Raw genomic sequence first — 112754 nt, 5'->3', positions numbered from 1 at the left:
TCCGCGACCGGCAGACCGGCGAGATCGCTAAGGACGCCGTCAGCGGCGAGGCGCTGATGACGCTCGGCGTCGTCTACATCGAGGAGGGCGAGTCGTCCCTCATCAAGGTCACCGTCCCCGAGGGCGGTGTGTCCGAGGGGCTGGCGCTCGGAGCTCCGGTTTCGCTCCCGGGGCTGGTCGCCCGCCCGTGGGAGAGCGTGTTCAACGGGCAGCAGCGCCACGGCATAGCCTTCCGCGCCGCCGCCGTCACTCCGGCCGCGTTCCCGGCCGTCGCCGAGGCCGCCGCCTGATGACCGACCTGACGACGCTCCTGGAGGTGGGTGGTCCCCTCGCCGCACTCGGTGGCGGGGCCGCCTACACCCGGGCCAAGCACCCGGCCGCGTACTGGTCCACGATCGGCTTGCCGATATCCACAACCCGCCTGCTCAGCTCGTACGGCTCGGTCATGGAGGCCTGCGGCCTGACCGTCGCCCCGTCCCGACTGCGCATCCTCGCCGTCAAAGCCACCACCCGCCGCGAAGTCCGGCCCGTACCGCCCCGCCGGGGCATCATCCGCCCCACCACGACCGGACTGCGGATACGTCTGCGGCTCGCCCCGGGCCAGGAACCCGCCGACGTCGCAGCCTCCGCCGAACGCCTGCGCCACGCCTGGGGAGTTCACGCCGTCTACGTCACCACCCTCAAGCCCGGCGTCGTCGAACTCCGCCTCGTCGGCTACGACGTGCTGCGCCGGGTCCGCATGCCCCGCACCCGCAAGCTCCCCTCCGGCCTCCTCAAAGTGCCGGTCGCCCTGCGGGAGGACGCCACTCCGTTCGTACGGGACTACCGCACCGTCCCGCACCAACTCACCCTCGGCGCAACCCTGTCGGGCAAGTCCATGTACCTGCGCCACCTGGTCGCCGGACTCGCCCGTCAGCCGGTCGCCCTGGTCGGCATCGACTGCAAGCGGGGCGTGGAACTGTCCCCGTTCGCGTCACGCCTCTCGGCCCTGGCCACAGACCCCGACCAGGCAGCCGACCTGCTGCCCGCGCTCATCGACGAGATGGAGGACCGCTACGACCTGATCAAGGCCCGGCAGGGCATCGCCCCCAACACCCCCGACGGGGAGATCACTTCAGACATCTGGGGCCTGCCGGAGAGTGAACGCCCGGTCCCGATCGTGCTGTTCGTGGACGAGGTGGCCGAACTCTTCCTCGTCGCCACTCGCAAGGACGAGGAACGGCGCGACGAGATGGTCACCCAGCTCATCCGCCTCGCCCAACTCGGCCGCGCCGCCGGCATCTACCTCGAAGTCTGTGGCCAGCGCTTCGGCGCCGAACTCGGCAAGGGCGCCACCATGCTCCGCGCCCAACTCACCGGCCGCGTCTGCCACCGCGTCAACGACGAAGCCTCCGCCAAAATGGCACTCGGCGACATCGCCCCCGAAGCCGTCGGCGCCGCCTGCGCCATCGCCCCCGAACGCCCCGGCCTCGCCGTGGCGGGTGACACCTCCGGCGGCTGGTCCCGCATCCGCACGCCCTACCTGTCCCTGGGCGATGCCGCCGAGATCTGCCGCGACTCCGCGCACCTGGTGCCCGACCTGCCCGCACTCAAGCGCTTCCAGCCGTACGCGCCCGCGCAACCGGTCCAGGCCCCGGGCCCCAAGGTCCAGCCGCGCCCTGCAACCAACTGACCCTTTCCCACCCCGGTTTGGCGTGACCGTCTCGCGCCACGTCCCTACCCCTCCCATGCCCGAATCCGGAAGGAGCCGCATCATGCGCGCCCAACTGGCCCGCGTCGACGCGGTACTCGTCCAAGCACTCATCGCCGCCGCCCTCTCCTTCGCCCACCTGCACGACATCGCCTCGGCGGCCGGACAGGACGGGTGGAAAGCGTGGGCCTACCCCATCAGCGTCGATCTGCTGCTCGTCGCCGCCTGGCGCCGACTGCGGACCGGCGACGCGAAGGCCTCCGGCTGGTGCTGGTTCGTCATCGCGCTGACCGCGTCTCTCGGCGCGAACGTCGCGACCGCCGGCCTCCTCGACCTCGACGACGTCCCCGCCTGGCTGCGCATCCTCGTCGCGGGCTGGCCCGCCGTCGCCTTCCTCGGCGGAACCCTCCTCGCCCACACCGCAACACCCCTAACCAACAACGACGTTGAGCCTGCCGACGTCCAGGAGGACGCGCCCGAACCCCCGCCTGGGATACCCGTGCAACCGGCCATCGAGGCACCACCCAACCGCCCCTCCGTGCCGGTCCCGGCCGCCCTCATCGACCACGCCCGCAAGGTCGCCGCCGAGCACCACACCCGAACCGGAACCCCGATCGACACCCCGACCCTCCGCGCCCGCCTCGGCGTCCCGGTACCCATGGCCGAAGCCATCGCCGCCCACCTCACACCGACAGGAAGTTGACCCGTGCCCCTCACCTTCAACACCGCCGCCGATTACCTCGACGCGGCCCGCGAGATGGCCCGCAGTAACCGATGGGCACTTGCCCGGCTCCTCGCCGAGGCAGCCGCCGACCGGACCTCGGACCCTGCCCAAGCTGCCCGCATCCTCGCCGAATTCCCGGCCCCGAACCGCCGAGAGGAGGGCTGACGATGTCCCCCAACCGCCGTTTCCGCAACGTCATCCGCATCGGCCCCGTCCAGGTCGCCACGTCCTACGACGACCGGGGCCAGGAGAAGCACACCGCCGCCTGCACCGCCCCGCGCTGCGGTGCCTCGCACGACTACGACAGCCGCGCCGCCGCCGAGTTGGCGGCCCACACCCACCGCTGCCCCGTCCGCTGAAAGGGAGTTCCCCCGTGACCGTCAGCCTGCCGCTCGTCGTCGTCCTCGGCTTCTTCGCCTGGGGAGCGGTCAAGTTCCTCGGCGTCCGCACCTGGATCGTCGTACTGATCGCCCTGTTCGGCTTCTGGCTCTCGCACACCTTCCTCGCCCCCGCCATCGAGTCCGGCACGCGCTCCGGCGTGGGTGTCGTAAACGGCTCACATGACTAGACGAGTAGATGAGAAAGGGTTCGCCGTGTTCCTGCCCAAGTACCCCGACAACCCGACCCCGCCGCCCGCACACACCCACACCCCAACCGACCCGATGCCCGCACGGCGCTCGCTCCCGCCGGTCGCCATCGACCGCAACACGGTCGTCGCCCTGGTCGTCGGCGGAGTCGTCCTCACCGCGCTCCTGGCCGCCGTCGCCGTAACGGCCATCTCCGTAGCCATCGCCGCCGTGGTCCTGCGCTCGATGCTCCGCGACCAACGCCGCTGAACGACTCCCGGAACGACCCCTGGCCTCCGGGGCGGCGGCACACGACCAAGCATTTCGCCGCCCCGGGGCCCGTCTCTCCTGACCGAGCCAGCCAGAAGGAGCAAGCCATCTTCACCCGCCCCACCCCGGCCCCACTCCCCGAACTAGCGAACCTGGCCGCGCAAGGCACCCTCCCGGGTATCCTCCGCCAACTCTCCGGTCTCGGCGGTTGCACCCACCCCATCCGCCTCGACGGCCACCGCACCGAATACGACGTCGACACCACAACCGGCGAGATCGGCCCCGTTCTCCACCACCTCGACTCGTCGACGCTCCCGGCCGGCCAACTCCTCGTCCGCTGCAACAACCGCCGTACGACCCGCTGCGCGGCCTGCTCCGAGGTCTACCGCCGCGACACCTTCCACCTGATCACCGCAGGGTTGCGCGGCGGCAAGGGCACCCCCGAACACGTCGCCACCCACCCCCGCGTCTTCGCCACCTTCACCGCCCCCGGCTTCGGCCCGGTCCACAACCGCCGCACCGACGGCCGCCCCTGCCGCTGCGGCACCCACCACGACCAGGACGACGAGCGACTCGGCACCCCACTCAACCCGGACACCTACGACTACGAAGCCGCCGTCCTCTGGAACGCCCACGCCGGTCCCCTCTGGCGCCGCTTCTCCACCTACCTGCGCCGGGAAGTCGCCAAGCGCGCAGGCCTCTCCCAACGCCGATTCCGCGAACACGCGCGCGTGTCCTTCGCGAAGGTCGCCGAGTACCAGAAGCGCGGAGCCGTCCACTTCCACGCCGTCATCCGCATCGACGGCCCCACGGGCGGCGACACCCCACCCCCGCCCTGGGCCACCGCCGACCTGCTCACCGACGCCATCCGCACCGCGACCGCCAAGGTCCGCGTCGACGGCCCGACCATCGACGACCGCACCCACACCTTCACCTTCGGCCGCCAACTCGACGTCCGCACCATCCGATCCGCCGACTTCAACGACGGCCAGGAACTCACCGAACGAGCCGTCGCCGCCTACATCGCCAAGTACGCCACCAAGGGCGCCGAAACCGCGACGGGAGCTCTCGACCGCCCGCTCAAGTTCGCCGCCGAACTCGCCCACCTCGACATCAGCGACCACGCCCGCCGCCTCATCCGCACCGCCTGGACCCTCGGCGCCCGTAAGGACCTCGAACACCTCCGCCTGCGCGCGTGGGCCCACATGCTCGGCTTCCGCGGCCACTTCTCCACCAAATCCCGCCGCTACTCCACCACCCTCGGCGCCCTCCGCAACGCCCGAGCCGAATGGCGCCGCGCCCAAGCCGCACCCGCCAACGGCCCCACCACCAACACCACGTACGTACTCGCGCACTGGGTCTTCGCCGGAACCGGCCTCTCTGACACCGAAGCCTGGCTGTCCGAGTCCCTCGAACCTGCCCCCGGAACGGAAGGAGAGCCCACCCGTGGCTGACCCGCGAGCCATCACCGCTGTCCCGGACCTGGAGCCCGCCGACCCGGCCTTGGTCCTGCTCACTGTCGAAGAGGCGGCCCGGCGACTCCGTATCGGCCGTACGACCTGCTTCAAGCTCGTGCTCGCGGGCGAGATCGAATCGGTCACGGTCGGCCGCCTACGCCGAGTTCCGGCTGAGGCGCTGCCCGCATACGTCAGCCAACTCCGCCGCCGTCCCGCCGTAGCGGCCTGAAGGAGGGGGAGACATGGCAGAGACCAAACGCACTCGCCAGCCCAACGGCGCCTCGTCCATCTACCTCGGCAAGGACAGCAAATGGCACGGCCGCGTGACAGTCGGCGTCCGCGATGACGGCAAGCCTGACCGCCGCCACGTCGAGCGGAAGACGAAAGCCGAAGTGACCAAGGCGGTCCGCGAGTTGGAACGGGCCCGCGACGACAAGAAGCTCCGGAAGCCGGGCAAGGGCTGGACCGTCCAGGTCTGGCTTGAGCACTGGGTCGAGAACATCGCCAAGCCGTACGTCTCCGAGAACACGTACGCCGGATACGAAGTGGACGTACGCGTGCACCTGGTCCCGGGCCTCGGCGCCCACCGGCTCGATCGGCTGGAGCCCGAGCACCTGGAGCGCTTCTACCAAAAGATGCAGAGCAACGGCAGCGCGGCCGGCACCGCCCACCACGTGCACCGCACAGTCCGTACCGCCCTCAGTGAGGCAGTACGGCGCGGACACGTGCCCACCAACGCAGCCGAGATCGCCAAGGCTCCGCGACTCGAAGAGGAGGACATCGAGCCGTTCACGATCGAGGAGGTTCAGAGCCTGCTCGTCGAAGCGGCCAAGCTCCGCAACAGCGCACGTTGGGTCGTCGCCCTGGCGCTCGGCCTCCGGCAGGGTGAGGCGCTCGGCCTGCACTGGGAAGACGTCGACCTCGCCTCGGGATACGTCCGTATTCGTAAGAACCGGCTCCGCCCCAAGTACGCGCACGGCTGCGGCGCTGCCAACCCGTGTGGCCGGAAGGCTGGTTACTGCCCCAAGCGGGAGCAGACCCGGCGCGAGCACAAGTCCACCAAGTCACGCGCGGGCCGACGCACCATCGGCCTGCCAGACCCGCTGATCAAGATTCTCCGCCAGCACCAGGAAGCCCAGGAACGGGAGCGCATCGCGGCCGGCACCGACTGGGAGGGCAAGGGATACGTCTTCGCTTCGCCGATCGGCGGGCCTCTCAGCCCCAACACCGACTTCCACACCTGGAAGAGACTCCTCAGGGACGCGGGCGTGCGCAACGGCCGTCTCCACGACGCTCGCCACACCGCCGCGACCGTGCTCCTTATCCTCGGCGTCCCCGACGTCGTGATCGACTCGATCATGGGTTGGGAGCCCGGGGGAGCGGCCCGGATGCGCGCTCGGTACATGCACGTGACGGGGACCATGCTTCGCAAAGTCGCCCAGCAAGTTGGCGACGCCCTTTGGGAGCTCCCGAAAACGGACTCAGAGACAAACTGAGACGGAAACTGAGACGGACAACGACGAAGGGCCCCACCGCGAACGGTGGGGCCCTTCGACATCGTGCCCGGTGAGGCACTGGCGGAGGATACGAGATTCGAACTCGTGAGGGGTTGCCCCCAACACGCTTTCCAAGCGTGCGCCCTAGGCCACTAGGCGAATCCTCCGCGGCAAACAATACAAGACGTTGAGGAGTGCTCGCGAACTCGTTCCCCCCGCTCAGATCCTGTAGCCTGTGCGGAGCCCCTCACGCGGCGCTATCTGACTGAACTCCCCCAGGGCCGGAAGGCAGCAAGGGTAGGTTGGCTCTGGCGGGTGCGTGGGGGGCGCTTGCGTTCGGGGCGGTTGCGGTGGGCGGGGCCGCCGTCGGCCCCCGTTGTCAGTGGGCGCCTATAACCTCGTACGCGTGTCGTCTCTCGCGCTGTACCGCCGTTATCGCCCGGAGTCGTTCGCCGAGGTCATCGGGCAGGAGCATGTAACCGACCCGTTGCAGCAGGCGCTGCGGAACAACCGGGTCAATCACGCGTACCTGTTCAGCGGGCCGCGTGGCTGTGGCAAGACGACCAGTGCGCGGATTCTTGCCCGGTGTCTGAACTGCGAGAAGGGGCCCACCCCGACGCCTTGCGGCGAGTGCCTGTCCTGTCGTGATCTCGCGCGCAACGGGCCCGGATCGATCGACGTCATCGAGATCGACGCCGCTTCGCACGGTGGTGTGGACGACGCCCGTGAGCTGCGCGAGAAGGCCTTCTTCGGGCCCGCGAGCAGCCGGTACAAGATCTACATCATCGACGAGGCCCACATGGTCACGTCGGCCGGCTTCAACGCCCTGCTCAAGGTCGTCGAGGAGCCCCCGGAGCACCTCAAGTTCATCTTCGCGACCACCGAGCCCGAGAAGGTCATCGGGACGATCCGGTCGCGGACCCACCACTATCCCTTCCGGCTCGTGCCGCCGGGCACGCTTCGCGACTACCTCGGCGAGGTGTGCGGGCGGGAGAACATCCCCGTCGAGGACGGCGTGCTGCCCCTCGTCGTGCGCGCGGGCGCCGGTTCCGTGCGTGACTCCATGTCCGTGATGGACCAGCTGCTCGCGGGGGCGAGCACCGACGGTGTGACCTACGCCATGGCGACCTCCCTCCTCGGCTACACGGACGCCTCGCTTCTCGACTCCGTGGTCGAAGCCTTCGCCACCGGTGACGGCGCCGCCGCCTTCGAGGTCGTCGACCACGTCATGGAGGGGGGCAACGACCCCCGCCGTTTCGTCGCCGACCTGCTGGAACGCCTGCGCGACCTCGTGATCCTCGCCGCCGTGCCCGACGCTCTCGAAAAGGGCCTCATCGACGCCCCGGCCGACGTCCTGGAACGTATGCAGGCGCAGGCCGGCACCTTCGGCGCGGCCGAACTCAGCCGCGCCGCCGACCTCGTCAACACCGGCCTGACCGAGATGCGCGGCGCCACCGCCCCCCGCCTCCAGCTGGAACTCATCTGTGCCCGCGTGATGCTCCCCGCCGCGTACGGCGACGAGCAGTCGGTCATGGCCCGCCTCGACCGGCTCGAACGCGGCGTCAACTTCGCGGGCGGCGGGGGAGCGCCCGCCATGGGATACGTCCCCGGACCCGACGCACCACACGTTCAGACTCCGTCGCATCCCCCGGCCCAGGCCTACCCCCAGGCTCCCGCCCCCGCTCCGGCTCAGGTCCACGGGGGCGGTGCCGCCGCGGCTCGGGCGGCCGTACGAGGTCCAGGCGCGCCCGGCACAGGCACCGGCACCGGCACTGGCGGCCAACCCCCCGCCCCCGGCGCCCCCTTCGCCGGTACGACGACGCCGGCCGCCCCCGCCCCCGCCCCCGTAGCGCCGCCGGAGCAGGCCCCCGCACCCGCACCCGCCGCTTACTCCCAGCCCACCCCGCAGCAACAACCCCAAGCACAAGCCCCCGCCCCCGGTGCCTGGCCCACCGCCACCGCCGCAGGCAGCGGACGCCGCCCGGGCGGCTGGCCCACGGCAACCCCGGCGGGCGGCGGACAACCCCCGTCCGCCCACAGCGCACCCGCACCCACCCATGCCCCCTCCTCCGCCCCCGCCGCCGTACCGGCCTCCGCACCCCAGGCCACCCATGCCGCGGCCCCCGTTCAACCCCCGGCCGGCGGCCTCGACCCCCGCATGCTCTGGCCGAACATCCTGGAAGTGGTGAAGAACCGCCGCCGTTTCACCTGGATCCTGCTCAGCCAGAACGCGCAGGTCACCGGCTTCGACGGCACGACCCTCCAGATCGGCTTCGTCAACGCCGGGGCGCGGGACAACTTCAACAGCAGCGGCAGCGAGGACGTACTGAAGCAGGCGCTGGCCGAGCAGTTCAACGTCCAGTGGAAGATCGAGGCGGTCGTCGACCCGTCGGGCGGCGGCACCCCGCCCCCGCAGCCGGGCGGTTCCTACGGCGGTGGTGGTGGCGGCGGTGGCGCGCCGGGTGGCTACGGCAGTGCACCCGGTGGCTCCGGCGGCTACGGCACCCCCGCCCCCGCCACGCCCGCCTCCGGCCCGGCGTCCCCCCAGCCCACCCCCACCTCCGCGCCCACGAACACCACCAACTCGCCCTCGGCACAGGCACCCACCCAGCCCCAGCCCCCTGCCGCCCCCTCCCCACCCCCCGTCCACCACACCGTCTCCGCGGAGGACGACACCCCCGAGGACGACGACCCAGACCTCGACGAGTCGGCCCTCTCCGGCCATGAACTGATCGTGCGGGAGCTGGGAGCGACGGTGATGGAGGAGTTCACGAACGAGTAGGGAGCGATAGGGAGCGCGAGGGGCCCTTACGGCCGCCCCGACCCCGCCCCGACCCCGCCCCGGACCGCCCCGCCCTCCCCGTGTCCTAGGCTGACCCCGTGAACGTCCTTGTCATCGGTACCGGCGCCCGCGAACACGCCCTGTGCCGTTCTCTGTCCCTCGACCCCGACGTCACCGCGCTGCACTGCGCCCCCGGCAACGCCGGCATCGCCGAGGTCGCCGAGCTGCACCCGGTCGACGCCCTCGACGGCGCCGCCGTGGCCGCGCTGGCCACGGAGCTCGGTGCCGAGCTGGTCGTGGTCGGTCCGGAGGCACCCCTTGTCGCCGGGGTCGCCGACGCCGTGCGCGAGGTCGGCATCCCGGTCTTCGGCCCCTCCGGGGAGGCCGCGCAGCTGGAGGGCTCCAAGGCCTTCGCGAAGGAAGTGATGGCGGCGGCCGGTGTCCCGACCTCCCGCTCCTACGTCTGTACGACCCCGGAAGAGGTCGCGGAGGCCCTCGACGCCTTCGGTGCGCCGTACGTCGTGAAGGACGACGGACTGGCCGCTGGCAAGGGCGTCGTCGTGACCGACGATCTCGACGCGGCGAAGGCGCACGCGGCCGCCTGCGAGCGCGTCGTCATCGAGGAGTTCCTCGACGGGCCCGAGGTGTCGCTCTTCGCGATCACCGACGGAGTGACCGTCGTCCCGCTGCAGCCCGCGCAGGACTTCAAGCGCGCGCTCGACGGCGACGAGGGCCCGAACACCGGCGGCATGGGCGCCTACTCCCCGCTGCCGTGGGCCGACCCGAAGCTGGTCGAGGAGGTGCTGCAGTCCGTCCTCCAGCCGACCGTCGACGAGCTGCGCCACCGCGGCACCCCCTTCTCCGGCCTTCTCTACGCAGGCCTCGCGATCACCACGCGTGGCGTCCGGGTCATCGAGTTCAACGCCCGCTTCGGCGATCCGGAGACCCAGGTGGTCCTGGCCCGCCTGAAGACCCCGCTGGCCGGTGTCCTGCTCGCCGCGGCGAACGGCACGCTCGAAGACCTGGCCCCCCTGCGCTGGAGCGAGGACGCGGCGGTCACCGTCGTCATCGCCTCGCACAACTACCCCGACACCCCGCGCACCGGCGACCCGATCACCGGCCTCGACGAGGTGGCCGCGCAGGACGCCCCGCACGCGTACGTGCTGCACGCCGGGACCCGGCGCGACGGCGACGACGTCGTCAGCGCGGGCGGCCGGGTGCTGTCCGTCACGGCGACCGGCACGGATCTCACGCAGGCCCGCGAACGCGCGTACGCGGCCGTGGCCCGCGTCCGCCTCGACGGCTCCCAGCACCGCACGGACATCGCGGCGAAGGCGGCGGTGGGCGGGTAAGCCCAGGCGCTCCCGCGCGCCGATGAACCCCACAGGCCCCGATCCCGTCTCAGGGTTCGGGGCCTGAACCTTGCCCTCACCCTTGCCCTCTGTCGGCCACCTTTCCCCAGAGCCATTCCATCGAGTGACCGATGCCCCATCCGGCTGACGGGGGCCGGGGCCCCAACTATGGTGCGGCGCAAGCGTTCCGGCACTTGGCCCACCGGCATTGCGATGTCAGTGGCGGGTGCCACAGTGGGGGAGTGAGCAACGCCAGCAGAGCGGGACAGCACGGAGGGGGTGAGGTCCGGTCGTGACCGGTATGGGTGTGGAGGCGGGCGCGCAGGCGGCGCGTTCCCGGGCCTTGGCCGTGCTGCGCATCCGCAGCCGTGCGCTGGCCGTCGCCCTGTTGCCCGCCGCCGTCGCCGTGATCCTGCTCGCGGGCGGTTCCTCCGGCCATCTCCTGGGCCGGGGCTGGGACCTGGCCCGCTGGATCATGGGCGTGGCCGCCGTCCTCGTGCTGCTCGCGGCCGGCGCGATCGCGCTGGTCGTCGCCCGCTCCCGCCCGGCCGTGAGTCCTACGGTCGCGATCGCCGAGGAGTCGGCCCCCGATCTGTACCGCATGGTGCGCGACCTGGCCGACCGCCTGGACGTCCCCGCGCCGTCCGCGATAGCGCTCACCCCGGACTGCGACAGCTGGCTGGAGGACCGCACCCACCCGGCCCACGGCCCGCTCCCACAGGAGGACCGCGACGAGATCACGGGCGTACGCGGCCTCACCCCGGCGCGTTCCCGTCGTACGGCCGCCGCGCCCGTGCTTGTCATCGGCTCCCCGTTCCTGTGGTGGATGCGGGTCGGTGAGCTGCGCGCGGTGCTGGCCCCGGTCGTCGCGGGTACGGGGCCTTCGGCGCACCCGGACATAGCCGCCGCCCGCCGTTTCGTACGGGGCCTGGACGCGGCGGTGGCCGTGGCCTCGGCACCGCGAGGTCCGGTGTTCCGCTCGGTGCTCGCCGGTGTCGGCTGGGTGGCCCGGCTGCTGCTGCGCAGTTGCCGGGGGCACGCGGCCGAGATGGAGCGGGGCGTGGCCGCCGCTGCCGCCGAGCGTGCACAGGCTGTGGATTACGGACTGCGGATCGTCGCCCAGGAGCAGGTGGGGCTGGCGTACGCGGGCTGGGACCGGCTGCTGACCCGGGTCGCGCTGCCCGCGTGGCGGATGGGCCGCTGGCCGTCCCGGCTGGACGCGGGCGTCGTGGCGGCGCTCACGGAGCTGTCCCGCCGGGACCGTCTGGCCGAGGGCTTCGCCTCCCGGCTCGGCGAGCGCCCCGCCTGTGACCTGCTCGAAGAGCCCGGCACGATCGACGAGGCGACTTCGCTGCTGGCCGCCCGCCTCTTCCACGGCGGCCCGGCCGAGGCCGGTCCCGACTGGGCGCCGGTGGACTGGCAGGAGTACCCGGAGGAGGTCGTCGACCGCACCTGGCGCACCGACGCGGCCCGCCTGCACCGCGTCCTGGACACGCTCGGCGTCCGCCGTTCCCCCGACCCCGTCGCCCCGCACCACGGCGCCCCGACCCTGGCCCGAGTGGTGGACCACCTCACGGACCCGGCGGCGGACCCGGCGGCGGACGCCTCCGGCCGGTACACGGAGTCGGCCACGGACGACGAGCGCTGCGCGACCGGCCCGACCGTCACCAATCCGCATCCACCCACGGAACCGGAGACCGCCCCCCAGTCCCCCCAGTCCCCCCAGTCCCCCCAGTCCCCCCATCCCCCCGAGCCCTACAAGGCCATGGCCGCGGACGACGACGAGGAGCTGGGCGAAGGCTGCTCGCCGCACAGCGCGGCGCTGGCCGCCGGGCTCACCGCGGAGTTGGCGCGGGAGGAGGCGGCGACTCCGGCGACCGGTTCGGCGCCGCCCGGGCAGGGGCCCGACTCCGCGCTCTGGGACGACGGCTCGCTGCCTCTCTTCCCGCTCCAACCGCCGCGCACGGGACGGGAGTTGCTCGCCGATCACGTCACGGCGATGGTGTGCTGCGCCGCGATGGACACGGCCGGCGCGACTCCCGGCCTCGACTGGCTCGACGGCCCCACCCTGCTCGTCAACGGCTCGCGAGCGGTCGACCTCGCCCCGAGGGTCCTCAGCCTCGTGGAGGACGGCGACCCGGGCCCGCTGCGGGCCTGGCTGATCGACCTGGGCATACGCCCGGAGAAGCCGGTACGCCTCGTCTGAGGTCGCGCCCCGCCACCCCTCACCCGTATCGGAACTACGGGCTCCACTTTTGGTCAATTCGCAACGACCAGTGACAGAGTGAGTGCTTAATGTGATGTGCTGGGGCCGATCCCGTACGCCGTCCGGTGTGTGGCAAAGGCTTGCGGCATACGACAGTTGGGCGAAGAACGACCACGGGAGCACGAGGGAGGGGAGCGACATGGGGTCGGAGCAGATCCGCCGCTGGGAGTCGGGAGCGCTGGCGCACGCCGTGACGGACCCCTTTGGACAGGGCCCCGTCCCCTGGCTCCGCGGCAGCGAGACCTACTTCGACGACACCGGCCATGTCGTCCCCTGGTACGTGGACCCGGCCCCCGCCCAGACCCCGGCGCACGCCCCCGGCAGGGGCACCCCCGGCGGGAACACCCCCAAGGTCCCCGCCCCGCGCGCCTCCGCGTCCGGCGGCGGCCCGCGCTCAGCCGACGACGTGCGCCGCCAGATCAAGGGGTTCACCAACGCGAGCGCGGTCGCCCCCGGCGAGGCCCTCGACTTCCACGTCACGGTCGACCCGCCCCAGGAGTTCGGCGTCGACATCTACCGCATCGGCCACTACGGCGGTGACGGCGCCGCCAAGATCACCACCAGCCCCCGCCTCTCGGGCATCGTCCAGCCCCCGCCGCTCACCGCCGACCGCACGGTCTCCTGCCACCACTGGTGGCTGTCCTGGCGGCTGCAGATCCCGAGCTACTGGAGCATCGGCGCCTACGTGGCCGTCCTCACCACCGCCGACGGCTACCGCTCCCACATCCCCTTCACGGTCCGCGACAACCACCCCGCCGACCTGCTCCTCCTCCTGCCCGACATCACCTGGCAGGCGTACAACCTCTACCCGGAGGACGGCCACACCGGCGCGAGCCTCTACCACGCCTGGGACGCCGACGGCCGGCTGCTCGGCGAGTCCGAGGCCGCGACGACCGTCTCCTTCGACCGCCCGTACGCGGGCGCGGGCCTGCCCCTGCACGTGGGCCACGCCTACGACTTCATCCGCTGGGCCGAGCGCTACGGCTACGACCTCGCCTACGCCGACCACCGCGATCTGCACGCGGGCCATGTCGACCCCAGCCGTTACCGGGGATTGGTCTTCCCGGGCCACGACGAGTACTGGTCGACCCCCATGCGCCGTACCGTCGAACTGGCCCGCGAGCACGGCACGTCCCTCGTCTTCCTCTCCGCCAACACCATGTACTGGCAGGTGGAGTTGGCCCCCTCCCCGTCCGGTGTCCCCGACCGGCTGCTCACCTGCCGCAAGCGCCGGGGCCCGGGCCGCCCGGTGCTGTGGCGCGAAGTAGACCGCCCCGAGCAGCAGTTGGTGGGCATCCAGTACGCGGGCCGGGTCCCCGAGCCGCACCCCCTGATCGTGCGCAACGCCGACCACTGGCTGTGGGAGGCGACCGGAACCGCCGAGGGCGAGGGCATCGACGGCCTGGTCGCGGGCGAGGCCGACCGGTACTTCCCGCGCACCCAGCTCCCCCCGCACGACGAGCGCATCCTGCTCGCCCACTCCCCGTACACGGACAACGACGGTGCCCTCCGCCACCAGGAGACCTCCCTGTACCGCGCGCCGTCCGGCTCCCTCGTCTTCGCCTCCGGCACCTTCGCCTGGTCACCGGCCCTGGACCGCCCCGGCCACGTCGACGCCCGCGTCCAGCGCGCCACCGCCAACCTCCTGGACCGCATCTGCAAGCACGACTGACCAGACGTACAAGCACGACTGACCCCGTGGCCGGACGCCGGGCGCCCATACGGGACAATCGAGCCAGTTGGAGAGACCCACTGGAGGAACCGTGTCCGGATTCGTAGAAAAGCCCGAGCCGCTCCAGGTCCCGGGCCTGACGCACCTCCACACCGGCAAGGTGCGCGAGCTGTACCAGAACGAGGCGGGCGAGCTCGTGATGGTCGCCAGCGACCGCATGTCCGCGTTCGACTGGGTGCTGCCCACCGAGATCCCGGACAAGGGCCGCGTCCTCACCCAGCTCTCCCTCTGGTGGTTCGACCAGCTCGCCGACCTGATCCCCAACCACGTCCTCGGCACCGAACTCCCGCCCGGCGCCCCCGCCGACTGGGCGGGCCGCACCCTCATCTGCAAGTCCCTCCGGATGGTCCCGGTCGAGTGTGTGGCCCGCGGCTACCTCACCGGCTCCGGCCTGCTGGAGTACAACGCCTCCCGCACGGTCTGCGGCCTCGCCCTCCCCGAGGGCCTGGTCGACGGCAGCGAACTCCCCGCCCCGATCTTCACCCCGGCCACCAAGGCCGCCGTAGGAGAGCACGACGAGAACGTGTCGTACGAGGAGGTCGCCCGGCAGGTCGGCGCCGACACCGCCGCGCAGCTGCGGCAGGCGACGCTCGCCGTCTACGGCCGGGCCCGGGACATCGCGCGGGAGCGGGGCATCATCCTCGCGGACACCAAGTTCGAGTTCGGCTTCGAGGGTGAGACGCTGATCGCCGCCGACGAGGTGCTCACCCCGGACTCCTCCCGTTTCTGGCCGGCCGAGGAGTGGGAGCCGGGGCGCGCGCAGCCGTCGTACGACAAGCAGTTCGTGCGCGACTGGCTGACCGGGCCGGAGTCGGGCTGGGACCGCAAGAGCGAGCAGCCTCCGCCGCCGCTGCCCCAGCAGGTCGTGGACGCGACCCGCGGGAAGTACATCGAGGCGTACGAGCGCCTGACCGGCCAGAGCTGGAGCTAGGCCCTGGCGGGCAGCGGATACGCAAGAACCCCGGTCCACCCGGACCGGGGTTCTTACTTGGAGCGGACGACCAGGTTCGAACTGGCGACCTCAACCTTGGCAAGGTTGCGCTCTACCAACTGAGCTACGTCCGCGCTGCGCCGTGGCGCGAGAGCAACTATACCCAACCTCGCTCGCGTGCGAGACGCACTGCCGTATGACGGTTCTCGGCCCCGAGTTTCGAGGCGGCGGAGGAGAGATAGTTCCGTACGGTCCCCTGGGACAGCGCGGCCCGTTCGGCGATCTCGGCGACCGGCGCCCCGTCGGCGGCCAGTTCCAGGACCTCGGCCTCGCGCGCGGTCAGCGGCGAGTCCCCGGCGGAGATGGCGTCGGCGGCCAACTCCGGGTCGACGTACCGCTGTCCGGCATGCACCGTGCGAATGATCTCCGCGAGCCGCTGCGCACTCACCGTCTTCGGGACGAACCCCCGCACACCGGCCGCGAGCGCCCGCTTCAGATGCCCCGGCCGACCGTGCCCGGTCACGATCAACACCTGGCAGTCGGGCAGTTCGGCCCGCAGCGATGTGGCGACCTTCACACCGTCGGCCCCCGGCATCTGCAGATCCAGTACGGCCACATCGGGCCGATGCGCCCGCGCCATGGCCAGCGCCTCGGGCCCGGTAGCCGCCTCCGCGACCACCAACAGATCATCCTCAAGCCCGAGCAACGCGGCCAGCGCCCCCCGAATCAGATGCTCATCATCGGCAAGCAGCAGCCGTACGACGTCGGCGGTCATGACACGACTCCGGTGACTGGGGTGGCGGCGGGCAGCGGGACGGCCAAGGCTCCGCGCGCGGGCACCGTCGGCCGCCCGGCGACCCTGGTGACGACGCGACTCCCCCCGCCGCCGCGGGCAGCGGCACCGTCGCCACCGCCCGGCGCCGGTCGCCGTTCACGGACCTCGCCCCCAGTTGTGGGCACCGTCGGCCGCCCGGCAACCCCGGTCACGACGCGACTCCCCCCGCCACCGCCGGCAACGGCACCGTCGCCCTCACCCGGAAACAGTCGCCGTCCACAGCCCCCGCCTCCAGCTCCCCGCCCACCGCGCTCAGCCTCTCCCGCAGCCCCACGAGCCCCGCCCCACCGCCGCCGGAACCGATACCCCCACCCTCGCCGGAATCGGTCCCCCCGCCCCTGCCCCCGATACCCCCGACACCTCCGTCGACCACCTTCGCCCCGTCGTTCTCCACGGTCAGCACCACACTCCCCTCCGCCACCCGGACCGCGACCGCGCAGTGCCCCGCGTTGCCGTGCCGCAGGACGTTGGTCGTTGCCTCGCGGACCACCCAGCCGAGTGCCGACTGCACCTCGGTCGGTAGTCCGGCCGCCTCGCCGGTCACCTCGCACTGGATGCCCGCGGCGCTCAACACGCCCTGTGCTCCGGCCAGTTCGACGTCGAGCGCGGTCTCGCGGTAGCCCCGTACGACATCCCGTACCTCCCGTTGCGACTCGCGGGCGATCCGCTGCACCTCGATCATCTGGTCCACGGCCTCGGCCCGGCCGCGCCGGGCGAGCTGTACGGCGAGTTCGCTCTTCAGCGCGATCACCGACAGGTTGCGGCCCATCACGTCGTGCAGGTCGCGCCCGAACCGCAGCCGTTCCTCGGCGACGGCGAGCCGGGCCCGGGTCTCGCGGGCCTCGTCGAGTTCGTAGACGGCGTCGAGGAGCCAGACGGAGAACGCGGCCGTGAAGGCGAGTCCACCGCCGGCGAAGAGGACGATGAGCGCGGTGACGAGCGCGGCCGGGGCGGCCGTCCCCAGCGGGAGCTGGAGGACCAGCGTTCCGACGACCACACCCGCCACCACCGCGAGGACCTGCCGCAGGCCGCGGACCCCGAGCGTCAGCGTGCCGGTGCCGAAACTCAGCACACCCACCAGGAGCGTGGTCGCGGCGGCCTGCGCCTGGTCGTCGTCGGGACCCCGCTCGCCCAGGACGACCGCGACGACGGCGATCAGCGCGGTCACCGCCCCGAGGAACCACAGCAGCCGTACGGGCTGTGGCCGCCGGCCGCGCGTCCAGTCGAGCGCCCGGGAGGCGGTCGCGGAACAGAGCAGCGCGTGCACGGCCACCAGCACCGCCATCCAGCTCGCGGCATCCGTCCCGACCTGCGAGAACAGGGGCAGCCCGATCGCGGCGACCTCGATCAGGGCGAAGAAGTGGAAGGAGAGCCGGGTGTACGCCTCGACCTTCCCGGGCGTGGTCTTCCGCCCCCACCAGCCGCCGGAGCCGCGCGTGCCGCCTTCGTCGGCGAAGCCTCCAGGTGTCCCCATGATCCGGTGCTCTCCGTACCTCAGCGCCGCGGTTCCCAGCGGAACCACCGCCGTACAGCAAACACCGCGAGGAGGGTCCAGGCCAGCGCGGTCAGGACGGCGCCTAGGGCCTCGGAGCCGGACAGGTCGCCGTTCCAGCCGCCGCCGATCAGCCGGATCGCGGGGGAGAGGGGGAGGAATTGGCAGACGTCCGCGACCCGGTCGGACACTAGCTGGAGCGGGACGATGATCCCGGATCCCATCGTGGACACCAGCACGACCGGCAGCGCGGTCACCTGCGCGCTCTCCGCCGTCCTGGTCACACTCGCCGTGAGAGCGGCCAGCGCGGCGCTCAGGACGAGGCCGAACAGTAGCCCCAGGACGACGAGTTGGGGCATCGCGGGGGCTCCGGCGTCCAGCAGCAGTACACAGGCCACGGTCAGCAGCAGGGACTGCACGAACCCGAGACACACGGCCGGGAGCGCCGTGCCGGCGAGGATCTCGGAGTCGCCGAGTTCCCCGGTGCGCAGCCGCTTGAGGACGAGTTCCTCCCGCCGCGCGACGAACGCGCTCACCAGCGACGAGTACACGGCGAAGAGCAGCGAGAAGCCGATCGCGGCGGTCAGCATCACCGAGCCGACCGACAGTCCCTCCCCCTTCAGATCCATCTGGTCGACCGCGGGCCGCACACTGAACGGCAGCACCAGCGGCACGAACAGCGCCGTGACCACCGCGTTCCGGTTCCGCCCGAGCAGGCTCAGCTCGGCCCGCCCCAGCGCCCGCATCCGCCCCGCCGGAGTGGTCGCCACGGCGTTCATACGGCCACCTCCTGCTCCCGCGCGATCCCCAGGAACGCCTCCTCCAGCGAGGCCGACCGCATCTCCAGCCGCCGCAGTTCGATCCGCGCCCGCTCGGCCCACACCAGCAGCCCGGTCGCCGCCCGCTGCAGCTCGTGCGTCCGCAGCCGTACGACCCTCCCGGCCACCTCGTGCCCGACGACCCCCAGTTCGCCGAGCGGCGGCAGGTCCCCCACGAAGTAGCCCGCGGGCAGTTCGAAGGAGATCCGCGAGGGCCGCCCCGCCGTCACCTCGTCCGGTGTCCCCGTGACCGCGATCCGCCCCTCGCTCATGATCGCCAGCCGGTCGGCGAGGCCCTCGGCCTCCTCCAGGTAGTGCGTGGTCAGCAGCACGGTCGTCCCGCTGTCCCGCAGCGCCCGCACCAACTCCCAGGTGTCCCGGCGCCCTTCGGCGTCGAGTCCGGTGGTCGGTTCGTCGAGGAACAGCACCTCGGGCTCCCCGAGCAGCGCGAGCGCGAGATCGAGCCGCCGCCGTTCACCCCCGGACAACTGCTTCACCCGTACGGCGGCCCGCCGCTCAAGACCGACCAGCGCGAGCGCCTCCGGCACCGGCCGCGCCCCGCTCGTGCAGCCGGCCCACATCCGCGCGGTCTCGGCGACGGTCAGCTCGGACGGAAAGCCGCCCTCCTGAAGCATCACGCCGGTACGCGGCCGTACGGCGGCCCGCTCGGTGTGGGGATCGTGGCCGAGGACGCGCACCCGGCCGCCGGACGGCGCCGCGAGTCCCTCCAGCACCTCGACGGTCGAGGTCTTGCCGGCGCCGTTGGTGCCGAGCAGCGCGAAGACCTCTCCGTGCCGCACGGAGAATGTGATCCCCCGCACAGCCTCGAACCCGCCCCCGTACACACGGCGTAGGTCGGTGACCTCAATCACGTGTTCGTGTTCGTTGGTGTCCATGGCTCCAGCGTCCCGGCGGCGGGGGCGCGACAGCAGTGCGCGGTGTCATCACTCGGCATGACAAATGTCAGACGGGCGCCGACACATGACGGGCGTCGAGGCCCACAGGCACACGAAAAGACCCCGGTCCAGTGGACCGGGGTCTTGTTCCCGAGCGGACGACCAGGTTCGAACTGGCGACCTCAACCTTGGCAAGGTTGCGCTCTACCAACTGAGCTACGTCCGCATTGCCTCCGACCGGCTCTCACCGATCGGCGCGAGCACCAGCCTACCCGATCCACCAGAGTGGTCCGGACGGCGATGCAGAGCGGGTGACAGGAATTGCACACTGCGCCTTCCCCCTGGAAGGGGGATGTTCTGCTACTGAACTACACCCGCATGTACTCCGTGAGCTGGGCCTTTCGGCCTCGCCCCTCGGCGTGCTCCGAACTCTAGCTGACCAGGAGGGGTGCTGCGCAAGTCGGTTCCCCCGAGGGCCCGGTGACCGGTCGTCGGGGGAACCGTGCGGGCCGCCTACTGCGCGGCGGCGAACGCCTCGTAGACCTTCTTGGGGATGCGTCCGCGGGCCGGCACGTCCATCTTGTTCGCCTGTGCCCAGGCGCGGACGGCCGCAGGGTCGGGGGCGACCTCGGTCTGGCGGTAGGCCTTGCCCGACCTCGACCGCTTGCGACCTGCGTCCACGTACGGCGCGAGCGCCTTACGCAGTTTCTTGGCATTGGCTTGATTCAGGTCGATCTCGTACGACTTGCCGTCGAGTCCGAAGGCGATCGTCTCCGCCGCTTCCGAGCCGTCGATGTCGTCAAAGAGAGTGACCACGACCTTCTGCGCCACGAATATCGGTCCCTTCGTGCGACACCTGAAACCGCACTATCCGCGAGGGCGCACGGAGACGCCACGGAGGTGCGGAGATGTCGACTGTCCGCCTGTTAATGGGCAAAGTATCGGCTATTGGCAATTCATTTGTACAGTGCCCGGCAATGCAATGTGAAGCCCGACTAAATCTTCCCGCGTGTCTCCGCGCAATAGTGAACCGGGATCGATCCGGGATCTTTCCCTGAACTTTTCGTGAAGACCCCCACTCGATGCCGGATCGTGACGGTCCTCACGTAGATTCCTACAACTCTACCCGCGTAGAAATTTTGTGCGGGTAGTCTGAAGACACCTGTCGAAGACCCGCAGGAACACGCTCAGCACCACAACACCGGGAGTGCCAGTGGCACGCGTCGTAGTCGACGTCATGCTCAAGCCGGAGATCCTCGACCCCCAGGGCCAGGCGGTCCAGCGTGCGCTGCCGCGCCTGGGTTTCGAAGGCATCTCCGACGTACGTCAGGGAAAGCGATTCGAACTGGAAGTTGACGGCCCGGTCGACGAGGCCGCGCTCGCCCGCATCCACGATCTTGCGGAATCCTTCCTCGCCAACACCGTGATCGAGGACTTCACCGTCAAGGTGGAGGAAGTCGCGGAGGCCGCGAAGTGACCGCTCGTATTGGCGTCGTCACTTTCCCGGGCAGCCTCGACGACCGGGACACCCAGCGCGCGATCCGCCTCGCCGGCGCCGAACCGGTCGCCCTCTGGCACAAGGACAAGAACCTCCACCAGGTGGACGCGGTAGTCCTCCCGGGCGGTTTTTCCTACGGCGACTATCTGCGCGCGGGTGCCATCTCCCGCTTCTCGCCGGTGATGGAGACGGTCATCGAGCAGGCGAAGTCGGGACTCCCCGTCCTCGGTATCTGCAACGGCTTCCAGATCCTCACCGAGGCGCACCTCCTCCCCGGCGCGATGCTCGGCAACAACCACCTGCACTTCATCTGCCGTGACCAGAAACTGCGGGTGGAGAGCGCGGACACGGCCTGGACCGGTGACTACACCGCCGGCCAGGAGATCCACATCCCGCTGAAGAACATGGACGGCCGCTACGTCGCCGACGAGCACACGCTCGACGAGCTGGAGGCCGAGGGCCGCGTCGTCTTCCGCTACCTCGACGTGAACCCGAACGGCTCGCTGCGCGACATCGCCGGCATCACCAACGCCGCCGGGAACGTCGTGGGCCTCATGCCGCACCCCGAGCACGCGGTCGAGCCGCTCATCGGGTCCGGCCGCACGGACGGCCTCCCCTTCTTCACCTCGATCCTCAAGAAGCTGGTCAACGCATGAGCCGGACGCCTCTGGACACGGTCGAGCACGCGGCCGAGACCCCCGACGTCGAGCTGCCCTGGGCCGAACTCGGCCTGAAGAAGGACGAGTACGAGCGCGTGGTCGAGATCCTCGGCCGCCGTCCGACCGGCGCCGAACTCGCCATGTACTCGGTCATGTGGTCCGAGCACTGCTCGTACAAGTCCTCCAAGGTCCACCTCCGCCAGTTCGGCGAGAAGGCCCCCCAGTCGGACGCCCTGCTCGTCGGCATCGGCGAGAACGCGGGCGTGGTCGACGTCGGCCAGGGCTACGCGGTCACCTTCAAGGTGGAGTCGCACAACCACCCGTCCTACGTCGAGCCCTACCAGGGCGCGGCCACGGGCGTCGGCGGCATCGTGCGCGACATCATCGCGATGGGCGCCCGCCCGGTCGCCGTCGTAGACCCGCTGCGCTTCGGCGCGGCCGACCACCCCGACACCAAGCGCGTCCTGCCGGGCGTCGTCGCGGGCATCGGCGGCTACGGCAACTGCCTGGGCCTGCCCAACATCGGCGGCGAGGTCGTCTTCGACGCCTGCTACCAGGGCAACCCGCTGGTCAACGCCGGTGCCATCGGCGTGATGCGGCACGAGGACATCCACCTCGCGAAGGCCTCCGGCGCGGGCAACAAGGTCATCCTCTACGGCGCCCGCACGGGCGGCGACGGCATCGGCGGCGCGTCGATCCTGGCGAGCGAGACCTTCGACGACGCGAAGCCTTCGAAGCGGCCGGCCGTCCAGGTCGGCGACCCCTTCCAGGAGAAGCTCCTCATCGAGTGCACCCTGGAGGCCTTCAAGGAGAAGCTGGTCGTCGGCATCCAGGACCTGGGTGCGGCCGGACTCTCCTGCGCCACAAGCGAGTTGGCGTCCAACGGCTCCGGCGGCATGACGGTCACCCTGGACGATGTACCCCTCCGTGACTCCACCCTCTCGCCCGAGGAAATCCTCATGAGCGAGTCGCAGGAGCGGATGTGCGCGGTCGTGGAGCCGTCGAAGGTCGGCCGCTTCCTGGAGATCTGCGAGAAGTGGGACGTCATCGCCACGGTCATCGGCGAGGTGACGGACGGCGACCGGCTGGAGATCTTCTGGCACGGCGGCAAGATCGTGGACGTCGACCCGCGGACCGTGGCCCATGACGGTCCGGTCTACGAGCGCCCGTACGCCCGCCCGTCCTGGCAGGACGCGCTCCAGGCGGACGACGCCAACAAGCTTGCCCGGCCCGGGACTTCGGAGGAACTGAAGGCCCAGGTCCTGGCGCTGGTGTCGTCCCCGAACCAGGCGTCGAAGAAGTGGATCACGTCTCAGTACGACCACTTCGTGCAGGGCAACACGGTGCTGGCGCAGCCCGAGGACTCGGGCATGATCCGCATCGACGAGGAGACCGGCCTCGGCGTCGCCATCGCGACGGACGGCAACGGCCGGTACGCGAAGCTCGACCCGTACGCGGGCGCCCAGTTGGCGCTGTCCGAGGCCTACCGCAACGTGGCCACGACCGGCGCGAAGCCCCTCGCGGTCTCCGACTGCCTGAACTTCGGTTCGCCCGAGGACCCGGCGGTCATGTGGCAGTTCGCGGAGGCGATCCGTGGACTGGCCGACGCCTGCCAGCAGTTGGGCACGCCGGTCACGGGCGGCAACGTCTCGCTCTACAACCAGACGGGCGACGTGGCGATCCATCCGACCCCGGTGGTCGCGGTGTTGGGCGTGATCGACGACGTGGCGCGCCGCACACCGGTCGCGTTCCAGGAGGACGGGCAGCTGCTCTACCTCCTCGGCGACACCCGCGAGGAGTTCGGCGGTTCGGCCTGGTCGCAGGTCGTCCACGACCACCTCGGCGGACTGCCCCCGAAGGTCGACCTGGAGCGCGAGCGCCTGCTGGCCGAGATCCTGATCTCCGCCTCCCGCGACGGCATGATCGACTCGGCGCACGACCTGTCCGACGGCGGTCTGGTCCAAGCGGTAGTGGAATCGGCCCTGTTGGGCGAGAAGGGCGCACGCCTGATCGTCCCGGACGGCCTGGACGCGTTCACCTTCCTCTTCTCGGAGTCGGCGGGCCGCGCGGTCGTCGCGGTCCCACGCTCGGAGGAGCTGCGCTTCAACGACATGTGCGGCGCACGCGGCCTGCCGGTCACGCGCATCGGTGTCGTGGACGGCGAATCGGTCGAGATCCAGGGCGAGTTCGCGCTGTCCCTGGCGGAGCTGCGCGAGGCGCACGAGGGGACGATCCCGGCGCTGCTTGCGTAGCAGTTCGGATGGGGAAAGCGTTCGTGGACGCGGTCACGGAGACGACCGCTCCACGAACGCTTTCGCTTGTCAGGCTTTCTGGCCGAAGAAGGCGAGCAGGTCCTGACCCAGGGCCTCGTTGATGGCCACGGCCTCGACGGCGGCCGTGGCGCTACGAGGGAACAGTGCCTCCTCGTACGCGGTGAGCGCCTGCTCGATGTCGTCGGGGTACGCGGCGATGGCCAGGGCGAGTTCGGCGCCGTCCTGCATGGCGAGGTTGGCGCCCTCACCGTCCGGCGGCGCGAGATGGGCGGCGTCACCGACGAGAGTCACTCCCGGTACCCGGTCCCAACGGTGCCCGATCGGCAGTGAGTTGAGGGGGCGCAGGACCGGGGCAGTGTCGGTGTCGGTGATCAGGGCGGTGAGCTCGGGGGCCCAGCCGTCGAACTCCGCGGCGATCCGTTCGGTGGCCGCGGCGGCATCGGTGAAGTCGATGCGATCGAACCACTCCTGCGGCCTGACCAGCGTCGCATAGGCGTGCAGCGTCTCGCCGCTCTCCCGGTGCGCCCCGATCCACCTCCCCTTCGCGTCCTTGTCGAGCACGAACAGCGATCCGCCGCCGACCGCCTTCGCGGCGGCGGGATGCCGGGTCTCGGCCTCGTACAGATAGGTCTCGACGAAGGTCCGGCCGAAATACTCCGGGGTGGCGTCGGACAGCAGCGGCCGTACGCGGGACCAGGCGCCGTCCGCGCCGACGAGCAGACCGGTGACGGTGGTGCCACTGTCCGCGAAGGCCACCTCGTGCCGGCCCTCGCCGAGCGCGCGCACCCCGCTGACCTTGTGTCCCCACCGCACGGTGCCGTCCGGGAGCGAGTCGAGCAGGATCTGCCGCAGCTCGCCGCGCTGCACCTCGGGGCGGCTGCCCGTGCCGTCGTCGGGATGGTCGTGCAAGACGGTTCCGTCCGGGGCGAGGATGCGGCTCGCCTGGCGGCCCGCCAGGACGATGGCGCGGAACTCGTCCATCAAGTCGGCCTCCTCCAGGGCGAGTTGGCCGTTGTAGTCGTGGATGTCGAGCATCCCGCCCTGCAGCCGGGCCTTCGGTGAGGCTTCCGCCTCGTAGACCGTGGCCGGTATGCCGTGGACGTGCAGGACGCGGGCGAGGGTCAGTCCGCCGAGTCCGGCGCCGATGATCGTGACGTGCGTGGTCATGACGACTCCGTGTGTGTCTTGCGTGTCGCGGGCCTGCCGGACGGTCGCCCGGCGGCTGCTCCGGAACGGTTCCAGCGCGCACCGACAATCCGCCGACGCGAGACCGACATGGCCGACAGCCGACCGACATGGCTGTTGCACGGGAGGGATGGCGCTTGCATTATTCGTGGATGTACGACATCCCGATCGCCTCGCCAACTGCCCTTCCGCCCTTGCGTGTTGCGGCCTAGGAGGCAGGCTTCACCAGGTCGTACGAGGAGCGGACCGGCAGTCTGTTGTCCGTGCTCGCGGCGGCCCGGCCAGGTGGCCGCGTCCTCGAACTCGGCACCGGCGCGGGCGAAGGCACCGCCTGGCTCCTGAGCGGGATGGACGAAGACTCGCGACTGATCACCGTCGAACGTGACGCCGCCGTCCAGGCGATCGCCCGCGAGGAATTGAGGTCGGATGCGCGGGTGACTTTCGTGACGGCGGACGCGGGTCCATGGCTGGAGGCGTATGAGAGGGAGCCCTTCGACCTGGTCTTCGCGGACACCTGGCCCGGCAAATTCACCCACCTCGAACGAGCCCTGGGCCTTGGCTCCCGGCGGGACCTACCTGATCGACGACCTGCTTCCGCAGCCGGACTGGCCGACGTCCCATAAGTCCGCCATGAAACACCTGTTGGCCGAACTGGAGGAACGCCCGGATTTCCGCTCTGTGCGCTTGGCGTGGTCGAGCGGCCTGGTCATGGCGGTACGGGCCGCCGGTTGAGGGGTGCGCCGGGTCGGCAAGGTCCGCCGACGCCGGTGGTGGTGAACGGGATTACGGGCGTGGGGAGTTCGTCCGGGGGGGACGGTGGTGGCTCGGCGTCCGGCTTGAGCAGCAAGAAGAGGGCGAGCAGGGCGAGCAGGCCGGTGAGGGTGCTGAGGACGAGGTTCACTCCTCGACCAACTCGGTGTCGGTGACCAGTGCTTGCCGCTCGGTGTGATCTTTCAGCTTCACCCAGAGAAAGGCGTGCTCGGCGTCGACACCGGCATATCCGGAACCGACCTGCACGACGACGCCCTCAAAGAGTTCCGGTGCTTCCCGGCGGTGCGGTCCCGGTGGCACGTAGCTGGTGCCTTTGACTCGGTCGCCGACGAGGAAGGGGGCGTCGGTGCGGGGGCGGGAGTTGGGGGTGGGGTTGTTGCGTGGAGTGGTCATGGGATCACGGTCACGCAGGTGCCATGCGAGAGGCAATCGAACGTAGAAATTCCACGAGAACTGGCAAATGCCAGAAGATGTGCATGTGTCTGCGCGAGGTGGGCAGGAGCTGTCAGACTCGGGGCACGTGCAGTGATGAGCCGGGCACGGGGCGTCAAGTGCCCGGCATCGGCATACTGTTGGCGGGCATGACCGCGGGAGGGGCGGGCAGAGTGGCAATGAAGACAGGGCCGACGATCCGGCGTATGCAACTGGGGCAGGAGCTGCGGAGGCTTCGCCAGAACGCGGCGAGTGACGACGGCGTGGGTCTGACCTTGGCGCAGGCGGTACAGGGACTGGGCTTCACCGAGTCGAAGTTGTACCGAGTGGAGAACGGGCTGACGGGACTGCCCAAGGCCCAGGATCTCAAGGTGTTGCTGGAGCGGTACGGGGTTGATGAACCGGACGACGTGGAGTTCTTGCTGGAGATCCACAAGAACTCGCTGGACCGGGGCTGGTGGTCGCCGTACCGGAGCTTCATGCCGTCCGGTTTCGGGATGAGCGTCGGCCTCGAAGGTGACGCCAAGATCCTCCGCGTCTACGAGCCGTGCGTGATGTACGGGCTGTTCCAGACGGACGTGTACGCGCGGGCGCAGTTCGAGATCGCCAAGCCGATCGATGAGCGCACGACAGAGTTCGTGGAGCGCAACATCGAGATCCGGATGAAGCGCAAGGAGGTCATCACGCGCTCAGTTCGGCCGGTGGAGGTCCACGCGATCCTCGAAGAGGCCGCGGTGCGACGGGTCTACGGCGGTCCGGAAGTGATGCGCGAGCAGTACGAGTACCTGGCGGAACTCACAGCGCTGGACCACGTGACGGTGCAGATCCTTCCCTGGTCCCAGCCCGTCTACCGGTCGCCCGAGAGTTTCGTGCTCATGGAGTTCGAGTCCCCGTTGCCCACCGTCGTCAGCAAGGACGGTCAGGACACCGTCAGCCTGACGGACAAGGACACCGAACTCTGGCGCTACTCCCGCCGGTTCGACGCCATGCGAGCTGGAGCCCCTGGGCCCAGGGAAACCAGCGAGTTCTTGAAGAAACTGGCACGAGAGATGGAACGACCATGACTACGCCCCAACTGGCACCGGAATCCGCCTGGTTCAAGTCGTCCTACAGCAACGACTCGGGCGGCAACTGTGTCGAGATAGCCAACCTCACCCCCACCCAATCCCTGGTCGCCGTCCGAGACTCCAAGATTCCGCACGGCCCCGCGCTCACCCTCCCGCCGGAGGCGTTCACCGCGTTCGTGACTTACGTGCGTACATAAGCGAGGTCATCGCCCGCGACCGAACCACCTGTCGCTTCCCCGGACTTGGGCAACCGCCAGGCCAACACCGCGGCCACCCCCATCAACCCGGCCCCGCCCCAGAACACCACCTGCGTCGCATCGACAAAGGCCTGGACGCCGGCCACGCGCGCCGAACCCGTCAGATGAGCCAGCCCCGTGATGTCCCCACCGGGCCCGTGCTCGCCGTAGAAACGGGCCAGCACTGTGCCGAACGCCGCCGTGCCCAGGGCGTTGCCCAGGGTCTGGAAGAAGCGGATCGAGGTCGTGGCCACGCCCAGCTGGTGGGGTGGCGCGGAGTCCTGGACCAGCAGGATCAGTTGGCCGACGAGCTGGCCGAACCCCGCCCCCGCCAGGAACAGTTCCGCTCGGATCAGCCACAGGGACGTGTCCGGGCCGGTCGTCGTGGCGAGCAGGGCGAACGCGAGTGCCGTCGTCGCCGTACCGCTGAGCGTGAAGGTCCGGGCCGACCAGCCCCGCGCGCCCAGCGGCCCGGTGAGCAGGCCCGCCGCCCCCAGTCCCACCGCCAGCGGCACCAGGAACAGGCCCGCCGATGAGCTGGCGATGCCTCGCGCGACCTGGAGATAGATCAGGACGTAGTAGATCGCGCACATCATCGCGCCGCCGAGAATCGCCTGCACCGCGAAGCCGAGCCGCAGTTCGCGGACCTTGAACAGGGAGAGCGGCAACACCGGTTCGGGCGCCCGGAGTTGGCGCCAGACGAACAGGGCGAGCGTCACAGCCGTGGCGAAGCCCAAGCCCACGATCTCCGGCGAAGCCCACCCGTACTTCTTGCCGCCCCAGTCCGTCGTCAGGAGCAGCGCGCTGGAGAACCCGGCCGCCAGCCCCGCGCCCAAGTAGTCCAGCGGGCGCCGGACATGATGCTCGGGGAGCTTCAGCGCGAAGACGGCCGTGACCAGGACCACCATGCCCACCGGCAGGTTGACGTAGAAGATCCACCGCCAGTTCGCGTGGTCGGCGAGCAGGCCGCCGGTCCATGGGCCGATCGCCATCGCGCCGCCGGCCACCAGTCCACCGGCGTTCGCGCCCCTGCCGGAGTCCTCCCCGCCTGGTCCTTTCAGGTGGGCGATCACCACCATCGTGATGCTCATCAGTCCGCCTCCGCCCAGGCCCTGGAGGGCGCGGGCCGCGATGAGCTGGTCCATGGACCGCGCGGCTCCGCACAGCGCCGAGCCGAGCAGGAAGGTGGCGATCGCCGCGGTGAAGACCCGCTTGGGGCCGTGTACGTCGCAGAGCTTGCCGTAGAGCGGGAGCATCGCAGCCGACGCGAGCGCGTAGGCGCTGACCAGCCACGGAATCTTGTCGATGCCGTGGGCGGGGTCGAGGTCCCGGACGATCGGGACGGTTGCCGCGGACACGATCTGCAGGTCGAGCAGGGCCAGCACGATCGTGACGAGGCAGACGGCGAAGCCGATTTTTCGCTGGGTCTCGGTCACGGAAACCACCATGGAGGTTGTTCGTGTACCGAGTCAATATTTCATCCGGGATTAAATTTCGCCTTGGTACAGTAAATCCGTGACCGAAGCGATGGGACTGCGTGAGCGCAAGAAGCTGGAGACGGCCAGGCGGATCATCCGAACCGCGATCGGCCTCTTCTCCGAGCGCGGTTTCGACAACGTCTCCGTCCAGGAGATCGCCGACGCGTCCGACGTCTCCAAGATGACCGTCTTCAACTACTTCGGCACCAAGGAGGACCTGGTCTTCTGGCCCATGGAGGAGCACTTCGGCGACGCGGCGCGCGCGGTGCGCGAGCGCGCGGTCGGCGAGTCCGCGGTGGAGGCCGTACGACGGCAGTTCCTGGAGATGGTCGCGACCCGCGATCCGGCGGTCGGCCTGCACAGCGAACCCTTCGCCCGCCAACTGCGCGAACTCGTCATGGGCACGCCGGTGTTGAAGGAACGCGCCTTCCTGGCCGCGCAGCGCGGCACCCGGGACATGGCCGCCCACCTCGCCGAGGAGACCGGCGACCTGATGCTCGCCACGGTCGCCGCCGCCATGATCAGCGCCGCCCGCAACGCCCTCATCGAGGAGCACTACCGCCGTATCGACGCGGGCGAGCCGGTCACCACGGTCGCCGCCGAAGCCCCCGGACGAGCCGAGCGCGCCTTCGCGTTGGTGGAGAACGGGCTCGGCGACTACGCGCGCCGCCCCTGACCGACCGCCGACCGCCGCCGGTTTCGCGGCCGATCCCCCGCCCTCCCGGAGGGTGTCTCCCGAAAAGTGTGTCACTGGCACGAGTAAGTGACACACTTTTTTGGGAGTACCCCCGTCCCCCGGGTGGCCGCCGCGGCCACGGAATAGGCTCCCCGCCATGCCCACGGCCAAGAAGCGCGCCCGCACCTATGACCCGGTCAAGACCCGCACCGCGGTTCTCGCCCAGTTCGGGAACGTACGGGAGGCGGTGGCGGCCCTCACCGCCGAGCAGCTCACGCTGCCGACCCGGCTCGGGGACTGGACCGTGCGGGAACTCGTCGCGCACATGGGGGCCGCGCTCTCCGCGATCGGCCGCTTCCTCGACCGGCCGGTGCCCGCCGCAGCGGACGCCACCGTGCTCGACTGGCCGTTCGCGACCGCCGCCAACTCCGACGCCCTCGCCGACATGGCCCACCGGCTCGCCGAGCGGAACCCCGACCTCGGCACCTACCTCGCCGGCATCGAGCAGGGCCTCACCGCCCACCTCGACGCCCACCCCGGCACCCGGCTGCTCGAAACCAACGCGGGCGCCATGCCTCTCGCCGACTACCTCGTCACCCGCACCGTCGAACTCTGCGTCCACACCGACGACCTCAACGCCGCCGTCCCCGGCCTCGACATTCCCTACGACCGTCAGGCCCTCGCCGCCGCCACCAGGCTCCTCGCCGATGCCCTCGCGCTGAAGGCGCCCGGCGGTTCCACCGAGGTGCGGATCCCGCCGTATGCCGTCGTGCAGTGCGTCGAAGGGCCCCGGCACACCCGCGGCACCCCGCCCAATGTCGTCGAGACCGACCCGCTGACCTGGATGCGGCTCGCGACCGGGCGGACGGCGTGGAAGGACGCCGTGGAGGAGGCGAAGGTCAGGGCGAGCGGGGAGCGGGCCGACCTCGCGGCCCTGTTGCCGATCATGTCCTGAGGGCGGTTCGGGGCCGGTCGGGGCGCGGCAGGATGTGCGACCGCTCACCTCGTAGGGCGGGCGGCGGGGCCGTCGTAGCGTCGCTTTCCGTGTTTTGGCTGGTGGGAGCGGTGGTGTCGGGGAGTGATCCATTACAGGCGTGTATCCCGAATTCGGACCAGTGGTCGATCTCGCCTACACTCGGTGCCGTGCCACGTGGTGACGGTCGACTCAGTCATGATCTGCTCCCCGGCGAGAAAGGACCCCAGGACGCTTGTGGCGTCTTCGGAGTCTGGGCTCCCGGTGAAGAGGTCGCCAAGCTCACTTACTTCGGGCTCTACGCCCTCCAGCATCGAGGCCAGGAATCCGCGGGAATCGCGGTCAGCAACGGCTCCCAGATCCTCGTCTTCAAGGACATGGGCCTCGTTTCCCAGGTCTTCGACGAGACCTCGCTCGGTTCGCTCCAGGGTCATATCGCGGTCGGTCACGCCCGCTACTCGACCACCGGGGCCTCCACCTGGGAGAACGCCCAGCCGACGTTCCGCGCCACCGCGCACGGTTCGATCGCGCTCGGCCACAACGGCAACCTGGTCAACACCGCCCAGCTCGCGGAGATGGTCGCCGACCTCCCCAAGAAGGAGGGCGGCCGCACCCCGCGGGTGGCCGCGACCAACGACACCGACCTCCTCACGGCCCTGCTCGCCGCCCAGGAGGACCCGGACGGCAAGCCGCTGACCATCGAGGAGGCGGCCCACCAGATCCTCCCGCAGGTCCAGGGCGCCTTCTCGCTCGTCTTCATGGACGAGCACACCCTCTACGCGGCCCGCGACCCCCAGGGCATCCGCCCGATGGTCCTCGGCCGGCTTGAGCGCGGCTGGGTCGTCGCCTCCGAGTCCGCCGCCCTCGACATCTGCGGTGCCGCCTACGTCCGCGAGATCGAGCCGGGCGAGTTCGTCGCCATCGACGAGAACGGCCTGCGCACCTCCCGATTCGCGGAAGCGAAGCCCAAGGGCTGTGTCTTCGAGTACGTCTATCTGGCCCGCCCCGACACCGACATCGCCGGCCGGAACGTGTACCTCTCCCGGGTGGAGATGGGCCGGAAACTCGCCGAAGAAGCTCCCGTCGAGGCCGATCTGGTCATAGCGACTCCGGAGTCCGGCACCCCGGCGGCGATCGGCTACGCGGAGGCCTCGGGCATCCCGTTCGGCGCCGGTCTGGTGAAGAACGCCTATGTCGGCCGTACGTTCATCCAGCCCTCGCAGACCATCCGGCAGCTCGGCATCCGCCTGAAGCTGAACCCGCTGAAGGAAGTCATCAAGGGCAAGCGCCTGGTCGTCGTCGACGACTCGATCGTGCGCGGCAACACCCAGCGGGCGCTGGTGCGCATGCTCCGGGAGGCCGGGGCCGCCGAGGTCCACATCCGGATCTCCTCGCCGCCCGTGAAGTGGCCCTGCTTCTTCGGCATCGACTTCGCCACCCGCGCGGAACTCATCGCCAACGGCATGACCATCGACGAGATCGGCACCTCGCTCGGCGCCGACTCCCTGTCGTACATCTCCCTCGACGGCATGATCGAGGCGACCACCATCGCCAAGCCGAACCTCTGCCGTGCCTGCTTCGACGGCGAGTACCCGATGGACCTCCCGGACCCCGAGCTGCTCGGCAAGCAGCTCCTGGAGACCGAGCTGGCGGCCGGTCCGGCCGCCACGGCCGCGGCCGACGCGATCCGTCGCCCGTAGAAGCCCCGTATCACCAACCCGAAAGATCCCAGGCAATGTCTGAGAGTCCCGCTTCCGGTGCTTCCTACGCGGCTGCCGGTGTCGACATCGACGCCGGCGACCGCGCCGTAGAACTCATGAAGGAGTGGGTGAAGAAGACCCAGCGCCCCGAGGTCCTCGGCGGCCTCGGCGGCTTCGCCGGGCTCTTCGACGCCTCCGCCCTCAAGCGGTTCGAGCGCCCCCTGCTCGCCTCCGCCACGGACGGCGTCGGCACGAAGGTCGACATCGCCCGCCGCCTCGGCGTCTACGACACGATCGGCCACGACCTGGTCGCGATGGTCATGGACGACATCGTGGTGTGCGGCGCCGAGCCGCTCTTCATGACCGACTACATCTGCGTCGGCAAGGTGCACCCCGAGCGTGTCGCGGCCATCGTGAAGGGCATCGCCGAGGGCTGTGTGCTGGCCGGCTGCGCCCTGGTCGGCGGCGAGACCGCCGAACACCCGGGTCTGCTGGGCCCGGACGACTTCGACGTCGCCGGCGCCGGTACGGGCGTCGTGGAGGCCGACCGGCTGCTCGGCGCGGATCGCATCCGCACGGGTGACGCGGTCATCGCCATGGCCGCCTCCGGACTTCACTCGAACGGGTACTCGCTCGTCCGGCATGTCCTGCTCGACCAGGCCGGCCTGGACCTGGAGGCGCGGATCGACGAACTCGGCCGCACCCTCGGCGAGGAACTCCTCGTGCCCACGAAGATCTACTCACTGGACTGCCTCGCGCTGACCCGTACGGCCGACGTGCACGCCTTCTCGCACGTCACCGGCGGCGGACTGGCCGCGAACCTCGCCCGGGTGATCCCGGACGGCCTGCACGCGATCGTGGACCGCTCCACCTGGACCCCGGCGCCGATCTTCGACCTCGTCGGGAAGACCGGCCGGGTCGAGCGCCTGGAGCTGGAGAAGACCCTGAACATGGGCGTCGGCATGATCGCGATCGTGCCCGAGGAGTCCGCGGACGTGGCCCTGGAGACCCTGGCCGACCGCGGGGTCGAGGCATGGGTCGCCGGCGAGATCACCGAGCGCGGCGACCACGCGACGGGCGCGGCCATGGTCGGCACGTATTCGATTTAAAGCGCCTCAGCCTGATCGCAGCGGCTGCCTGAGGAACGGCAGCACAAAACCCGGTCCGGCGGTGTTGCCCCGGACCGGGTGAGGTGCAGTTGTTCCGGCTATGCGGAAACTGCGGAGGGACGCTGTTGCGTCAAGCGCCGCGACGTTGCGACTGAGGACCGGACTCGTCGTCCTCGTCCTCATCGTCGTCGTTATAGAGATCCGCGTACTGAGCGTACGGGTCGTCTTCTTCCTCGTCGTCGTCTTCGAACGGCTCGCCATTCGGCGGCTGGCTCGAAGTCGAAGCGCCCAGCTCATTGGCCAGACGCGAGAGGTCAGTCCCGCCGCTGCTGTACTTCAGCTGGCGGGCGACCTTCGTCTGCTTGGCCTTTGCCCGGCCGCGCCCCATGGCTCGACCCCCTCGGATACGAGGCTCGGTGGCCTCAGAGTCTTGACACGCGTTCATGATCTGGAACGGACTCTCCGTGGAGAGACCGGTCCGTAGGGCTTCCACGGTACCTGAGCCCGCGCCCATACGGTACGTCGCCCGCAGCACGTGCCGGGCCACAGGACCCGCGAGGTGCCCTGTCCTCGCTGGTCAACCGCGATTTTAACCACTTCTTGGCAGGCGACCCGCCGACGAACGTGAGAGTTCTCTCGAAGTCTTCGCCGGCGGGTACCGGCTCACCTGTTCCGCGAGGCCGCCTCGTGCATCCGCTGCTCGGCGATCCGGTCGGCCGCGGCGGCCGGCGGAATACCGTCGTCCTTCGCACGTGCGAATATGGCCAGCGTGGTGTCGAAGATCTTCGCGGCCTTCGCCTTGCACCGTTCGAAGTCGAACCCGTGCAGCTCGTCGGCGACCTGGATCACCCCGCCGGCGTTCACCACGTAGTCCGGCGCGTAGAGGATCCCGCGGTCGGCGAGGTCCTTCTCGACGCCCGGGTGCGCGAGCTGGTTGTTGGCGGCGCCGCACACCACCTTGGCGGTCAGCACCGGCACGGTCTCGTCGTCGAGCGCCCCGCCGAGCGCGCAGGGGGCGTAGACGTCGAGCCCCTCGACCCGGATCAGGGCCTCGGTGTCCGCGACGGCCCGCACACCGGTCGGGTGCTTGTCGAGGATCCGCCGTACGGACTCCTCGCGCACATCGGTGATGACGACCTCGGCGCCCTCGTCCCGCAGGTGCTCGACCAGGTGGTGCCCGACCTTGCCGACGCCCGCGATGCCGACCGTACGGCCGCGCAGCGACGGATCGCCCCACAGGTGCTGGGCGCTGGCCCGCATGCCCTGGAAGACGCCGAAGGCGGTCAGCACGGAGGAGTCGCCCGCGCCGCCGTTCTCCGGGGAACGCCCGGTGGTCCAGCGGCACTCGCGGGCCACGACGTCCATGTCGGCGACATACGTGCCGACATCGCACGCGGTGACGTACCGCCCGCCCAGCGAGGCCACGAACCGGCCGTAGGCGAGCAGGAGTTCCTCGGTCTTGTCGCGCTCCGGGTCGCCGATGATCACGGCTTTCCCGCCGCCGTGGTCCAGGCCGGCCATGGCGTTCTTGTACGACATCCCGCGGGCGAGGTTGAGCGCGTCGGCGACGGCGTCGGCCTCGCTCGCGTACGGGTAGAAGCGCGTGCCGCCCAGTGCGGGGCCCAGCGCGGTGTTGTGGATGGCGATGACGGCCTTGAGGCCGCTGGCCCGGTCCTGACAGAGCACGACTTGCTCATGACCGCCCTGGTCCGAGTGGAACAGGGTGTGCAGGACGCCGTTGTCTACGTCGGTCACTGTGGTGACTCCTGGGTAAGTGGCGGCGGTTGGAGACAGGCCCCCGTAGGGGTGGCGGGTGCCGTGGGACGAGCGTAGGGCCTGCGTGTGGCCGCCATCGGTGCAGTGTTCAGGATCACCTACCGAAGGGGGGTGTCCGTGCGACGATTTGCATAGTTTTCCCGCCCGTTCGTGAGCGGGTTCCGAAGGTTTTCCTGACGGTCGGCGGGGGAGGGAGCAGGCGTGCCCAAGAAGGTGTCCTCGGTGACCGTCCCGTACGCGACCTATCTACGGGTCTACGAACCGCTGGCCGCTTTCCCGGAGCCGGAGCGCGGCCACTGGGCGCGCTACGCCCGCCGGCCCGACCGTCCGTCGTACCAGGACGAACTGCGCCGGGCGCTGGCCGACTTGCTGCCCACCCCGCCGGTCGCGGTGCCGGTGCATGAGAGCGCCGACGCCTTCGTGGTGGAGGTCGACGGCGTGGTCTGCGTCTGCCCCTGGCGCACCCGGCTGCGCGGCTGGCAGGCCCTGGGAGACCTCGCGGAGGAACTTCCGCCCTCGGTCCTGGACGCCGTGCTGCCGCCGCTCGTACGGCATCAGGCCTCCCAGGACTACGAGCGCTGGCTGGCCCGGAATCCGGACGCGCGGCCGTGGATCCGGACGGCGACCTGGCAGGTGCCGCTGAACTGGTTCGTGCTCGTCGGGGACGAGGAGCGCCGCTACGACAAGGCGTCCGGGGACGATCCGCCGATGCTGCGCTACCGGACGCCCATGGTGCAGGCGCGGCGGCGCACGGCGCGAGCACTGCGGACGCTGAAGGACGCGATCGACGACGGGCCGCTGATCGACGGTCTGGTGGACGTGGGGCGCTGGCTGGAGGAGTTCCATCCGCGGTCCCTGGTCGAGCTGGACTACGGCGGGCTCGTGCACGTCCTGCCGGCCGGCGAGCTGGAGGACGACCACTCGGCGGCGGACGTGGCAGCGGGCATCGAGGCGCTGCGGACCGGGGACGGGGCGGCGGCGGGCGAGGCGTACGGGCGGCTCGTGGAGCGCTGGCGGTCGGTCAGGGACCGGCGCTCGGCGAACTGACAAGTTCGAACAACTGCGCATAGGATTCTTACGGTTCGTCAACACGGGACGTAGGTCCCGATCCGGACGTTTGATGTCAAGGGTGACGGATCGCACGTGCAGATCCCTTGCGCCCCTTGCCCGCCCTCATGCCAAAATAGGACAAGGAGTCCGGGGAGGACTCTGTCCGTCCCGTTGTGGGCGGAATCTCAGCATTGCGTGCTTTGGGGGGTCTGGATGACTCCTGATCGCCCTGTGACTGATCGTCACAGTGGTGTGACTGTCCGTTATGGCATGGTCCATCGGCTTCCGTCGCTGATGGACACCTGGGATGGCAATTCCGTCGGTTTGGCCGTAGCGGTTGGACAGATGGTGTAGTTGTAGTGCCGAGGACATGCCGTTCGTCCTATAACCGACTCGACCCGCGTCCGCCATTTCGGGCAACGCGGGTCAAGGTGCAGAATTTAGAGGAAAGAACCGAGAAGGTTCGGTTCTCCCGAGGAGGCCGCTCATGACCGCTCGCACCCCTGATGCCGAGCCGCTGCTGACCCCGGCTGAGGTCGCCACGATGTTCCGTGTGGACCCCAAGACGGTCACGCGGTGGGCGAAGGCCGGAAAGCTCACTTCGATTCGCACGCTCGGCGGACACCGCCGTTACCGCGAGGCGGAGGTCCGTGCACTGCTCGCGGGCATTCCGCAGCAGCGCAGCGAAGCCTGACCAACTGAATACGGGCGAAACGGCTGGTCCCCCAACCGGTCAGGCGCCCGAACAGCACAGCTCCAAGCGACGCGGGTTCTGCCCCAACAGAGCCCACCCCCAACGCTCTTAGACATGTGAACACAGGGTGCGTCGTAGATCGCGCTGGACTCCGCCGGGTCCAGCGCGATCTTTTTTGTGCCTGGTCGGGGGTCCGTGCGTGCCCCGCGCGGGGTCCTGTGAGGGACCTTGTCGGAGTCTGGGGAGGCCTGTCGGATCTCCTGTGGACCATCCCCCGCAGGGGTGCAATTGCACATATTAAATTGACCAGTTGTAGGCGAGTCTTAAGTTCCACCGTTTCAAAAACTTATGCGGTGACACCCGTCACATGCCGGATGGCTTGTTGCCCATGGTCCATGTGCGCTAAGGGAGTTGGTCCGGTGGATCGTCCTGGGGCTCCGGTGGCGGAGGGGAATCCAGGGCCAGCCGCAGCAGGCGGTGGCAGATCGGACAGTGCCGGGTCACATGGCGGTAGGAGCTGGCGGCCGACAGATGCGCACGGAGCAGAGCCCGCGTCTCATGCCTGACCGAAGCCGCCATACGCCACCTCCAGTGGCCCTGCGGGAACGGGGCCTGGTTTCTGGGTACCGGGAGCCGGCGGCTGCGTCAAGGGGACCGTCTGCGCCGGGCACCGTCCCTGGGGGCTCCGCCCCCAGACCCCCATCGGCCCTGAAGGGGCCTCGTCCTCAAACTCCCCCAGAGGGGGGACCCCCAACGGGCTGGGTGGTGCGGGCCGGCACAGAAAGGCCGCCGCGCGTGCACGAAAAAACCCACCTCCCGAAGGAAGTGGGTCTCCTGCGCTGGACGCACGAGTAAGGCCCGCGTCTCCGGAGAGTTGCGGGCCCTGGTCGTTCACTGCGGTCCTGACGGGATTTGAACCCGCGGCCTCCACCTTGACAGGGTGGCGAGCACTCCAAGCTGCTCCACAGGACCTGGTTTCGCGGCACTTGATGGTGCGTTGTGCTGCGAGACGAGACTGTACAGGAGGGTGGCCCGCCTGGTCGAACTCACCCTGTGTGCGGGCGCCGTTACGGCGCGGCGGCGTCGATCGCCTTCACGATCCGCTTGTCCGAGACCGGGTACGCCGTGCCCAGCGCGTGCGCGAAATAGCTCACCCGGAGCTCCTCGATCATCCAGCGGATGTCACGGACCGAGGACGGCACCGGGCGGCCCTGCGGGAGTTGTTCCAGGAGCCACGCGTACTCGTCCTGCATCTCGTGGACCTTCTCCATGCGGGTCGTGTCCCGCTGGACGCCCGTCGGCATCTGCTGGAGACGGCGGTCCGCGGCCACCAAGTAGCGCATCAGGTCCGGTAGGCGGCGTATCCCGGCCGCCGTCACGAACCCGGGCTTCACGAGGGCGTCCAGCTGGGCGCGTACGTCCGCGAGGTTCGGGAGGAGGGCCGGGCTGCTCGCCGCCTTCAGACGGCGCTCACAGGCCTGCCAGGCGGCGAGCACCTGTTGGACCTGGCTCACGGCCCGGACCGTCGTGTCGACGATCTCGGCCCGCACCCGCTCGTACAGCTTCCGGTACGACTCCTCGTCCCACGCCGGCCCGCCGAAGTCACCGATGAGTTTGTCGGCCGCCGCGAGCGCGCAGTCGTCGAACAGCGCCTGGATCGAACCGTGCGGATTCGCGGACAGCGCGAGCTTCTGCGCGTTGGTGAGCTTTTCGGAAGCGAACTTCGCGGGATTGACCGGGATGTTGCGGACGATCAGCCGCCGCGTGCCCTTCCACATCGCCTCCGCCTGCTCGGCCTCCGTGTCGAAGAGCCGGACCGAGACGGTGTCTCCGTCGTCGACCAGTGCCGGGTACGCCTTCACAGGCTGGCCCGCCCGGCGCGTCTCGAAGACGCGCGTGAGCGTGCCGATCGACCAGTCCGTCAGGCCCTTCCGCTCCAGCGACTCCCCGCCCTCACGCTCCGCCGTCGCCGCGGCCGCCTGCGAGATGGCCTGGCGTGCCTTCGGCTTCAGGCGGAGCTTCAGTGCCTCCAGGTCCTTGTCCTCGGCCAGTTTGCGGCGGCGCTCGTCCACGATCCGGAAGGTGATCAGGAGATGGTCCGGGACCTTCGACCAGTCGAAGTCGTCGGCCGTGAAGGGGACTCCGACCATGCGCTTCAACTCGCGGGCCATGGTGGTGGTCAACGGCTCCTGCAACGGGGTCGCCGTGGCCAGGAAGCGCTGCGCGAAGTTCGGTGCCGGTACGTAGTTGCGGCGGATCGGCTTCGGGAGGGAGCGGATCAGCTCCGTCACGACCTCCTCCCGCAGGCCCGGGATCTGCCAGTCGAAGCCCTCGTCCGTGACCTGGTTGAGGACGTGGAGCGGGATGTGGACCGTGACCCCGTCCGCGTCCGCGCCCGGCTCGAACTGGTACGTCACCCGGAACTTCAGCGGACCCTGCCGCCACGAGTCCGGATAGTCGTCCTTGCTGATGTCGCCCGCACGCTCGTTGATGAGCATCGAGCGCTCGAAGTCGAGGAGTTCGGGCTCCTCGTGCCGCTTGTGCTTCCACCAGGAGTCGAAGTGGGCGCCGGACACGACGTGTTCGGGCACCCGCTGGTCGTAGAAGTCGTAGAGCGTCTCGTCGTCGACCAGGATGTCCCGGCGTCGGGCGCGATGCTCCAACTCCTCGACCTCGGTGAGGAGTTTGCGGTTGTCGGCGAAGAACTTGTGGTGCGTGCGCCAGTCGCCCTCTACGAGTGCGTTGCGGATGAAGAGTTCGCGACTGGCCTCCGGGTCGATGCGGCCGTAGTTCACCTTGCGCTGGGCGATGATCGGGACGCCGTAGAGCGTGACCTTCTCGAAGGCCATCACGGCCGCCTGGTCCTTCTCCCAATGCGGTTCGCTGTACGTCCGCTTGAGGAGATGGCCGGCGAGCGGCTCGACCCACTCGGGTTCGATCTTGGCGTTGACGCGCGCCCAGAGGCGCGAAGTCTCCACCAGCTCCGCCGACATGACGAAACGCGGGGTCTTCTTGAAGAGCGCCGAACCCGGGAAGATCGCGAACTTGGCGCTGCGGGCGCCGAGATACTCGTTCTTCGCGCCGTCCTTCACGTCCTTCATGCCGATGTGGGAGAGCAGTCCCGCGAGGAGGGAGACGTGGACGCTCTGTTCGGCCGCGTCCTCCTCGTTGAACTGGATGCCCATCTGCTTGGCCACCGTGCGGAGTTGGCTGTAGATGTCCTGCCACTCACGGATGCGGAGGAAGTTCAGGTACTCCTGCTTGCACATGCGCCGGAAGGCCGACGAACCGCGTTCCTTCTGCTGTTCGCGGATGTACCGCCACATGTTCAGGAACGCGAGGAAGTCGCTCGTCTCGTCGCGGAAACGGGCGTGCTGCTGGTCGGCCTGCGTCTGCTTGTCGGCCGGGCGCTCGCGCGGGTCCTGGATGGAGAGCGCGGCGGCGATCACCATGACCTCGCGGACACAGCCGTTCTTGTCGGCCTCCAGGACCATGCGGGCGAGCCGGGGGTCCACGGGCAGTTGGGCGAGCTTGCGGCCCGTCTGCGTGAGCCGCTTGCGCGGGTCCTTCTCGCCAGGGTCCAACGCGCCCAGTTCCTGGAGGAGTTGGACACCGTCGCGGATGTTGCGGTGGTCCGGCGGGTCGATGAACGGGAACTTCTCGATCTCGCCGAGGCCGGCCGCCGTCATCTGCAGGATGACCGAGGCGAGGTTCGTACGGAGGATCTCGGCGTCCGTGAACTCCGGGCGGGCGAGGAAGTCGTCCTCGGAGTAGAGCCGGATGCAGATGCCGTCCGACGTACGGCCACAACGACCCTTGCGCTGATTGGCACTTGCCTGGCTGACCGCCTCGATGGGCAGTCGCTGCACCTTCGTACGGTGGCTGTAGCGGCTGATCCGGGCGAAGCCGGGGTCGATGACGTACTTGATGCCCGGGACGGTGAGGGAGGTCTCGGCGACGTTGGTCGCCAGAACGATCCTGCGGCCGGTGTGCTGCTGGAACACGCGGTGCTGCTCGGCGTGCGAGAGCCGGGCGTAGAGGGGGAGGACCTCGGTGAAGCGGTAGTTCTTCTTCGTCAGCGCGTCCGCCGTGTCGCGGATCTCCCGCTCGCCGGACAGGAAGACGAGGATGTCGCCCTTGCCCTCGCCCTGAAGCTCCTCGACCGCGTCGCAGATCGCGGTGATCTGGTCGCGATCGGAGTCCTCGGAGTCGTCTTCGAGGAGCGGGCGGTAACGGACCTCCACCGGATACGTCCGGCCGCTCACCTCGATGATCGGGGCCTCGCCGAAGTGCCGTGAGAAACGCTCCGGGTCGATCGTCGCCGAGGTGATGATGACCTTCAAGTCCGGGCGCTTGGGCAGCAGTTGGGCCAGGTACCCGAGCAGGAAGTCGATGTTGAGGGACCGCTCGTGGGCCTCGTCGATGATGATCGTGTCGTAGGCGCGCAGTTCACGGTCGGTCTGGATCTCGGCGAGCAGGATGCCGTCCGTCATCAGCTTGATGAAGGTGGAGTCCTGGTTGACCTGGTCGGTGAAGCGGACCTTCCAGCCGACGGCCTCGCCGAGCGGGGTGTCCATCTCCTCCGCGACCCGCTCGGCCACGGTCCGGGCGGCGATACGGCGGGGCTGGGTGTGCCCGATCATGCCGCGCACGCCACGACCGAGTTCGAGACAGATCTTCGGGATCTGGGTCGTCTTCCCGGAACCGGTCTCACCCGCCACGATCACGACCTGGTGATCACGGATGGCTGCCGCGATGTCGGCCTTCTTCTGGCTGACCGGCAACTGCTCGGGATACGAGATCGCGGGGATACGGCGGCGCCGCTCCGCCATCCGCTCCTCGCCACGGGCCACCTCGGCCTCGATCTCGGCGAGCACGGCGGCACGCGCCTCCGGCTTACGGATCCTGCGCGCGCCTTCGAGCCTGCGCCCGAGCCGGTGCGCGTCGCGCAGGGTCAGCTCGGTCAGGCGGGGGGCGAGATCGCCGAGGGCGGGGGCGGCGGGAGCGCCGGGGGCGGAGGCGGGGTGCGTAGACATACGCCGTCCAGGATCTCACCTCGCCGAAATTCCTGGCGAATGAATTGGCGGGGGCGGATTGGTGAGGGGGGCGTGCGGGTGAGTCAGGGTGCCGTTGTCGGAGTGGTGGGCGAGGGGATGCCGGCCGTCCCCGGGGGCTCCGCCCCCAGACCCCCGTCGGCCGGAACGGCCTCGTCCTCAAGCGCCGGACGGGCTGGTTGATGCTGACCGGCATCCCGCGACATCGACTGTGCCGTGTTCGACACGGCCTTGATGCCCAGGTACGCCGTGGTCAGACTCGCCATCGCGGTGAACGCCGAGGACAGCACACCCACGATCACCGCCCGGTCACCGTCCAGCTGCCACACCCCGAAGATCGCCACCGCGGTGATCGCGACATTGCTGCCGACCACCGCGACCAGCCCGTACCGCGCCCGTGTCTTCTCCAGGTTCGTGTCCTGGCCCATCGCGCCCCACCCTGTGTCGTCCGGTCACGACGAAAGCCCCGTCCCGATGGGACAGGGCTTTCGATCCGGTGGCTGGGGCCGGGGTCGAACCGGCGACCTATCGCTTTTCAGGCGATCGCTCGTACCAACTGAGCTACCCAGCCACGAGGCTTCCGGGGAAACCTCAGCGGTCCTGACGGGATTTGAACCCGCGGCCTCCACCTTGACAGGGTGGCGAGCACTCCAAACTGCTCCACAGGACCAAGCTGTTGCGTGCGGACTGGCGGAGCCAGTGTCGCACACGGTGTTGCGTGCCCCCAACGGGATTCGAACCCGTGCTACCGCCTTGAAAGGGCGGCGTCCTAGGCCGCTAGACGATGAGGGCTATCGGCCCGCCTGGGCGCTTCTCAGCGCGTCGGGGACGTGAGAAGCATATGGGATGGCGGGAGGTATCGCCAAAACGGTTTACGGGGTCCTCGACGCCGCGCTCGGTGAGGGGCTCGGGGACGGGCTGGGGGACGGACTCGGGGACGGACTCGGGGACCGGGGTGCGCCCGGGAGGTTCTCCTTCGGGAGGTGGCGGCTCACCTCGGCCGTCGTCAGGCCCAGGCCGCCGAGTTTGATCTCGTCCCAGGCCTGGAGGCGATGGGTGTCGCGGTCGATGTAGAGGATCGACGCCTCGATGGGGTCGGGGTACTTGCCCTCCACCGCGCGCAGGCCGCTGCCGCCCGTCGAGCCCTCGATACGGAGGCGGGTGCCGTGCTTCATGACCTCGGTGCCCTCGTGGTGGAGGTGGCCGGCCAGGACGAGCGGGACCTCGCCGTCCGTCTGGCGGGCCGCCGACGGTTCGTGGACCAGGGCGATGTCGACCGGGGTGCCCGCGGCCCGCTGGTCGCGGAGGGCGGAGGCGAGCTGGTCGCCGGCCAGCTCCTCGGCCGCGTTGCCGCCGGGGGCGACCGAGCGGTCGGGGGTGAACTGGGGGTCGCCGATGCCCGCGAAGCGCACGCCCGCGACCGTTTCCGCCCGGCCCTCGTCCAGGACGTGCACGTTCTTCATGCGCTGCAGATAGCGCTGGGTGACCAGGGAGTCGTGGTTGCCCCTGACCCAGACGTAAGGGGCGCCGAGGTCGGCGATGGGGTCCAGGAAGCCGTTCTCGGCGGCCGTGCCGTGGTCCATGGTGTCGCCGGTGTCGACGATGACGTTCACCTTGTACTGCTCCACCAGCGACGCGATGATCTTCCAGCTCGCGGGGTTCAGGTGGATGTCCGAGACGTGGAGCACGCGGATCGTCGTCGGGTCCGGCTGGTACGCGGGGAGGGTGGACGTGACGTCGTAGAGCTTGGTCACGTTGGTCACCAGGCGGGCCAACTCCTGCTGGTAGACGTCGAATTCGGTGACGATGCTGCGTGCGTTGCCGACCACGGAGGGGGCGGAGGAGAGCAGCCCGGAGAACTTGGGTTCCAGGATGGATTTGGGGTTCCAGGTCGCGTAGGCGGTCGCTCCGGACGCGGCGAGGAGGGTGAGGGCGAGGCCGCCGGCGGCGAGGGCGCGGCGGGGACGGCGGTAGACGGCGAGGCCGAGGGTGGTGGCGCCGAGGACGACGGCGGTGCAGGAGCGTACGGCGAGGTCGAGGGTGCCGTGTTCGACGTCGTGGGCGACCTCGTTCTGGAGGCCGGAGATGCGCTCGGGGTGGTCGACGAGGGCCTCGGAGCGTTCGGGGTCGAGCTGGTCGACGTTGACGTCGAGGCGGACGGGGGCGTGGTGGCTGTCGAGGGAGAGGGCGCCGAGCGGCGAGATGTTGATCTTGGTGCCGCCGGTGAGGGAGGGGCGCAGGGTCATCGTGGTGTTCATGGGGCCGACCTGGGCGCGGACGTTGCCGACGATGAGCAGGCCGAGCCAGGCGCCGACGAGGACGACCGTGATGAGGCCGAGGGCGCGGGACCAGGGGTGGGGCTGGGGGACGAGTTCGAGGGTGGGGCGGGGGCGGCGGGCGCGGTAGCGGTGGGTCAGGGCGCGCTGGGCCCGGCGGAGGCGGTTCAGGGCTGCGACGGGGACGCTGGCCATTGGTCCCGTATGCCCAGGAGTGGGTGCGTGTATGCGGGGTGGGGCGTGGGAGTGGGTCAGCCCCAGCCGAGTTCGTGGAGGCGTTCGTCGTCGATGCCGAAGTGGTGGGCGACTTCGTGGACGACGGTGACGGCGACCTCGTGGACGACGTCCTCGGTGGTCGCGCAGTAGCGCAGGGTCGGGCCCATGTAGATCGAGATCCGGTCGGGGAGGACCCCGGCGTACCACTCGCCGCGTTCGGTGAGAGGTGTGCCCTCGTAGAGGCCGAGGAGTTCGGGATCGGACGGGTCGGGTTCGTCCTCGACGAAGACGGCCACGTTGTCCATGACCCGCGTCAGTTCGGGCGGAATCCGGTCCAGGGCTTCGCTCACCAGCTCTTCGAACGCCTCGCGCGTCATTTCCAGCACACGCCTATTGTCCGGGACGAACGCGGGTTCGGGGCGGTGACGGGGTCGTCAGGTCGGGGATCAGTACGGCGACGCGTTCCATCTGCTCGCGCTGGGCGCGCAGGTTCAGGGCGGCGGGGCGGGTGACGAGGTGGCGGGCGCCCGCGGTGACGTACCGGTCGAGGCGCTGGGCCACCTGCTCCGCGGTGCCCGCGGCGACGGCCTGGATCTTCTCCAGCTCGGGGAGGGGCATGCCGTAGGTGGCGCGGGCGTAGTCGTCGAGTGCGGCTCGGGCGGTTTGGGGGTCGTCGTCGATTCGTACGGTGACGAAGAGGGCCGGGGTGATGGCCTCGGGGCTGCGGCCCGCCGCGGTGGCCGCCTGGTGGATGTCGTGCAGGCCGGTCGTGTAGTCGGCGGGGTCGGGCGGGTAGGGGAGCCAGCCGTCGTAGAGGCGGCCGGTGCGGGCCAGGGCGGTGGGGGTGGCGCCGGCGAGCCAGACGGGTGGGCCGGTGGGGCGGGTGGGGCGCAGGGCGGGCGGGAGGTCGGTGAAGTGGTGGAACTCGCCGTGGAAGCTGTCGGCGCCCTGCCAGAGGGCCCGCCAGAGCCGGACCGTCTCGTCGAGGCGGGCGAAGCGGCGGGGCCAGGGGACTTCGGAGAGGTCGTAGAAGGGGCGTCCGAAGCGGCCGGGGAAGCCGGCGCCGACGGCGAGGGCGAGGCGGCCGTGGGAGAGCAGGTCGATGGAGGCGAGGGTCTGGGCGGTCTGGACGGGGCGGCGCAGGAAGGGAAGCAGGGCGCCGGTGCCGAGGGTGGCTGTCTCGGTGGTGGCGGCGAGGGCGGCGAGCATCGTGAGGGCTTCGATGCGGGGGGTGATGAGGGAGTCGTTGACGAAGAGGGAGGTGAAGCCGAGGTGTTCGGCGGTACGGCCGAGGGCGATGAGGTCGCGGGGGTCGTCGTCCTTGGACCATTGGGCGGTTCCGGTGGGGAGGAGTACGCCGAGGTGGATGGGGTGGGTGGCGTTCGGGGGCGGTTCGTCGGCTGATGGGGGTGGAGGTGTGCGCCTAGTGGCTCGGGGGTCCCGTTGCGGGGCGGCTGCGGGCGGTTCGCCCGTGTCGGTGGGGTCGGCGGGGTTGGTGGTGTTCATGGGCTCGATGGTCGTCGGGGGCGGGTATGGGCTCAATTCCCTGTGGGGAATGGCCGGTTGGGGCAGGGCGTCGTAGAACTGGTGCGTGGACTTTTCCCAGGTGTTGCGTGAGCGTCGTGCGAGTCGTCGGCTGAGTCAGCTGGAGGTGGCTTCGCGGGCCGGGACCACTCAGCGGCATCTGAGTTTCATCGAGTCGGGGCGCTCGGTGCCGGGGCGGAACATGGTCGTGCGGCTCGCCGAGTCGCTCGAACTGCCGTTGCGGGAGCGGAACGAGCTGTTGCTGGCGGCCGGGTTCGCGCCGGTGTACGCGGAGAGTCCGTTGGAGGGGCCGGTGCTGGCCCCGGTGCGGGCGGCGATCGGGCACATCCTGCGCGGGCATCTGCCGTATCCGGCGGTGGTGGTGGACCGGAGGGGTCAACTGGTCGACGCCAACAGTGCGTTCGGGGTGATCACGGAGGGGGCTGCGGCGGAGCTGGTGGGGCGGGGGGCGAATGTGTACCGGCTGGCGCTGCATCCGGACGGGGTGGCGCCGCGGATCCTCAACCTGGCCGAGTGGGCGCGGCACATCGTGGCCCGGTTGGGTGGATTGCCCGAGTTGCGGGACGAGTTGGCCGGGTATGTGCCGGAACTTGAGTCGGGCGAGGGGCAGTTGGGGTTCGCGGTGCCGTTGCGGCTGCGGTCGTCGTACGGGGAGTTGCGGCTGATGACGACGGTGACGACCTTCGCGACCGCGGTGGATGTGACCCTCGCGGAGCTGAAGTTGGAGGCGTTCCTGCCGGCGGACGCGGCGACGGCGCAGGCGTTGGCGGCTGCCGCCGTGGCGGGGGATCAGGCGCCGGGGAACATGTAGGCGGGGAACATGCAGGCGGTGTGGATACGGCTGTCGTCGTACGGGGAGTTGCGGCTGAAGACGGCGGTGACGGCGTTCGCGATGGCGGAGGCGGAGGCATTGGCCGCGGCGGCGGGGATCAGGCGCCCGGGAACATGTAGTCGGTGCGGATGCGGCCGTCGGTGTCGAGTGTGAGCAACTCCAGTCCGCCGCCGACCACTTCGCCGTCGGCGACGGTGATCGTGTCCCAGTGGAACTGGACCAGGTCGTCGAGGAGTACGGCGTCGGTGCGGGCCCGGAAGGTGAACTCGCCCTTCTCGACGAAGCGTTGGTAGCTGCGTGTGACGCGGGTCTCGATGGCGTCGTGGCCCTGGGCGCGGAGGGTGGGGTGGTCGAAGCCGAGGTCCGCGGCGAGCTCGCGGATCTCGGCGGGCGGCTGGAGGACGTGGGTGCCGTCCTCGGCCCAGAGGCTCTCGATCGTCGCCCGGCGGCGGGCGGGGTCCGGTTCCACCCACTGGGCGATGTAGCGGGCGGCGAGGTGCTGGGGATCGGTCATGTGTGGCTCCTCGGGACACTGGCGGTTGCTGCGGTCGGTTCGGGCCGATCGTGCTGTGGGCGCGGGCGAGGGGCAATTCCCGGCCAGGAATGGGCGACGGCGAGGGAACGCGTGTCTTCCGGCGGGCGGCGGGAGTTGAGAGGGCGACTCCTTTTTCCGCCCTCGGAGGTGGCCCCGTGCGCCCCATGTACGTACCCGTCCGTCTGGCCGCCGCGGTCGCCGCCGTCGCCGCTGCCGCCGGCTGTATGAGCGTGGGCGACGACGCGGGCGGCGGTGCCAAGCCCTCGCACTCGGCCGGGCGGCACGCCGGGGACGTGCCCGACGGCGGTTCGGGGGCGCCGGGGGACGGGCTCGGGTACGGCGGCTCGGCCGGGGACGGGAAGCACGGGCACGGGAAGCCGAAGCCCGGGGAGTCCGCGTCGGGTTCGGCCTCGCCGTCCGCGCCCGGCGGTGCGGCGAGTCCGTCCGCCTCCACGGCGCCCAGACCGGGGACGAGTGCGAAGCCGGGGGTGCCGACCACGGCCGCGCCGCAGCCGACCGCGACGCGGACTCCGCCGCCCGTGGACCCGACGCCGTCCGCGCAGCCCTCGTCCGCCGCCCCGACCGTCGCGGAGCCCTCGTCCTCGGCCCACGAGGACCCCGTACCGCAGCTCGTGGACCGGGAGCCCGCGCCGGCGGCCGGGTCGCCGGCGTAGGGGCGGGTGTGACGCACGTCAAGGAGGACCGGTTTGCGTTGGGGGGTGGTAGGTGCGTAAGGTGGTAGATCGTTTGATCCCATTGCCCGGCGCCACTGTAGAGCGCGCCGTGTGGCGCGTACTCTCCCTTGCCGTGGCGGACCGCATTGAGGCGGTCGATAGCGAATCACGGAGTTGACGGGCGCGTGCCGACGGAGACTCCGGAAGGTTTCGCATTCGCATGTCCATTTCCAGTACTGATCACGTCGTCATGCCCGAGAACGAGGGCACCGAGACGGCCGTAGACGCTGCCGCGGAGGCTCCCGAGGTGACGTTCGCGTCCCTCGGTCTCCCCGAGGGCATCGTGCGCAAGCTCGCGCAGAACGGCGTGACAGCCCCCTTCCCGATCCAGGCGGCGACCATCCCGGACGCCCTGGCCGGCAAGGACATCCTCGGCCGTGGCCGCACCGGCTCCGGCAAGACCCTCTCGTTCGGTCTGCCGCTGCTCGCGACGCTGTCCGGCGGCCGCACCGAGAAGAAGCGCCCCCGAGGCATCATCCTCACCCCGACCCGCGAGCTGGCGATGCAGGTCGCCGACGCGCTCCAGCCCTACGGCGACGTCCTCGGCCTGAAGATGAAGGTCGTCTGCGGCGGCACGTCGATGGGCAACCAGATCTACGCCCTTGAGCGCGGTGTGGATGTGCTGGTCGCCACTCCCGGCCGCCTCCGCGACATCATCAACCGCGGCGCCTGCTCGCTGGAGGACGTGAGCATCGCGGTCCTCGACGAGGCCGACCAGATGTCCGACCTGGGCTTCCTGCCCGAGGTCACCGAGCTGCTCGACCAGATCCCGGCCGGCGGCCAGCGCATGCTGTTCTCGGCGACCATGGAGAACGAGATCTCCACGCTGGTCAAGCGCTACCTGACCGACGAGGTCACGCACGAGGTCGACAGCGCGCAGGGCAACGTCACGACGATGTCCCACCACATCCTCATCGTGAAGCCCAAGGACAAGGCGCCGGTCACCGCCGCGATCGCCTCCCGCAAGGGCCGCACGATCATCTTCGTCCGCACCCAGCTGGGCGCCGACCGCATCGCCGAGCAGCTGCGCGACGCCGGTGTGAAGGCCGACGCGCTGCACGGCGGCATGACGCAGGGCGCCCGTACGCGGACGCTGGCGGACTTCAAGGAGGGCTACGTCAACGCGCTCGTCGCGACCGACGTCGCCGCCCGCGGCATCCACGTCGACGGCATCGACCTGGTCCTGAACGTGGACCCGGCCGGCGACCACAAGGACTACCTGCACCGCGCCGGTCGTACGGCCCGTGCCGGCCGCACCGGAACAGTCGTCTCCCTCTCCCTGCCGCACCAGCGCCGCCAGATCTTCCGGCTGATGGAGGACGCGGGCGTCGACGCCGGCCGTCACATCATCAACTCCGGCACGGCCTTCGAGCCCGAGGTCGCCGAGATCACCGGCGCCCGTTCGATGACCGAGGTCCAGGCCCAGTCGGCGGGCGACGCCGCGCAGCAGGCCGAGCGCGAGGTCGTCCAGCTCACCAAGGAGCTGGAGCGGGCCACCCGCCGCGCCGCCGAACTCCGCGAGGAGTCCGACCGCCTGGTCGCCCGTGCCGCGCGTGAGCGGGGCGAGGACCCGGAGGTCGCGGTGGCCGAGGCCGCAGCGGCCGTCGTCGAAGCGGCTGCCGCCGAGCCGGTCGCCGAGGCGCCGGTGCGCGAGGAGTCGTCGTACGACCGTCCGCGCCAGCAGCGTGACGAGCGGGGCAACTACGAGCGCCGTGACCGTCGTGACGACCGTCCGTCGGGCGGCTTCCGCCGCGACGACCGTGGCGGCAACGACCGCGGTGGCCGTTCCTTCGAGCGTCGTGACGACCGGCCGTCCGGTGGCTTCCGCCGCGACGACCGTCGTGACGACCGTGGCGGCAACGACCGTGGTGGCCGTTCTTTCGACCGTCGTGACGAGCGCCCCTCGGGTGGCTTCCGGCGCGACGACCGTCCGTCGGGCGGCGACCGCGGCGGGCGTTCCTTCGACCGTCGTGACGACCGCCCCTCGGGTGGTTTCCGCCGCGACGACCGTCCCTCGGGCGGTGACCGTGGTGGCCGTTCCTTCGAGCGTCGTGACGACCGTCCGTCCGGTGGTTTCCGCCGCGACGACCGTCCCTCGGGCGGTGACCGTGGCGGCTTCCGTCGCGACGACCGTCCCGCGACCGGTCACCGGGGCAGCGACCGCCCGTTCAACCGTGACCGCCAGGGCGACCGCCCGGGCTTCCGCGCCGGCGGCCACGACCGTCCGTCCGGCCACCGCGGCACGACCGGCACGGGTACCGGCACCGGCACCTTCGGCCGCCGCGACGACAAGCCGCGCTGGAAGCGCAACGGCTGACGTCGACGGCTGTCGTCAAGTGACGTAGCGCAGAAGCGAGATGGCCCCCGCCCGGGTTCGGGTGGGGGCCATTTTTGCGTGTTCTTGGCTGTGTGTTGACTGTATGATCAGCCGACTTCTGTGGGGGATGCGACGGCTGGGGGCCGGGGGGCAGCGAGAACGCCACGCATCCCTCCTTTCTCTGGGGGAGGATTCCTTGGCTCGTCGTGTCTTCACAGGCATCGCCGTCTCGGCCGTGCTCGCGGCCGGGCTCGGCCCGCTGCTGCCGGCGCCCGCGTTCGCGGTGGGGGTCGCGCAGGAGACGGTCGTACCGGCCACACTGCGCGGCACCTACACCTCGGCCGCGCTGCTCGCGTCCTCGACCCAGGCCGGCCACGACAGCGCCGGGGCGCAGGGCGTCTTCCACCGGGTGGAGGGCGTCTCGCCGTCGCTGTGGACGCGCTACTCGGACGGTGCGGCGGTGCCCGTACCGGCGCGGGCCGGGGCGACCATCCGGGCCACCGGTACCGATGTCCTCGCGTACCAGTACCCGGGCGGCCGGTTCGAGTTCTGGGACCCGACCGACGGTACGACCCGGAGTCTCCAGGTCCCGGCGGGCCTCGGCGTCCTGAGCGCCTTCGACAATCTCACCCTCGCCTTCCGGAACTCCACCACCGAGGACGGCACCAGCACCCGGATCGTGCATCTGCTGACACCCGGCCCCGACGACACCACCCGGGACGTGACCGTCGCGGGCGGACCGGCGGGCCTGATCGTCGGTCTGCCGGCCGGCGCGGACGCCACGAGCGTGTTCCTCCGCGCCTCGCTGGACGGACAGCAGGTGCTGATCGCCGTGGACCGCGAGACCGGGCAGGTGCGGAGCACGAGCGGTCCGCTGCCCCTCGGGTACACGCATGTGTACGCGTCCCGGGACCGCGTGGTCGTCGCCGCCTACGACAAGGCCAAGGTGCTGGTGCTGCCGCGCGCCGACCTGTCGGCGACCCCGGCCGAGGTGGTGCTGAAGGGTGTCACCGACGGCGTGAACGCGACGAGCGATCTGGCACTCGTGGGGGACTGGCTGGTCAACGGCACCGGCGCGGTGACGGCCCAGCCGATCGACGGCGGCGCCTCGGTGACCCTCATGCCGTGGTCGTTGTCCGGGATGGCGGCCGGCCCCGACGGCAACGCCGTGAAGATCGGCCGCACCGGGAGCGACGACTGGGGCATCCAGCGCATCCAGCCCGGTCCCGGGGGCGTCCCGGTCGTCACCCAGGTCAGGGCGCTGCCCAAGCCGCCGACCAGGATCCAGGGGCTGTCCCTGGAGCAGGGGCGGCTCCTCGTCGCCGACACCGGTGGCCCGAACGGATACCGCGACGACTACCTGCGGACCGTAGCCGTGACCGGTACGCCCGAGTTCGGCGCCCGCTCGTCCTTCGACGGCACCGGCCTGAACCTCGGCACCTGCCCGGTGACGGAACTCGGCTGCTCCCAGCTGTACGGCACGGCGGACGGTCGCGCCGCCTGGCTGACGAAGGACACCACGACCAGCGACCGTATCCGCGTCAACGGGCCCGCCCCGTACACCTTCTGGGAGCGCACCGTCCCCGCGGGCGGCCGCATCACGGACGTCTCCGGCCGCTACCTGATCCACACCACCGCGACCGCGCAGACCGTCTACCGGATCGGCGACGACGGCAACCCGGCCCTCACCCGCACCCCCGGCGCCGCGGCCCTCTCCGGCGACACCCTGTGGACCCCGGGCACCACCCCCGGCACCCTCACGGCCTACAACCTCACCACCAGGAAGACCACCGAGACCCTCACCACCGCCGCCGGCTGCGCACCCACCGAACTGCGGGCCAACGGCCGTTGGCTGTACTGGAGTTGCGCGGACGGAACGGCAGGCGTCTACGACCGTACGGCGCAGAAGTCCGTCCAAGTCCCGTCCGGCGAGGCGGAGTTGGGCGACGGATTCGTCGTCACGCACGACCGGCAGGCCGGACAGCTGGTCCTCACCACGTTCGCCGACGGCACCCCCGCGAGCCGGGTGATCGGCGCGCTGCCCGACACCGGCGTCTCCCAGCGCGAGGTGCGCTGGACGGTCGACGAGTCGACCGGGAACGTGGCCTACGTCGACGACCAGGAGCGCGTCCACCTCGTACCGACCGGCGTCACCGCGCAGCCGCTGCGCCTGCTGGCCCCGGTCGAGGCGGCCCCCTCCGTCCAGGCGCACGAGCGTGACACGACCCAGGACACCCTGGCCACCGTACTGCTGTCGAAGCCGTCCGCGAGCTGGCGGCTGACCGTGCGCAGCCGGGCCACCGGCAAGGTCGTGGACACGCGGGACGGCGGCGCGGCGCGCGGCGAGCTGAAGGTCGGCTGGTCCGCGTCCCCCGACGGGGTGACCCTCCTCACGAACGGGTCGTACGACTGGACGCTGTCCGTCGCACCGGCCGACGGGGTCGGCGCCCCGGTGACGGCGAGCGGCACGGTCGCGCTGCGCGGCGGTTCCCCGGCACGCCACGACCACGTCGGCGGTGACGCCGTGGGTGACCTGCTGACGCTCGACCCGTCCGGCGCGCTGACGTATCAACTGGGCACGGGCAAGGGCGGGTTCGCCGGAAAGGTCAGCGGCGGCGGCTGGGCGACGAGCGTGAAGGCGGTCCCCTTCGGCGACCTGAGCGGTGACCGCTGCAACGACGTCCTGGTCCGGCTGAGCAGCGGGGCGCTGCGGGCGTACAGGCCGGCCTGCGACGCGGCGCTCAAGCCGTCGACGGCGTACACGTCACTCGGGACGAGCGGCTGGAACCAGTACGACGTGCTGACCGCGCCCGGCGACATCAGCGGCGACGGCCGCCCGGACCTGATCGCGCGGAGCGCGTCGACGGGGACGGTGTACCTGTACAAGGGCACGAGCGAGGGCAAGCTGTCGGCGCGCGTGAAGCTGTACGCCGACTGGAAGACGTACAAGAAGGTCGTCGGCGTAGGTGATGTGAACGGTGACGGCATCGGTGACCTGCTCGCCCAGGACAAGTCGAACAACCTGTACCGCTACTACGGCACCGGCCACGGCACGTTCGGGGCGCGGGTGAAGCTGTTCGGCGCGTGGGGCGGGTCGTACAACGCGGTCGTCGGGGTCGGGGACATCACCGGGGACGGGAAGGCGGACCTGGTCGAGCGGGACTCGGCCGGGGTGCTGTACCGCAACAGCGGTGACGGGAAGGGGGCGTTCGGGGCGCGGGTGAAGATCGCGACCGGCTGGGGCGGGTACAGGGGCATTTTTTAGCCACATCGAGTCCTTATCGATTCCTTAAGTGACGCATGTCACGCCCCCGGCGAGGGAATCGCTGGGGGCATGACAGATGACGCCATAGCGAGTGGGCTGTCAAAGGGAGACGCTCCCGGTGACTCCGGTCTCTCCGACGAGGAACGGCTTGCCCAGCTCGGCTATACGCAGGTTCTCGCCCGCCGCATGTCGGCGTTCTCCAACTACGCGGTCTCCTTCACGATCATCTCGGTCCTGTCCGGCTGCCTGACCCTCTACCTCTTCGGCATGAACACGGGCGGCCCGGCGGTCATCACCTGGGGCTGGGTGGTCGTAGGCCTGATGACGCTGTTCGTCGGCCTCTCGATGGCCGAGATCTGCTCGGCCTACCCGACGTCGGCGGGCCTGTACTTCTGGGCCCACCGCCTGGCACCACCCCGATCGGCCGCGGCCTGGGCGTGGTTCACGGGCTGGTTCAACGTGCTCGGCCAGGTCGCGGTGACCGCGGGCATCGACTTCGGCGCCGCGTCCTTCCTGGGCGCGTACCTGAACCTCCAGTTCGACTTCAAGGTGACGCCGGGCAGAACGGTGCTCCTGTTCGCCGGGATCCTTGTGCTGCACGGTTTGCTGAACACGTTCGGCGTGAAGATCGTCGCGCTGCTCAACGACATCAGCGTGTGGTGGCACGTGGTGGGCGTGGGCGTGATCGTCGGAGCGCTGGCGTTCGTCCCCGATCACCACCAGTCGACGACCTTCGTCTTCACGAAGTTCGTGAACAACACGGGCTGGGGCAGCGGGGTTTACGTGGTGTTGCTGGGCCTGCTGATGGCGCAGTACACCTTCACCGGCTACGACGCCTCGGCCCACATGACGGAGGAGACGCACGACGCGTCGACGGCCGGCCCGAAGGGCATCGTCCGCTCGATCTGGACGTCGTGGATAGCAGGCTTCGTCCTCCTCCTGGGCTTCACGTACGCGATCCAGTCGTACGAGGCGGAGCGGACGTCGGCGACGGGCGCACCCCCGGCGCAGATCCTGCTCGACGCGCTGGGAGCGACGTCGGGCAAGTTGCTGTTGTTGGTGGTGATCGGGGCACAGCTCTTCTGCGGGATGGCGTCGGTGACGGCCAACAGCCGCATGATCTACGCCTTCTCACGCGACGGCGCGCTGCCGTTCTCCCGCGTCTGGCACACGGTGAGCCCGCGCACCCGGACTCCCGTCGCGGCGGTGTGGCTGGCGGCGACGGGCGCACTCCTCATGGGCCTGCCGTACTTGATCAACTACACGGCCTACGCGGCGGTGACCTCCGTCGCCGTCATCGGCCTGTACATCGCGTACGTCATCCCGACACTCCTCCGACTCGCGAAGGGCGACGACTTCCAACGCGGACCGTGGCACCTGGGCCGTTGGTCGCGACCGATCGGTCTGGTCTCGGTGATCTGGGTGGCCGTGATCACGGTTCTGTTCATGCTGCCGCAGGTCTCCCCGGTCACCTGGGAGTCCTTCAACTACGCGCCGGTCGCGGTGCTGGCGGTGCTGGGCTTCGCGGCGGCGTGGTGGGCGGCGTCGGCTCGGCACTGGTTCCTGAATCCGGAGCATGCTCGTACGAAGGCTCGGGAGGTGGCGCGGGCGGGCGCGCCCGGGCCTGTGGATCTGTGACGGTGCGGTTCTGCTTGCCCGAACCGGTAGATCCGTAACACTCCGGACCCACCTGGCCGCCTTCCCTCCATCCGGCACGGCCGTGTCCCCGATACCCGATCGGAGACACGGCCACGTCCCGCTATGCTCGGGGAGGCAACATCGCGAGGACCCTTAGCTCAATTGGCAGAGCAGTGGACTTTTAATCCATTGGTTGTGGGTTCGAGTCCCACAGGGTCTACCGCATCGCCCCCAGCTCAGAGGTAGTTCGAGCTGGGGGCGAGGCCGTTTTCAGGGCCTCTGGTGATCATTGGCCGGCCTCGTGCAGACGCAGGGCCAGACCGAGCCCGATGCCCGAGGTGCCGCCGGTGATCAGGATCGTGTTGCCGGTCATCTTCATGGGGTCTCTCTCCTTCGCTGCGGCGGGCCGGTGAGCGCCCGCGGACGCTCCTACGGTCGAGGCCGTGTTGCCGGCTGTTGCTCCGGCCCGGAAGACGGGCGCACCGATCGCACCAGGAGGAACCGCCGCCGCTTCGGTGGCACGGCCTGCGGGACGGTCCTTGGCGCGTCGGCGCTGGGCGGTGCCTGCCATCGCGAGCGATGCGTGAGCGGACGGTGCGGCAGGAGCCGTCACGACGTGGACCGCGCCCCATGACAAACCTGTCCTGCGCGTGGTCGGTGCTCAGGCCGCGGGGCCGGCGAAGAACGCGGTGAGTCTCTGCGCGGTCCAGGCGGGGTTGTCCGCGGCGTATGCGTGGCCGCTGTCGGGGACGAGGTCGGCCTGGATGTCGTCGGCGATCTGGCGGACGCCTTCGAGGAGTGGTGCTTGGGGCAGGCCCAGGACGGCGTTGAGGACGAGGACGGGCATGGGCAGTTTGGTGGTGCCGGTCGCGCGGATGGCCCGTCCGTCCTCCAGCAGGGTGGCGTAGTGCTGGAATCCGCCGCGCATGCCGCCGGGGGCGGAGTAGTGCCGGAGGAATTCGGCGCGGTCGGCGTCGGTGAGACCTCCGGCGGGGGAGCCGATGGCCCAGGCGGGAGCGAGGTAGTCGGCTTCTTTGCCCGCGGTGAGGAGTTCGGCGATGTCGAGTTGCATGTGGAAGCCGAAATGCCAGTAGCCGCCGGTGGCCGGGTTCATGAGTTCTTCGAGCCCGAAGCCTGGTAGCACCGACTCGGAGAGGACGAGCCGGCGGACTTCGCGGGGGTGGGCGGTGGCGTAGGCGTGCGCGACCATGGCGCCGACGTCCATGCCGACGAGGTTGATGCCGGTGTCGCCGCTACCGGCCGGGGCGAGTCCCGCCACGATCCGCCGGAGGTCCTCGGCGACCTCGCTCTTGGCGTAGCCGCTGTCGGGCTTGTCGGAATCGCCGGTGCCGCGCAGGTCGGGAGCGACGACGGTGAAACCGGCTGCGGCGAGGAGCGGCATCAGGCGGCGCCACACCGCCCAGGTGTACGGCCAGCCGTGAAGCAGGACGACTGGTGGCCCCTCGCCGCCGACGACGTGGTGCAGGCGTACGCCGTCGACGTCGGAGTAACGGTGGAAGAAGCCGTCCATGCCCGATACCGGGCCTTCGGCCGGTGGAGCGGCGACCGGGGAGTTGTGCGCTGTCATCCGTCTGTCTTTCTGTCCTGGAGTCGGGGCGGCTTCGACTCGGAGGGCGGCTTCTTCCACCGGCGTTCAGGCCGCGCTCGCGTCGGCCGCCGTGAAGCGGGCGGCTGCCTCGGCGGGGGCGTTCAGGTTGCCCTCGGTCCAGCCGATGCTCTGGACGAGGCGCTCGATGCGCCAGCCCTGCGCGGTACGGCGCATGTGGTTCGTGTACGTGCCCCGCATGAGGAAGAAGTCCCCGCCCTCGGCGCCCTCCAGGTAGTGCTGGGCGTACATGTACGAGTGGCAGACGGCCCGGTCGGGATCGTTCTCGTCGAACTCGATGACGTGGTTCGGGCTCAGGTGCTGGCGGGCCGTGAATCCGGAGAGGCCGCCACGGGCGAAGTGGACGAAGGCGTCGCGGGCGAAGTCGCTCGCGGGCATGCCCGCGTCGGAGAAGTCGATGTGCACCGGGTCGGTGAAGCAGGTGGCGTACAGGTCCCAGTCCGCGCGGTCGATCGCCACGGCGTAGCGGATGACGGTGTCACTGATCGCGGCGCGGTCTTCGAGGCGGCGGATACGGGATTCGAGGTCTGAAGTCATGGTCGGTCGTTCCTTGCGTGAGGTGTGCCTGGTGGACGGCCTGGTGGACGTCTTGCGCGCCAAACATACGACCCAGGATCATCCGAAGCAAGATGATCCGACTAAAGAAGGTTCTGTGTCGGATCGTATTATGGTGGATGGACGACCCAGGGAATCCAGGACGGTGACGCGTGGCCCCCAGCGATCGGCGGACAGTGCCGGACGAGATGTGTGCGCTCACCGGCGACCCCTCGACCGCGGATCTCACCTGGCTCACACACCGGGCCGCTGCCGCCCTCGGCGACGTCTTCGACGCGGTGTGCCGAGAGGCGGGTCTCGCCGATCTGCGGGACTGGCTCGTCCTCGCGCTGGTGGGCGAAGGAGGACAGCGCACGCAGTCGGAGATCGGTGCGCAGCTCGGCATCGACAAGACGACGCTGGTCTCCCTGCTGGACCGGCTTGAGCGGGAGGGGCTGATCATCCGCACCTTCTCCGCACGTGATCGCCGGGTCCGCATCCCGGAGGCGACGGCCGCCGGGCTCGCCCTGCACGACAAGGTGGCCGTAGCGCGCGACGAGGCGATTCAACGACGGCTGGCGACCATCCCGGCCGACCAGCAGGCGCTCCTGAGGTCGATGCTGTGGAGCATCTCCATGGGCACCTCCTGACGCTGGAGCGGTGCGCATTCGGCACGTCCGGCGGTGACGGCGGCGAGAGCGCTGGGTAAACATCGTGGTACCCGTCTCCGGGGCCGACCGGGGGACGGGCCCCGGGACCATGCTTCACATGGACGTCCCAGACCCCGGCGGGCCATCACTGCTTGGCCACATGCCTGCGGAGAGCGGAGCACTCGTCCTCTCGCCCCACGCATCCCCGAGGGAACCGGCTGTGTCCCACGCCCGGAACATCGGCTGCTGGACCGGTCATTCACCTGCCCGCACGACAGTACGACCGTCCCGGTTTCCCGGCGCGGTCTCGTGAACCACGAGGCACCCCGCCCATGCGCGTACCGCCCGTCCTGAGCGTCCACCGGCACGACACCGACAACCGGGCATCGATCACCCTGACCGGCGAGATCAACCTCAACTCCGCGCCCCTGGTGCACGCGTCACTGGAGCGCTGCCTCCACGACGGCATCCGCGCCATCGACATCGACGTCACCGCCGTGACCTTCTGCGACCACAACAGCCTCAACGGCTTCCTCTACGCCTTGATGCACACCGCCGCGGCCGGAGGGTCCCTGCAACTGCACCACCCCAGCCCGGCGTTGGAGCGCCTCGTCGCGCTCACCGGCTACGGTTCCCTCTTCCTCGCCCTCCCGGATGCCCACGCCGGGTACCGGACGCCTCCGCAGCCCCTTCTCCCGCCCCCGGCCGCACAATGGCTCGCTCCGACCCTGCCCGTTCTCCCGGGCGGTGTGCTGTGACGGCCCTGCCCGGGTCGAGGCGGCCGCGGCCGGGCGCGGGTCGCCCGCCCCTCGCCACGCGTACGACGCCCCTGAGTCTGCGTCGGCTCAACCGCTGGCAGGCCGAGGGACTGCGCGAGGACCTGGCAGACATGTATGCGGAGTCCTGCGCCCCAACGCCCGGTTGGGAGCACCGCCGCCGGAAGGACTTCCTGCGGCGTCTCACGCACGACACCTGGCGACCGGGGTTCACCATGCTGACCGCCCAGGCACCCGGCCAGGTGGGATACGCGTTCGGATTCCCTGTAGCGCGTGACGGCTCCTGGTGGAGCGGGTTCCGTGGACCGCTCCCGCAGGACCTCGTTCAACTCACCACGTCCGGACGGGTCTTCGCCCTCAGTGGGACAGTGGTCCGTCCCTCCGAGCGGTACCACGGCCTGGCCGAGCAGCTGCAGGAGCAGCTGCTCGCCGACCGCCGGGCGCTGCTCGGCGTAACCCTGGTGGACCGGCCCCACCGTGCTGCGGGCCCTGGCCCTCCCCTCGCCGAGTGGACCGCCGCGGACCCGGACGACCTCACGCACCCGGCACGATTCCGGTAGCCGCGGGAGGACCGGGGGCACGCGCGAGAGGGGATCACCGGATGAACGGCGGTACAGCAGGCGTGAGTTGTGACGACTGACAGCAGGTCCCGCCGGGACGTCCGTCGAGGTCCAGTGGTCCCGGCGCGGCGAGGCCTGTGTGACACCGGTCGACGACGACCTGGTGGGCGTCGCCGTCCTCAGCCGCACCCGTCGCGGCTACGACGAACACCTGGCCGACTTCCCGACCCTCACCGCGTCACTGCGCGGCCGCCGCGGCGCTGACCGCGTTCGAGGGGCGTACAGCGGCCTCTTCCGCGTGACACCGGAGCGTGTCCGAGATCCCGTACAGGCCGCGGCCTGTACGGGATCTCGCGTCCATGAAGTACCGCGTGGTGCCTAGGACATACGCGCGTGCCGGGCTTCCGTACCGTCCACATCCTGGGATCGGGCGGCTTGGAACCGTCCACGGGTACGACGCGAGGACTAGTCTGCCGAACAGACGTCCCAGACCCCGGCGGCACGCAGTTGCTGAACGCAGATCGCGGCGGGGTGCGGACTTCTCGTCTGTCACCCGGCGCATCCCTGGAGGGAACCGGGTTGATCCTCTGTCCTGCCGCGCAGGCTGTCGGACCGGCCGTTGCTCTGCCTCCGCCGAAAGTACGCCCCCGCCGGGAGCGCGCCCAGGGAGCCGGGACTCCGGCGCCACCGCACCCGCTGCCGGACGGTCTTCCGAACCGAGGCGCCATGCCCCTGCCCCAACTCACCGTCCAGCGACATGACTTGAGCACACGGGCGCTGATCACCCTCGCCGGTGAGATCGACCACGAATCCGCGCCCTTGGTGCGTGTGTCCCTGGAACGACGCCTGCGAGACGGTGTTCGTGCCATCGACGTCGATCTCGCGTCCGTCACCTTCTGCGACTGCAGCGGGCTCAACACGTTCCTCCGCGCCGCACAGCGGTCCACAGCGCTCGGCGGGACCCTGCGGCTGCACCGTCCGCCGACCGTGCTGCTTCGGATTCTCGCCGTCACCGGCTGCGGATCGCTGCTCCTGGGCTCTCCGCCCGGCAACCGCCACCTCCTCCTGAAGAGATCCCCGCCACGCCCGTACAGGCCCCGGCGCGCGGCTTGGTCCGGCTGGTGTCCGCCCTTTCAGGACGTGTGCGATGACCGCCAGGCGCAGGCGGGGCAGTCACGGGAGCCGGGCGATGCGGCAAGCCGCGCGACATCGGTCAACTCGCTTTGTCCAACGGCGACTTCGTACGGCGACTTCGTACGGCGACTTCGTATGCGGTGACATCGTGATCCGGCCGCACCCGCCCGCGGGTGGTGGCCCGGGTGGGGCCTGACAGCCGGTCGGAGCGCATCCAGGTGCTGGTGGCCGAGCAGGCGGCCCTGCGCGGTGTCCGGGTCGGTGTGGTGGACGTGTGCACCGCGGCCGTCGCCGCGCTGCCGGTCGGCGGGGCCGGGCTGTCGGCGATGTCCGGGACCGCGCGGAGTCATCCGCTCTGCAGCACCGACGACATCAGCGAGCAACTGGAAGAGCTCCAGCTCACGTTGGGTGAGGGACCGTGTGTGGATGCCTTCCGGCACGGCTCGGCCGTCCTGACGCCCGATCTGCTGACCCGTGGCCTGCAGGACCGTTGGATGGTGTTCGCGTACGCGGCCCTGGAAGCCGGGGCACGCGCGGTGTTCGCGCTCCCGCTGCAGATGGGGGCGATCAGCCTGGGAGTCCTGGACCTGTACGCCCAGGTTCCGGTCCGGTTGGACGCGGAGGAGCTGGCGGACGCGTTGGCGTTCGCCGATCTCGCGACGCTGGTGCTGCTCGACGCGCGTATCGACGAGACGGGCGCGCCGCACGGTGGCCGCGCCGAGGACCTGGGCGCGTACCGGGCGGAGATCGACCAGGCGAGCGGCGTCCTGACCGTCCAGCTCGGCGTAGACATCGAGGAGGCCTTCGTCCGGCTCCGTGGCCATGCCTTCGCGCAGGGGCGCCGGCTCGCCGAGGTGGCCGCGGACGTGGTGGCCCGGCGGCTGCGTTTCTCACCGGACGGGGAGCCGGACCAGGCGGACGAGGAAACCTGACGCATGCGCGCCGTCCGGGAAACATGCCGTACTTCCCGCCCCTTCGGGCCGGGACCAGTCTCGATCGAGGGTGCTCACCATGGATCAGCAGCTCCTGGCCAAGACGTTCGTCGAGCTGGCCGACAATCTGCTCGCCGACTTCGACCTCATCGATTTTCTGCGCCTGCTCACCGATCGCTGCGTAGGCATGCTCGACGCGAGCGCAGCCGGCGTGCTGCTCGCCGACCGGGACGGCAAACTCCGCGTCATGGCCGCCTCCGACGAACAGGTGCGCCTGCTGGAGTTCTTCCAGCTCCAGAACGACGAAGGCCCCTGCCTCGACTGCTTCCGCACCGGCGCTCCGGTGATCATCCACGACCTGACCCGGGAGATCGACCGATGGCCGCGCTTCGTCACAGCGGCCCACCGCAGCGGATTCGGGGCCGTACAGGCACTGCCCATGCGCCTGCGGGCGGAGACCGTGGGCGCCCTGAACCTCTTCCGCGCCGCATCCGGCCCCTTCGACCCGCTCGCCACGCACATCGCCCAGGCCCTGGCCGATGTCGCCACCATCAGCCTGCTGCAACAACGCACCGCCCACCGCAGCACGGTCCTCAACGAACAACTGCAGGCGGCGCTGAACAGCCGGGTGCTGATCGAACAGGCCAAGGGGAAGCTCGCCGAACGCCAGGGCATCGACATGGAGCAGGCGTTCAGCGCGCTACGCGGTTACGCCCGCGCCCACAACCGGCGCCTGTCCGACGTGGCCCGCGCCTTCGTCGACGACTCCGAACCCCTTGCCGGTCTGGGGGCCTGACCTGTCGTTCGCGTGCCCAGGCGCACACCCCCTCCTGGCACAGTGCGGCCCGCTCCACGGGTCACCCGCGGCGTTCGTGGTCCTGACGGTCCTCGCGCCGCCGGCGCGCGCGGTGCCGACGGCTGTAACGGCGGTCCCAGCGTTCCCGACGATCCCGGCGCTCCCGATAGTCCCGGTAGTCCCGGTAGTTCCCGAGATCGGAACCGCCGTCACGGCTCCGGCCGCCGCCACGGTCACGGCCGAGGCGGGTGGCGCTGTAGACCAGCACCGCCGCGGCCACCCACCAGAGGGGGTTGAGGAAACCGAGTCCGAACAGGACCAGGACGAGGATGAGGAGCAGGACGAACACAACGGGCCTCCCGGGAGCTGGAATCAGCGTCGATACCGGGGACTGGGGCCTCTCCTCGCAGCGTAGTCCTGCCCGGAGGCCGCGGATACGGTACGACGTCGGACGTCTTGCCCGGTCGGTCACGAAACGACCGGCTTCCGGGCCGACCTCGATCCTTGCCACTCTCTTGCGTCTTCGCCGCCGATTCCGTCAGGAACCGACAAGAGGCGCCGCTTTCGTCCACTCTCACGGGGTACCTGCGGAGAGCACGACGGCCCGTCCCTCCGCGCCAGTACGCTCGTCCCACGGTCCGCCCGTGACCCCGGCCCTCTCCGTACCGTCCCGTTCCGCGCAACAGAGGCCCTGCGCAAGGCGAAAGTCCCCCGGTGACAGAGGAGTTGGGTCGCATGAACCCCCAGCACGACCTGTTCGACGAGTTGCGTGTGATCACGGCCGGCGGCGAGCTGGACCTGACGACCGCGCCGGCTTTCGCGCGTGACCTCGTGGACGCCCGGCACGGCAGCGGGCGGCTGCTCCTCGTCGTGGATCTGCGCGGTGTCACGTTCATGGACGGCAGCGTTCTGGAGCCGCTGTGCGCGGCGTGGGAGGACTGCCATGAGCGGCTCGGAGGGCTGCGGGTCGTGCACCACCGGCCGGGCGCGGATCTCGTGTTCCGGGCCGCCGGTCTGCAGGACCGTTTCCCGCGGTACGCGACCGTCGAGGACGCCTGGTGGGACGTACCCGCGGACCGTGCGACGGCGGACCGGGGCACGTAGGGTACGGCGCAGGCCGGGCGACATCTCACCTCGAAGTGCCCCGGCCCGCGCGGGACGGAGACGGGTGATCAGTGACGGCATGGCCGAGGTCCTGCGGTCGCTGCGCCTGGGCGAGGTCGGGGATCCGGCCCAGGCGTGTGCGCGGGCGCTGGGCGCCGCGGGCGTCGCACTGTCGTTGCTGGTCGGCGCCGACCACACGGCCGAGCCGCTGTGGTTCCATCCGGACCTGAGCGTCTGGTTCGAGGAACTCCAGCTCACGCTGGGGGAGGGCCCGGGGCCGGACGCGGTCCGCGCCGGTTCGCCCGTGCTGGAGCCGGACCTGGCGCGGGTGCGCGCCGAGCGCTGGCCCGCGCTGCTGCCGGCGGCGCGCGAACTGGGCGTGAACGGGGTGTGCTGCTTCCCGCTGGGCATCGGCGCCATCCGGATCGGCGTACTGACCGTACTGTGCGACGCCGAGCGGCGGCTGAGCCGGCAGCAGTACACGGACGCCACCGCCCTGACCGCCGTACTGACCGACGCCCTGCTGAACGGCGACCGGCGCGACGGGGACCGTCCCGGGCTCGGCGCGGCCCTGGAACCTCCCTCGGTGCTGCGCCGCGCGGTCGTGCACCAGGCCACGGGCATGGTCAGCGCCCAGCTCGACGTGTCCGTGCAGGAAGCACTGCTGCGCCTGCGCGCCCACGCGTACAGCAGTGAACGGCCCCTCCGCGAGATCGCGGAGGATGTGGTCGCCCGCAGGCTGCGTTTCACCGACGACTTCGACGACGATGTGAGCGGGCCGAACTCGCCCGATGGTGGAAAGGGATGATGACCATGGCCCGCGAACGACGTCTGGCGGAGATCTTCGTGGAGGTCGCTGACTCGCTCGTCGAGGACTTCGACGTCATCGACCTGCTGCACCGGCTCTCCGCACGCTGCGTCGAGCTGCTCGACGTGTCGGCGGCCGGGATCCTGCTCGTGGACGCGCACGGCGAACTGCAGATCATCGCCGCCTCCGACGAGCACACCCGCCTGCTGGAACTCTTCGCGCTCCAGCACGACCAGGGCCCGTGCGTCGAGTGCTACCGCACCGGCGCCGCCCGCACCAACATCGACCTGACGCGAGCGGAGACGACCGCCGCCTGGCCGCGCTTCGCCAGGCAGGCCCGCGAGACCGGGTACGTGACCACGCACGCCATCCCGCTGCGGCTGCGCAACAGGGTCGTCGGTGCCCTCAACCTCTTCCAGACCGGCCCGCACCGCCTCGGCGACGACGACATCGCGCTCGCCCAGGCACTCGCCGACGTGGCCACCATCGCGATCCTGCAGCAGCGCACCCTGGAGCAGTCCCATGTCGAGAACAGCCAGCTGGAGAACGCGCTGACGAGCCGCATCCTGATCGAACAGGTCAAGGGCTTCCTGGCCGAGCGCTGGAACACCTCCGTCGACGACGCCTTCGCCGTGTTCCGGGCCTACGCCCGCGCCCGTCATCTGCGCCTCTCGGACCTCGCCGCGCGGATCGTCTCCGGCGACTTCGACACCGCGGCCATTCCGGCCCCCGCGCCGGCCCGGCCCGGCGACCACCACGGCTGACCGGCGGCGCCGGGCGTCTTCGTCAACGGCCATGTGGTGAAGGTCGGTTGGTCCACCGCGGAGCCGGATCCGCACAGGCTCCTGTTGCCGTCCGGTATATCCGGCGTGCCGGGCCGCTGGGGCCTCCTGGTGATTCCCCCGGAGCAGCCACGGATCCCCGCCGTCAGGCGGTGGCGGGGAGGTGACGGGCCGGGCCGCGCGTGCCCGTGCCGGGCCGGATCAGACGTGACCGCCCGTGGCGGCTGTCATGAGCGGTTCGGCCGCCTGCTCGGTGGTGTCCGGCGGCACGACCAGCAGGTCCCAGCGCCCCCGGCCGGGGGAGAGCAGCACGATGGTGTGCGGGGCGGATTCCCCCTGGGTCCTGCGCAGTCGTACGACCTGGTCGGCGACGAGGATCTGGCCGGGCATGGTCGACCACGTCGCTCCGCTGACCGTGGCACTGGTGATGTGGCCCCACTTGCGCGGCAACCCGGCCAGCAGTCCCGGGAGTTCGGCCGGCAGGTCGTACGAACGGGGCCACCACGCGCCGTCGATGGCCCGCGGCAGGTTCCCGTGCGGCGCCAGGCGCAGGCGGAGGACGGGATGGGAGGGGAGCGGGGGTTGCAGCACGGTGGTCATGGGGCTCCTGCCAACTGCCGTACTTGGATGAGCGTTTGACGTCAGGCGCGGCGGGCGGCGACCCGGTCGGGGGTCGGCCAGCGCACGTCGTGGACCCAGCCGGCGCGCTCCATGAGGCGGATGACGGCGGCCGACGGGTCGATCTGGCCGCTGTCGACACCGTGCCGGGCGCACGTGGGGTCGGCGTGGTGGAGGTTGTGCCAGCTCTCGCCGAAGGAGAGCAGGGCCAGCGGCCAGAGGTTGGTGGCGCGGTCGTGGCGCCGGGTGCGGAAGGGACGCTCACCGATCATGTGGCACAGCGAGTTGACGCTCCACGTGACGTGATGGAGCAGCGCGATACGCACAAGTCCCGCCCACAGCAGGCCCGTTACGCCGTACAGCCAGCTGCCGCCGATCGCCCAGCCGAGACCGAACGGCAGCGCGAGGGTGAGGAGGCACAGCCACGGGAAGGTGCGGGAGACGGCCCGGATGTCGGGGTCGGCGACGAGGTCGGGGGCGTAACGCTCCGGCGGTGTCTGCTCGTTGCGGAACAGCCAGCCGACGTGGGCGTCCAGCAGTCCGTGCAACTGGCCGCGCAGATGGGTGCCGTAGCGGTAGGGCGAGTGCGGGTCGCCGGGCCGGTCGGTGAAGGCGTGGTGACGGCGGTGGGTGGCGACCCAGCCGATGACGTCGCCCTGGAAGCTCATCGACCCGGCCACCGCGAGCGCGATGCGCACGGGGCGGATCGCCCGGTACGAGCCGTGGGTGAGCCCGCGGTGGAAGCCGACCGTGACGCCGAGGCCGGTGACCGTGTACAGGACGGCCGCGAGCACGATGTCGACGGGGTGGACGAGCCGTCCCCACAGCAGCCAGCCCGCCAGGCCGAGGGCGACGAACGGCAGGATGACGATCACCGCCGTGACGGTGACGTAGATCCGCTGGCCGGTGTCCCGCGCGGACGCCGGACCCTCGCCGGCCGGGAAGGGGGAGGTGCCGTCGTAGGACGGGGGCGGCGGGTCGGTGCCCGCCGGAATCTCTGTCGTGGACGGGGTGGAGAGGACGGTCATGGCGGGACTCCTCGGCCTCGCTGCGGATGGCGCGGCCGGGGTCACGGGCTGCCCCTGGGAAAGGGAAACGCGAGGACAGGACGCCGGACCGGACACCGGCACGTCAAGAGCCCTCGGTTGCTCCACCGTACTCCCGCATGCTCCGGAACGGACCGGTCCGGAGCGTACGGCCACTGTGTGCGGCCACCACTCCGCGCTGTCGCAGAGCGCGGAGTACCGTGAACAGCACCGAGGGCGCTTCGTACATCGGCTTCCACGCCGGGTCGTCCTCGGCGAGGGACGAAACCCGTGCCGCCGCAGAGGTGGCCCGGAGACGGGTCCGCATCATGTCGGCGACCGCATACCCCACCCTGCCGCGTCCCGAGCCCGTCGCGGTCCCGGCGGCCCGTCTCGCGCTGAAGAGCGACGGCGCCGTCCGTGGCCTCCTGGACGGCGCCTGGTGGCCCCGCTCCCGCGATCTGCTGAGCGAACTGCCCGCGCTGACCGCCGTGTTGGACCCTTTGTGGGGCCGTATCACCCGCATCGCCGTCAACCCGACGTACTGGCCGACCGTCCCCCACAAGGTTCCCGTGGCCGGCCACATCGTCAAGGTCGGCTGGTTCGCCGACGAGATCGACCCGCACCAGCTGCTGCTGCTCTCCTACTGCATCGGACGCTGGGACCTGCTGGTCATCCCGCCGGAGACCGGGGCCGAGGCGGCCGCCCGGCTGATGGCTGCCGCGTCCGACCCCGACGGCCCGCCGCTGACCGGGAGCGCGCTCATCGCCGCGGACGAGGGCCCGCACGGCGTCGCCCCGACCGGGTCGCGGCTGGATCCGGACAAGGTGGGGGAGCCCCGCGTCAAGATTGCATAATGATTTTCATGAGGGATAACCGGCTCCCTAGTAGTGACAATCATTTCCATCTACGGTCGGAGGTGAAGGACCCCGCTCCCCAGCCCGTCAAGGAGACCGAGCCGTGCGCACCACCGGCATCCCGATATCCCGCCCCGCATCCCGCTCCACCCGGCTGATCGCCACCGGTCTGGCCACCGGCGTCGTGCTCGCCGTCACCAGCGGCTGCTCCACCGCCTCCTCCTCCGGCACCGCCGGCGCCGCCGACGCCGGTTCGACGACGGCGGGCAAGACCATCAAGGTCGTAGCGGCGGAGAACTTCTGGGGCAGCATCGCCGCCCAACTCGGCGGCGCCCACGCCCAGGTCAAGAGCATCATCGACAACCCGAACGCCGACCCGCACGACTACGAGCCGACCGCGGCCGACGGCCGACTCGTGGCCGGGGCCCAGTACACGATCGTCAACGGCATCGGCTACGACGCCTGGGCGGACAAGCTGCTGTCCGCCAACCCCGAGAGCGGCCGTACCGATCTGAAGGTCGGTGACCTGGTCGGCATCGAACCCGGCGGCAACCCGCACCGCTGGTACTCGCCGGACAACGTCCACCAGGTCATCGAGAAGATCACCGCCGATTACAAGAAGCTCGACCCGGCCGACGCCGCCTACTTCGACGCGCGGAAGACGGCCTTCGAGACCAAGACCCTCGCGCCGTACGACAAGTTGATCGACGACATCAAGGCCAAGTACGCCGACACCCCCATCGGCGCCTCGGAGTCCATCGTGACCCCGCTCGCCGAGGGCCTGGGACTGAAGTTGCTGACGCCCGAGTCGTTCCTGGACGCCATCAGTGAGGGCACCGACCCGACGGCCAAGGACAAGCAGACGATCGACCGGCAGATCAGCGAGAAGCTGATCAAGGTGTACGTCTACAACAGCCAGAACGCCACCCCGGATGTGCAGGCCCAGGTCGAGGCCGCCAAGGCGAAGGGCATCCCGGTCGCGACCGTGACCGAGACCCTCACCCCGGCCGGGGCGTCCTTCCAGGCATGGCAGGTACGGCAGTTGGAGGGCATCGAGAAAGCCCTGGGGCAGGCGACGGGCAGGTGAGCACCGTGAATCCGGCCGCCTCCCGGCCGGGCGACACGGCCCGGCACCGCGTTCCCGCGCAACCGGCAGCCGCCGAACCGCCTTCTCCCGTCGTGTCGTTGCGCGGTGCCGCCGTGCGCGTCGGCGGCCGGACCCTGTGGTCCGGGGTCGAACTGGAGGTCGGCGCCGGGGAGTTCGTGGCCGTTCTCGGTCCCAACGGGGTCGGGAAGTCGACCCTGGTCAAGATGTTGCTCGGCATCCTGCCTCCGGCCGCCGGTGAGGTCCGCGTGCTGGGCGAGGCGCCCGGCAGCGCGGGGCACCGGGTCGGCTACCTGCCCCAGCGCCGCAGTTTCGACGCGAGCCTGCGCATCCGCGGGACCGACATCGTGCGGCTCGGCCTCGACGGTGACCGCTGGGGCGTGCCGCTGCCGTTGCCCGGCCGGTTCAGTGCCCGGCGGCGGGCGGCCCGTGACCGGGTCGCGGAGGTCGTCGAGCTGGTCGGGGCGAGCGCCTACGCGCACCGGCCGATCGGCGAGTGCTCGGGCGGCGAGCAGCAGCGGCTGCTGATCGCCCAGGCACTCGTCCGCGATCCCGAACTGCTGCTCCTGGACGAGCCGTTGGACAGTCTCGACCTGTCCCATCAGGGTGCGGTCGCCGCACTGATCGGGCGGATCTGCCGGGAGGCGGGCGTCGGGGTCGTCATGGTCGCGCACGACGTCAACCCGATCCTGCCGTGGCTGGACCGGGTGGTGTACATCGCCGAGGGCGGTGCGGTCGCCGGACGGCCGGATTACGTGATCACCACGGGGACGCTGACGCGGCTGTACGGCGTGCCGGTCGAGGTCCTGCGCACCGGCGACGGGCGGCTGGTGGTCGTCGGCCAGCCCGAGGCGCCCGCCCGTCACACCGACCGGCACGCCGAGGGAGGCCGTCGTGAACTGGGCTGACACGGGCGCCGGTTGGTCGTGGAATCCGGTGACCGACCTTCAGCAGATCTGGGCGTTCCCGTTCATGGTCAACGCCTTCCGGGCCGGTACCGTCGTGGCCGTACTGGCCGCCGTGACGGGCTGGTTCATGGTGCTGCGCCGGCAGAGTTTCGCCGGACACACGCTGGCGGTGGTCAGTTTTCCCGGTGCGGCCTGCGCGACCCTGCTGGGCATCGGCGCGGGCTTCGGCTACTTCGCGTTCTGTGTCGGCGGGGCCCTGGTGATCGCCGCGATCCCGCGCGCCGGACAGGGCGGCGGCGGCCAGGAGTCGGCACTCACCGGCACGGTCCAGGCGTTCCTGCTGGCCTGCGGATTCCTCTTCGTGGCCCTCTACAAAGGGTTCCTCGGCGGGGTCAACTCCCTTCTGTTCGGCAGCTTTCTGGGCATCACGACCGTCCAGGTGACCGAGCTGACGGTCGTGGCGGTCCTCGCGCTCGGCGCGCTGGCGGTCATCGGGCGACCGCTGCTGTTCGCCTCCGTCGACGAGGACGTCGCCGCCGGACGCGGGGTGCCGGTGCGCGCCCTGTCCGTGGTCTTCCTCGTCCTGCTCGGAGCGGCGACCGCGGAGGCGAGTCAGATCACCGGCACGCTGCTGGTGTTCGCCCTGCTGGTGATGCCCGCGGCAGCCGCCCAACAGCTCACCGCCCGGCCCGCGTTGAGCCTGGCGCTCGCGGTGGTGATCGCGCTCGCGGTGACCTGGGCCGGGCTGATCGCCGCCTACTACTCGCCGTACCCGATCGGTTTCTACGTGACGACCTTCGCCTTCGCCGGCTACGTCCTGGCCCGCGCGGGCCGCACGCTCACCACGACCGTCGGCAGGTACCGGACCGTCGGAGCGGGTGCTGTCGCATGAGCGCCTTCACCCACCCGTACTTCACGCACGCCCTGTTGGCCGGTACGGCGATCGCGCTGGCGGCCGGTCTCGTCGGGTACTTCCTGGTGCTGCGGACCCAGGTGTTCACCGGCGACGCGCTCAGCCATGTCGCGTTCACCGGGGCGCTCGCGGCCCTCGCGCTCGGCTACGACCTGCGGCTGGGGCTGTTCGCGGCGACCGTGGTGTTCGCGGTGGTGCTCGGCGCGCTGGGCCGCCGCAGCCGCGCCGACGACATCGTCATCGGCAGCCTCTTCTCCTGGATCCTGGGCCTTGGGGTCTTCTTCCTCACCCTCTACACCACGTCCCGCAACACCGGGAACGGCACCGCCGGCGTCAACGTCCTCTTCGGCTCGATCTTCGGACTCTCCGCCGGGCAGGCGCAGTTGGCGGCCGTCGTCGCGGGCGTCATCTGCCTCGCCGTGCTCGCGGTCGCCCGCCCGCTGCTGTTCGCCTCCGTCGACGAGGCGGTGGCCACGGCCCGCCGGGTGCCGGTACGACTGCTCGGCCTCGCCTTCCTGGTCCTGGTCGGCGCCTGCGCGGCCGAGGCCACCCAGGCGGTCGGCTCGCTGCTGCTGCTCGGCCTGCTCGCCGCCCCCGCGGGCGCGGCCCAACGGCTCACCGACCGGCCGTACCACGCCCTCGCCCTGTCCGCGGGACTGGCGGTGGCGGAGATGTGGGCGGGCCTCGCCCTGAGCTACTACGTCCCCCAACTGCCGCCCAGCTTCGCCATCATGGCCGTCGCCACGGCCGTCTACGCGGTCGCGCTCGCCGCCGTACGCCGGCCCCGCGCCCGCATCGGTCTCGCGGAGGCGTGATGAGCGCACCGGCCGACGACCTGGATCTCATCGGCCGCCGCACAGCCCAACGCGCCCGCGTCGTAAGGGCGTTGATCGACCACGGCGGTTTCGTCGGCGCCCGCGCCCTGCACGGCATCCTGGAGTCCTGCGGTGCGCGGGTGGGCCTCAACACCGTCTACCGCACCCTGGCCGCGCTGGTCGGCGCCGGCCGCGCCGACGTCGTACGCGACCGGGGTGGTGAACGGCTGTTCCGGCACCGGCCGTTCCCCGAGCACCAGCACTATCTGCTGTGCCGCGGCTGCGGGTTGAGCGCCCCGGTCGACTCCGAGGCGGTCGAGAACTGGGCCGAGCGGGTGGCCGAGGCCTCCGGTTTCGCGGAGGTCGAGCACACCGTCGAACTCAGCGGACTCTGTCCGCGGTGCCGGTCCGGCCGGTCCGGCCGGTCCACCCCCTCCAGTTAGTAATGACATCCATTTTCATGTAACGTCTCCCGCGACTCACCGAGCAGGAGGATTCCCATGGCCGTCCCCAAGCGGAAGATGTCCCGCAGCAACACCCGTCACCGCCGCGCCCAGTGGAAGGCGACCACGCCGACGCTCGTGCCGATCACCATCGACGGCGTCCCGTACCTGGTGCCCCAACGGCTGGCCAAGGCGTACGAGCGCGGCCTGCTGCGCCCCGAGGGCTGACCGTCAGGCAGCGCGGATCGTCCGGCCGCGGTGCAGTCGCCCGGGGACTCCGGTGAACTCCAGGTCCAGGCCGAGGCCGTCGCGTTCGGCGTGGAGGTGGAGGTGGGGTTCGGTGGTGTTGCCCGAGTTCCCCACCTCGCCGAGGAGTTGGCCCGCGCGGACGGTGTCGCCCTGGGTCACCGTCACCGAACCGGGGCGCAGATGCGCGAGTTTGACGATCTCGTGGCCGGTGTCGAGGAACACGTGGTTGCCGTACGGGGGTTGGTAGCTGATCTCGCCGGGCTGCTGGTCCCGGACGGTGTCGGCGGCGGAGATCACGCGGCCGTCGCACGGCGAGTGGACCGGGCGGCCGTACGCGGCGTAGGCGGTGAGATCGTGGCCCCGCCGGGTGCGGGTGCCGAGCGGGCCGAGGGCCACCAGGTCGAGCGCGCCGCGCTGTTCGGGCACCTGGGTGTGGTGGTTGAGCGCGCGCCCGCCGCCCTGGACGACGTACCAGGTGCCCTCCAGCGGGAACCGCAGCGGTCGCGACAGCGGCGCCCGCCAGCGGTGGCGGCGCGCGGCGGCGACCAGCCACAGTGCTGCGGAGAGGAGCGCGAGGCCGCAGGTGAGGCCCACTGCGCTGTGGCCGTTCGGCAGGCCGGGGAGCCGCCACGCGGAGGCGAGAGCCGCCACGGCACCGGCCTCGACCGTACGGCGCAGCGGGCGGGGCTGTCGCGCGGGTGCGCCGCGGCCTTCGACGATCACGTAGAAGGCCGCGAGGATCGCCATGTCACCGAGCCAGGCGGTGCGGTCGGCGGCCGTCCAGACGGTCAGGACGTTCCAGAGGGTGACCACGATCAGGTACGTCGCCCAGGTCACGGGGGTGGGCAGGCGCGGGCGACGCCGTGATGGTGCGTAGCGGGCGTCCTCGATGCGCAGCGCGGTGAGTTCCCCGTCCGGCGCGGCCTGGGCCCAGGCGCGGACCCGGCCCCGGCTGCCGGACACGATCAGTCCGTCGGGGCTGTCCCTCACCGTGTCGGGTTCCCCGACGCGGGCGAGCGTGCCGCGGACGATCCGCCGAAGGGTGTCCGTGCCGACCGCCTCCGTCACCCTCGGCGCGAGTCGCGGCCAGTCGTCCGGATCCGCCGTGAGGAAGAGCCGTAGGGCACGGGCCTCCATCGACTGCGGCGGCTCGGACATGGTCGGGGGCTCCCTTGGGCGAACCGTACGTCCGGGTGACGCCGGTTTCCGTGGTACGGCGATCACATCATCACCGCCCGGCCGGGCATCCGGGGAGTCCCAACGCCCGCCGGGCGCCGCGCTGTATCAGGCCACGTAGCTGTCGCACAACGTCGGCGTGCAACTGCCGGCCGACTCGCTCGCCGCCGGGCCGGGGCCGCGAGAGGTCGCCGCGTACGTCCCCGCGCAGGTCGGCGCGGCGATCGCGGGCGCGGTGCCGGCGAACGCCATGTTCGCCGAGCCGGTGGTGCGGTTCGCCGGCCATCTGTGGCCGGCCGGTTCACCTCCTCGACCGCCTTCGCGAACCCTGCCGTCACCGTCGGCCGCGCCTTCACCGACACGTTCGCGGGGATCGCGCCCGGCTTCGTCGTACCGTTCGTCGGGGCGCAACTGCTGGGCGCCGTGGTCGGGTTGGCCGCGGTGGCCGTGGTCCCCAACCCCGCCCCCTCCTGACCGACCGCAAGGACACCCACCATGGCCCAGAGCTCCACCGCCCCCCGTCCGCCAGTCCTGTTGTTCGTCTGTGTCCACAACGCCGGCCGTTCCCAGATGAACGGCGGCTTCCTCACCCATCTCGCCGATGAACGGGTCGAGGTCCGGTCGGCGGGTTCGGCTCCCGCCGGCAGGGTCAACCCGGCGGGCCGGGGCGTGGACGCCGTACGGCCCGTCCGCGAGGAGATCGAGCGCCGGGTACGCGGTCTGCTCGCCGAACTCGGAATCGCCGCATGACCCTTCTCGTCGCCGCCGTCATCGTCCACGACAGGGCCGAGGGCCGGGTCGTCCTCATTCAGCGGGGCGAGCAGGCCAAGTTCGGCCGTGGCATGTGGGACCTCCCCGTCGGCAAGAACGAACCCGGCGAGCCCGTCACCGAGACCGCCGTGCGCGAGCTGTACGAGGAGACCGGGATCGTCGTGTCGCCGGAGTCCCTGAAGGTCGTGCACCTCGTCCATGCCGCCGGGGGAGTGGGCGCACCGCACGGCTTCCTCACCGTCGTCTTCGTCACCGACAAGTGGTCCGGCGACCCCGAGAACCGCGAACCCCTCAAGCACGCCCAGGTCCGCTGGGTCCAGGTCGACGCCGTACCGGAGGAGTTCGTACGGGGAAACGGGCAGGCGCTACGGCAGTACCTGGACGGAGTCGAAGCGCGGGTGTCGCCGTACGGGTGGGAGTAGGCGGAGCCCCGCGTTACCTCTCAGGTGTGAACCTGGCCGTCTCCCGCGTGGCTGGATCCGGTCTTCGGGGCCCCGTACGGACACCGGGCTCGTGGCGTCGGGAGGTGTCTCGTTCTGTGGGTCCGGGCGTCTCGGACCCGACTGGTGGCGCGTTTCTCCCGTATGTGCATATTCAACATATATAGTCCGACGCCCAGTGGGGATTGCCACGGGACGAACACGGTGTCCGACACTCGGCACCGCACGACCAGGCAGGCGGCCACACCCGCCTGGTCCGGACGCACCGCCGAGCCGCACTCGCCCCAGCCGCCTCTGAGGATCGGACCGTGAACGCCCCCTCTACAGCGCCGACTTGACCGCCCGCAGTACCGCCTCCGCCATCCCCCGCTCCCCCCGAGCGTTCGGATGCACCGGTGCCGCCGGGTCGGCCGGTACGAGTGGTTCGATCCAGCGGGTGTTCTTCGCCGTGCAGGCGTTGTGGTCGGCGGACGGGGTGTACGTGTCGACGTAGGCGACCCCCGCCGTCGAAGCCCGTTGCCGCAGTGTGGTGTTGAGTTGTTGTTCCTTCTCGCGGAGGTAGGTCACGTCGCCCGGTGCGAGGGGCATTTCGCGGCCGCAGTCGGCGCCGTCGGTCGGCAGGATCGCCGGGTAGGAGACGACGTAGACGCGGGCCTCGGGGGCGCGGCGTTTCACCTCGGTCAGGATCCGGGTGAGCCGGTCGCCGGCCGTGGTGATCTTCTTCGTTACGGCGGCGGAGCCGGCCTCGCGGGCGCAGGGCGCGTCTTCCGTGAAGTACTTGCCGCTGCCGGTGAGTCGGTAGACGGCGCCCATGGCTACGCACCGTTTGATCATCGAGCTGAAGCCGATGTCGTTGCCGCCGATGCCGACCGTCACCAGGCGGGTGTCCGACGAAAGTGCCCTGAGTTGGGGCGGGTTGGTGCCGTTGTCGGTGTGCTGGGCTGAGGTGAGGTCGGCCGTGGTGGCGCCGCTGCAGCTCACGTCGCGGAACTTGCCGCCCTTCAGGCCGAGTTCGGCGGCCACGAGGGCCGGGTAGTTGCCGGCGGAGCGGTCGCAGCCGGCGGGGGTGCCGGTGGGGTCGGTGATGCCGGGGCCTGCGGTGTAGGAGTCGCCCAGGGCCACGTACGGGCCCTTCGACGTCGTCGAGTAGGTGACGCCGGAGTGGCTGTCGTCGCTGGTTCCGTCGTCGTCGCGGGTGACCAGGACCACCGTGAGCAGCGTGCCGCAGGCGAGGAGCCCGGCCACCCCGGCCTGCACTGAGGTTTTCATCGAAGTGCCCTCTCTTGCCGTCTCTGAAGGGTGAGTTGTGGACGTCCGCGGGCCCGGCGACGGGCGGGGGGAGTGCCCCGTCGCCGGGCCCGGGACTTGCGCCGGGTCCCCGTCCCCACGGGATCCGGGCGCCGCGGGGCCGCCTCCGCTCTCGGCGGCCCCGGTCTGCGGGGTCCCTACGGGACCGGTGTGAGGTGGACGGTCGGGGTGTCGGTGGACTCAGCCGCCGGTGCCGGGACCTTGCGGCTCAGGGCCTCGCCCTCGACGTCCATGCGGGGGAGGACCCGGTCGAGCCAACTCGGCAGGTACCAGGCCTTGTTGCCGAGCAGCGCCAGGACCGCCGGCACGATCGCCATCCGGACCACGAACGCGTCGAACAGGACCGCGATGGCCAGCCCGAAGCCGATCATCTTGATCATCGAGGCGCCCGCGCCGATGAAGCCCGAGAACACCGCCATCATGATCAGCGCGGCGGCCACGACCACCCGGGCGCTGTGCCGGAACCCGGAGACGATCGCCTGGCCGGGGCCGTCCCCGTGGACGTACGCCTCACGCATCCGGGAGACCAGGAACACCTCGTAGTCCATGGCGAGTCCGAAGACGATGCCCACCAGGAAGATCGGCATCAGGCTCATGATCGGGCCGGTCTGGTCGACGCCCAGCCAGGACGCCAGGTGGCCTTCCTGGAAGACCGCGACCACCGCGCCGAGCGCCGCGAGCACCGAGAGGAGGAAGCCGAGCGCCGCCTTGAGCGGCACGAGCAGCGAGCGGAAGACCAGGAGCAGGAGGACGATCGCCAGGCCCACCACCAGCGCCAGGTACGGGATCAGCGCGTCCTGGACCTTCTGCGCCACGTCGATGTTCAGCGCGGTCGTCCCGGTGACCTCGAAGCTCGCGCCGGAGGCCTGAGCCTCGATCCCCGATCGTTCGTCGCGGATCGTCTGGACGAGCTGCTTGGTCTTCTCGTCGGTGGGGCTGGTGGCGGGGGTCGCGGAGAACACCGCTGTGTCGCCTGCCGAGTTGAAGCGCGCCGGGGAGACGGAGACCACCCCGTCCGTGGCCGCTATCTCCTTCGAGATCGTCGCTACGGCGGTCTTCGCGTCGCCCGCCTTCTTGGCGTCCACGACGATGGTCAGCGGGCCGTTGAAGCCGGGGCCGAAGCCCTCGGCGAGGTCGTCGTAGGCGCGGCGTTCGGTGGTGGCGGTGGATTTCGCCTCGTCGCCGGGCATGCCGAGCTGGAGGTCGAGGGCGGGCAGGGCCATCGCGCCGAGGCCCACGACTCCGAGCAACAGGACGGGGATCGGGCGGCGTACGACGATCCGGGCCCAACGGCTGCCGCCGTTCTCGCCGTTGCCGCGCTTGGGCTTCTTCTTGCGGTCGTGGCGGGAGAGGACGGCGTTCGGCCAGAAGCCGAGGACCGCGGGGACCAGGGTGAGGCAGATCAGGACGGCGAGGAGGACCGCGCCGGCCGCCGCGAGGCCCATCTTCGTCAGCATCGGGATGCCGACCACGGACAAACCGGCTAGAGCGATGACAACAGTTAGACCGGCGAACACAACTGCCGAACCTGCCGTGGCGGCGGCCAGTCCCGCCGCCTCCCTCGGGGCGTGCCCCTTCGCGCGCTCCTCCCGGTAGCGCGATACGACGAAGAGCGCGTAGTCGATGCCACAGGCGAGGCCGAGCATCGTAGCGAGGGTGCCGGTGGTCTCGGAGAGGCCGAAGGCGCTGCCCAGGGCGAGGATCGCGGACATGCTGATGCCGACACCGAGGATCGCGGTGAGGAGCGGAAGCCCCGCGGCGGCCAGGGAACCGAAGGTGATGAGGAGGACGATCGCGGCTATCGCGATGCCGATGGCTTCGGCGCTGCCGCCCGCCGCGGGCTGGGTGGCGAGCGCGTCGCCGCCGACCTCGACGGTCAGGCCCGCGTCCCGGGCCGTGTCGATGGCCCGCTCCAGATGGGTCTTGGCGGCGCCGGTGAGATCGTCGGCCTTCACCTTGAAGGTGACGGTGGAGTACGCCGTGGAAGCGTCCTTGCTCACCGCCTTCGCGGTGAACGGGTCGACGGCGGAGGCGACTTGGGAACCGTCGGCGGCCTCGGTGACCAGCTTCTCGATCGCCGCCTTGTTCTCGGTGGCGGTGACCTTCTCGCCGTTCGGGGCGACGAAGACGATCCGCGCGCTCGCGCCGTCGGCCGCCGTGCCCGGGAAGCGCTGCTCCAGCAGGTCGAAGGCCTTCTGCGACTCGATGCCCGGCATCGTGAAGCCGTCGTCGGGAGCGGCGGGGGCCTTGGTGGCGGCGAATCCGACGGCGCCGAGGACCGCCACCCACAGGAGGGTGACGAACCAGCGCCACCGGAAGGCCGTGCGGCCCAAGTGATAAAGGAGAGTTGCCATGGCTGGGGAAGGCCTCCACGTCGGCGGTCGGTCGAGATCCGGATCGAGTGCGTGATCGTGGTCTCAACACTTCCGCCGACGGCCTTCCGCCACGAGGGAGTGCCCTCCCGAATGGATGGTGTAGCCCGCTACACCATCCGCGTGCGGCTCAGCCCACGTTCAGCTCGGTCAGCCGGCCCAGCGGGAGGGTGTGGTGGGTCTGCAGGACCTTCGCGCGTAGATACCGGACGTTGTGGGGCGTGGTGAACACTCCGGTCGGGACGCGGTCGTGCACGTCGATGCCCAGGCCGCGCAACTGGTCGGCCTTGTCCGGGTTGTTGGACAGCAGGTCCAGCTCGTCGATCCCCAGGGCCTGGAGCATCTGGGCGGCGGCCGTGTAGTCGCGGGCGTCCTCGGGGAGGCCGAGCGCGGTGTTGGCGGCGTAGGTGTCGAGGCCCTGGTCCTGGAGGGCGTACGCGTCGAGCTTGTTGTAGAGGCCGATGCCCCGGCCCTCCTGGCGCAGGTAGAGCAGCACGCCGCCGCGGTCGGCGATGCGCTCGACGGCCTCGCGCAGCTGGGGGCCGCAGTCGCAGCGGGCGGAGCCGAAGACGTCTCCGGTCAGGCACTCGGAGTGCAGCCGGACCAGCGGGGTGGTGCCGGGGGCCGGATCGCCGAGCACGACGGCGAGATGTTCCTGGCCGTCGGTCAGGCCGTGGAAGGTGACGAGTTCGGTGTCGACGCTGTAGCCGTCGTGGAAGCGCAGCGGTACCCGGACGCGGGCACGCGGGGTGGCGGCGGGGAAGTCGGGCATGCGGGTCTCCGAGTCCGAAGGGTGACGTAGCGATGTGCTTCAAAACTGAAGCACATCCACGATCACGGACCCTACCTCATGCTTGAAATTTGAAGCAACAGATTTGTGTGCCGGCTCACGAACACGGAGGCGTGGAGCGGCGGCGCCACGGCACGTCCTCCGGAGTCTCCAGCGCCCGCGCGATGCCCGTACTGATCTCCTCCAGCTGCCCCACCTGCTCCGGGGTGAGATGGTCGAAGATCGCGGCCCGGACGGTCTCGACATGCCCCGGGGCCGACCGCACCAGCACGGCCATCCCCTCGTCGGTCAGGATCGCCGTACTGCCCCGCTTGTCCGACGGACACCCCTCCCGCCGCACCAGCCCGTCCTTCTCCAGCCGGGTCACGGCGTACGTCAGCCGGCTCCGGGTGATCTTCGACTTCTCGGCGAGGTCGGTCATCCGCAGCCGGTGGTCCGGTACGTCGGAGAGGTTGGCGAGGATGGAGTAGTAGAGGTGGGGCATGCCGGCCTCCTGCTGGAGCTGCCGGTCGATCGCGTCCTCCAGGAGGTGCGTGGCGGCGATGTAGGCGCGCCAGGCGCGCTGCTCCTCTGCGGTGAGCCAGCGAGTCGTCATGCCCCCAGTGTAGGTTTGTTTCAAACTTGAACCAAGCCCCGCCGTTCCGCCAAGCCCCGCCGGTCTCCAGGAGAGCGCGTCGATGTCCCTGCCCCACGTCCTGCTGTCCGCCGCCGTCTCCCTCGACGGCTACCTCGACGACACCGGCCCCGACCGGCTGCTCCTCTCCAGCCCCGCCGACTTCGACCGCGTCGACGAGGTCCGCGCGTCCGTCGACGCGATCCTCATCGGCGCCGGCACCATCCGCGCGGACAACCCCCGCCTGCTCGTGAACTCCCCGGAGCGCCGCGCGGCCCGCATCGCCGCCGGCAAGCCGGAGTACCCCCTCAAGGTCACGGTCAGCGGCTCCGGCGACCTGGACCCGGCCGCCAACTTCTGGCACACGGGCGGCGACAAACTCGTCTGTACGACGGACAAGGGAGCGGAGCGAGCCCGCCAACTCGGCCTCGCCGCCGACGTGTTCGCCCTCGGCCCCGAACTCGACTGGCGCCGGCTGCTCGAACACCTCCACTCCGTAAAGGGAGTTGACCGCCTGATGGTCGAGGGCGGCGGCACGATCCACACCCAGCTCCTCCAGCAGGGTCTGGCCGACGAACTCCAACTCGTCCTGTCCCCCCTCTTCGTGGGCACCCCGGACGCCCCCCGCCTCTTCGGCCCGGGCACGTACCAGTCCGGCCGCCTGCGCCTGCTGGAGACCCGCCCCATCGAGGACGTCGTCCTCATGCGCTACGAACCCACCGCCCCCGGCACCGGCGACCTCCCCTCCGCCGCCGACCACCACTGGCTCGCCCTCGCCTGCGACCTGGCCGCGGACTGCCCGCCCTCGGAGACGGCCTTCAGCGTCGGCGCGGTGGTGGTCGGGGCCGACGGCACGGAACTGGCCCGCGGCCACTCCCGCGAGGCCGGCGACCCGGTGGTCCACGCGGAGGAGGCGGCCCTCGCCAAGCTGGACCCGGCGGACCCGCGCCTCGCGACTGCCACGGTCTACACGAGCCTCGAACCCTGCACCCACCGCGCCTCCCGCCCCAAGCCCTGCGCCCGCCTGATCCTCGACGCGGGCGTACGACGCGTGGTGACGGCGTGGCGCGAGCCGGACACGTTCGTGACGGCGGCCGACGGAAGCGGGGCGCTGGCCGCGCAGGGGGTCTCCGTGGTCGTACTCCCGGAGTACGAGGAGCGGGCGAAGGCGCCGAACCGGCATCTGTCCGGCTGAGCCGGGACCCCTTCCCGAAAAAGTGTGTCACTTTCCGCGAAAGCGACACACTTTTTGGGGGACGCCTACCTCCCCCGCTCCACGATCACCGACCCTCCACATGCGCCCGCAGGGCGGCGCCGTACCGCGCGTACTCCTCCCCGAGCCGGCCCAGTGCCGGGACGAGTCCGGCGGCGGTGGCTCCGAAGAACTCCTCCGAGTCGGTCAACTCTGTGCCACCGTCCGGCAGTTGGGCGAGCGTGAACGAATGCCTGCCGAGGACCGCGTCGAGGGACCCGCCCTCCCAGACCAGCCGCCGGGGAGCCGCCACCTCGACGATCCTCATCGTCACGTCCTGACCGCCGCCCGCGCCGTCCGAGACCCGGCCCGGAACCACCGCCCCGACCACCACCCGCTCGGGCCGCGCGTCGAGAGACAGCACCGGGTGCCACCGCGCGTACTGGTCGAACGTCACGAGCACGCGCCATACGGCCTCCGTCGGAGCGGCGATCGTGGTCACCGCGGTGACCACGATCGGCTCCTTGCGGGGCCCCGTGCCGGTCGCGGTGTTCACGGGACCAGTACGATCCGGCCGCGCAGGCCGCCCCGGGCCAGGCGGGCGTGGGCCTCGGCGGCCTGCGCCAGCGGATACACCTGGGCGACGCGCGGTGTCAGCACGCCGACCTCGGCGAGTGCGGAGAGATGTGCGAGCCGGGACGCGTCGGGACCGGCGGTGGTGTGGCGCACCACCACGCCCCGCTCCGGCGCCGGCAGCACGTCCAGCCGCACGCTCACGTAGACCCCGCCGTCCCGGACGGCCGCCATCGCGGGTGCGCCCAGCGCCGCCGCGTCGAGCACGCCGTCCACACCCTCCGGCACCAACCGCCGTACCGCCGGGCCCGGTTCCTCGTTGCGGGACACGAACCAGGTGGCGCCCCGAGCGCGCAGATACTCCTCGTCCTCGGGCCGCCCCTGCGCGACGATCCGCACGCCCCGGGTCCGGGCCAGCTCCACGGCGTAGCCGCCGACGGCCCCGCCGGCGCCGGTGATCAGCAAGGTGTCGCGGGGGCGCAGCGGGAGGTGGTCCAGGGCCAGCGAGGCCGTCGTCGCGTTGAGCGGGATCGTCGCCGCGAGCGTCGGGTCCATGCCCTCCGGGGCGGGGGCGAGGGAGTTGAGGTCGGTCACGAGGTACTCGGCCTGGGCCTTCGTGGGACGCAGCACGGGGGCGTCGAACACGATCACCGGAGTGCCGACCGCAAGGAGCACACCCGGGCCGACGGCGTCGATGGTCCCGGCGGCGTCCAGCCCGAGACCGGTGTGGTCGACCTCCGGCATCGGCCCGAAGTACCCGGCCCACACCGCGGAGTCGGCGGGATTGAGCGCGGCGGCGGCGACCTTGACGCGGACCTCCAGGGGACCCGGTTCCGGCAGCGGGACCTCCAGGACCTCGACGGCCTCGGGTCCCCCGGTCTTCCTGACGACTGCTGCGCGCATGATATTCGCTCTTCCGTTTGCGAAATAGAATCACTCAAACGGTAGGTGCGTTGCGATCGATTCGTAAGGAGGCACTTTTAAGTGCGTTACACCCCCGCGTCGTAGCGGGCCCGCGCCTCGTCGACCTCGCCGGTCTTCTCGGCGGCCCAGTCGCGCACCTGGGACAGCAGGCCGTACAGACCCTGCCCGAGCGGGGTCAGTTCGTAGTCGACGCGCACCGGCACGGACGGTGTGACCGTCCGCCGCACCATGCCGTCGCGCTCCAGCATCCGCAGGGTCTGGGTCAGCATCTTCTGGCTGACGCCCGGGATTTCGCGGCTGATGTGGTTGTATCGCATCGCGTCACCGTGGGACCCGAGGGTGCACACCGCCAGGCTGACCCACCGGTTGCTGATCGTCGAGAGCAGGGCCACCGCGGGGCAGTCGCGCAGGTACTCCTCGTACGCCTTCGTGGTCATCGTCGCTCCAGTCCCTCCCGCCAGGGAGTAACGCACTCAAAAGTGCCTACTTACCAGTCGATCGTAACTCACCTAGTATGCATTGAGTTGCCATTCGCAAATCCACGGGTACCTATCAGACATCCGTCCAGGGCGGGTGACCGATCGGCCCATCAGATCCTGCGCCCCACCGCCCACCGGGTCACGCTCACAGGGAACCGGTGCGGACAAGGCGGAGGTAGGACACATGAGGGCAGTGGCGGTGCTGGGCGCGTCCGTGGCCGTAGGGCTTCTCGCCTCGTGCGGGGCGGCGGACACCGGTACGCGGACCATGGCACGGGCGCTGCCCGCCGGCGCGGCGTTCACGCATCCCGGAGTGCTGGTCAGCAAGGCGCAGCTGGACGCCGTACGGAAGAACGTGGCGGCCGGGAAGCAGCCCTGGCTCAAGGCGTACTTCGGGATGCGGGACAGCAAGTACGGGTCGTACAAGTACACGGCGAAGCCCTACGCCGACGTCGACTGCCCCTGGAACGGCAAGGCCGCGCACGGGTGTGTCGAGGAGCGCGAGGACGCGATCGCGGCGTACACGCAGGCGCTGCTGTTCAGCATCACGGGCAAGGAGCACCACGCGCTCAAGGCGCGGGAGATCATGGACGACTGGTCGGCCAGGATGAAGGAGCACACCTCCGAGGACGCCGGGCTGCAGACGGCGTGGGCCGGGTCGACGTGGGCGCGGGCGGCGGAGATCGTGCGGTACGCGCCGGGGGCCGGGTGGCCGGAGGACCGGGTGCAGCGGTTCGCGACCATGCTGCGCACCGCGTACCAGCCCGAGGTGACGAAGGACCTGCCGGACTACAACGGCAACTGGGACCTCGCGATGACGGACGCGGCGATCGGTATCGCCGTCTTCCTCGACGACCACAGGGCCTTCGACGCGGCCGTCGCCCGCTTCCGCGACCGCGTGCCCGCCTACTTCTACCTGGAGAAGGACGGCAAGGTGCCGCTCACCCCGGCCCGCTCCACCGTCACCACTCCGCAGAAGCTCACGACGTACTGGTTCAAGCAGACCACCTTCAAGGACGGCATCGCCCAGGAGACCTGCCGCAACTTCAAGCACGTCGGGTACTCGCTCGCCGCCACCGGGCACATCGCCGAGACCGCCTGGCACCAGGGCGTCGACCTCTACGACGGCGTCAAGGACCGGCTCCGGGCGGCCCTCGAATTCCACTCCCGCTACCAGCTCGGCGAGGCCGCGCCCGCCTGGCTGTGCGGCGGCAAGGTCGACCGGAACATGGGGCCCGACCTGGAGGTTCCGCTCAACCACCTGGAGGACCGGCTCGGCATGAAGGTGCCCGCCGCGCACAAGCTCGCCGAGACGACCCGGCCGGCCGGCAGCGACGACCTCTTCGTCTCCTGGGAGACCCTCACGCACGCCGGTAACCCCGCCGACTGAAACGTGTGTGACATCGGACCCCGCGGATGGCGTATAGTTGCAATCACAACGGCGCGGGGTGGAGCAGCTCGGTAGCTCGCTGGGCTCATAACCCAGAGGTCGCAGGTTCAAATCCTGTCCCCGCTACTCAAGACTGAGGGCCGGAATCCGGAAACGGATTCCGGCCCTCAGTGTTTTCCCCCCGGTCGGCCCACCCCGCTCGCAGCCCTCCCCCCACCGGGAAAAACTGGAGGCGTGGAGGAGGGTCCGTATGTGCGAGCCGGCGGGCGCCTGCCCGGCGATCCCGTGCCCGACCCCGGTCTCGGTCCCGGTCTCGGCCCCGACGAGGAACGGCGGACCGCCCGCGTCCTCGCCCTCGTCCGCCGGCTGCCCGCCCTGCTGCTGATCGTCGGGGCCTGCTACGACTACCTCACCCCGCAGGACTTCACGGCGGCCCCCTTCTTCACCGCCGCCCCGCTCGTCGCCGCCCCCCTCTACTCCCGACGCGGCACCGTCCTCACCGGCCTCGCCGCGCTCGTCGTCGTCCTCGCCGTCCACATCAGGCTCGGCATCGTCCTGCGCATCGACGCGGTCACCGAGGTGGCCACCGTGGCGACGGTCGCCGGTCTCGCCGTCCTCATCAACGCCCTCGTCCGCCGCAGCAGCGAACAGCTCGCCTCCGTACGCGAGATCGCCGAGGCCGCCCAGCGCGCCGTACTGCCCGAACCGGCCGAGCGCATCGGCGGGTTCGAGATCGCCGCGCGCTACGAGGCCGCGCAGGAGGGCGCGTTCATCGGCGGCGACCTGTACGCGGTGCAGGACACCCCGCACGGCGTACGGCTGGTCGTGGGCGACGTACGCGGGAAGGGCATGGGCGCGGTCGCCGCCGTCGCGGTGGTCATCGGGGCGTTCCGGGAGGCCGCCGAGCAGGAGAGCACCCTGGAGGCGGTCGCGCAGCGGCTGGAGCGGGCGCTCGCGCGCGAGGGCACCCGGCGCGACGGGCTCGACGCGTTCGAGGGGTTCACCACGGCCGTCCTCGCCGAACTCCCGCACGGCGACGGCGTCTTGCGGATCGTCGACCGGGGCCACCCGCCGCCGTTGCTCCTGCACGCGGACGGCACCGTGGACACCCTGCTCGTCAAGGAGCCCGCACTGCCGCTGGGGATGGGGGAGTTGGGGTTCTGGCCCGACCGGGCCGAGGAGTTCGCGTTCCCCGGCGGCGCCACCCTGCTCCTGTACACCGACGGTCTGTCCGAGGCCCGGGACTGCCACGGCGTGTTCTACGACCCGGGGGAGCGGCTGGCCGGGCGGACCTTCCGCAGCCCCGAGGCGCTGCTCGGCCTCCTCGCCAAGGAGGTGCGCCGCTACTCCGGGGGCGGGATGACGGACGACATGGCGATGATCGCCGTACGCCGTCCATGACCGGTCGACGACCGGTCAACTCACCCGTTTTTCGCCGTTCGTGGGCTCTTCGTCCTGCAAGGAAAGGTTAATGATCAAGCGAACGGGCTTGGAAACGGGCGCCCGTGTCTATTAACGTTCGATAACGCAGCACGGTCGTCCCAGCCGTCACAAGAGACAGCTCCGTGCGCACGCGCCGAATCCCGCGAGGGAACCGGGGAACCACCACTTGGGGTGAATCGCACGTCGACAGTCGTGGGAACACGACCGGTTTACGCGCGTAGGAGACCTTCCTGCTCCGAACCCGTCAGCTAACCCGGTAGGCGAGAAGGAAGGAAAGGAGCACGCCCACGTGGCGTCCAACCAGGCTGCCCCAGAAGCCCCGTTCGTCTACGGCGGTTTCCGCCCCGACGAGGGCCCCTGGGAGGAGTGGAACCCCAGCGCGGAGTCCGTTCTTCCCAACCGCGGCAAGCACCGTGTCGCCAAGCAGCGTGGTGGCGGGGGATTCGCCCGCAGCTCCACCGTCCTGGGCGTCGGTGTCATAGCCGCCGTCAGCGCCGGCGGGATGGCCAGCGCGAACACCGGCAAGCCGCCGGTCTCGATCTCCATGCCGGACCTGCCCAACGTGGGCCACCTGCTGGACGACTCCTCCAGTACGCCGAAGGGTTCCGCGACCGCGCTCAGCAGCGTCGGCGTGACCACCACCGAGACCGCCAAGGGCACCTCGGACGCGGGCGAACTGCTGCGCAACCGGATCATGGAACAGGCCGAGCTGCAGCAGCTCCAGGTCGACGGCAAGTCCCAGGCCGCCGCCGAGGCCGCCGTCGCCAAGCAGGTCGACGCCGCCGCCGCGAAGGCCGAGCAGGACGCCGCGCAGAAGGCCGCCGACGCCAAGAAGGCCGCGGAGGCCGCCGCCAAGAAGAAGGCCGAGGCCGCGAAGCTCGCCGCCCTCGCCAAGCAGTACACGCTGCCGGTCGCCTCGTACACGATCACCGGCACCTTCGGCCAGGCCGGCTCCATGTGGTCCTCCGGCTACCACACCGGACTCGACTTCGCCGCCCCCACCGGCACGCTGATCAAGGCCATCCACAGCGGCACGGTCACCGAGGCGGGCTGGGCGGGGTCCTACGGCTACCGCACGATCCTCACCCTCGACGACGGCACCGAGCTGTGGTTCTGCCACCAGTCCTCGATCAACGTCAGCGTCGGCCAGAAGGTCGCCACCGGTGACGTCATCGGCCGCGTGGGCGCCACCGGCAACGTGACCGGGCCGCACCTCCACCTTGAGGTCCACATCAACGGCGCCGCCACCGCCAGCGACCCGGCGCCCTGGCTGCGCAGCAAGGGCCTCAACCCCTGAGGTCCCCGAGATCTCTGGATCACCCGTTGGAATATCCGGTTCCGGTCCGGCAGTTGAGGTAGAGCATGACTTCTCTTCGCAAGCTGGGCCGGTCCGACCTGGAGATCTTTCCGCTGAACCTCGGCGGCAACGTGTTCGGCTGGACCGCCGACGAGGCGACCTCCTTCGCCGTGCTCGACGCCTACGCCGCCGCGGGCGGCAACTTCGTCGACACCGCCGACTCCTACTCGGCGTTCGCCCCGGGCAACCAGGGCGGCGAGTCCGAGACCGTCATCGGCAAGTGGGTCAAGGCCCGCGGCAACCGCTCCGACGTCGTCATCGCCACCAAGGTCAGCCAGCACCCCGACTTCCCGGGCCTGTCCGCCGCCAACATCAAGGCCGCCGCCGAGGCCTCCCTGCGCCGCCTGGACACCGACCACATCGACCTCTACTACACCCACTTCGACCAGGTCGAGGTGCCGGTCGAGGAGATCGTCGGCGCGCTCGACGAGCTGGTCAAGGCGGGCAAGGTGCGGCACATCGCCGCCTCCAACATCTCGCCCGAGCGCCTTCAGGCCTCCCTCGACTTCTCCGACCGCGAGGGCCTGGCCCGCTACGTCGCGATCCAGCCCCACTACAACCTCGTCTCCCGCGACACCTACGAGGGCGAACTCCGGGACGTCGCCGAGCGCAACGGCCTCGCGGCGCTCCCCTACTTCGCCCTCGCGGCCGGCTTCCTCACCGGCAAGTACCGGCCCGGTACGACCGTGGACAGCCCGCGCGCCGGACGGGCCGCCGGCTACCTCGCATCCGAGCGCGGCCAGAAGGTCCTGACCGCCCTGGACGAGGTCGCCCGGGCCCACGACGCCTCCGTCGCGACGGTCGCCCTCGCCTGGCTCGCCGCCCAGCCCACGGTCGCCGCCCCCATCGCCTCCGCCAGGAGCCTGGAGCAGCTGCCCGACCTGCTCGCCGTGGCCGAACTGGCCCTCACGGACGCCGAGATCGAGCAGCTGACACAGGCGTCGGCCTAACGGGCGTCAGGACCGGTACGGGTTGTACACGGGAGTCCCGTACGACCCGTACACCGGCCACGGCGGCACCACCACCGGCACCGGCGGCGCGATCCGCCGCGCCGCGTACTCCAGCGCGGGCCGCGCCACCTCCCGCAGTTGCCACAGCTCGTGCAGCAACTCCCTTTCCCGTACGGCGAAGTCGGCACCGGCGCGGCCCCGTGCGGCCCGGTACCGCAGGAACGCCAGGGAGGTCGCGCAGGCCTCGTAGCGGGCCACCGAGCGGGCCGCCGGGCGGCCGAGGCAGTGGCCGGCGTACTCGCGGGCCAGCCGGCGGGCCCGCATCGAGCCGAGCACGAACGGTTCGCTCGGGGTCAGCCAGCCCGCGAGCACATACACCGGCAACTCCTCGCGCACCGCGCGCAGTTCACGCTGCCGAGTCCAGACCGCGAGCCAGGTCAGCAGGCCGAACGCGGGCACCATGAAGAGGCCGTAGACCTCGAAGAAGCCGTACTGGCCGAAGGTCGAGGAGCCGTTCCAGACCGCGTGCATGCCCATCGCGAGCAGCAGTCCGGTCAGTGGGAGCAGGACACGCCGGACATGGCGCCGGTCGGGGAAGCGGGCGGCGAGGCCGAAGCCGATGCCGGTGAGGACGGTGAACAGGGGGTGCGCGAACGGGGACATGACGATGCGCACGAAGAACGTCGCCGCCGTCACGGAGGTGAAGCCGCGGTCGCCGGTGAGCTGGTCGGTGCCGAAGGCGGTGCCGAGGTAGAGGATGTTCTCGGTGAACGCGAAGCCGGTGGCGGTGACCCCGGCTATCACCACCCCGTCGACGATCCCGGTGAAGTCCCGTCTGCGGAACAGGAAGACGAGCAGCACGGCCGCCGCCTTCGCCGACTCCTCCACGATCGGCGCTATCACCGTCGCGCCCAGGGTGTCCGCGCCGCTCGGGTCGGCGGTCGCCGTCGCTATCCATCGGGTGGCGAAGCTGTTGGCCACGATCGCTATCAGCGCGGCGGCGCAGGCCCCCCAGGCGAAGGAGAACAACAGGTTGCGCCAGGGGCCGGGGTCGACCCGGTCCAGCCAGCGGAACGCGGCGACCAGCAGCGGCACGGGCAGCACGGCGAGCCCGAGACCCACCAAGAACCCTTCCGTACCGGTCTGTTGGCGGACGAGGGCGAGGATGACGAGCCCGGAGAGCGCGAGCAGCGTGATCAGCGCGCCGTAACGGACTCCTGTCCGGTGCCACCAGCGCCCGCGCGGCACGTGCCCGGGCACACCACCGGCCGGGTGGCCGGGGTGCGGTGGGTACGGCGAATACGTGGCCACGGCATCGACCCTAACGAGGTAAGGGCACGGCCCGCGAGGGAGCCTGGCTTCAGCGCTGGTCGTCGTGGGGTACGCGACGGAACAGCAGATCGTTCACGACATGACCCTTGTCCAGTCCCTGCCCCTCGAAACGGGTCAGCGGCCGGAAGTCCGGACGCGGCGCGAAATCGCCGTCGGGTTGGCTGTTCTCGAAGTCCGGGTGCGCGCCCAGCACTTCGAGCATCTGTTCGGCGTACGGTTCCCAGTCCGTCGCGCAGTGCACGGTCGCCCCGGGCTTGAGCCGGGTCGCGGCCAGCGTCAGGAACTCCTCCTGGATCAGCCGCCGTTTGTGGTGCCGCTTCTTCGGCCAGGGGTCCGGGAAGTAGACGCGCAGCCCGTCGAGCGAGTCCGGCGCGAGCATCTCGCGCAGCAGGATGATCGCGTCCCCGTTGGCGACCCGGATGTTGGAGAGCCCGTGGTGGTCGGCGAGGCCCAGCAGATTGCCCTGCCCCGGGGTGTGCACATCGGCGGCGAGGATGTTCGTCGCCGGGTCGGCGGCGGCCATCTGCGCGGTCGCCTCACCCATCCCGAAGCCGATCTCCAGCACGACGGGGTTGTCGTTCCCGAACAGCTCGGTCAGGTCGAGATTCCGCCGACCGTCGATGTCCAGGCCCCACTTGGGCCACAGGCGCTCCAGGGCATCGGCCTGCGCCGTCGTCACGCGACTCCGGCGCGGCTGGAAACTCCGGATGCGGCGCTCGAAGTGGGAGCCGGCGGGGTCGGGCTTGGGGCCGTCGGGGAAACGGGGTTCGTCCCTGCGGGTGCGCTGCGCGGGCTGGGCGGGGGCGTCGGGGGTGTTGGGGGACTCAGACACAATGCGTCGATTTTACGGGGAACCGGGAGCCGCCGGCTGCACCGGGAGCCGGACGCCGTCCTCCTGCCCCAGCACGGCCAGCGCACGCCGGGCAACCTCTCTCCCGATGGGCAGCGACGCCGTCGCCGCCGGGCTGGGGGCGTTGAGGACGTGCACCGCGCGGGGGCCCTCCTTGATCAGGAAGTCGTCGACGAGCGTGCCGTCCCGCAGGACGGCCTGGGCCCGCACCCCGGCCGCCGAAGGCACCAGGTCCTCGGGCGTCACGGCCGGGAGCAGCCGCTGTACGGCACTGGTGAACGCGCTCTTGGACACCGACCGCCGCAGCTCCCCCACCCCGTACCTCCAGTGCTGCCGCGCCATCCGCCACACCCCGGGCCAGGCCGCCGTGGTCGCGATCTCGCGGGGGCGTACGACACCCCAGCCGTAGCCCTCGCGGGCCAGCGCGGGCACCGCGTTCGGCCCCACGTGCACGCTGCCGTCGATGCCGCGCGTGAGGTGCACACCGAGGAACGGGAACGCCGGATCCGGCACCGGATACACCAGGCCGCGCACCAGCTCGGGCCGCGTCAGCGTGTAGTACTCGCCGCGGAACGGCACGATCCGCATCCCGGGGTCGTCACCGGTCAGCCGGGCCACCTCGTCGCACTGCAGCCCGGCGCAGTTCACCAGCACGCGCGCGCGGACGATGTCTCCGCCTCCGGCACCGTCCGTCGTCCGGACGGCGACCCCGCGCTCCGGGCGCCGGTCGACATGGGCGACCCGCGCGTCGTAGCGGATCTCGGCGCCGGAGGCCTCGGCCAGGTGCCGGGCGACCGCGACGTAGTCACAGATGCCGGTCGTCGCGACCTCTATGGCGGCGAGGCCGCGCACCTCGGGCTCGTACTCGCCGATCTGGCTCCCGCCCAGCTCGCGCACCGGAATGCCGTTCTCCCGGCCGCGCTGGACGAGCGCGTGCAGGCGGGGCAGCTCGGCGCGCTCCGTGGCGACGATCAGCTTGCCGGTGACGGCGTGCGGAATGCCGTACTCCGCACAGAACTTGACCATCTCGGCGGCGCCGCCCACCGCGTACCGCGCCTTGAGCGAGCCGGGCCGGTAGTAGATCCCGCTGTGGATCACCCCGCTGTTCCGCCCCGTCTGATGCCGGGCGGGACCCGCCTCCTTCTCCAGCACGGTCACCCGTGTCCCCGGAGCGGCCCGGCCGATCGCATACGCGACCGACAGCCCGACGATCCCACCCCCGACCACGAGCACATCACAGTCGTACCCGACCACCGCGCACCACCTCCCGCATCCGATAGTGCACTGCACCACTGACAGCCACTTCAAACGCCGGGATCTGGAGCGCCCCAAAGGGGCGCGGGGAACTGCGCGACCAGCCCCAACGCGCCCGCACTCGCGCATCTACCGAAACCAGGCAAATCCCTAGGCGGGCGCCATCAACAACGGCCGAGCCCGCTCCCGCAGCTCGACAACCCGAGGCTCATCCCCATACGGCTCCAGCCGATGAAGAAGATCCTTCACATACTCCGTCGTCCGCGCAGAAGAGATCCGCCCGGCGACCTCCACCGCCCGCACCCCCTGCTCACAAGCCGCGTCAAGATTCCCCGACTCCAACTCGGCCACCGCGGAAACCACCAGCCGGAGCCCGTGCGACCGCACGAACTCCTCCGTCGGCTTCGACAACGCCTGCTCCGTGAACCTCCGCACCTGCCGAGGCGCCTTCAGATCCCGGTAGCACTCGGCCGCGTCGGCGGCAAAGCGGTCGTAGCCGTAGAAGCCCAGCCAGGACGGATCGTTGTCACCCTCCCGGGACCGCTCAAGCCACCCCTCCGCGGCCTTCAGCGCCGCCCCGGCCGCCTGGGCGTCCCCCGCCTTCGCGTGGGACCGTGCCTCGACGAGCCGGAAGAAGCTCATGGTGCGGGCAGTGGCGAGCCCCCGGTTGCGCTCCAGGGCCGCCTGCGCGAGATCGACGCCCTCGTCGCCGAATCCCCGGTAGGTCGCCTGCAGGGACATCGACGCCAGGACATAACCCCCCAGCGGTACGTCCGCCGCCGCGCGGGCGAGCCGCAGCGCCTGGATGTAGTACCGCTGCGCGGCTTCCTGTTGCCCGGTGTCGAAGGCCATCCACCCGGCGAGCCGGGTGAGTTCCGCGCTCGCGCCGAACAGGGCTCTGCCGACCTCGTCGGAGTACGAGCCGAGCAGCAGCGGTGCCGCCTCGACCCGCAGGCATTCCGGCACCATCGACGAACGCCAGTCGCCGCCCCCGTACTTGGAGTCCCAGCGCCTGGCGTCCTCCGCGGCCTCCCGCAGTTTCTGCACATCGCTGTGGCCGACTTTGAGCGGTGCGCTCGTGCCCTCCGCGGAGTTCGCCTCGCGCGCCACCGAACTGTCGGCCGGGGTTATCAGCCAGCGTGAGGCGGGCGTTGCGTATGCGCTGACTGCGAACGACCCGGCGAGGGACTGCCAGATGCCGCCGGAGCCGGCCCGGCGGCCGGCGAGGTCGAGTCGGTACAACTCCGTTGCGGAACGCACGGCTTGACCGACGTCCCTGGGGAATGCGAGGCCCACTTCCGGCGCGGGATCCGCGTCCGCCAGGCCGATCTCGTGGAGCGGCACCGGGCGGCCGAGCTTCTGGCCGATGGCGGCCGCGATGAGGTGCGGGGCGGCGCCCTGGGGCACCATTCCCTTCGACACCCAGCGCGCCACCGACGTCTTGTCGTAGCGAAGTGTCAACCCGCGTTGAGCGCCAAGATCGTTGACGCGACGCGCGAGTCCTGCGTTGCTGATTCCCGCGAGGGCGAGAACGGTGCCGAGTTTTTCGTTCGGCCCGCGTTGCTCCCTGGACATGCGCCACCCCTCGACACAGACGGCTGCCGCGCTGGCATAACCATGCGGCATTCGTAAACCCAGCGTAGTTCGCCGCATCCCAAGCGTTAAGGGGCATTGTTCCGGATGGCGGGATTGTGGTCCGTACGCGAGTGCGGGGTTTGCACGGAGGGTTGCGACGTGCCCCCGCCGTGTGGCCGTGCGCCCGTGTGTGCGCTCTTCTCCGGCCATCGCGGGAGCGCTTCGATGGATCGTGCGTGGGTCGGCCCGCTGTACTGGATCCAGTGGGCTGGGGGACACCGCCGCCTACATCCCCGCGGGCGGCGGACCGGTCCGGGAGGCGTACTCCGCCTCCCGGACTGTGCGCGGTACGAAGCGGTGCGCACGGCATGTACGGAGCGTGCGCGAGCCTGTGCTCGTAACACCGATTTGGCCGAAAATCGCCCCCGCCTCTCGGTGTCGAATACCGCTCCTACCACGGGAGTTGAGGGCGCGTTAGGGGTTTTGGGGGAGCGTATCGGGGGCGCATTCGCGTCGCGGACGTAGGGTCGTCCTTGTCCGGTTGTCCCTCGTCCAGGGCGTCTTCGCGCGATCTCAAGCGGCTTCTCCGGCCCTCCGGAAGGCGTCCTTCATGGCAGCATGGTGCCCAGTTCGTGCGGTGCACTGGTTGTCCACAGCCTGTGGAGGCGTCGATGCGGTGGTTGGTGGGATGGAGCAGTACCGCCGCTGGAGCCGCCGCGATCGGTTCCGCGGGGGCGACCGGACTCGACGGTGAGACGGTCCATCCGGTGGGGTCCCAACTCCTGTGGGGAGACCCGGATCCGCTGTGGGCGGTCGGCGACTGGCGGCCCGACGAGGTGCGGGTCGTGAAGGTCGACGCGGAGACCCGGATCGCGGTCCTCGGTACGTGCGGCGCCTCCGACGAGGAGCTGCGCCTCAGCCTGTTCTCCGCGCGCGGAGGGGCACTTCGGCATCTGACGGCCTGGTCGGGGAGTTACACGGCGGTCGTCAAGGTCGGCCGCCGCACCATGGTCTGCGGCGATCTCGCGGGCGCCAAGCCGGTGTTCTACACCCCCTGGGCCGGCGGTACGGCCTACTCCACGGCCGCGCTCCCGCTGGCCGACCTCATCGAGGCCAACCTCGACTTCGGGCACCTCGCGGCCCTGCTCGCGGCCCCCGATGTGCCCGCCGCGCTGCACGACTCCACTCCGTACGACGGCGTACGTCGCATTCCGCCGGGGCATGCGCTGATCCTGCGCGCCGGGGCGCGTGAGATCGCCGGGTACGAGCCGGTCGCCTCCCTCGCCGTCGCCGCCGCGCCCGTTGACCCCGACAGTGCGGTGGACGCCGTACGCGACGCACTGGTCGACGCCGTGCGTGCGCGCCTGTCCGCGCCCCGGCACGTTCCCGACATCGACCCGGGCCCGGTACCAGGCATGGGGCCCGCCGAACGGCGTGCCGCGCGCGGGATGCCCGTCCCCGGCATCGGCGCCGACCTCTCCGGGGGGCCCGCCTCCGGGACGCTGGCCCTGCTCGCCGCCGGACTGCCGGGCGCGCCCGGCACGGTCCTCGGACACGGCACCGGCGCGGGCGAACGGCTCCTCGCCGTCACGTTCAACGATCTCGCCGTCCGCGGACGCGAGTCCGAGGTGGAGCGCGCGGGCACCCTCGCGGCCAACCCCCGTCTGCACCACGTAGTGGTCACCGGCGGCGAGGACGTCCTGCCGTACGCCGACCTCGACGGCCCCCTCACCGACGAACCCGGCCCCTCCCTGATCACCGCAGCCCGCCACCGCGCCCGGCTCGCCGCGGGCAGCGCCGACCACTTCACCGGCTACGGCGCCCGCCAGGTCCTGGACGCGCACCCCGCGCGTCTCGCGGATCTGCTGATGGACCGCAAACGGCGCCATCTGGTGCGCCCGGTGGCCGCGTTGGCGAAGGCGGACGGTTCGGTGATGGTCCCCGCGCGCGTGTACGGCGCGGCCCGGCGACTGGCCCGTACGCCCTACGGCGCGGGTCTTGAGGTCCTCGCCGACCGCCTGATGAACCAGCGTTTCGACGAACCCGGCGGTGCCGTCGGAGCCTCCCTCGCCGCGCTCACCTGGGCCAGACCGGGGCCCGCCGCGCGTTGGCTGACCGGTGAGGCCCTAGCTGAAGTATCGGTTCGCCTACAAGGGGCGCCCAGCCGCCAGGGGGTCGGCCCGGGACAGCGACCCGGCGACTTCCGCGCGCGTGCCGCCCTCGCCCGCCACGCCTCCGACCTCCGCGTCCTGGAGCAGGCCGCCGAGATCCGCTCCCAGCGCCTGCACACGCCCTTCCTCGACAACCAGGTGGTCCGCGCCTGCCGTTCCCTCCCCGAGGCGCTACGCGTCCAGCCAGGGGCCCGCGCGGCCATCCTCCGTACGGTCCTGGAGGGCGCCGGCGTCGGCGACCTCCCGCCCGGCTGGGGCGCCCCCTCCCACGCCTCGGCGGCAGCCGCGTCCCGCACCGGACTCCGGGTCGCCGCGGACTCCTTGATGGCCCTCTTCGACACACCCCTGCTGGCCCAGGCCGGCCTGGTGGAGGCCCGCGTCGTCCGCAAGGCGCTCCGCGCGGCGGCCCAGGGCGAACCACTTCCCCTGGACGGCCTCGCGGACCTCGTCTCCCTGGAACTGTGGCTCGGCCGCCTGCTGGCCCGCCGGGGCACCTGCTGGACGGGAACACCGGCACGCGCGCGTGCGGTACCGGCGGGGATCAGACCGCAGCGGGGGGCGCTGGCATCGGGGGGTGCGTGAGGGGGAACGGGCGCGGGGACGGGTCGGTGTCCGGACCCTTGCCGCCGGCCTGCCGGGTCACCTGGTCCTCGCTCTGTGACGCGTCGGTGCTCCCGCTGCCGAGCCTGACCCAGTCCTCCCAGGTGTGGCCGCAGGGCAACACCTCCGGGTTCTCGGCCTCCCCGCTCGCGAGTCGGGCCTGCGCCGTCGCCGTGGCCTCGTCCGCGGGCACGAACACCTGGATGCGCAGCCCGGCCGTGCCATGGACGCCGAGGCTGGTCGCGACGAAGCGCAGGATGCCGACGGCCGGCTGGTAGAAGACCCGCAGCATCTGCCCGAAGCCCTGCACCTCGTTGCGCGACCACAGCTTGGCGAACAGCTCGCTGCGTTCGTTCATGACCCGGATGAAGTCCTCCCAGTACGGTTCGCCGACGTGCCGCGCGTAGGACCCGCGCAGCGTGGCGATCATCGCCGGAAGCGTCTCGTGCCGGTTGACGAAGGGGTGGCAGCACGTCGGGAGGTCGAGCATGCACCAGAACACGTTGTGGTCGAACTTCTCCAGGTTGCGCCCCAGGGGGAACAGCGTGTCGAGCGCCGGATTCGTCGCGATCAGGTCGAGGCGCTCGTTGACCACCATGGCCGCGTGGCTCATCCCGTGCAGCACCTGCCGGACCTCGTCCGGAAGGCCGTAGGGCGGCGGCTCCGCGAGCCGTACCGCCGACTCGGCGTCCGGGACCCGGGCCAGCGCGTACAGGTGGCGGTGCTCGGCCGCGCCGAGCCGCAGCGTGCGCGCGATGGCGTCCAGAACCTGTGTGCTGGCGTTGATCGGGCGGCCCTGCTCCAGCCACGTGTACCAGGTCACGCCGACCCCGGCGAGCTGCGCGACCTCCTCACGGCGCAGACCGGGTGTGCGACGCCGCGGCGCCGGGGGCAACCCCACCTGCTCGGGTGTGATCCGCTCACGGCGGGAGCGCAGGAAGTCGGCCAGTTCGGTGCGTCGTACGGCGTTCTTCACCGCGGCCAGATCCGTCATGGGCACAGTCTCCCGTTTTGGCCGTCCCGGTACCAGGTGGTGACGGTAATAGGATAATGGGGCTCTAGGTAACAGAATGCGGGCGCCCGCACGATGAGCCCATGTCCGCGATCATCGCATCGGCAAACGGCGAAAGTGCCGACGAGTCCCGTAGCGCGACCCCGCGGGGGCGCAACGCCCTCCTGACCGTCATCCTGCTCGGCCACTTCATGGCCATCCTGGACGTGGCCATCGTCAACGTGGCCCTCCCCAGCATCCGCGCGAACCTTCACTCCTCGGGCGCCGGACTGCAACTGTCGGTGTCCGGCTACACCATCGCGTACGCGGCGCTCATCGTCACCGGCGCCCGCCTCGGAGACCTGCGGGGCCACGCCCGGCTCTACCGCGCGGGCCTCGTGGTGTTCACCCTCGCCTCCCTCGCCTGCGGGCTCGCCCCGAACACGGGCACCCTGATCGCCTTCCGGCTGGTCCAGGGCATGGGCGCGGCCCTGATGGTGCCGCAGGTGCTCTCGCTCATCCAGCGCGTCTTCAAGGGGCACTCGCGGTTCAGGGCCATGAGCCTCTACACCGCCGTGCTCTCCGGCGGAGCGGTCGCCGGACAGGTGCTCGGCGGCCTGCTGGTCAGCACCGACCTCCTCGGCGCGGGCTGGCGGCTGTGCTTCCTGGTCAACGTCCCGATCGGCGTCGGCGCGCTGATCGCCGGCCTCTGGGTGCTGCCGAAGGACAGGGGCGAGCCGGGCCGCGGACTCGACCCGCTCGGCGTCGCGGTGCTCACCCCGACCCTCCTGGCCCTCGTCGTACCGCTGGTGCTGGGCCACGACGAGCACTGGCCGCTGTGGGGCCGGCTGCTCCTCGGCCTCGGCGTGCTCGGTCTCGTCCTGTTCGTCCTCGTGGAGCGGCGCGTCGGACGGCGCGGCGGCACACCGGTCATCCCCGGACGCGTGCTGCGCCACCCCGGTTTCGCGGTCGGCGTCGGCACGGTGTTCCTGAGCATGGCGCTGATGATCGGCCTGATGTTCTCGATCACGCTGCACATGCAGGGCGCGCTGCACTTCACTCCCCTCGACTCCGGCCTCTCCTTCGTCCCGTACGCCCTGGCCGTCTTCGTGACCGCGATGACCTGGCGCCGGGTGCCGCAGCGCTGGTTCGTGACCGAGGCCATGGCCGGCTTCCTGCTCGCCGCGGTGTCCCTGCTCGGCCTCGCGGCGGTACTGCACGGCGGCGGTACCGGCGGTGTCGCGCGCTGGATCCTCATGGCGCTGCTCGGTACCGGCCTCGGCCTCGGCTTCAGTCCCGTGATGGGTCTGACGCTCGCACGCGTCCCGCTGCGCGACGCGGCCGACGCCGGCGGCGTGATCGCCACGCTCACCCAGGTCGGCCAGGTCACCGGAGTCGCGACGGTCGGAACGCTGTTCCTCGACCTCGACTCCGGAACCGCCGGTTCCTCCGCCCACGCCATCACCGTCGTCTGCGTCGTCACCGCCGCCCTCGCGCTGCTGGGCGCCCTGGCCACGCTGGGCATTCCGCGGCTCGGCGCACGCGGGTGAGCGCGGCTGAACGACGACGGCGCGGGCGCACCAGAAGACCGATCCCGGTACCGATCCCGGTACCGATCTCCGTACCGATCTCCGTACAGATACCGACAGTTGAGGACGAAGATGAGTAAGGGCCACGACCACGCGAGCGCCACGTCGTTGGAGGACAGGCTGTTCACCGAGCAGCGCTCGATCGAGGTGGTACAGCGCAGCCTCGCGGGGACCGCAGACCCCCGGCTGCGGCAGATCCTCGAATCGCTGGTCGCGCACGTGCACACGTTCGTCAAGGACGTCCAGCTGACCGAGGCCGAATGGGCGGCCGGGATCGACTACCTCAAGCGCGCGGGCCTGCGGTCCGGCGGCGTCCGCAACGAGGTCCGCCTGCTGTCCGACGTGCTGGGCGTGTCCATGCTGGTGGCGATGCTCAACAACCGCGCGGTGGGCCCGGTGACCGACATGGGCCTGGAGGGCCCCTTCCACTCGGTGGTGTCGCCGCCGAGGGAGCCCGGCGAGAACATCGCCGTGGCCGTCAAGGGGGAACCGTGCCTGGTCACCGGTACGGTGACCGGCCCCGACGGTGAGCCGGTCCCGGGCGCGAGCGTCGATGTGTGGCATGCCGACGGCGACGGCTTCTACGACGTCCTGCGTCCCGATCTGATGCCCAGGAACAGCATGCGGGGCGTGTTCACCACGGACGACGACGGCGAGTTCTGGTTCCGGTCGGTCGTGCCGGGCGGCTACCCGATCCCCGACGACGGTCCGGTCGGCGAACTCCTGAGGGCCACCGGCAGACACCGGTACCGGCCCGCGCACATGCACTTCGAGGTGACCGCGCCCGGATTCCACGCCCTGATCACGGAGTTCTTCGTCGCCGACACACAGCACATCGACTCGGACGTCATATTCGACGTCACACCGGGCCTGCTGTACGAGTTCCCGACGGTCGACGACCCGGCCGGGGCGGCCAGGATCGGCCTGGCCAACCCGTACCGGAGAGTGCACTTCGAAATCGGTCTGCGCGCCACGGACCCGGACACGCCCGCCTGACGACCCCGCTGTGACCACGCGCGGAGCCGGACGGGCCAGGAGCGCGATTCCAGACGATTTCCCAGGGGAGCATGCGTGAACTCTGCAATACCGGCGGCCGGTACAACCCCCACGAAGAAGGACGAAGCGGCGACCGTCACACAGCACCGATGGGCGGGCTTCCACTGCGAGTCGCGCCTCACCCGCAGTCCTTCGGCACGCACCGATCCGGTGGTACTCGTAGGAGGCGCTTTCCAGACCAAGGGGGGCTGGGGGCGCGTGGAGCGTGAGTTCCTCCGGTTCGCCGACGTACTCACCGTCGACCTGCCCGGATGGGGGACCAGCCCCGTGCTCCCCGAGCACTACGGCATCACGTTCCTCGCGGACGCCCTGGGCCACATTCTCGACGACCTCGGCCTGACCGCGGTGAACCTCTTCGGGAACTCGTACGGCACCGCCGTCACGTACCAGCTCGCACAACAACGTCCGGACCTCGTGACCAGGATGGTGCTGAGCGGCACCATGACACACCTCCCGGACGGGATGCGGTCACCGATGCGCCGCGGCATCGAGCTCGGCCAGGCCGGGAGGACGGCGGAGTCCGCCGAGCTGGGGGTCAGCAGCCTCATGAACCTCGACGCGATCGACTCGGTCGTCGCGGGGGAGCAGGTGCGGCGCTTCTTCCTGCGCCGGCTGCAGAACCTGACCGCCCACGAGAAGGAACAGTTCGTCGAGAACACGCGGCGGCTGTTCCGGTACATGCGGCTGGACACCAGCCGGCCTCCGGCGATGCCCGTGCTGGTCGTGGTGGGCGAACACGACCACTTCACGACGCCCGACATGTGCCGGGCGGTCGCCGAGACGTGCGTCGACAGCCGTTTCGCCGTCATCTCCCAGGCCGACCACATGCTGCTGCTGGAACGACCGACAGAGCTCGCGGACCTCAGTACGCGGTTCTTCCTCGACGACCCCCTGGAGGGCCTTGACTATCTCCGGGGGATCGAGCGGACACCACATGTTCCGGTCCTGGACGCGCCGTAGGCCGAGCCGGACGAGGTCGGAAGAGTCCCGCGCGGGCCTCCCCGGGGCCGCGCGTGGCTTCGGCCCCGGGGAGGCCCGAGCCGCGCGTGGCTTCGGCCGCACCCACGCGCGGGCCGCCTGCCCGGCCGGAACACCGAAGCCCTGCCGACCGGGCGCCCGACGCCCCCGGGCGAAAGAACACCCGGCCCGCCCCCACCCCGTCCCGGGGGCGGGAATCCCGCCGGTCCCGAAAACGCGGTGCCCCACCCTCACCCACCAGTGACAATGGCCCGGTGCGGTACGGAATCCTGGGCAGTACGCAGGCGGAGGACGAGCGGGGCGCCGTCGTGGCGCTCGGCGGTGCGCGGCTGCGCGCGCTGCTCGCCGCCCTCGCCCTGCACTCCGGCCGGATCGTCCCCTTCGGCACCCTGATCGACGAGGTGTGGGCCGAGGAACCTCCGCAGGACGCCCCGGCCGCCCTCCAGGCCCTCGTCGGCCGGCTGCGCCGTACCGTCGGCAAGGACGCCATCGTCTCCGAGCCCGGCGGCTACCGGCTCGCGGCGACCCGGGACGACGTGGACCTGTACGTCTTCGAACGGCTGGTGCGCCAGGGCACGGCCGCCCTGGAGCGGGGCGAGGCGAGCGTCGCCGCCCGCGACCTCGGCGAGGCGCTCGCCCTGTGGCGCGGGCCCGCCCTCGCCGACCTCCCCGACCGGTCCGCCGCCGCCCGCCCGGACGCGCTGCGCGAGGAGGCCACCCGCGCGCGGGTCGAGGCCGACCTGCTGCTGGGCCGCGCCGCCGACGCCGTACCGGAGTTGAAGGAACTGACCGCGGCCCACCCGTACGACGAACCGCTGCACGCCCTCCTCATCCGCGCCCTGCGCGACTCCGGCCGGGGCGCCGACGCGCTCGCCGCCTACGAGACCGCCCGGCGCGCCCTCGCCGACGGCCTCGGCACCGACCCGGGGCCGGAACTCCGGTCCCTGCACGGCGAGTTGCTCAAGTCGCCGCCTCCGGCCCACCGCGCCCGGCAGCCGGCACGCAGCGGCGACCACCCCGCCCGGCAGTCCGAACGCGACGGCAACCTGCGTCCACGGCTTACCTCTTTCGTGGGCCGGGAACCCGAGATCGCCGCCATCCGTTCCGAAGTGCACAGGGCCCGCCTCGTCACGCTCACCGGACCGGGCGGCTCCGGAAAGACCCGTCTCGCCGAGGAGGCCGCCGCCGGGCTCCCGCAGGCGTGGCTGGTCGAGCTCGCCCGGCTCGACCGGCCGGAGGCGGTGCCCGGCGCGGTGGTCAGCGCCCTCGGTCTGCGCGAGACCGTACTGATGACCACCGAGCTGGCGGTCCCGCAGGACGACCCCGTCGCCCTGCTGATCGAGTACTGCGCTGCGCGCAGCCGACTCCTGATCCTTGACAACTGCGAACATGTCATCGGCGCGGCGGCCGACCTCGCCGAGACCCTCCTGACCCGCTGCCCGGGGCTCACGATCCTCGCCACCAGCCGTGAACCCCTGGGCGTCCCCGGCGAGTCGGTGCGCCCGGTCGAACCCCTCGTCCCCGACCAGGCACACCGCCTCTTCGCGGAGCGCGCCGCCGCCGTCCGCCCCGACGCCGGGGCCGTGCTCCAGGACACCGAAGCGGTCACGGAGATCTGCCGGCGCCTCGACGGCCTGCCCCTGGCCATCGAACTCGCCGCCGCCCGGCTGCGGTTGCTCACCCCCCGCCAGATCGCCGACCGCCTGGACGACCGCTTCCGCCTGCTCACCTCGGGCAGCCGCACGGTGCTGCCCCGGCAGCAGACCCTGCGGGCCGTCGTCGACTGGTCCTGGGAGCTGCTCGACGAGCACGAGCGGACCCTGCTGCGCGAGGTCTCCGTGTTCGCCGGCGGCTGGGACCTCGCGGCTGCGGAAAGCGTCTGCACCGGCCCCGCGGCGGACCTGATCGGCGCCCTCGTCGACAAGTCCCTGATCGTGGCCACCCCGGGGGAGACGTCCGACGGCATGCGCTACCGCATGCTGGAGACCATCCACGAGTACGCCGTCGAGCGCGCCGCCGAGACCCCGGAACTGCGGGCGGCGGCCGAGCGCCGGCACCGGGCCTGGGCGCTCGCCCTCGTCGAGGAGGCCGAGCCGCTGCTCCGCTCCTGGGAGCAACTACTGTGGATCGCCCGCCTGGAGACCGAGCTCGACAACATCCGCGCGGCCCTCGACCGGACGATCACCGCGGGCGACGAGGCGCAGGCGGGTGCGCTGGCCCTCGCCGTCGGCTGGTTCTGGTGGCTGCGCAACTACCGCCGCGAGGGCGTCGACTGGACCGAGCGCATCCTCGCCCTGATCACCACCGAGACCGCTCAGGACCCGTTCGAGGCCTATCTCGCCGCCCCGGACACCGGGACCGACCACCCCCTGCACGCCCAGCGGATGAACCTCCGGATGCTGCACCTCTTCCTGGGCGCCGAATCGGGAGCCCTGGACCACCTGCCGAACGGACTGCGGGACGAGCGGCTGCGCCGGTACGTCACCCTGGTGCAGGCCTTCTTCGCCGGCGGAGGCCCGGACGCGGCCCGGATGCCGGGGCTCTCGTGGCCGTTCACCGCCTACTTCCTGCACGACACCATGGACATCCGTGACGTCATGGACGTGGCGGTCGCCAACGCCCGTGCGTACGGCGGCGATTGGGAGATCGCCGTCATCATGATGTTCCGCACGCACATGGTCGTCGACTCCCCGGGCGGCATGGCGGGCGTCGACGACGACCTGGCGGAACTGCGCGAACTCTGCCGCCGCGTCGGCGACCGCTGGGTGCGGGCCCAGGTGTCCAGCGCGGTCGGCGAGGCCGCCATGAGCCGCGGCCGCTTCGAGGAGGCCAAGGGGGCCTACGAGGAGGCGCTCGCCCTCGCCTACGAGGTCGGCGCCCACACCGAGACGCCCTTCCTCATCGCCCGGCTCGCCGAACTGGCCTTCCGCGCGGGTGACCGCGAGGCCGCGATCGCGGGCCTGGAAGAGGCGACCGAGGCCTCCGACCGGCACGGGGTCGCGGACGCCCACGCGTTCATCCAGCTGCTGCGCGCGCACATCGCCCTGGAGGACGGGGACGTGGTCCACGCCCGCGTGCTGTGCGAACAGGCCCGTGAGGAGAGCGGACGCGGCACACCGCCGCCGCAGTTCCGGGTGGCGCTGGGCGCGGTCGGCGCCCTGGTCACGGCCGCCGAGTCCGGCCCCGCGCGCGGGCTGGTGGCGATGGCCGCAGCCCTGCGCGAGGCGGTGGAGCTGCGCTGCGCCGAGGTGGTCACGGCGACACTGGTCGACCACGCGGCGACACTGCTCGCCGAACTCGGCGAACTCCCGCGCACGGTAAGGCTGTTCGCGGCGTCCGACCGGTTGCGTGGCGGCCATCCGCGCCCCATGCCCGAGCGTGCCCGGACCGAGCGCATCGAGGAGACCGTCCGCGCCGAGCTGGGTGCCGAGCGCTACGCCGCCGAGCGTGCCCGGGGCGAGTCCCTCACCGTGGACGAGGCGCTGTCCGAGCTGCCCGCCCCGGAGCCGGGCCCTACTGGCAGCTGAACTTCGACTCCGCCCAGTCGGCGAGCGCCAGACCGTCGAAGGAACTGCGCGGCTCGACCACCAGCTCCACGGTCTTCCGCCCAGCGAGATTCACATGGACCGGCACCGCCGGGTCCCCGCCGTCGATCTCCCCGGAGCTCCACAGCCGGGCCCCGTCGGCGTACACCGAGAAGGAGATCCTGCCGAGCCCGAGCATCATGTCGTCGACGCCGACCCTCGCGTCGTAGGAGACGCACTGCCGGTTGAGGTCGATCGTGACGGAGGAGCGGCCGTGCACGGTGACGCCGTGGGCGTAGCGCGTGCCGCCGATCGCGACGCCGTAGCGCTGCCACACCCAACTGCTGTCGCCGAGCCGGATCTCCGGGGCGGTGCCGTCGCCGTTGACGTTGTAGGAGAGCTCGCTCACCTGGAAGACGGTCGGCGCGGGCGGGGGCGTCGGGGCCGGAGTGGGGGTGGGCGTCGGTGTGGGCTGCGGTGTCGGGGTCGGGGTGGGCTTCGGCGCAGGGGTCGGGGTCGGCCGGGGCTTGGGTGTGGGGGTCGGGCTGGGGGTGGGGGTGGGTGTCGGCTCGGGGGCCAACACCGCAGGTTCCGGGGCGGGTTGCTTCTTCGGGTGGGTGGGGGTCGGTGACTCGGGTCTGGCGACGGGGGAGGACGAGGGGGCGGGCTTGGCCTCCGGTTTCCGCGCGTGGGTGTCGTTGCCGCTGAGCGCGAGGGCCAGCGCCGCCGCTGCCGCCGCGGCCACCACACCGGCCGCGATGCCCGCCTTCACCGGCGCGCCGAGCCCCTCGGAGGCCGCCGCGCCCCCGGCACCGGCCCCGCCCGACGAACTCCCGACTGCCGCTGCGGACGCACCGGCGGCCCCCGCCCCGCCCGACGAACTCCCGCTCGCCGCCGCGGCGGCGCCCGCGGCACCGGCCGCGCCCGCTCCCGCGCCGCCCGCGATGAGTGCGACCGCCTTGGCGTACCCGGCGGCGCCGAACCAGCCGATGACCGCGACCGGGACGACCGCCGGGATCCCGCTGGCGACCTCCTCGATCTGCAGCGCGGCCAGCCGGCACTTGGCGCACTCCTCCAGGTGCTTGCGCAGCCCGCGTTCGGCACGGGTGCGCAGCCGGCGGCGGGCGTAGGTGCCGAGCTGGTCGGCGTAGCGCGCGCACTCCTCGTCGTCGGTGAGGGTCGCGCTGACATGGGCCTGGAGATAGGCCTGCTTGAGGCCCTCACGGGCCCGGCTGGCCAGCACGCGCGTGCCGTTGGCGTCGAGCCCGAAGAGCGTGGCGACCTCGCTGGGCGACTCGTCCTCGACCTCGGTGTGCCACAGCACGGCCTGCCACCGCTCGGGCAGCGACCGGAACGCCCGCATGGCCATCGACTGCTCGGCCTCGTGCATGGCCCGTACGTCGGCGCCCAGATCGAGCGTGTCGTCGTCAGAGATGTCCGACACCCGCGCGGACTGCGCGGCGAACACCGCGAAGTCGTCGACGAGTTGCTCCCGCTTGGCGGACTTCGTCCAGTTGGCGGCGACACGTCGGACGGAGGTCAGCAGATAGGCGCGTACGGCGTGCTCGGGCCCGGAGCCGCCGCGCACCGCCTGGAGCATGCGGGCGAAGACCTCGGCGGTCAGGTCGTCGGCGGTGTGCGCGTCCCGGCAGCACGTCCGGGCGTAGCGGCGCACGGCGTCCGCGTGGCGCCGGTACAGCTCCTCGTACGCCGTGTCGTCACCGGCGCGCATCCGCTCGATCAGCGAGGCGTCGGCCGTGGGCATCTCCAGCGGCGGCGGGAGGACACTGCCCTCGCGCTGCGGCGGGACACTGCCCTCACCGGGATCGGCGTCCTGAGGGACGCCACCGGGCCGCCCGCCCTGGCTCGGCACCTGTGGTGAGGTCAGCCCACCGGCCTCCGGGTCACCGTCGCCCAGTGACTCGTCCCGCCCGTCAACGCTCATCGCGGAAAGCCCCCGCCGCCTGCCCAACCAGTCCAGAACACCGGGTCAGCGTAGCCATATTGGCTTTTGTTCAGGACCCCGTCGTGCGGACCATCCACTCGTCCGTGGGGACTTCCCGCAACGCAGTACTAGCGTTCACCCCTCCGGGGAAGGTTCAACTCTCGCCCCCGGAACGGGAGTTGGCGCGGATGTCTGAAATGTTCGGAACGTTCCCTGGCGTCGCCCGGGGCGGGAGCGCCACGGCACCCCCGCCCCACAGTCACCTATTCGAGTCACCCTGCCAACGCAGGTCGGCACCTTTCCCACACGGGCCCGCAAAATCAGCCCGTCCGGCGTTTGAGGACGAGGCCCCTTCAGGGCCGATGGGGGTCTGGGGGCGCAGCCCCCAGAAGACGCCCACACCAACACCGCCCACTCACAACGGCCGCGAACGCAACCCCTCCAGCAGAATGTCCAGCAACCGCGCCGAAGCCGCAGCCTGCTGTGCAGCGTCCGGCAGCGAGGGCGCCGCCGTGGCGATCACCAGCAGTACGTCCGACACCGACACGTCCGGCCGCAGCTGACCCGCCGCTCGCGCCCGGTCCACGAGCTGCCCGACGACCTCCAGCAGCGCCGCCGCCCCGGCGTCGTCGACCACCGAGCCCAGGGACCCCGCCGACTCCTCCGGAACCAGCCGCAGTTCACCCGTGCCCGGCTGCGTCCGCTGCTGCGGCACCCGCGCTTCGTCCAGCAGGGCAGAGCCCTCCACGCCCTCGTCGGCGACGCCCACCCGCAGCACCTGCGGCGGCAGCAGCCGCCCGGCGCCCGAGGCCACCGACGTCCGCAGGAAGCGCGACAGCGCCGACCACGGCTCGTCCTCCTGACCGAGCGCCGAACGCGCCTGGTCGGTCAGCCGGGAGGTCTCCTCCTCGGCTATCCGCCGGACCAGGACGTCCTTGCTGGGGAAGCGCCGGTACACCGTGCCGACACCGACCCGCGCGCGCCGCGCCACGTCCTCCATCGGCGCGCCGTAGCCCAGCTCGCCGAAGACCTCACGCGCCGCCCGCAGCACGTGCTCCAGATTGCGCTGTGCGTCCACGCGCAACGGCGTCGTGCGCGAGTTGTCCCCGCGTCCGTTTCCCGCCGTCGCACCGACCGCGGCGCCGGATGCGACGGCAGACGCGGATGTCCAATGAGAGTCCTGAATATGCATACACGTTCCCCCGGTTAATGACGTCTCCCCCCGGAGACTCCCCGCCATTGGCAGCCGGAGCATCGTGAGACAAGCCCGGTTCACGAACCACGCTTCTCGCGGGCTCGTTGAGCGCATCCCCCTTCACCCCGTCGACACACGAACATAGTTGAGAGGGGGTCAATTCAGAAGGGGCAGGTTCCGCACGGAGCGCCCCCCGATCGGAGTACGGGTCGCATACATCCCGATTGCGCCCCCCGACACCACCCCGATCACCCTCACTGACCTGCATACCTGCCCCGCACTCCGGCAATTCCGGCGCCCGCCCGCGGCCTCCCCGCCCGGTCACACAATTTGTCGAGCCTGTGGACAAACTCCAGCGCCGGGTGCGTCATGGGATGGTGAAGGAACGCGCGCGCATTCTCGTTGTCGGTGGCGGCTACGTCGGGATGTACACGGCCCTGCGCCTTCAGAAGAAGTTGAAACGTGAAATCAGGCGCGGGCAGGTCGAGATCACCGTCGTCTCCCCCGACCCTTACATGACGTATCAGCCGTTTCTTCCCGAGGCCGCCGCCGGTTCGATCTCCCCCCGCCATGTCGTTGTCCCGCTGCGCCGCGTCCTCGACAAGTGCCGGGTCGTCATCGGCGAGGCCACCGCCATCGACCACGCCAAGCGCACCGCGACCCTCAGCACCCTCGCCACCGAGGAGGAGGGCACCGGCACCGAAGAGCTGTCGTACGACGAACTCGTCCTGGCTCCCGGCTCGGTGGCGCGCACCCTGCCCATCTCCGGTCTCGCCGAGCACGGCATCGGCTTCAAGACCGTCGAGGAGGCCATCGGCCTGCGCAACCACGTCATCGAGCAACTCGACATCGCCTCCTCCACCCGCGACCCCGCGATCCGCGACGCGGCCCTGACCTTCGTCTTCGTAGGAGGCGGTTACGCCGGCGTAGAGGCGCTCGCCGAGCTGGAGGACATGGCCCGCTACGCCGTGCGCTACTACCACAACGTCCAGGCCGACGACATGAAATGGATCCTCGTGGAGGCCTCCAACCGCATCCTCCCCGAGGTCGGCGAGGAGATGGGCACCTACACCGTCACCCAGCTCCGCAGACGCAACATCCAGGTCCTCCTGGAGACCCGCCTCGCCTCCTGCGCCGACCGCGTCGCCGTACTCGACGACGGCCAGCGCTTCCCCACCCGCACCCTCGTGTGGACGGCCGGCGTCAGACCCCACCCCGTCCTCGCCGCCACCGACCTCCCGCTCACCGCGCACGGCCGCCTCAAGTGCACCGCCGAGCTGACCATCGAGGGCGCCACGCACGCGTGGGCCGCGGGAGACGCGGCATCCGTCCCCGACGTGACCGCCGACGCGCCCGGAACCGACACCGCCCCCAACGCGCAGCACGCGGTCCGCCAGGCGAAGGTCCTCGGCGACAACATCGCGCACTCCCTGCGGGGCGAGCCCCTCCAGACGTACGCCCACAAGTACGTCGGCTCGGTCGCCGCCCTGGGACTGCACAAAGGTGTCGCGCAGGTCTACGGACGGAAGCTGAAGGGCTACCCTGCCTGGTTCATGCACCGCGTCTACCACCTCAGCAGGGTGCCCACCTTCAACCGCAAGGCCCGTGTGCTCGCCGAATGGACCCTGGCGGGACTCTTCAAACGGGAGATCGTCTCCCTGGGTTCACTCGAACACCCGCGAGCCGAGTTCGAACTCGCGGCCGGTGGGAAGCCTCCGCACGACCCGAAGGGGTCGAACTGACCGGACCGAGGAACTCCACCGGCGGCCGGGGCGTCTGACGAATATCGGCCCGGTCCGCCACACTGCCAGACTGGTCCCCGACTTCGGACGGGCCCGCGCCCGCCCGTCCCACCCAAGAGGCTCTCCCCACTGTGCTGCATCCCCCGGCGACCGATGTGCGGCCCCCGCCGCGCGGCCCCCGGACCCCCGGCAGGGTCCGCAACCGGCCGACGACACCTACACGAGGCAAGGATTCGTGAACTTCACGCGCTGGAGCGCCCGGCTCCCCGGAACGCAGCGCCGCGCCGCAGCGCGGACCGACCACCAGGTCACCCCGGACCGCCGGGGCGAGGGCTCCGTCCCCGCGGCCCGCGCCGAGCAGCTCACCGACGAGCCGCCGCCCGCCCCCGCCGTCGACGACCTGCCCGTCCGCGAGGTCCTCGACCGCGTCCCCGCCCTCGTCGCCCTGGTGCACGGCCCCGACCAGCGCATCGCCTACGTCAACGACGCCTACGTGGCCGCCTTCGGCGACCGCCCCCTGGGCGCACCCGCCCGCGAGGCACTCCCCGAACTCGACGAACTCGGCCTGCTCCCACTCCTCGACCAGGTCCTGCGCAGCGGCAAGCCCCGCACCCTCAAGTCCCGCAAGGCCCCCGGCGGCCGCTCCTACACGTTCACCTGCACCCCGGTCGCCAAGAGCGCCGACGGCGGCGAGGGCGGCGTCCTGATCTTCGCCACCGACGTCACCGACCACGCCGAGGCCGCCGAGCGCCTGCGCACCAGCGAACGCCGCCAGCGCGAGACCGCCGTAACGCTCCAGCGCTCCCTGCTCCCGCAGGAACTCGAAGAGCCCGACGACCTGCGCATCGCCGCCACCTATCAGCCCGGCGGCACCGAGGCCGCGGTCGGCGGCGACTGGTACGACGTGATCACCCTCGGCGGCGGCCGGACGGCCCTGGTCATCGGCGACGTCATGGGCAGGGGCGTCCGCGCGGCAGCGGTCATGGGCCAACTCCGCACGGCGGTCCGCGCGTACGCCCGCCTCGACCTGCCCCCGCACGAGATCCTCCAGCTCCTGGACGGCCTCGCCACGGAGATCGACGCCAACCAGATCGCCACCTGCGCGTACGCCATCTTCGACCCGAACGAGGGCCGCCTGGTGTACGCCTCCGCCGGCCACCTCCCGATCCTCGTCCGCGACGAGACGGGAGAGGTCCAGCGCGCCGACGAACCCACCGGCCCCCCGCTCGGCACCGGCGGCTGGATCCACTCCTCCGGCACGATCCCGCTCAGCCCCGGCTCCACGGCGGTCCTCTACACGGACGGCCTGGTGGAACGCCGGGACGAGGACCTCGACGAGGGAATCGCCTCCCTGGAGCGCGCGTTGGCCGGCGCCACCGGCACCCCCCAGGTCGTCTGCGACCGCCTGGTCCGCTCGATGGGCGTCACCGCCGACCACGACGACGACGTCGCCGTCCTGGTCGTCCAGCACCCGACCCGCACCGGCCACGATGGCGACCTCTTCCGCAACGCGGCCCTGGAACTCCTCGGCGGAGTGGAAGCGGCCCCACGCGCGCGTGCCTTCGCCTCCGGAGTCCTCACCAGCTGGCGCTTCCCCACCGAACTGCACGACCTGGGCGTCCTGGCCGCCAGCGAACTGGTCGCCAACAGCCTCCAGCACGGCACCCCACCCATGCGCCTACGGCTGCGCCGCACCGACCGCCGCCTCATCGTCGAGGTCACGGACGGCGACGACCACCTCCCGCGCCGTCGCCGCGCGGAACCGGCCGACGAGTCGGGCCGAGGCATCGCGATCGTCGCGACCATCGCCACCACCTGGGGCTCCCGCCGCACCCCGGGCGGCGGCAAGGCGGTGTGGTGCGAGTTCGTACTCCCGAAGACAGCGCCCCCGGTATGACCTACACGTCCACCCCAACAGGCTCGACAGCCCCCCGAGCGACGACCAGACTCCCCTTCGCCCGCCACGGCTGATCCTGTACGGCGGTCAACTGCCGCCCCAGCCGCAGGGCGAGCACGCTGATCCCCAGCGAGAACACCAGGAACATCACGACGTACGGCCCCGGCAGCGAGGCCCCGAGCGGCCCGCCCACCGCGGGCCCGACGGCCAGCGCGAGCTGCTTCACCAGCGCGAAGGCCGAGTTGTACTGCCCGGCCATCCCCTCCGGCGCCAGATCGGCGACCAGCGGAGCGACGGTCGGCGACAGCATCGCCTCCCCGAGTCCGAACAGCGCGTACGTCGACACGAAGGCGGCCGTGGCCATCTCCTGACTCCCGTGCCCGAGCCCGGCATACCCCGCGGTGACCCACGCCAGCGCCCAGATCAGCCCGACCCCCGCGATCACCCTGGACCGCCGCCGTCGCTCGACGAACTTCAGCACGGCGAACTGCGCGACCACGATCATCGCGGTATTGGCGGCCAGCGCGGTCCCGAGGGCGGACGTAGAGATCCCGGCGGCCTCGACCCCGTACGCACTCAGACCGGACTCGAACTGCCCGTAGCAAGCGAAGAACATGACAAAGCCGAGCGCGCTCAGCTGCACCATGGCCCGATTGCCGAGCAGCTGCTTCCAGGCCCCCTTGGCCGACTGCGACGGCGCGTCCCCGATGACCGGCGAGTGCGGCATCCGCACGGTCGCCATCACCCCGGCGAGCACCAGGAACATCGCCGCTTCGATCCCGAACAGCAAGGTGAACGACGACGCACTGGTCGTGTCGACCAGATGACCGCCGATGAGCCCACCGACACCGAGCCCGAGGTTCTGCAGAAAGAACTGCATGGCAAACGCCCGCGACCGCGTCTCGGCGGTCGAACACTCCACGATCATCGTGGCAAGCGCCGGCTGCATCACGGCCTGCCCGGCCCCGAGCGCAGCGGCCGACACCAACACGGCCCCCGCACTCCCCGCCAGCCCCAGACTCATCGCTCCTACGGCGGCCAGGACCAGGGCGACGAGCAGAACCGGCCGCGGGCCACGCCGGACGATGGCCCGCCCGGCGAACGGCAGCACGATCAGCGCGGCCACGGCGAAGACGGCGAGCACGAGCCCCGCCGTCATACCCCCAAGACCCCGCACCTGCGCCACATAGACGTACAGGTACGGGACCGTGAAGCCGAGCCCGAACGCGCTGAGTGCGTTGCCCACGTGGATCCGGCGCATCGCTGCGCCCATCGCCCTGGTCACGTTCACCTCAATCAACTAGTTAGATCTGAAGACTTAGAAGCTAAAGAGTACATACTCAAGGACTTCAAGGCAAAGGAGACCCGTGCCATACTGCGCGCATGGCCGACACCAGCGGCGTCCCGGAGCCGACGCTCGACGAACAGATCGCCGCCTACCAGCGTGAATTCCGGGACCTCGACCCCCAGGTCGAGAAGATCGTCTCGGCCCTGGGCCGCCTCAACCGCCGCATGAACGTCGCCTACGGCCGCCAGACCGCGAACCTCGGCATCAGCAGCGCCGACTGGGAGGTCCTCAAGGCCCTCGTCCTCGCCGGCGACCCCTACCGGATGGGCCCCAGCGACCTCGCCAAGCGCCTCGGCCTCACGCCGGCCGCGATGACCCACCGGATCGACCGCATGGTCGCCGAGGGGCTGGTCACCAGGGAGCGGGACGAGTCCAACCGCGTCCGCGTGATCGTGGAACTGACTCCCGAGGGCCGCGGCAAGTGGCTGGAGGCGATGCGCATGGCGACGGTCTTCGAGGAGGACCTGCTCCAGGACCTGTCCCCGGACGAGCGCACGGTCCTCGGTGAGGTCCTCACCCGGCTGCTGCGTAGGGTGGAACACGCCCAGCCGGACGCCGGCGGGCGCCTGAGCGACCTGGACTGAGCGGTCTCCGACCCGTCTCCGACTCGCCCGGGAAAAGATCTTGACAGGGGTAGTTGACACACTCATCCCCGATCCGTAGAGTTCTCCGGGTTGCCGCCGAGCCGTAACGGTTCTCCGGCAGCACCTCCGCCGCGACAGCGGCAACCCAAACCAACCGCACGATCTCCCAACGGGATTGATTTCGGCGTGCCCGAATTCAATTCGATTTGGGCTCGGCCGTGTTCGATCAGGTCACTGGACCTCGATTGGAACTCCGCCGGGGGAATCGGCTAAGGTTTGAGACGTCGGAACGGCCCAACGGCCGGGATGGCAACCCCTTCTGACTGGGAGTCAGGCCCGAAAGGGTCTGATAGAGTCGGAACCGCCGGAAAGGGAAACGCGGAAGCGGGAACCTGGAAAGCACCGAGGAAATC

At 70.9% G+C, this 112754-nt stretch carries 103 protein-coding genes, 10 tRNA genes, 1 other RNA gene, 1 pseudogene and 1 riboswitch (1 of these 116 running past the window's edge); of the genes and pseudogenes, 68 read left to right on the top strand and 47 right to left on the bottom strand.

Going from position 1 to position 112754, the window contains the following annotated elements; all coding sequences use genetic code 11:
- From ACIBJH_RS44670 to ACIBJH_RS44625, 10 genes are all read left to right on the top strand, one after another.
- Positions 1 to 290 carry the 3' portion of a hypothetical protein gene (locus tag ACIBJH_RS44670; protein WP_019075282.1) on the top strand. Its footprint begins 67 nt before the window's first position, so the window shows 290 of its 357 coding nt (coding positions 68-357); the start codon falls outside the window, past its left edge; its stop codon occupies positions 288 to 290.
- Positions 290 to 1672, top strand: a complete 1383-nt coding sequence (locus ACIBJH_RS44665; protein ID WP_399122711.1) for an FtsK/SpoIIIE domain-containing protein — start codon at positions 290 to 292, stop codon at positions 1670 to 1672. The genes ACIBJH_RS44670 and ACIBJH_RS44665 overlap by 1 nt, the downstream gene beginning before the upstream one ends.
- 82 nt (positions 1673 to 1754) lie before the next feature.
- Positions 1755 to 2393, top strand: coding sequence for a DUF2637 domain-containing protein (locus ACIBJH_RS44660; protein WP_399122710.1), 639 nt, complete (start codon positions 1755 to 1757; stop codon positions 2391 to 2393).
- Positions 2394 to 2396: 3 nt separating this feature from the next.
- The gene (locus ACIBJH_RS44655) at positions 2397 to 2579 is read left to right on the top strand and encodes a hypothetical protein (RefSeq protein WP_399122709.1); all 183 of its coding nucleotides are present in this window, start codon (positions 2397 to 2399) and stop codon (positions 2577 to 2579) included.
- Positions 2580 to 2581: 2 nt separating this feature from the next.
- Positions 2582 to 2773, top strand: coding sequence for a mobile element transfer protein (locus tag ACIBJH_RS44650; protein ID WP_399122708.1), 192 nt, complete (start codon positions 2582 to 2584; stop codon positions 2771 to 2773).
- Positions 2774 to 2787: 14 nt separating this feature from the next.
- A complete protein-coding gene (locus tag ACIBJH_RS44645; protein WP_019075277.1) occupies positions 2788 to 2982 on the top strand; it encodes a hypothetical protein in 195 nt (64 codons plus the stop codon).
- A gap of 25 nt (positions 2983 to 3007) precedes the next feature.
- Positions 3008 to 3250, top strand: coding sequence for a SpdD protein (locus ACIBJH_RS44640; protein ID WP_399122736.1), 243 nt, complete (start codon positions 3008 to 3010; stop codon positions 3248 to 3250).
- A 152-nt stretch (positions 3251 to 3402) separates the two neighbouring features.
- Positions 3403 to 4704 (top strand): replication initiator, encoded by a 1302-nt coding sequence (locus tag ACIBJH_RS44635; protein WP_399122735.1) that lies wholly within the window; start codon positions 3403 to 3405, stop codon positions 4702 to 4704.
- Complete coding sequence (locus ACIBJH_RS44630; protein ID WP_399122707.1) at positions 4697 to 4936, top strand: excisionase family DNA-binding protein; 240 nt, start codon at positions 4697 to 4699, stop codon at positions 4934 to 4936. Before ACIBJH_RS44635 ends, ACIBJH_RS44630 begins: the two co-directional genes overlap by 8 nt.
- Before the next feature lie 13 nt (positions 4937 to 4949).
- The gene (locus ACIBJH_RS44625; RefSeq protein ID WP_399122706.1) at positions 4950 to 6203 is read left to right on the top strand and encodes a tyrosine-type recombinase/integrase; all 1254 of its coding nucleotides are present in this window, start codon (positions 4950 to 4952) and stop codon (positions 6201 to 6203) included.
- Between the two features lie 79 nt (positions 6204 to 6282).
- Here the strand turns inward: ACIBJH_RS44625 and ACIBJH_RS44620 are convergent.
- Positions 6283 to 6370: transfer RNA gene (locus ACIBJH_RS44620), tRNA-Ser, on the bottom strand.
- A 71-nt stretch (positions 6371 to 6441) separates the two neighbouring features.
- Here ACIBJH_RS44620 and ffs point away from each other — a divergent pair.
- From ffs to ACIBJH_RS44590, 6 genes are all read left to right on the top strand, one after another.
- An RNA gene (gene ffs / locus ACIBJH_RS44615) (signal recognition particle sRNA small type) lies at positions 6442 to 6540 on the top strand.
- Positions 6541 to 6609: 69 nt separating this feature from the next.
- A complete protein-coding gene (locus ACIBJH_RS44610; RefSeq protein WP_399122705.1) occupies positions 6610 to 8985 on the top strand; it encodes a DNA polymerase III subunit gamma and tau in 2376 nt (791 codons plus the stop codon).
- A gap of 98 nt (positions 8986 to 9083) precedes the next feature.
- Positions 9084 to 10337: a phosphoribosylamine--glycine ligase gene (gene purD / locus ACIBJH_RS44605; protein ID WP_399122704.1), complete on the top strand. Its 1254-nt coding sequence runs from the start codon at positions 9084 to 9086 to the stop codon at positions 10335 to 10337.
- 292 nt (positions 10338 to 10629) lie between these two features.
- A complete protein-coding gene (locus tag ACIBJH_RS44600) occupies positions 10630 to 12543 on the top strand; it encodes a hypothetical protein (protein WP_399122703.1) in 1914 nt (637 codons plus the stop codon).
- A 199-nt stretch (positions 12544 to 12742) separates the two neighbouring features.
- Positions 12743 to 14275 (top strand): N,N-dimethylformamidase beta subunit family domain-containing protein, encoded by a 1533-nt coding sequence (locus ACIBJH_RS44595; protein WP_399122702.1) that lies wholly within the window; start codon positions 12743 to 12745, stop codon positions 14273 to 14275.
- Positions 14276 to 14366: 91 nt separating this feature from the next.
- Positions 14367 to 15266, top strand: a complete 900-nt coding sequence (locus tag ACIBJH_RS44590) for a phosphoribosylaminoimidazolesuccinocarboxamide synthase (protein ID WP_399122701.1) — start codon at positions 14367 to 14369, stop codon at positions 15264 to 15266.
- 58 nt (positions 15267 to 15324) lie between these two features.
- Here the strand turns inward: ACIBJH_RS44590 and ACIBJH_RS44585 are convergent.
- The 8 genes from ACIBJH_RS44585 to ACIBJH_RS44550 form a co-directional block, all read right to left on the bottom strand.
- A tRNA-Gly gene (locus ACIBJH_RS44585) sits at positions 15325 to 15400 on the bottom strand.
- A 23-nt stretch (positions 15401 to 15423) separates the two neighbouring features.
- A complete protein-coding gene (locus ACIBJH_RS44580) occupies positions 15424 to 16041 on the bottom strand; it encodes a response regulator transcription factor (RefSeq protein ID WP_359610983.1) in 618 nt (205 codons plus the stop codon).
- 208 nt (positions 16042 to 16249) lie between these two features.
- Complete coding sequence (locus tag ACIBJH_RS44575; RefSeq protein ID WP_399122700.1) at positions 16250 to 17575, bottom strand: sensor histidine kinase; 1326 nt, start codon at positions 17573 to 17575, stop codon at positions 16250 to 16252.
- 20 nt (positions 17576 to 17595) lie between these two features.
- Positions 17596 to 18372, bottom strand: a complete 777-nt coding sequence (locus ACIBJH_RS44570) for an ABC transporter permease (RefSeq protein ID WP_399122699.1) — start codon at positions 18370 to 18372, stop codon at positions 17596 to 17598.
- Complete coding sequence (locus ACIBJH_RS44565) at positions 18369 to 19307, bottom strand: ABC transporter ATP-binding protein (RefSeq protein WP_399122697.1); 939 nt, start codon at positions 19305 to 19307, stop codon at positions 18369 to 18371. The genes ACIBJH_RS44570 and ACIBJH_RS44565 overlap by 4 nt, the downstream gene beginning before the upstream one ends.
- Before the next feature lie 153 nt (positions 19308 to 19460).
- Positions 19461 to 19533, bottom strand: a tRNA-Gly gene (locus ACIBJH_RS44560).
- Between the two features lie 80 nt (positions 19534 to 19613).
- Positions 19614 to 19685: transfer RNA gene (locus ACIBJH_RS44555), tRNA-Gly, on the bottom strand.
- Between the two features lie 135 nt (positions 19686 to 19820).
- On the bottom strand, positions 19821 to 20138 hold the full coding sequence (locus ACIBJH_RS44550) for an Lsr2 family protein (RefSeq protein WP_019073805.1): 318 nt from the start codon (positions 20136 to 20138) through the stop codon (positions 19821 to 19823).
- Positions 20139 to 20520: 382 nt separating this feature from the next.
- Between ACIBJH_RS44550 and purS the strand changes: the two genes are divergently transcribed.
- Genes purS through purL form a run of 3 tightly spaced genes read left to right on the top strand, consistent with a single transcriptional unit; the run spans position 20521 to position 23716 of the window.
- Positions 20521 to 20784 (top strand): phosphoribosylformylglycinamidine synthase subunit PurS, encoded by a 264-nt coding sequence (gene purS / locus ACIBJH_RS44545; RefSeq protein WP_015659417.1) that lies wholly within the window; start codon positions 20521 to 20523, stop codon positions 20782 to 20784.
- Positions 20781 to 21461 carry a phosphoribosylformylglycinamidine synthase subunit PurQ gene (gene purQ / locus ACIBJH_RS44540; protein ID WP_399122696.1) on the top strand — a complete coding sequence of 227 codons (681 nt, stop codon included), beginning with the start codon at positions 20781 to 20783 and terminating at the stop codon, positions 21459 to 21461. Before purS ends, purQ begins: the two co-directional genes overlap by 4 nt.
- Positions 21458 to 23716, top strand: coding sequence for a phosphoribosylformylglycinamidine synthase subunit PurL (gene purL, locus ACIBJH_RS44535; RefSeq protein WP_399122694.1), 2259 nt, complete (start codon positions 21458 to 21460; stop codon positions 23714 to 23716). The genes purQ and purL overlap by 4 nt, the downstream gene beginning before the upstream one ends.
- Before the next feature lie 69 nt (positions 23717 to 23785).
- Here purL and ACIBJH_RS44530 read toward each other — a convergent pair whose 3' ends face one another.
- Positions 23786 to 24904, bottom strand: a complete 1119-nt coding sequence (locus ACIBJH_RS44530) for an FAD-dependent oxidoreductase (protein WP_399122693.1) — start codon at positions 24902 to 24904, stop codon at positions 23786 to 23788.
- Positions 24905 to 25185: 281 nt separating this feature from the next.
- On the opposite strand from ACIBJH_RS44530, the gene ACIBJH_RS44525 reads away from it, so the two are divergent.
- Positions 25186 to 25545 carry an O-methyltransferase gene (locus ACIBJH_RS44525; RefSeq protein WP_399122691.1) on the top strand — a complete coding sequence of 120 codons (360 nt, stop codon included), beginning with the start codon at positions 25186 to 25188 and terminating at the stop codon, positions 25543 to 25545.
- An 83-nt stretch (positions 25546 to 25628) separates the two neighbouring features.
- On the opposite strand, the gene ACIBJH_RS44520 is transcribed toward ACIBJH_RS44525, so the two are convergent.
- Positions 25629 to 25823, bottom strand: coding sequence for a hypothetical protein (locus tag ACIBJH_RS44520; RefSeq protein WP_399122690.1), 195 nt, complete (start codon positions 25821 to 25823; stop codon positions 25629 to 25631).
- The gene (locus tag ACIBJH_RS44515; RefSeq protein ID WP_399122689.1) at positions 25820 to 26086 is read right to left on the bottom strand and encodes a hypothetical protein; all 267 of its coding nucleotides are present in this window, start codon (positions 26084 to 26086) and stop codon (positions 25820 to 25822) included. The genes ACIBJH_RS44520 and ACIBJH_RS44515 overlap by 4 nt, the downstream gene beginning before the upstream one ends.
- Positions 26087 to 26244: 158 nt before the next feature.
- Here ACIBJH_RS44515 and ACIBJH_RS44510 point away from each other — a divergent pair, with 158 nt between their 5' ends.
- Together ACIBJH_RS44510 and ACIBJH_RS44505 are read left to right on the top strand one after the other, a co-directional pair.
- Positions 26245 to 27189, top strand: a complete 945-nt coding sequence (locus ACIBJH_RS44510; RefSeq protein WP_399122688.1) for a helix-turn-helix domain-containing protein — start codon at positions 26245 to 26247, stop codon at positions 27187 to 27189.
- A complete protein-coding gene (locus ACIBJH_RS44505) occupies positions 27186 to 27389 on the top strand; it encodes a DUF397 domain-containing protein (RefSeq protein ID WP_399122687.1) in 204 nt (67 codons plus the stop codon). Before ACIBJH_RS44510 ends, ACIBJH_RS44505 begins: the two co-directional genes overlap by 4 nt.
- Here ACIBJH_RS44505 and ACIBJH_RS44500 read toward each other — a convergent pair.
- On the bottom strand, positions 27374 to 28876 hold the full coding sequence (locus ACIBJH_RS44500) for an MFS transporter (protein WP_399122685.1): 1503 nt from the start codon (positions 28874 to 28876) through the stop codon (positions 27374 to 27376). The two genes, ACIBJH_RS44505 and ACIBJH_RS44500, sit on opposite strands and share 16 nt — an antisense overlap.
- Before the next feature lie 67 nt (positions 28877 to 28943).
- Here ACIBJH_RS44500 and ACIBJH_RS44495 point away from each other — a divergent pair, with 67 nt between their 5' ends.
- From ACIBJH_RS44495 to purM, 4 genes are all read left to right on the top strand, one after another.
- Positions 28944 to 29582: a TetR/AcrR family transcriptional regulator gene (locus tag ACIBJH_RS44495; protein ID WP_399122684.1), complete on the top strand. Its 639-nt coding sequence runs from the start codon at positions 28944 to 28946 to the stop codon at positions 29580 to 29582.
- Positions 29583 to 29739: 157 nt separating this feature from the next.
- Positions 29740 to 30537: a sterol carrier family protein gene (locus tag ACIBJH_RS44490; protein WP_399122683.1), complete on the top strand. Its 798-nt coding sequence runs from the start codon at positions 29740 to 29742 to the stop codon at positions 30535 to 30537.
- 188 nt (positions 30538 to 30725) lie between these two features.
- Positions 30726 to 32255, top strand: coding sequence for an amidophosphoribosyltransferase (gene purF, locus ACIBJH_RS44485; RefSeq protein ID WP_399122682.1), 1530 nt, complete (start codon positions 30726 to 30728; stop codon positions 32253 to 32255).
- Positions 32256 to 32290: 35 nt separating this feature from the next.
- The gene (gene purM / locus ACIBJH_RS44480) at positions 32291 to 33364 is read left to right on the top strand and encodes a phosphoribosylformylglycinamidine cyclo-ligase (protein ID WP_399122680.1); all 1074 of its coding nucleotides are present in this window, start codon (positions 32291 to 32293) and stop codon (positions 33362 to 33364) included.
- Between the two features lie 130 nt (positions 33365 to 33494).
- Here purM and ACIBJH_RS44475 read toward each other — a convergent pair whose 3' ends face one another.
- Positions 33495 to 33752 (bottom strand): DUF3073 domain-containing protein, encoded by a 258-nt coding sequence (locus ACIBJH_RS44475; RefSeq protein WP_019061825.1) that lies wholly within the window; start codon positions 33750 to 33752, stop codon positions 33495 to 33497.
- A gap of 275 nt (positions 33753 to 34027) precedes the next feature.
- The gene (locus tag ACIBJH_RS44470) at positions 34028 to 35119 is read right to left on the bottom strand and encodes a Leu/Phe/Val dehydrogenase (RefSeq protein WP_399122679.1); all 1092 of its coding nucleotides are present in this window, start codon (positions 35117 to 35119) and stop codon (positions 34028 to 34030) included.
- A 222-nt stretch (positions 35120 to 35341) separates the two neighbouring features.
- On the opposite strand from ACIBJH_RS44470, the gene ACIBJH_RS44465 reads away from it, so the two are divergent.
- A complete protein-coding gene (locus ACIBJH_RS44465) occupies positions 35342 to 36187 on the top strand; it encodes a hypothetical protein (protein WP_399122678.1) in 846 nt (281 codons plus the stop codon).
- Positions 36188 to 36677: 490 nt separating this feature from the next.
- Positions 36678 to 36884, top strand: a complete 207-nt coding sequence (bldC, locus tag ACIBJH_RS44460; protein WP_003949541.1) for a developmental transcriptional regulator BldC — start codon at positions 36678 to 36680, stop codon at positions 36882 to 36884.
- Between the two features lie 402 nt (positions 36885 to 37286).
- Here bldC and ACIBJH_RS44455 read toward each other — a convergent pair whose 3' ends face one another.
- The 10 genes from ACIBJH_RS44455 to ACIBJH_RS44410 form a co-directional block, all read right to left on the bottom strand.
- Positions 37287 to 37463 (bottom strand): DUF6274 family protein, encoded by a 177-nt coding sequence (locus ACIBJH_RS44455; protein ID WP_236584730.1) that lies wholly within the window; start codon positions 37461 to 37463, stop codon positions 37287 to 37289.
- 318 nt (positions 37464 to 37781) lie between these two features.
- Positions 37782 to 37856: transfer RNA gene (locus ACIBJH_RS44450), tRNA-Asp, on the bottom strand.
- A 95-nt stretch (positions 37857 to 37951) separates the two neighbouring features.
- On the bottom strand, positions 37952 to 41920 hold the full coding sequence (gene hrpA, locus ACIBJH_RS44445) for an ATP-dependent RNA helicase HrpA (protein WP_399122677.1): 3969 nt from the start codon (positions 41918 to 41920) through the stop codon (positions 37952 to 37954).
- Between the two features lie 83 nt (positions 41921 to 42003).
- The gene (locus ACIBJH_RS44440) at positions 42004 to 42366 is read right to left on the bottom strand and encodes a hypothetical protein (protein WP_399122676.1); all 363 of its coding nucleotides are present in this window, start codon (positions 42364 to 42366) and stop codon (positions 42004 to 42006) included.
- A 69-nt stretch (positions 42367 to 42435) separates the two neighbouring features.
- Positions 42436 to 42509 (bottom strand) — tRNA-Phe (locus ACIBJH_RS44435).
- Positions 42510 to 42533: 24 nt separating this feature from the next.
- Positions 42534 to 42608 (bottom strand) — tRNA-Asp (locus ACIBJH_RS44430).
- A 49-nt stretch (positions 42609 to 42657) separates the two neighbouring features.
- Positions 42658 to 42730 (bottom strand) — tRNA-Glu (locus tag ACIBJH_RS44425).
- Between the two features lie 80 nt (positions 42731 to 42810).
- On the bottom strand, positions 42811 to 44409 hold the full coding sequence (locus ACIBJH_RS44420; RefSeq protein WP_399122675.1) for a metallophosphoesterase: 1599 nt from the start codon (positions 44407 to 44409) through the stop codon (positions 42811 to 42813).
- 56 nt (positions 44410 to 44465) lie between these two features.
- Positions 44466 to 44816 (bottom strand): metallopeptidase family protein, encoded by a 351-nt coding sequence (locus tag ACIBJH_RS44415; RefSeq protein ID WP_026179323.1) that lies wholly within the window; start codon positions 44814 to 44816, stop codon positions 44466 to 44468.
- Between the two features lie 4 nt (positions 44817 to 44820).
- The gene (locus tag ACIBJH_RS44410; RefSeq protein WP_399122674.1) at positions 44821 to 45936 is read right to left on the bottom strand and encodes an LLM class flavin-dependent oxidoreductase; all 1116 of its coding nucleotides are present in this window, start codon (positions 45934 to 45936) and stop codon (positions 44821 to 44823) included.
- Positions 45937 to 46021: 85 nt separating this feature from the next.
- On the opposite strand from ACIBJH_RS44410, the gene ACIBJH_RS44405 reads away from it, so the two are divergent.
- Positions 46022 to 46786, top strand: coding sequence for a helix-turn-helix domain-containing protein (locus tag ACIBJH_RS44405; protein WP_399122673.1), 765 nt, complete (start codon positions 46022 to 46024; stop codon positions 46784 to 46786).
- A 118-nt stretch (positions 46787 to 46904) separates the two neighbouring features.
- On the opposite strand, the gene ACIBJH_RS44400 is transcribed toward ACIBJH_RS44405, so the two are convergent.
- Positions 46905 to 47321, bottom strand: a complete 417-nt coding sequence (locus tag ACIBJH_RS44400; protein ID WP_399122672.1) for a hypothetical protein — start codon at positions 47319 to 47321, stop codon at positions 46905 to 46907.
- A gap of 185 nt (positions 47322 to 47506) precedes the next feature.
- Between ACIBJH_RS44400 and ACIBJH_RS44395 the strand changes: the two genes are divergently transcribed.
- From ACIBJH_RS44395 to ACIBJH_RS44375, 5 genes are all read left to right on the top strand, one after another.
- Positions 47507 to 48016, top strand: coding sequence for a hypothetical protein (locus ACIBJH_RS44395; protein WP_399122671.1), 510 nt, complete (start codon positions 47507 to 47509; stop codon positions 48014 to 48016).
- 220 nt (positions 48017 to 48236) lie between these two features.
- Positions 48237 to 50393 (top strand): DEAD/DEAH box helicase, encoded by a 2157-nt coding sequence (locus tag ACIBJH_RS44390; RefSeq protein WP_399122670.1) that lies wholly within the window; start codon positions 48237 to 48239, stop codon positions 50391 to 50393.
- 196 nt (positions 50394 to 50589) lie between these two features.
- Entirely contained in the window at positions 50590 to 53658 is a 3069-nt protein-coding gene (locus ACIBJH_RS44385) for an FG-GAP-like repeat-containing protein (RefSeq protein WP_399122669.1), read from the top strand.
- A gap of 69 nt (positions 53659 to 53727) precedes the next feature.
- A complete protein-coding gene (locus ACIBJH_RS44380; RefSeq protein ID WP_399122668.1) occupies positions 53728 to 55296 on the top strand; it encodes an amino acid permease in 1569 nt (522 codons plus the stop codon).
- Positions 55297 to 55443: 147 nt separating this feature from the next.
- A tRNA-Lys gene (locus ACIBJH_RS44375) sits at positions 55444 to 55516 on the top strand.
- A 441-nt stretch (positions 55517 to 55957) separates the two neighbouring features.
- Here the strand turns inward: ACIBJH_RS44375 and ACIBJH_RS44370 are convergent.
- A complete protein-coding gene (locus ACIBJH_RS44370; protein ID WP_399122667.1) occupies positions 55958 to 56884 on the bottom strand; it encodes an alpha/beta fold hydrolase in 927 nt (308 codons plus the stop codon).
- Positions 56885 to 56950: 66 nt separating this feature from the next.
- Entirely contained in the window at positions 56951 to 57460 is a 510-nt protein-coding gene (locus ACIBJH_RS44365) for a nuclear transport factor 2 family protein (protein ID WP_399122666.1), read from the bottom strand.
- A gap of 170 nt (positions 57461 to 57630) precedes the next feature.
- Here ACIBJH_RS44365 and ACIBJH_RS44360 point away from each other — a divergent pair, with 170 nt between their 5' ends.
- From ACIBJH_RS44360 to ACIBJH_RS44330, 7 genes are all read left to right on the top strand, one after another.
- The gene (locus ACIBJH_RS44360) at positions 57631 to 58107 is read left to right on the top strand and encodes a MarR family winged helix-turn-helix transcriptional regulator (RefSeq protein ID WP_399122665.1); all 477 of its coding nucleotides are present in this window, start codon (positions 57631 to 57633) and stop codon (positions 58105 to 58107) included.
- Positions 58108 to 58439: 332 nt separating this feature from the next.
- Positions 58440 to 58865 carry an STAS domain-containing protein gene (locus tag ACIBJH_RS44355; protein ID WP_399122664.1) on the top strand — a complete coding sequence of 142 codons (426 nt, stop codon included), beginning with the start codon at positions 58440 to 58442 and terminating at the stop codon, positions 58863 to 58865.
- Entirely contained in the window at positions 58862 to 59443 is a 582-nt protein-coding gene (locus ACIBJH_RS44350) for a hypothetical protein (protein ID WP_399122663.1), read from the top strand. Before ACIBJH_RS44355 ends, ACIBJH_RS44350 begins: the two co-directional genes overlap by 4 nt.
- 139 nt (positions 59444 to 59582) lie before the next feature.
- Positions 59583 to 59825: a hypothetical protein gene (locus tag ACIBJH_RS44345; RefSeq protein WP_399122662.1), complete on the top strand. Its 243-nt coding sequence runs from the start codon at positions 59583 to 59585 to the stop codon at positions 59823 to 59825.
- A gap of 344 nt (positions 59826 to 60169) precedes the next feature.
- A complete protein-coding gene (locus ACIBJH_RS44340; RefSeq protein WP_399122661.1) occupies positions 60170 to 60721 on the top strand; it encodes an STAS domain-containing protein in 552 nt (183 codons plus the stop codon).
- 41 nt (positions 60722 to 60762) lie between these two features.
- Positions 60763 to 61509, top strand: coding sequence for a GAF and ANTAR domain-containing protein (locus ACIBJH_RS44335; RefSeq protein ID WP_399122660.1), 747 nt, complete (start codon positions 60763 to 60765; stop codon positions 61507 to 61509).
- Between the two features lie 79 nt (positions 61510 to 61588).
- Positions 61589 to 62305: a GAF and ANTAR domain-containing protein gene (locus ACIBJH_RS44330; protein ID WP_399122659.1), complete on the top strand. Its 717-nt coding sequence runs from the start codon at positions 61589 to 61591 to the stop codon at positions 62303 to 62305.
- 61 nt (positions 62306 to 62366) lie between these two features.
- On the opposite strand, the gene ACIBJH_RS44325 is transcribed toward ACIBJH_RS44330, so the two are convergent.
- Positions 62367 to 62654, bottom strand: a complete 288-nt coding sequence (locus ACIBJH_RS44325; protein WP_399122658.1) for a hypothetical protein — start codon at positions 62652 to 62654, stop codon at positions 62367 to 62369.
- A gap of 386 nt (positions 62655 to 63040) precedes the next feature.
- Here ACIBJH_RS44325 and ACIBJH_RS44320 point away from each other — a divergent pair, with 386 nt between their 5' ends.
- The 3 genes from ACIBJH_RS44320 (at position 63041) to ACIBJH_RS44310 (ending at position 64981) form a co-directional block, all read left to right on the top strand.
- Positions 63041 to 63409, top strand: coding sequence for an STAS domain-containing protein (locus ACIBJH_RS44320; RefSeq protein ID WP_399122657.1), 369 nt, complete (start codon positions 63041 to 63043; stop codon positions 63407 to 63409).
- Positions 63410 to 63473: 64 nt separating this feature from the next.
- Positions 63474 to 64217 carry an ANTAR domain-containing protein gene (locus tag ACIBJH_RS44315; protein ID WP_399122656.1) on the top strand — a complete coding sequence of 248 codons (744 nt, stop codon included), beginning with the start codon at positions 63474 to 63476 and terminating at the stop codon, positions 64215 to 64217.
- Positions 64214 to 64981, top strand: a complete 768-nt coding sequence (locus tag ACIBJH_RS44310; protein WP_399122655.1) for a GAF domain-containing protein — start codon at positions 64214 to 64216, stop codon at positions 64979 to 64981. Before ACIBJH_RS44315 ends, ACIBJH_RS44310 begins: the two co-directional genes overlap by 4 nt.
- A 219-nt stretch (positions 64982 to 65200) precedes the next feature.
- Here ACIBJH_RS44310 and ACIBJH_RS44305 read toward each other — a convergent pair whose 3' ends face one another.
- Positions 65201 to 65599 carry a DUF5994 family protein gene (locus tag ACIBJH_RS44305; protein WP_399122654.1) on the bottom strand — a complete coding sequence of 133 codons (399 nt, stop codon included), beginning with the start codon at positions 65597 to 65599 and terminating at the stop codon, positions 65201 to 65203.
- A gap of 41 nt (positions 65600 to 65640) precedes the next feature.
- Positions 65641 to 66645 (bottom strand): acyl-CoA desaturase, encoded by a 1005-nt coding sequence (locus ACIBJH_RS44300; RefSeq protein ID WP_399122653.1) that lies wholly within the window; start codon positions 66643 to 66645, stop codon positions 65641 to 65643.
- 218 nt (positions 66646 to 66863) lie between these two features.
- On the opposite strand from ACIBJH_RS44300, the gene ACIBJH_RS44295 reads away from it, so the two are divergent.
- The 7 genes from ACIBJH_RS44295 (at position 66864) to rpmF (ending at position 71911) form a co-directional block, all read left to right on the top strand.
- Entirely contained in the window at positions 66864 to 67499 is a 636-nt protein-coding gene (locus tag ACIBJH_RS44295) for a DUF5994 family protein (RefSeq protein WP_399122652.1), read from the top strand.
- Positions 67500 to 67602: 103 nt separating this feature from the next.
- Positions 67603 to 68586, top strand: coding sequence for a metal ABC transporter solute-binding protein, Zn/Mn family (locus tag ACIBJH_RS44290; protein WP_399122651.1), 984 nt, complete (start codon positions 67603 to 67605; stop codon positions 68584 to 68586).
- 92 nt (positions 68587 to 68678) lie between these two features.
- Positions 68679 to 69512 carry a metal ABC transporter ATP-binding protein gene (locus tag ACIBJH_RS44285; RefSeq protein WP_399122734.1) on the top strand — a complete coding sequence of 278 codons (834 nt, stop codon included), beginning with the start codon at positions 68679 to 68681 and terminating at the stop codon, positions 69510 to 69512.
- A complete protein-coding gene (locus tag ACIBJH_RS44280) occupies positions 69499 to 70404 on the top strand; it encodes a metal ABC transporter permease (RefSeq protein WP_399122650.1) in 906 nt (301 codons plus the stop codon). The genes ACIBJH_RS44285 and ACIBJH_RS44280 overlap by 14 nt, the downstream gene beginning before the upstream one ends.
- On the top strand, positions 70401 to 71240 hold the full coding sequence (locus ACIBJH_RS44275) for a metal ABC transporter permease (RefSeq protein ID WP_399122649.1): 840 nt from the start codon (positions 70401 to 70403) through the stop codon (positions 71238 to 71240). The genes ACIBJH_RS44280 and ACIBJH_RS44275 overlap by 4 nt, the downstream gene beginning before the upstream one ends.
- On the top strand, positions 71240 to 71683 hold the full coding sequence (locus ACIBJH_RS44270) for a Fur family transcriptional regulator (protein ID WP_399122648.1): 444 nt from the start codon (positions 71240 to 71242) through the stop codon (positions 71681 to 71683). Before ACIBJH_RS44275 ends, ACIBJH_RS44270 begins: the two co-directional genes overlap by 1 nt.
- 57 nt (positions 71684 to 71740) lie before the next feature.
- A complete protein-coding gene (rpmF, locus tag ACIBJH_RS44265; protein WP_093628134.1) occupies positions 71741 to 71911 on the top strand; it encodes a 50S ribosomal protein L32 in 171 nt (56 codons plus the stop codon).
- 3 nt (positions 71912 to 71914) lie between these two features.
- Here the strand turns inward: rpmF and ACIBJH_RS44260 are convergent, their stop codons facing one another.
- On the bottom strand, positions 71915 to 73090 hold the full coding sequence (locus tag ACIBJH_RS44260; RefSeq protein ID WP_399122647.1) for a M23 family metallopeptidase: 1176 nt from the start codon (positions 73088 to 73090) through the stop codon (positions 71915 to 71917).
- A 187-nt stretch (positions 73091 to 73277) separates the two neighbouring features.
- Here ACIBJH_RS44260 and ACIBJH_RS44255 point away from each other — a divergent pair.
- The 3 genes and pseudogenes from ACIBJH_RS44255 to ACIBJH_RS44245 all read left to right on the top strand — a co-directional run.
- Positions 73278 to 73582, top strand: a pseudogene (locus ACIBJH_RS44255) (aquaporin family protein); the annotation flags it as partial.
- A 21-nt stretch (positions 73583 to 73603) separates the two neighbouring features.
- Positions 73604 to 73858: a hypothetical protein gene (locus tag ACIBJH_RS44250; RefSeq protein ID WP_399122646.1), complete on the top strand. Its 255-nt coding sequence runs from the start codon at positions 73604 to 73606 to the stop codon at positions 73856 to 73858.
- Positions 73855 to 74301 (top strand): NUDIX domain-containing protein, encoded by a 447-nt coding sequence (locus tag ACIBJH_RS44245; protein WP_399122645.1) that lies wholly within the window; start codon positions 73855 to 73857, stop codon positions 74299 to 74301. The genes ACIBJH_RS44250 and ACIBJH_RS44245 overlap by 4 nt, the downstream gene beginning before the upstream one ends.
- Before the next feature lie 339 nt (positions 74302 to 74640).
- Here the strand turns inward: ACIBJH_RS44245 and ACIBJH_RS44240 are convergent, their stop codons facing one another.
- From ACIBJH_RS44240 to ACIBJH_RS44225, 4 genes are all read right to left on the bottom strand, one after another.
- On the bottom strand, positions 74641 to 75588 hold the full coding sequence (locus ACIBJH_RS44240) for an SGNH/GDSL hydrolase family protein (protein WP_399122644.1): 948 nt from the start codon (positions 75586 to 75588) through the stop codon (positions 74641 to 74643).
- Between the two features lie 176 nt (positions 75589 to 75764).
- On the bottom strand, positions 75765 to 77981 hold the full coding sequence (locus tag ACIBJH_RS44235; protein WP_399122642.1) for an MMPL family transporter: 2217 nt from the start codon (positions 77979 to 77981) through the stop codon (positions 75765 to 75767).
- 148 nt (positions 77982 to 78129) lie between these two features.
- On the bottom strand, positions 78130 to 78771 hold the full coding sequence (gene ribA / locus ACIBJH_RS44230; RefSeq protein WP_399122641.1) for a GTP cyclohydrolase II: 642 nt from the start codon (positions 78769 to 78771) through the stop codon (positions 78130 to 78132).
- A gap of 115 nt (positions 78772 to 78886) precedes the next feature.
- The gene (locus ACIBJH_RS44225) at positions 78887 to 79384 is read right to left on the bottom strand and encodes a MarR family winged helix-turn-helix transcriptional regulator (RefSeq protein WP_200714686.1); all 498 of its coding nucleotides are present in this window, start codon (positions 79382 to 79384) and stop codon (positions 78887 to 78889) included.
- Positions 79385 to 79466: 82 nt separating this feature from the next.
- Here ACIBJH_RS44225 and ACIBJH_RS44220 point away from each other — a divergent pair, with 82 nt between their 5' ends.
- Positions 79467 to 80597 (top strand): dihydrofolate reductase family protein, encoded by a 1131-nt coding sequence (locus ACIBJH_RS44220; RefSeq protein WP_399122640.1) that lies wholly within the window; start codon positions 79467 to 79469, stop codon positions 80595 to 80597.
- A gap of 85 nt (positions 80598 to 80682) precedes the next feature.
- Here ACIBJH_RS44220 and ACIBJH_RS44215 read toward each other — a convergent pair whose 3' ends face one another.
- The 3 genes from ACIBJH_RS44215 to ACIBJH_RS44205 form a co-directional block, all read right to left on the bottom strand.
- The gene (locus ACIBJH_RS44215) at positions 80683 to 81150 is read right to left on the bottom strand and encodes an SRPBCC domain-containing protein (protein WP_399122638.1); all 468 of its coding nucleotides are present in this window, start codon (positions 81148 to 81150) and stop codon (positions 80683 to 80685) included.
- The gene (locus tag ACIBJH_RS44210) at positions 81147 to 82070 is read right to left on the bottom strand and encodes an NADP-dependent oxidoreductase (protein ID WP_399122637.1); all 924 of its coding nucleotides are present in this window, start codon (positions 82068 to 82070) and stop codon (positions 81147 to 81149) included. Before ACIBJH_RS44210 ends, ACIBJH_RS44215 begins: the two co-directional genes overlap by 4 nt.
- A gap of 86 nt (positions 82071 to 82156) precedes the next feature.
- Positions 82157 to 82528 carry a helix-turn-helix domain-containing protein gene (locus ACIBJH_RS44205; RefSeq protein WP_359616256.1) on the bottom strand — a complete coding sequence of 124 codons (372 nt, stop codon included), beginning with the start codon at positions 82526 to 82528 and terminating at the stop codon, positions 82157 to 82159.
- Positions 82529 to 82754: 226 nt separating this feature from the next.
- Here ACIBJH_RS44205 and ACIBJH_RS44200 point away from each other — a divergent pair, with 226 nt between their 5' ends.
- The 5 genes from ACIBJH_RS44200 (at position 82755) to ACIBJH_RS44180 (ending at position 87710) form a co-directional block, all read left to right on the top strand.
- A complete protein-coding gene (locus ACIBJH_RS44200; RefSeq protein ID WP_399122636.1) occupies positions 82755 to 83960 on the top strand; it encodes an alginate lyase family protein in 1206 nt (401 codons plus the stop codon).
- Between the two features lie 52 nt (positions 83961 to 84012).
- A tRNA-Met gene (locus tag ACIBJH_RS44195) sits at positions 84013 to 84086 on the top strand.
- Positions 84087 to 84212: 126 nt separating this feature from the next.
- Positions 84213 to 85361: a PP2C family protein-serine/threonine phosphatase gene (locus ACIBJH_RS44190; protein WP_399122635.1), complete on the top strand. Its 1149-nt coding sequence runs from the start codon at positions 84213 to 84215 to the stop codon at positions 85359 to 85361.
- Between the two features lie 163 nt (positions 85362 to 85524).
- Positions 85525 to 85681: riboswitch (cyclic di-AMP (ydaO/yuaA leader) on the top strand.
- A gap of 11 nt (positions 85682 to 85692) precedes the next feature.
- A complete protein-coding gene (locus ACIBJH_RS44185; RefSeq protein WP_399122634.1) occupies positions 85693 to 86700 on the top strand; it encodes a M23 family metallopeptidase in 1008 nt (335 codons plus the stop codon).
- Positions 86701 to 86765: 65 nt separating this feature from the next.
- Positions 86766 to 87710 carry an aldo/keto reductase gene (locus tag ACIBJH_RS44180; protein ID WP_399122633.1) on the top strand — a complete coding sequence of 315 codons (945 nt, stop codon included), beginning with the start codon at positions 86766 to 86768 and terminating at the stop codon, positions 87708 to 87710.
- A 6-nt stretch (positions 87711 to 87716) separates the two neighbouring features.
- Here ACIBJH_RS44180 and ACIBJH_RS44175 read toward each other — a convergent pair whose 3' ends face one another.
- From ACIBJH_RS44175 to ACIBJH_RS44160, 4 genes are all read right to left on the bottom strand, one after another.
- On the bottom strand, positions 87717 to 89021 hold the full coding sequence (locus ACIBJH_RS44175) for a PrsW family glutamic-type intramembrane protease (protein ID WP_399122632.1): 1305 nt from the start codon (positions 89019 to 89021) through the stop codon (positions 87717 to 87719).
- A 49-nt stretch (positions 89022 to 89070) separates the two neighbouring features.
- Positions 89071 to 89874, bottom strand: a complete 804-nt coding sequence (trmB, locus tag ACIBJH_RS44170; protein ID WP_399122631.1) for a tRNA (guanosine(46)-N7)-methyltransferase TrmB — start codon at positions 89872 to 89874, stop codon at positions 89071 to 89073.
- A gap of 12 nt (positions 89875 to 89886) precedes the next feature.
- Positions 89887 to 91146: an L-2-hydroxyglutarate oxidase gene (gene lhgO / locus ACIBJH_RS44165; RefSeq protein WP_399122630.1), complete on the bottom strand. Its 1260-nt coding sequence runs from the start codon at positions 91144 to 91146 to the stop codon at positions 89887 to 89889.
- Between the two features lie 150 nt (positions 91147 to 91296).
- Positions 91297 to 92721: an MFS transporter gene (locus ACIBJH_RS44160; protein WP_399122629.1), complete on the bottom strand. Its 1425-nt coding sequence runs from the start codon at positions 92719 to 92721 to the stop codon at positions 91297 to 91299.
- 671 nt (positions 92722 to 93392) lie between these two features.
- Here ACIBJH_RS44160 and ACIBJH_RS44155 point away from each other — a divergent pair.
- Entirely contained in the window at positions 93393 to 95474 is a 2082-nt protein-coding gene (locus tag ACIBJH_RS44155; protein WP_399122628.1) for an asparagine synthase-related protein, read from the top strand.
- Here the strand turns inward: ACIBJH_RS44155 and ACIBJH_RS44150 are convergent.
- Positions 95434 to 96486 carry a helix-turn-helix transcriptional regulator gene (locus ACIBJH_RS44150; protein WP_399122627.1) on the bottom strand — a complete coding sequence of 351 codons (1053 nt, stop codon included), beginning with the start codon at positions 96484 to 96486 and terminating at the stop codon, positions 95434 to 95436. The two genes, ACIBJH_RS44155 and ACIBJH_RS44150, sit on opposite strands and share 41 nt — an antisense overlap.
- Before the next feature lie 101 nt (positions 96487 to 96587).
- Here ACIBJH_RS44150 and ACIBJH_RS44145 point away from each other — a divergent pair, with 101 nt between their 5' ends.
- The 4 genes from ACIBJH_RS44145 (at position 96588) to ACIBJH_RS44130 (ending at position 103633) form a co-directional block, all read left to right on the top strand.
- A complete protein-coding gene (locus tag ACIBJH_RS44145; protein ID WP_399122626.1) occupies positions 96588 to 98033 on the top strand; it encodes an MFS transporter in 1446 nt (481 codons plus the stop codon).
- Between the two features lie 111 nt (positions 98034 to 98144).
- Complete coding sequence (locus ACIBJH_RS44140) at positions 98145 to 99068, top strand: dioxygenase (protein ID WP_399122625.1); 924 nt, start codon at positions 98145 to 98147, stop codon at positions 99066 to 99068.
- A gap of 75 nt (positions 99069 to 99143) precedes the next feature.
- The gene (locus tag ACIBJH_RS44135; protein WP_399122624.1) at positions 99144 to 100088 is read left to right on the top strand and encodes an alpha/beta fold hydrolase; all 945 of its coding nucleotides are present in this window, start codon (positions 99144 to 99146) and stop codon (positions 100086 to 100088) included.
- A gap of 272 nt (positions 100089 to 100360) precedes the next feature.
- A complete protein-coding gene (locus tag ACIBJH_RS44130; protein WP_399122623.1) occupies positions 100361 to 103633 on the top strand; it encodes a BTAD domain-containing putative transcriptional regulator in 3273 nt (1090 codons plus the stop codon).
- Here the strand turns inward: ACIBJH_RS44130 and ACIBJH_RS44125 are convergent.
- Both ACIBJH_RS44125 and ACIBJH_RS44120 read right to left on the bottom strand, forming a co-directional pair.
- Positions 103620 to 105575: a sigma-70 family RNA polymerase sigma factor gene (locus ACIBJH_RS44125; RefSeq protein WP_399122622.1), complete on the bottom strand. Its 1956-nt coding sequence runs from the start codon at positions 105573 to 105575 to the stop codon at positions 103620 to 103622. The two genes, ACIBJH_RS44130 and ACIBJH_RS44125, sit on opposite strands and share 14 nt — an antisense overlap.
- A gap of 415 nt (positions 105576 to 105990) precedes the next feature.
- On the bottom strand, positions 105991 to 106767 hold the full coding sequence (locus tag ACIBJH_RS44120; RefSeq protein ID WP_399122621.1) for a TetR/AcrR family transcriptional regulator: 777 nt from the start codon (positions 106765 to 106767) through the stop codon (positions 105991 to 105993).
- Between the two features lie 377 nt (positions 106768 to 107144).
- Between ACIBJH_RS44120 and ACIBJH_RS44115 the strand changes: the two genes are divergently transcribed.
- Positions 107145 to 108512, top strand: a complete 1368-nt coding sequence (locus ACIBJH_RS44115; RefSeq protein WP_399122620.1) for an NAD(P)/FAD-dependent oxidoreductase — start codon at positions 107145 to 107147, stop codon at positions 108510 to 108512.
- A gap of 235 nt (positions 108513 to 108747) precedes the next feature.
- Positions 108748 to 110409, top strand: coding sequence for a SpoIIE family protein phosphatase (locus ACIBJH_RS44110; protein ID WP_399122619.1), 1662 nt, complete (start codon positions 108748 to 108750; stop codon positions 110407 to 110409).
- Position 110410: 1 nt separating this feature from the next.
- Here the strand turns inward: ACIBJH_RS44110 and ACIBJH_RS44105 are convergent, their stop codons facing one another.
- Positions 110411 to 111694, bottom strand: coding sequence for an MFS transporter (locus ACIBJH_RS44105; protein ID WP_399122618.1), 1284 nt, complete (start codon positions 111692 to 111694; stop codon positions 110411 to 110413).
- Positions 111695 to 111792: 98 nt separating this feature from the next.
- Here ACIBJH_RS44105 and ACIBJH_RS44100 point away from each other — a divergent pair, with 98 nt between their 5' ends.
- Positions 111793 to 112341, top strand: coding sequence for a MarR family transcriptional regulator (locus tag ACIBJH_RS44100; protein ID WP_317887720.1), 549 nt, complete (start codon positions 111793 to 111795; stop codon positions 112339 to 112341).
- Positions 112342 to 112754: the final 413 nt, after the last annotated feature.

It is taken from the genome of Streptomyces sp. NPDC050548 (assembly GCF_044457385.1).
Taxonomy (GTDB): Bacteria; Actinomycetota; Actinomycetes; order Streptomycetales; family Streptomycetaceae; genus Streptomyces.
Note: the sequence above shows the minus strand (reverse complement) of the source record. Positions and strands in the feature narration are given on the sequence as shown.

Excerpts from the sequence above, each read along its gene's own strand:
- ACIBJH_RS44665 (WP_399122711.1), top strand. The coding sequence starts at position 290 with ATGACCGACCTGACGACGCTCCTGGAGGTGGGTGGTCCCCTCGCCGCA.
- ACIBJH_RS44660 (WP_399122710.1), top strand. The coding sequence starts at position 1,755 with ATGCGCGCCCAACTGGCCCGCGTCGACGCGGTACTCGTCCAAGCACTC.
- ACIBJH_RS44650 (WP_399122708.1), top strand. The coding sequence starts at position 2,582 with ATGTCCCCCAACCGCCGTTTCCGCAACGTCATCCGCATCGGCCCCGTC.
- ACIBJH_RS44625 (WP_399122706.1), top strand. The coding sequence starts at position 4,950 with ATGGCAGAGACCAAACGCACTCGCCAGCCCAACGGCGCCTCGTCCATC.
- ACIBJH_RS44595 (WP_399122702.1), top strand. The coding sequence starts at position 12,743 with ATGGGGTCGGAGCAGATCCGCCGCTGGGAGTCGGGAGCGCTGGCGCAC.
- ACIBJH_RS44580 (WP_359610983.1), bottom strand. The coding sequence starts at position 16,041 with ATGACCGCCGACGTCGTACGGCTGCTGCTTGCCGATGATGAGCATCTG.
- ACIBJH_RS44575 (WP_399122700.1), bottom strand. The coding sequence starts at position 17,575 with ATGGGGACACCTGGAGGCTTCGCCGACGAAGGCGGCACGCGCGGCTCC.
- ACIBJH_RS44570 (WP_399122699.1), bottom strand. The coding sequence starts at position 18,372 with ATGAACGCCGTGGCGACCACTCCGGCGGGGCGGATGCGGGCGCTGGGG.
- ACIBJH_RS44565 (WP_399122697.1), bottom strand. The coding sequence starts at position 19,307 with ATGGACACCAACGAACACGAACACGTGATTGAGGTCACCGACCTACGC.
- purL (WP_399122694.1), top strand. The coding sequence starts at position 21,458 with ATGAGCCGGACGCCTCTGGACACGGTCGAGCACGCGGCCGAGACCCCC.
- ACIBJH_RS44530 (WP_399122693.1), bottom strand. The coding sequence starts at position 24,904 with ATGACCACGCACGTCACGATCATCGGCGCCGGACTCGGCGGACTGACC.
- ACIBJH_RS44515 (WP_399122689.1), bottom strand. The coding sequence starts at position 26,086 with ATGACCACTCCACGCAACAACCCCACCCCCAACTCCCGCCCCCGCACC.
- ACIBJH_RS44505 (WP_399122687.1), top strand. The coding sequence starts at position 27,186 with ATGACTACGCCCCAACTGGCACCGGAATCCGCCTGGTTCAAGTCGTCC.
- ACIBJH_RS44500 (WP_399122685.1), bottom strand. The coding sequence starts at position 28,876 with ATGGTGGTTTCCGTGACCGAGACCCAGCGAAAAATCGGCTTCGCCGTC.
- ACIBJH_RS44490 (WP_399122683.1), top strand. The coding sequence starts at position 29,740 with ATGCCCACGGCCAAGAAGCGCGCCCGCACCTATGACCCGGTCAAGACC.
- purM (WP_399122680.1), top strand. The coding sequence starts at position 32,291 with ATGTCTGAGAGTCCCGCTTCCGGTGCTTCCTACGCGGCTGCCGGTGTC.
- ACIBJH_RS44475 (WP_019061825.1), bottom strand. The coding sequence starts at position 33,752 with ATGGGGCGCGGCCGGGCAAAGGCCAAGCAGACGAAGGTCGCCCGCCAG.
- bldC (WP_003949541.1), top strand. The coding sequence starts at position 36,678 with ATGACCGCTCGCACCCCTGATGCCGAGCCGCTGCTGACCCCGGCTGAG.
- ACIBJH_RS44455 (WP_236584730.1), bottom strand. The coding sequence starts at position 37,463 with ATGGCGGCTTCGGTCAGGCATGAGACGCGGGCTCTGCTCCGTGCGCAT.
- hrpA (WP_399122677.1), bottom strand. The coding sequence starts at position 41,920 with ATGTCTACGCACCCCGCCTCCGCCCCCGGCGCTCCCGCCGCCCCCGCC.
- ACIBJH_RS44440 (WP_399122676.1), bottom strand. The coding sequence starts at position 42,366 with ATGGGCCAGGACACGAACCTGGAGAAGACACGGGCGCGGTACGGGCTG.
- ACIBJH_RS44420 (WP_399122675.1), bottom strand. The coding sequence starts at position 44,409 with ATGGCCAGCGTCCCCGTCGCAGCCCTGAACCGCCTCCGCCGGGCCCAG.
- ACIBJH_RS44410 (WP_399122674.1), bottom strand. The coding sequence starts at position 45,936 with ATGAACACCACCAACCCCGCCGACCCCACCGACACGGGCGAACCGCCC.
- ACIBJH_RS44400 (WP_399122672.1), bottom strand. The coding sequence starts at position 47,321 with ATGACCGATCCCCAGCACCTCGCCGCCCGCTACATCGCCCAGTGGGTG.
- ACIBJH_RS44395 (WP_399122671.1), top strand. The coding sequence starts at position 47,507 with ATGTACGTACCCGTCCGTCTGGCCGCCGCGGTCGCCGCCGTCGCCGCT.
- ACIBJH_RS44390 (WP_399122670.1), top strand. The coding sequence starts at position 48,237 with ATGTCCATTTCCAGTACTGATCACGTCGTCATGCCCGAGAACGAGGGC.
- ACIBJH_RS44380 (WP_399122668.1), top strand. The coding sequence starts at position 53,728 with ATGACAGATGACGCCATAGCGAGTGGGCTGTCAAAGGGAGACGCTCCC.
- ACIBJH_RS44370 (WP_399122667.1), bottom strand. The coding sequence starts at position 56,884 with ATGACAGCGCACAACTCCCCGGTCGCCGCTCCACCGGCCGAAGGCCCG.
- ACIBJH_RS44365 (WP_399122666.1), bottom strand. The coding sequence starts at position 57,460 with ATGACTTCAGACCTCGAATCCCGTATCCGCCGCCTCGAAGACCGCGCC.
- ACIBJH_RS44355 (WP_399122664.1), top strand. The coding sequence starts at position 58,440 with ATGCGCGTACCGCCCGTCCTGAGCGTCCACCGGCACGACACCGACAAC.
- ACIBJH_RS44340 (WP_399122661.1), top strand. The coding sequence starts at position 60,170 with ATGCCCCTGCCCCAACTCACCGTCCAGCGACATGACTTGAGCACACGG.
- ACIBJH_RS44330 (WP_399122659.1), top strand. The coding sequence starts at position 61,589 with ATGGATCAGCAGCTCCTGGCCAAGACGTTCGTCGAGCTGGCCGACAAT.
- ACIBJH_RS44320 (WP_399122657.1), top strand. The coding sequence starts at position 63,041 with ATGAACCCCCAGCACGACCTGTTCGACGAGTTGCGTGTGATCACGGCC.
- ACIBJH_RS44310 (WP_399122655.1), top strand. The coding sequence starts at position 64,214 with ATGATGACCATGGCCCGCGAACGACGTCTGGCGGAGATCTTCGTGGAG.
- ACIBJH_RS44305 (WP_399122654.1), bottom strand. The coding sequence starts at position 65,599 with ATGACCACCGTGCTGCAACCCCCGCTCCCCTCCCATCCCGTCCTCCGC.
- ACIBJH_RS44300 (WP_399122653.1), bottom strand. The coding sequence starts at position 66,645 with ATGACCGTCCTCTCCACCCCGTCCACGACAGAGATTCCGGCGGGCACC.
- ACIBJH_RS44275 (WP_399122649.1), top strand. The coding sequence starts at position 70,401 with ATGAGCGCCTTCACCCACCCGTACTTCACGCACGCCCTGTTGGCCGGT.
- ACIBJH_RS44270 (WP_399122648.1), top strand. The coding sequence starts at position 71,240 with ATGAGCGCACCGGCCGACGACCTGGATCTCATCGGCCGCCGCACAGCC.
- rpmF (WP_093628134.1), top strand. The coding sequence starts at position 71,741 with ATGGCCGTCCCCAAGCGGAAGATGTCCCGCAGCAACACCCGTCACCGC.
- ACIBJH_RS44260 (WP_399122647.1), bottom strand. The coding sequence starts at position 73,090 with ATGTCCGAGCCGCCGCAGTCGATGGAGGCCCGTGCCCTACGGCTCTTC.
- ACIBJH_RS44250 (WP_399122646.1), top strand. The coding sequence starts at position 73,604 with ATGGCCCAGAGCTCCACCGCCCCCCGTCCGCCAGTCCTGTTGTTCGTC.
- ACIBJH_RS44245 (WP_399122645.1), top strand. The coding sequence starts at position 73,855 with ATGACCCTTCTCGTCGCCGCCGTCATCGTCCACGACAGGGCCGAGGGC.
- ACIBJH_RS44240 (WP_399122644.1), bottom strand. The coding sequence starts at position 75,588 with ATGAAAACCTCAGTGCAGGCCGGGGTGGCCGGGCTCCTCGCCTGCGGC.
- ACIBJH_RS44235 (WP_399122642.1), bottom strand. The coding sequence starts at position 77,981 with ATGGCAACTCTCCTTTATCACTTGGGCCGCACGGCCTTCCGGTGGCGC.
- ribA (WP_399122641.1), bottom strand. The coding sequence starts at position 78,771 with ATGCCCGACTTCCCCGCCGCCACCCCGCGTGCCCGCGTCCGGGTACCG.
- ACIBJH_RS44225 (WP_200714686.1), bottom strand. The coding sequence starts at position 79,384 with ATGACGACTCGCTGGCTCACCGCAGAGGAGCAGCGCGCCTGGCGCGCC.
- ACIBJH_RS44220 (WP_399122640.1), top strand. The coding sequence starts at position 79,467 with ATGTCCCTGCCCCACGTCCTGCTGTCCGCCGCCGTCTCCCTCGACGGC.
- ACIBJH_RS44210 (WP_399122637.1), bottom strand. The coding sequence starts at position 82,070 with ATGCGCGCAGCAGTCGTCAGGAAGACCGGGGGACCCGAGGCCGTCGAG.
- ACIBJH_RS44205 (WP_359616256.1), bottom strand. The coding sequence starts at position 82,528 with ATGACCACGAAGGCGTACGAGGAGTACCTGCGCGACTGCCCCGCGGTG.
- ACIBJH_RS44200 (WP_399122636.1), top strand. The coding sequence starts at position 82,755 with ATGAGGGCAGTGGCGGTGCTGGGCGCGTCCGTGGCCGTAGGGCTTCTC.
- ACIBJH_RS44180 (WP_399122633.1), top strand. The coding sequence starts at position 86,766 with ATGACTTCTCTTCGCAAGCTGGGCCGGTCCGACCTGGAGATCTTTCCG.
- ACIBJH_RS44160 (WP_399122629.1), bottom strand. The coding sequence starts at position 92,721 with ATGTCCAGGGAGCAACGCGGGCCGAACGAAAAACTCGGCACCGTTCTC.
- ACIBJH_RS44155 (WP_399122628.1), top strand. The coding sequence starts at position 93,393 with ATGCGGTGGTTGGTGGGATGGAGCAGTACCGCCGCTGGAGCCGCCGCG.
- ACIBJH_RS44150 (WP_399122627.1), bottom strand. The coding sequence starts at position 96,486 with ATGACGGATCTGGCCGCGGTGAAGAACGCCGTACGACGCACCGAACTG.
- ACIBJH_RS44145 (WP_399122626.1), top strand. The coding sequence starts at position 96,588 with ATGTCCGCGATCATCGCATCGGCAAACGGCGAAAGTGCCGACGAGTCC.
- ACIBJH_RS44140 (WP_399122625.1), top strand. The coding sequence starts at position 98,145 with ATGAGTAAGGGCCACGACCACGCGAGCGCCACGTCGTTGGAGGACAGG.
- ACIBJH_RS44125 (WP_399122622.1), bottom strand. The coding sequence starts at position 105,575 with ATGAGCGTTGACGGGCGGGACGAGTCACTGGGCGACGGTGACCCGGAG.
- ACIBJH_RS44120 (WP_399122621.1), bottom strand. The coding sequence starts at position 106,767 with ATGCATATTCAGGACTCTCATTGGACATCCGCGTCTGCCGTCGCATCC.
- ACIBJH_RS44115 (WP_399122620.1), top strand. The coding sequence starts at position 107,145 with ATGGTGAAGGAACGCGCGCGCATTCTCGTTGTCGGTGGCGGCTACGTC.
- ACIBJH_RS44100 (WP_317887720.1), top strand. The coding sequence starts at position 111,793 with ATGGCCGACACCAGCGGCGTCCCGGAGCCGACGCTCGACGAACAGATC.